This window comes from Salmonella sp. SAL4457, from assembly GCF_046548235.1.
GTDB classification, from domain to species: Bacteria; Pseudomonadota; Gammaproteobacteria; order Enterobacterales; family Enterobacteriaceae; genus Salmonella; species Salmonella enterica.
This window is the reverse complement of record NZ_JBGDZO010000010.1, coordinates 1-88,916: the sequence shown is the minus strand read 5'-3', so window position 1 is coordinate 88,916 and position 88,916 is coordinate 1. Positions and strand designations below refer to the sequence as shown.

General features: G+C 53.3%; 83 protein-coding genes, 5 tRNA genes and 3 pseudogenes. 67 read left to right on the top strand and 24 right to left on the bottom strand.

Features of this window, described 5'->3' with window-relative positions; all coding sequences use genetic code 11:
• Positions 1-84: 84 nt before the first annotated feature.
• Positions 85-160 (top strand) — tRNA-Trp (locus ACLJNW_RS21700).
• 101 nt (positions 161-261) lie between these two features.
• Here ACLJNW_RS21700 and hdfR read toward each other — a convergent pair.
• Complete coding sequence (gene hdfR, locus ACLJNW_RS21695) at positions 262-1,110, bottom strand: HTH-type transcriptional regulator HdfR (protein ID WP_001541181.1); 849 nt, start codon at positions 1,108-1,110, stop codon at positions 262-264.
• A gap of 106 nt (positions 1,111-1,216) precedes the next feature.
• On the opposite strand from hdfR, the gene maoP reads away from it, so the two are divergent.
• Complete coding sequence (gene maoP, locus ACLJNW_RS21690; RefSeq protein ID WP_000840996.1) at positions 1,217-1,555, top strand: macrodomain Ori organization protein MaoP; 339 nt, start codon at positions 1,217-1,219, stop codon at positions 1,553-1,555.
• Positions 1,556-1,579: 24 nt separating this feature from the next.
• Here the strand turns inward: maoP and ACLJNW_RS21685 are convergent, their stop codons facing one another.
• Positions 1,580-3,100 carry a YifB family Mg chelatase-like AAA ATPase gene (locus ACLJNW_RS21685; protein WP_000050210.1) on the bottom strand — a complete coding sequence of 507 codons (1,521 nt, stop codon included), beginning with the start codon at positions 3,098-3,100 and terminating at the stop codon, positions 1,580-1,582.
• Positions 3,101-3,451: 351 nt separating this feature from the next.
• Here ACLJNW_RS21685 and ilvL point away from each other — a divergent pair, with 351 nt between their 5' ends.
• The 8 genes from ilvL to ACLJNW_RS21645 all read left to right on the top strand — a co-directional run bounded on the left by ilvL (position 3,452) and on the right by ACLJNW_RS21645 (position 11,039).
• The gene (gene ilvL, locus ACLJNW_RS21680) at positions 3,452-3,550 is read left to right on the top strand and encodes an ilv operon leader peptide (protein ID WP_001311244.1); all 99 of its coding nucleotides are present in this window, start codon (positions 3,452-3,454) and stop codon (positions 3,548-3,550) included.
• A 139-nt stretch (positions 3,551-3,689) separates the two neighbouring features.
• The gene (gene ilvG / locus ACLJNW_RS21675; protein ID WP_023204892.1) at positions 3,690-5,336 is read left to right on the top strand and encodes an acetolactate synthase 2 catalytic subunit; all 1,647 of its coding nucleotides are present in this window, start codon (positions 3,690-3,692) and stop codon (positions 5,334-5,336) included.
• A complete protein-coding gene (gene ilvM / locus ACLJNW_RS21670; RefSeq protein ID WP_000983260.1) occupies positions 5,333-5,596 on the top strand; it encodes an acetolactate synthase 2 small subunit in 264 nt (87 codons plus the stop codon). The genes ilvG and ilvM overlap by 4 nt, the downstream gene beginning before the upstream one ends.
• A 17-nt stretch (positions 5,597-5,613) precedes the next feature.
• Positions 5,614-6,543 carry a branched-chain-amino-acid transaminase gene (gene ilvE / locus ACLJNW_RS21665; protein WP_000208532.1) on the top strand — a complete coding sequence of 310 codons (930 nt, stop codon included), beginning with the start codon at positions 5,614-5,616 and terminating at the stop codon, positions 6,541-6,543.
• Between the two features lie 160 nt (positions 6,544-6,703).
• Entirely contained in the window at positions 6,704-8,554 is a 1,851-nt protein-coding gene (gene ilvD / locus ACLJNW_RS21660; protein WP_001127436.1) for a dihydroxy-acid dehydratase, read from the top strand.
• 2 nt (positions 8,555-8,556) lie between these two features.
• Positions 8,557-10,101 (top strand): threonine ammonia-lyase, biosynthetic, encoded by a 1,545-nt coding sequence (gene ilvA / locus ACLJNW_RS21655; RefSeq protein ID WP_010989250.1) that lies wholly within the window; start codon positions 8,557-8,559, stop codon positions 10,099-10,101.
• A 282-nt stretch (positions 10,102-10,383) separates the two neighbouring features.
• Positions 10,384-10,701, top strand: coding sequence for a type II toxin-antitoxin system RelE/ParE family toxin (locus tag ACLJNW_RS21650; RefSeq protein ID WP_161976726.1), 318 nt, complete (start codon positions 10,384-10,386; stop codon positions 10,699-10,701).
• Complete coding sequence (locus ACLJNW_RS21645) at positions 10,698-11,039, top strand: helix-turn-helix domain-containing protein (protein ID WP_000560826.1); 342 nt, start codon at positions 10,698-10,700, stop codon at positions 11,037-11,039. Before ACLJNW_RS21650 ends, ACLJNW_RS21645 begins: the two co-directional genes overlap by 4 nt.
• 2 nt (positions 11,040-11,041) lie before the next feature.
• On the opposite strand, the gene ilvY is transcribed toward ACLJNW_RS21645, so the two are convergent.
• Complete coding sequence (gene ilvY, locus ACLJNW_RS21640; RefSeq protein WP_000365798.1) at positions 11,042-11,929, bottom strand: HTH-type transcriptional activator IlvY; 888 nt, start codon at positions 11,927-11,929, stop codon at positions 11,042-11,044.
• Between the two features lie 164 nt (positions 11,930-12,093).
• On the opposite strand from ilvY, the gene ilvC reads away from it, so the two are divergent.
• Complete coding sequence (ilvC, locus tag ACLJNW_RS21635) at positions 12,094-13,569, top strand: ketol-acid reductoisomerase (protein WP_000024948.1); 1,476 nt, start codon at positions 12,094-12,096, stop codon at positions 13,567-13,569.
• A 91-nt stretch (positions 13,570-13,660) separates the two neighbouring features.
• Here the strand turns inward: ilvC and ppiC are convergent, their stop codons facing one another.
• Positions 13,661-13,942 carry a peptidylprolyl isomerase PpiC gene (ppiC, locus tag ACLJNW_RS21630; RefSeq protein ID WP_001096806.1) on the bottom strand — a complete coding sequence of 94 codons (282 nt, stop codon included), beginning with the start codon at positions 13,940-13,942 and terminating at the stop codon, positions 13,661-13,663.
• Positions 13,943-14,135: 193 nt separating this feature from the next.
• Between ppiC and ACLJNW_RS21625 the strand changes: the two are divergent.
• From ACLJNW_RS21625 to rep, 3 genes and pseudogenes are all read left to right on the top strand, one after another.
• Positions 14,136-14,291: pseudogene (locus ACLJNW_RS21625) on the top strand (Crp/Fnr family transcriptional regulator); the annotation flags it as partial.
• Positions 14,243-14,380: pseudogene (locus ACLJNW_RS21620) on the top strand (nicotinamide riboside transporter PnuC); the annotation flags it as partial. The pseudogenes ACLJNW_RS21625 and ACLJNW_RS21620, both read left to right, overlap by 49 nt.
• 99 nt (positions 14,381-14,479) lie before the next feature.
• A complete protein-coding gene (gene rep / locus ACLJNW_RS21615; protein WP_023204890.1) occupies positions 14,480-16,504 on the top strand; it encodes a DNA helicase Rep in 2,025 nt (674 codons plus the stop codon).
• A gap of 39 nt (positions 16,505-16,543) precedes the next feature.
• Here the strand turns inward: rep and gppA are convergent, their stop codons facing one another.
• Both gppA and rhlB read right to left on the bottom strand, forming a co-directional pair.
• On the bottom strand, positions 16,544-18,025 hold the full coding sequence (gene gppA, locus ACLJNW_RS21610; protein ID WP_001089451.1) for a guanosine-5'-triphosphate,3'-diphosphate diphosphatase: 1,482 nt from the start codon (positions 18,023-18,025) through the stop codon (positions 16,544-16,546).
• A gap of 118 nt (positions 18,026-18,143) precedes the next feature.
• On the bottom strand, positions 18,144-19,409 hold the full coding sequence (gene rhlB / locus ACLJNW_RS21605) for an ATP-dependent RNA helicase RhlB (protein WP_000047525.1): 1,266 nt from the start codon (positions 19,407-19,409) through the stop codon (positions 18,144-18,146).
• A gap of 143 nt (positions 19,410-19,552) precedes the next feature.
• Here rhlB and trxA point away from each other — a divergent pair, with 143 nt between their 5' ends.
• The 20 genes from trxA (at position 19,553) to ACLJNW_RS21505 (ending at position 36,057) form a co-directional block, all read left to right on the top strand.
• Entirely contained in the window at positions 19,553-19,882 is a 330-nt protein-coding gene (gene trxA / locus ACLJNW_RS21600) for a thioredoxin TrxA (RefSeq protein WP_001280776.1), read from the top strand.
• Between the two features lie 247 nt (positions 19,883-20,129).
• Positions 20,130-20,213: a rho operon leader peptide gene (locus ACLJNW_RS21595; protein WP_134820045.1), complete on the top strand. Its 84-nt coding sequence runs from the start codon at positions 20,130-20,132 to the stop codon at positions 20,211-20,213.
• A gap of 87 nt (positions 20,214-20,300) precedes the next feature.
• Positions 20,301-21,560: a transcription termination factor Rho gene (gene rho / locus ACLJNW_RS21590; RefSeq protein WP_001054532.1), complete on the top strand. Its 1,260-nt coding sequence runs from the start codon at positions 20,301-20,303 to the stop codon at positions 21,558-21,560.
• 229 nt (positions 21,561-21,789) lie between these two features.
• Complete coding sequence (wecA, locus tag ACLJNW_RS21585; protein ID WP_000771937.1) at positions 21,790-22,893, top strand: UDP-N-acetylglucosamine--undecaprenyl-phosphate N-acetylglucosaminephosphotransferase; 1,104 nt, start codon at positions 21,790-21,792, stop codon at positions 22,891-22,893.
• A gap of 11 nt (positions 22,894-22,904) precedes the next feature.
• Positions 22,905-23,951: an ECA polysaccharide chain length modulation protein gene (gene wzzE / locus ACLJNW_RS21580; RefSeq protein ID WP_000193413.1), complete on the top strand. Its 1,047-nt coding sequence runs from the start codon at positions 22,905-22,907 to the stop codon at positions 23,949-23,951.
• A gap of 55 nt (positions 23,952-24,006) precedes the next feature.
• Entirely contained in the window at positions 24,007-25,137 is a 1,131-nt protein-coding gene (gene wecB / locus ACLJNW_RS21575) for a non-hydrolyzing UDP-N-acetylglucosamine 2-epimerase (RefSeq protein ID WP_020839749.1), read from the top strand.
• Positions 25,134-26,396: a UDP-N-acetyl-D-mannosamine dehydrogenase gene (gene wecC, locus ACLJNW_RS21570; RefSeq protein ID WP_000011227.1), complete on the top strand. Its 1,263-nt coding sequence runs from the start codon at positions 25,134-25,136 to the stop codon at positions 26,394-26,396. The genes wecB and wecC overlap by 4 nt, the downstream gene beginning before the upstream one ends.
• Positions 26,396-27,463, top strand: a complete 1,068-nt coding sequence (gene rffG / locus ACLJNW_RS21565) for a dTDP-glucose 4,6-dehydratase (protein WP_000822145.1) — start codon at positions 26,396-26,398, stop codon at positions 27,461-27,463. Before wecC ends, rffG begins: the two co-directional genes overlap by 1 nt.
• Entirely contained in the window at positions 27,406-27,720 is a 315-nt protein-coding gene (locus ACLJNW_RS21560) for a sugar phosphate nucleotidyltransferase (RefSeq protein WP_223151143.1), read from the top strand. The genes rffG and ACLJNW_RS21560 overlap by 58 nt, the downstream gene beginning before the upstream one ends.
• Complete coding sequence (rffC, locus tag ACLJNW_RS21555) at positions 27,698-28,375, top strand: dTDP-4-amino-4,6-dideoxy-D-galactose acyltransferase (protein WP_001145156.1); 678 nt, start codon at positions 27,698-27,700, stop codon at positions 28,373-28,375. Before ACLJNW_RS21560 ends, rffC begins: the two co-directional genes overlap by 23 nt.
• Positions 28,376-28,379: 4 nt before the next feature.
• Positions 28,380-29,510 (top strand): dTDP-4-amino-4,6-dideoxygalactose transaminase, encoded by a 1,131-nt coding sequence (gene rffA, locus ACLJNW_RS21550; RefSeq protein ID WP_000612080.1) that lies wholly within the window; start codon positions 28,380-28,382, stop codon positions 29,508-29,510.
• A 1-nt stretch (position 29,511) separates the two neighbouring features.
• A complete protein-coding gene (wzxE, locus tag ACLJNW_RS21545; protein ID WP_000050295.1) occupies positions 29,512-30,762 on the top strand; it encodes a lipid III flippase WzxE in 1,251 nt (416 codons plus the stop codon).
• The gene (locus ACLJNW_RS21540) at positions 30,759-31,838 is read left to right on the top strand and encodes a TDP-N-acetylfucosamine:lipid II N-acetylfucosaminyltransferase (RefSeq protein WP_023204888.1); all 1,080 of its coding nucleotides are present in this window, start codon (positions 30,759-30,761) and stop codon (positions 31,836-31,838) included. Before wzxE ends, ACLJNW_RS21540 begins: the two co-directional genes overlap by 4 nt.
• Positions 31,835-33,193 (top strand): ECA oligosaccharide polymerase, encoded by a 1,359-nt coding sequence (gene wzyE, locus ACLJNW_RS21535; RefSeq protein ID WP_000055605.1) that lies wholly within the window; start codon positions 31,835-31,837, stop codon positions 33,191-33,193. Before ACLJNW_RS21540 ends, wzyE begins: the two co-directional genes overlap by 4 nt.
• Positions 33,190-33,930: a lipopolysaccharide N-acetylmannosaminouronosyltransferase gene (wecG, locus tag ACLJNW_RS21530; protein ID WP_023204887.1), complete on the top strand. Its 741-nt coding sequence runs from the start codon at positions 33,190-33,192 to the stop codon at positions 33,928-33,930. The genes wzyE and wecG overlap by 4 nt, the downstream gene beginning before the upstream one ends.
• A 206-nt stretch (positions 33,931-34,136) precedes the next feature.
• Positions 34,137-35,522 (top strand): bifunctional threonine/serine APC transporter ThrP, encoded by a 1,386-nt coding sequence (gene thrP / locus ACLJNW_RS21525; RefSeq protein ID WP_000818378.1) that lies wholly within the window; start codon positions 34,137-34,139, stop codon positions 35,520-35,522.
• A 102-nt stretch (positions 35,523-35,624) separates the two neighbouring features.
• Positions 35,625-35,701, top strand: a tRNA-Arg gene (locus ACLJNW_RS21520).
• Between the two features lie 54 nt (positions 35,702-35,755).
• A tRNA-His gene (locus tag ACLJNW_RS21515) sits at positions 35,756-35,831 on the top strand.
• Between the two features lie 20 nt (positions 35,832-35,851).
• Positions 35,852-35,938: transfer RNA gene (locus ACLJNW_RS21510), tRNA-Leu, on the top strand.
• Between the two features lie 42 nt (positions 35,939-35,980).
• Positions 35,981-36,057, top strand: a tRNA-Pro gene (locus tag ACLJNW_RS21505).
• A gap of 581 nt (positions 36,058-36,638) precedes the next feature.
• On the opposite strand, the gene hemY is transcribed toward ACLJNW_RS21505, so the two are convergent.
• Genes hemY through hemC form a run of 4 tightly spaced genes read right to left on the bottom strand, consistent with a single transcriptional unit; the run spans position 36,639 to position 40,707 of the window.
• On the bottom strand, positions 36,639-37,835 hold the full coding sequence (gene hemY, locus ACLJNW_RS21500) for a protoheme IX biogenesis protein HemY (protein ID WP_023602562.1): 1,197 nt from the start codon (positions 37,833-37,835) through the stop codon (positions 36,639-36,641).
• A gap of 2 nt (positions 37,836-37,837) precedes the next feature.
• The gene (gene hemX, locus ACLJNW_RS21495) at positions 37,838-39,007 is read right to left on the bottom strand and encodes a uroporphyrinogen-III C-methyltransferase (RefSeq protein ID WP_000138962.1); all 1,170 of its coding nucleotides are present in this window, start codon (positions 39,005-39,007) and stop codon (positions 37,838-37,840) included.
• Positions 39,008-39,028: 21 nt separating this feature from the next.
• Entirely contained in the window at positions 39,029-39,769 is a 741-nt protein-coding gene (gene hemD / locus ACLJNW_RS21490) for a uroporphyrinogen-III synthase (protein WP_000025493.1), read from the bottom strand.
• Entirely contained in the window at positions 39,766-40,707 is a 942-nt protein-coding gene (hemC, locus tag ACLJNW_RS21485; protein WP_001521319.1) for a hydroxymethylbilane synthase, read from the bottom strand. The genes hemD and hemC overlap by 4 nt, the downstream gene beginning before the upstream one ends.
• 376 nt (positions 40,708-41,083) lie before the next feature.
• Here hemC and cyaA point away from each other — a divergent pair, with 376 nt between their 5' ends.
• Positions 41,084-43,630, top strand: coding sequence for a class I adenylate cyclase (gene cyaA / locus ACLJNW_RS21480; RefSeq protein ID WP_000281718.1), 2,547 nt, complete (start codon positions 41,084-41,086; stop codon positions 43,628-43,630).
• A 77-nt stretch (positions 43,631-43,707) separates the two neighbouring features.
• Here the strand turns inward: cyaA and cyaY are convergent, their stop codons facing one another.
• From cyaY to ACLJNW_RS21460, 4 genes and pseudogenes are all read right to left on the bottom strand, one after another.
• Positions 43,708-44,028, bottom strand: a complete 321-nt coding sequence (gene cyaY, locus ACLJNW_RS21475; protein WP_023204516.1) for an iron donor protein CyaY — start codon at positions 44,026-44,028, stop codon at positions 43,708-43,710.
• Between the two features lie 69 nt (positions 44,029-44,097).
• A complete protein-coding gene (locus tag ACLJNW_RS21470) occupies positions 44,098-44,487 on the bottom strand; it encodes a DUF3021 family protein (protein ID WP_001125565.1) in 390 nt (129 codons plus the stop codon).
• Positions 44,475-44,777: pseudogene (locus ACLJNW_RS21465) on the bottom strand (hypothetical protein); the annotation flags it as partial. The gene ACLJNW_RS21470 and the pseudogene ACLJNW_RS21465, both read right to left, overlap by 13 nt.
• Positions 44,747-44,998, bottom strand: coding sequence for a hypothetical protein (locus ACLJNW_RS21460; protein ID WP_001594384.1), 252 nt, complete (start codon positions 44,996-44,998; stop codon positions 44,747-44,749). The pseudogene ACLJNW_RS21465 and the gene ACLJNW_RS21460, both read right to left, overlap by 31 nt.
• A gap of 185 nt (positions 44,999-45,183) precedes the next feature.
• On the opposite strand from ACLJNW_RS21460, the gene lptM reads away from it, so the two are divergent.
• The 8 genes from lptM (at position 45,184) to corA (ending at position 52,287) form a co-directional block, all read left to right on the top strand.
• Positions 45,184-45,387 carry an LPS translocon maturation chaperone LptM gene (gene lptM, locus ACLJNW_RS21455; protein WP_000799903.1) on the top strand — a complete coding sequence of 68 codons (204 nt, stop codon included), beginning with the start codon at positions 45,184-45,186 and terminating at the stop codon, positions 45,385-45,387.
• A gap of 36 nt (positions 45,388-45,423) precedes the next feature.
• Positions 45,424-46,248 (top strand): diaminopimelate epimerase, encoded by an 825-nt coding sequence (gene dapF, locus ACLJNW_RS21450; protein WP_001160671.1) that lies wholly within the window; start codon positions 45,424-45,426, stop codon positions 46,246-46,248.
• A complete protein-coding gene (locus tag ACLJNW_RS21445) occupies positions 46,245-46,952 on the top strand; it encodes a DUF484 domain-containing protein (RefSeq protein ID WP_000812763.1) in 708 nt (235 codons plus the stop codon). The genes dapF and ACLJNW_RS21445 overlap by 4 nt, the downstream gene beginning before the upstream one ends.
• The gene (xerC, locus tag ACLJNW_RS21440; protein ID WP_000132874.1) at positions 46,949-47,851 is read left to right on the top strand and encodes a tyrosine recombinase XerC; all 903 of its coding nucleotides are present in this window, start codon (positions 46,949-46,951) and stop codon (positions 47,849-47,851) included. The genes ACLJNW_RS21445 and xerC overlap by 4 nt, the downstream gene beginning before the upstream one ends.
• Positions 47,851-48,567, top strand: coding sequence for a 5-amino-6-(5-phospho-D-ribitylamino)uracil phosphatase YigB (gene yigB / locus ACLJNW_RS21435; protein ID WP_023204517.1), 717 nt, complete (start codon positions 47,851-47,853; stop codon positions 48,565-48,567). Before xerC ends, yigB begins: the two co-directional genes overlap by 1 nt.
• Before the next feature lie 135 nt (positions 48,568-48,702).
• The gene (gene uvrD, locus ACLJNW_RS21430; RefSeq protein ID WP_000383436.1) at positions 48,703-50,865 is read left to right on the top strand and encodes a DNA helicase II; all 2,163 of its coding nucleotides are present in this window, start codon (positions 48,703-48,705) and stop codon (positions 50,863-50,865) included.
• Between the two features lie 259 nt (positions 50,866-51,124).
• Complete coding sequence (ysgD, locus tag ACLJNW_RS21425; protein ID WP_212723238.1) at positions 51,125-51,181, top strand: YsgD/CorL family protein; 57 nt, start codon at positions 51,125-51,127, stop codon at positions 51,179-51,181.
• 155 nt (positions 51,182-51,336) lie between these two features.
• Complete coding sequence (gene corA, locus ACLJNW_RS21420; RefSeq protein ID WP_000947143.1) at positions 51,337-52,287, top strand: magnesium/cobalt transporter CorA; 951 nt, start codon at positions 51,337-51,339, stop codon at positions 52,285-52,287.
• Positions 52,288-52,335: 48 nt separating this feature from the next.
• Here the strand turns inward: corA and yigF are convergent, their stop codons facing one another.
• The 4 genes from yigF to yigI are packed head-to-tail and all read right to left on the bottom strand — an operon-like array spanning position 52,336 to position 54,620.
• Positions 52,336-52,716, bottom strand: coding sequence for an inner membrane protein YigF (gene yigF, locus ACLJNW_RS21415; RefSeq protein ID WP_024154490.1), 381 nt, complete (start codon positions 52,714-52,716; stop codon positions 52,336-52,338).
• Positions 52,717-52,731: 15 nt separating this feature from the next.
• Complete coding sequence (locus ACLJNW_RS21410) at positions 52,732-53,190, bottom strand: hypothetical protein (RefSeq protein ID WP_023204518.1); 459 nt, start codon at positions 53,188-53,190, stop codon at positions 52,732-52,734.
• Positions 53,191-53,224: 34 nt separating this feature from the next.
• Positions 53,225-54,109 (bottom strand): EamA family transporter RarD, encoded by an 885-nt coding sequence (gene rarD, locus ACLJNW_RS21405; protein ID WP_000339080.1) that lies wholly within the window; start codon positions 54,107-54,109, stop codon positions 53,225-53,227.
• Positions 54,110-54,152: 43 nt separating this feature from the next.
• Positions 54,153-54,620, bottom strand: a complete 468-nt coding sequence (gene yigI, locus ACLJNW_RS21400; RefSeq protein WP_001277136.1) for an acyl-CoA thioesterase YigI — start codon at positions 54,618-54,620, stop codon at positions 54,153-54,155.
• A gap of 164 nt (positions 54,621-54,784) precedes the next feature.
• Here yigI and pldA point away from each other — a divergent pair, with 164 nt between their 5' ends.
• The 3 genes from pldA to rhtC all read left to right on the top strand — a co-directional run bounded on the left by pldA (position 54,785) and on the right by rhtC (position 58,251).
• On the top strand, positions 54,785-55,654 hold the full coding sequence (pldA, locus tag ACLJNW_RS21395) for a phospholipase A (protein WP_001201692.1): 870 nt from the start codon (positions 54,785-54,787) through the stop codon (positions 55,652-55,654).
• Positions 55,655-55,737: 83 nt separating this feature from the next.
• Positions 55,738-57,567 (top strand): ATP-dependent DNA helicase RecQ, encoded by a 1,830-nt coding sequence (recQ, locus tag ACLJNW_RS21390; protein ID WP_001533487.1) that lies wholly within the window; start codon positions 55,738-55,740, stop codon positions 57,565-57,567.
• Positions 57,568-57,630: 63 nt separating this feature from the next.
• Positions 57,631-58,251 carry a threonine export protein RhtC gene (rhtC, locus tag ACLJNW_RS21385; protein WP_000928814.1) on the top strand — a complete coding sequence of 207 codons (621 nt, stop codon included), beginning with the start codon at positions 57,631-57,633 and terminating at the stop codon, positions 58,249-58,251.
• Positions 58,252-58,290: 39 nt separating this feature from the next.
• Here rhtC and rhtB read toward each other — a convergent pair whose 3' ends face one another.
• Positions 58,291-58,911, bottom strand: a complete 621-nt coding sequence (gene rhtB / locus ACLJNW_RS21380) for a homoserine/homoserine lactone efflux protein (protein WP_000142523.1) — start codon at positions 58,909-58,911, stop codon at positions 58,291-58,293.
• A 110-nt stretch (positions 58,912-59,021) separates the two neighbouring features.
• Between rhtB and pldB the strand changes: the two genes are divergently transcribed.
• The 3 genes from pldB (at position 59,022) to ACLJNW_RS21365 (ending at position 61,834) form a co-directional block, all read left to right on the top strand.
• Complete coding sequence (pldB, locus tag ACLJNW_RS21375; RefSeq protein ID WP_000487682.1) at positions 59,022-60,038, top strand: lysophospholipase L2; 1,017 nt, start codon at positions 59,022-59,024, stop codon at positions 60,036-60,038.
• 15 nt (positions 60,039-60,053) lie between these two features.
• Positions 60,054-60,854 carry a sugar/pyridoxal phosphate phosphatase YigL gene (yigL, locus tag ACLJNW_RS21370; protein WP_000285338.1) on the top strand — a complete coding sequence of 267 codons (801 nt, stop codon included), beginning with the start codon at positions 60,054-60,056 and terminating at the stop codon, positions 60,852-60,854.
• An 80-nt stretch (positions 60,855-60,934) separates the two neighbouring features.
• Complete coding sequence (locus tag ACLJNW_RS21365; RefSeq protein WP_001196257.1) at positions 60,935-61,834, top strand: carboxylate/amino acid/amine transporter; 900 nt, start codon at positions 60,935-60,937, stop codon at positions 61,832-61,834.
• Here the strand turns inward: ACLJNW_RS21365 and metR are convergent.
• Positions 61,722-62,675, bottom strand: coding sequence for an HTH-type transcriptional regulator MetR (metR, locus tag ACLJNW_RS21360; protein ID WP_023138666.1), 954 nt, complete (start codon positions 62,673-62,675; stop codon positions 61,722-61,724). The two genes, ACLJNW_RS21365 and metR, sit on opposite strands and share 113 nt — an antisense overlap.
• A gap of 235 nt (positions 62,676-62,910) precedes the next feature.
• Here metR and metE point away from each other — a divergent pair, with 235 nt between their 5' ends.
• Positions 62,911-65,175, top strand: coding sequence for a 5-methyltetrahydropteroyltriglutamate--homocysteine S-methyltransferase (metE, locus tag ACLJNW_RS21355; protein WP_023181395.1), 2,265 nt, complete (start codon positions 62,911-62,913; stop codon positions 65,173-65,175).
• 323 nt (positions 65,176-65,498) lie between these two features.
• Entirely contained in the window at positions 65,499-66,842 is a 1,344-nt protein-coding gene (locus ACLJNW_RS21350; protein WP_072209505.1) for an anaerobic sulfatase maturase, read from the top strand.
• Between the two features lie 79 nt (positions 66,843-66,921).
• Here ACLJNW_RS21350 and ACLJNW_RS21345 read toward each other — a convergent pair whose 3' ends face one another.
• Positions 66,922-67,734, bottom strand: a complete 813-nt coding sequence (locus ACLJNW_RS21345; RefSeq protein ID WP_000213959.1) for a dienelactone hydrolase family protein — start codon at positions 67,732-67,734, stop codon at positions 66,922-66,924.
• Positions 67,735-67,992: 258 nt separating this feature from the next.
• Here ACLJNW_RS21345 and udp point away from each other — a divergent pair, with 258 nt between their 5' ends.
• The 9 genes from udp (at position 67,993) to tatD (ending at position 76,045) form a co-directional block, all read left to right on the top strand.
• The gene (udp, locus tag ACLJNW_RS21340) at positions 67,993-68,754 is read left to right on the top strand and encodes a uridine phosphorylase (protein WP_000045169.1); all 762 of its coding nucleotides are present in this window, start codon (positions 67,993-67,995) and stop codon (positions 68,752-68,754) included.
• Positions 68,755-68,893: 139 nt separating this feature from the next.
• Entirely contained in the window at positions 68,894-70,324 is a 1,431-nt protein-coding gene (rmuC, locus tag ACLJNW_RS21335; protein WP_000355562.1) for a DNA recombination protein RmuC, read from the top strand.
• 95 nt (positions 70,325-70,419) lie between these two features.
• Positions 70,420-71,175, top strand: coding sequence for a bifunctional demethylmenaquinone methyltransferase/2-methoxy-6-polyprenyl-1,4-benzoquinol methylase UbiE (gene ubiE / locus ACLJNW_RS21330; RefSeq protein WP_000229009.1), 756 nt, complete (start codon positions 70,420-70,422; stop codon positions 71,173-71,175).
• 9 nt (positions 71,176-71,184) lie between these two features.
• Positions 71,185-71,790: a ubiquinone biosynthesis protein UbiJ gene (gene ubiJ, locus ACLJNW_RS21325; protein ID WP_001116090.1), complete on the top strand. Its 606-nt coding sequence runs from the start codon at positions 71,185-71,187 to the stop codon at positions 71,788-71,790.
• Positions 71,787-73,427, top strand: a complete 1,641-nt coding sequence (gene ubiB / locus ACLJNW_RS21320) for a ubiquinone biosynthesis regulatory protein kinase UbiB (RefSeq protein WP_000187559.1) — start codon at positions 71,787-71,789, stop codon at positions 73,425-73,427. Before ubiJ ends, ubiB begins: the two co-directional genes overlap by 4 nt.
• 205 nt (positions 73,428-73,632) lie before the next feature.
• A complete protein-coding gene (tatA, locus tag ACLJNW_RS21315; RefSeq protein ID WP_000508972.1) occupies positions 73,633-73,887 on the top strand; it encodes a Sec-independent protein translocase subunit TatA in 255 nt (84 codons plus the stop codon).
• 3 nt (positions 73,888-73,890) lie between these two features.
• Complete coding sequence (tatB, locus tag ACLJNW_RS21310; protein ID WP_000459612.1) at positions 73,891-74,439, top strand: Sec-independent protein translocase protein TatB; 549 nt, start codon at positions 73,891-73,893, stop codon at positions 74,437-74,439.
• A gap of 2 nt (positions 74,440-74,441) precedes the next feature.
• Positions 74,442-75,221 (top strand): Sec-independent protein translocase subunit TatC, encoded by a 780-nt coding sequence (gene tatC, locus ACLJNW_RS21305; protein WP_000257554.1) that lies wholly within the window; start codon positions 74,442-74,444, stop codon positions 75,219-75,221.
• Positions 75,222-75,262: 41 nt separating this feature from the next.
• Positions 75,263-76,045: a 3'-5' ssDNA/RNA exonuclease TatD gene (tatD, locus tag ACLJNW_RS21300; protein ID WP_000459637.1), complete on the top strand. Its 783-nt coding sequence runs from the start codon at positions 75,263-75,265 to the stop codon at positions 76,043-76,045.
• A gap of 7 nt (positions 76,046-76,052) precedes the next feature.
• Here the strand turns inward: tatD and rfaH are convergent, their stop codons facing one another.
• Complete coding sequence (rfaH, locus tag ACLJNW_RS21295) at positions 76,053-76,541, bottom strand: transcription/translation regulatory transformer protein RfaH (RefSeq protein WP_001192410.1); 489 nt, start codon at positions 76,539-76,541, stop codon at positions 76,053-76,055.
• A 185-nt stretch (positions 76,542-76,726) separates the two neighbouring features.
• Between rfaH and ubiD the strand changes: the two genes are divergently transcribed.
• The 3 genes from ubiD (at position 76,727) to ACLJNW_RS21280 (ending at position 81,069) form a co-directional block, all read left to right on the top strand.
• Positions 76,727-78,205: a 4-hydroxy-3-polyprenylbenzoate decarboxylase gene (gene ubiD / locus ACLJNW_RS21290; RefSeq protein ID WP_000339760.1), complete on the top strand. Its 1,479-nt coding sequence runs from the start codon at positions 76,727-76,729 to the stop codon at positions 78,203-78,205.
• Between the two features lie 85 nt (positions 78,206-78,290).
• Positions 78,291-78,992, top strand: a complete 702-nt coding sequence (gene fre, locus ACLJNW_RS21285; protein WP_000209831.1) for an NAD(P)H-flavin reductase — start codon at positions 78,291-78,293, stop codon at positions 78,990-78,992.
• Between the two features lie 253 nt (positions 78,993-79,245).
• On the top strand, positions 79,246-81,069 hold the full coding sequence (locus ACLJNW_RS21280; protein WP_000669901.1) for an aryl-sulfate sulfotransferase: 1,824 nt from the start codon (positions 79,246-79,248) through the stop codon (positions 81,067-81,069).
• Positions 81,070-81,265: 196 nt separating this feature from the next.
• Here the strand turns inward: ACLJNW_RS21280 and fadA are convergent, their stop codons facing one another.
• Together fadA and fadB are read right to left on the bottom strand one after the other, a co-directional pair.
• On the bottom strand, positions 81,266-82,429 hold the full coding sequence (gene fadA / locus ACLJNW_RS21275; protein ID WP_000438778.1) for an acetyl-CoA C-acyltransferase FadA: 1,164 nt from the start codon (positions 82,427-82,429) through the stop codon (positions 81,266-81,268).
• A 9-nt stretch (positions 82,430-82,438) separates the two neighbouring features.
• A complete protein-coding gene (fadB, locus tag ACLJNW_RS21270) occupies positions 82,439-84,628 on the bottom strand; it encodes a fatty acid oxidation complex subunit alpha FadB (protein ID WP_024154488.1) in 2,190 nt (729 codons plus the stop codon).
• Between the two features lie 189 nt (positions 84,629-84,817).
• On the opposite strand from fadB, the gene pepQ reads away from it, so the two are divergent.
• The 4 genes from pepQ to hemG are packed head-to-tail and all read left to right on the top strand — an operon-like array spanning position 84,818 to position 88,810.
• Positions 84,818-86,149, top strand: coding sequence for a Xaa-Pro dipeptidase (gene pepQ / locus ACLJNW_RS21265; RefSeq protein WP_000444529.1), 1,332 nt, complete (start codon positions 84,818-84,820; stop codon positions 86,147-86,149).
• Entirely contained in the window at positions 86,149-86,763 is a 615-nt protein-coding gene (locus ACLJNW_RS21260; RefSeq protein WP_000378898.1) for an IMPACT family protein, read from the top strand. Before pepQ ends, ACLJNW_RS21260 begins: the two co-directional genes overlap by 1 nt.
• A 38-nt stretch (positions 86,764-86,801) precedes the next feature.
• Complete coding sequence (trkH, locus tag ACLJNW_RS21255) at positions 86,802-88,253, top strand: Trk system potassium transporter TrkH (RefSeq protein ID WP_000545688.1); 1,452 nt, start codon at positions 86,802-86,804, stop codon at positions 88,251-88,253.
• Between the two features lie 11 nt (positions 88,254-88,264).
• Positions 88,265-88,810, top strand: coding sequence for a menaquinone-dependent protoporphyrinogen IX dehydrogenase (gene hemG, locus ACLJNW_RS21250; protein ID WP_000853982.1), 546 nt, complete (start codon positions 88,265-88,267; stop codon positions 88,808-88,810).
• The last annotated feature ends 106 nt before the right edge of the window (positions 88,811-88,916 follow it).

The window sequence follows — 88,916 nt, the reverse complement described above, 5'->3', positions numbered from 1 at the left end:
GAGCGGTAGTTCAGTTGGTTAGAATACCTGCCTGTCACGCAGGGGGTCGCGGGTTCGAGTCCCGTCCGTTCCGCCACCCTAATTAGGGGCGTAGTTCAATTGGTAGAGCACCGGTCTCCAAAACCGGGTGTTGGGAGTTCGAGTCTCTCCGCCCCTGCCAGAAATAATCCTTAGCATCTGCTAAGGATTTTTTTTTGCCTAAAATTACCTGATTATCTGATCAGGTAATCGTAAGTTCCCTTCTTTTTCTTTTCATCATTTTCATTGTTCATCCAGCACATCCGTTTTTAACAGATCGCAGATCAGCGAGTATTTATCGCTGTTTTGCAGCCAAATAGCGTATAGTGGCCGTGAAAGCGTTGCGCTGTCGGCAACGGTATGTAATCCGCCCTTTTCATTTGCCCAGTTTACAGGAAGCCAGCTACAGCCATTTAATGCGCTAAGCTGCTGTCGGGCGAGTTCGGCTGAGCTGGTTGTTAATACCGGCACTTCATCTGCTGCGATCAGCCCTGTTTCATGCTGTTGGAAGTCTGGTCCCCACTCCAGCCGCAGATAATTGAGTTCTGATTTCTTACGGGCAGGGCTGCTGCAATATAACGCCAAAGTGAAGTGCCCTAACAGCTGACTGCTGAACTCATCCATTTTGGGCGCTTCGGTAGTAATGAGGAGATCAAGCTGGCGTTCATGAAGTTGCTTCACAAGCGATTGCCGTTGAGCGATTCTGGCTTCGAATTGCAGGCCGCTTTGCGGCTCCTGTAGTTGGTACAGTCGCCCCAGCCAGGCGTTAAGCATACACTCCCATAAAGACGCGCTGGCGCCGATGGAAAACTCGTTATGGCGTGAGGTATGCGCCACCTCTTTACGTGCCGCCTGCCACGTATTCATCAGCGTTTCCGCATACGGTAAAAGTTTTTCGCCAGCCGTGGTTAAACGGATATTGTTTCTGTGTCGCGTAAAAAGGTTTACGCCCAGTTGATTCTCCAGTTGCCTGATACGAAAGCTCACCGCGGATTGCGTCAGGTAAAGTGCTTCTGCGGCCCGCCCGAAATGGCGTGTCCGGCTAACTTCCAGGAAAGTTTTTAACAATTCCGTATCCACTGTGCTCTCCACAAAATTATTTGTCGTTATGATTTAAATGTTTTGTTTTACACTCTGTCAAGCGTAACTAATACTCCGCGCCATAAATAGCTCAGACAAAGAATTAGGAGCGTGCAGGATGGCGGAAAGCTTTACGACGACTAATCGATATTTTGACAATAAACATTATCCACGTGGATTCTCTCGTCACGGTGATTTCACGATTAAAGAGGCACAACTGCTTGAGCGTCATGGTCATGCCTTTAATGATCTGGATCTTGGCAAGCGTGAGCCTGTGACTGAAGAAGAGAAGCTGTTTGTAGCGGTATGCCGCGGTGAACGCGAGCCGGTAACGGATGCAGAACGCGTCTGGTCCAAGTATATGACGCGTATCAAGCGTCCAAAACGCTTCCACACCTTGTCTGGCGGCAAGCCGCAAGTTGAAGGCGCAGAAGACTACACCGAAGCTGATGATTAATAAAAAGGGCGTAATGCCCTTTTTTTACGCCAACAGCTTTTGCAAATGAATTAACAACCTGTCTATCGCCCGATAGCTTACCGCTTCCTGCAAATGCTGACGTGAGATCTGGTCAGCCAGTTCTATGTCGGCAATGGTTCTGGCCACTTTTAGTAAACGCTGCCAGGCGCGAATGGATAATCCAAGATGCACCAGCGTGTCTTCAAGCCAGCGGGCGTCATCGTGATGCAAAACACAATATTTTTGGATTTCGCGACCCTCCAGACGCGCGTTTAACTTCTTCTGGCGTCGGTACTGCCGTTCATGGGCGGCGATGACCCGCTTTTTTACCGTAGCGCTGCTCTCACCCTTTGAGGCGTGTTGGCTAAGAATCCCGGGCGGTGGAAGCGGTATCTCAAGCGAAAGGTCAAAACGATCAAGAAACGGGCCTGACAACCGATTAAGGTAACGTAGTGTCTGTTCTGGCGTGCAGCGATTATGGTTTCCCTGATAATGTCCGGTCGGGCTGGGATTCATTGCGGCGATTAACTGGAACCTGGCAGGGTACGTTATTTTCGCTCTGGTACGGGATAAATGAATTTGACCGGATTCTATAGGTTCACGTAGCGCATCCAGTGTGCGTCGTTCAAATTCAGGCAATTCATCAAGGAACAAAATTCCGTTGTGCGCCAGCGATATCTCTCCCGGGGCGGGTATTGCGCCGCCGCCGACCATAGCAGTAAGTGAGGCGCTATGATGAGGTGAGCGAAAGGGGCGTTGCTGCCATCGTTTTTGTACCGTATCGGCATTAACCAGACTGAGGATCGCGGCGCTTTCCAAAGCCTCTTCATTGCTTAATGGTGGAAGAATCCCGCTCAGTCGACTGGCCAGCATGGTTTTACCCGTACCCGGCGGGCCGATCAATAGCAGATTATGTCCCCCTGCCGCTGTAATCTCCAGGCCGCGTTTACCCTGCTCCTGACCGATCACATCGCGAAGATCGGCAGTTGCGGTAGGCGATGCCATATCCTGAGCTAAAGGTCTTTCCAGGGCGTGTTTCCCTTCCAGAAAGGCGCAGACGGTTTGTAGATGATCGGCGATAAAACAACCTTCTTTGCTGATAAGCCCAACCTCCGCCGCGTTCTCTGTTGCGACGATAATATTTCTGCCGGCCTTGATGGCTTCCGTTGCACTTGATATTGCGCCAGGAACGCCGCGTAATGCGCCTGTAAGCGCTAACTCACCCACCAGCTCATATGCCTCAAGATTCGACGCTGTAAGCTGCTCAGACGCGGCCAGAAGCGCAACAGCAATAGGCAGGTCATACCTTCCGCCCTCTTTCGGTAGATCGGCTGGAGCAAGGTTAATGGTTATTTTTTTAGCCGGAAATTCATATCCGCTATTAATAATCGCACTACGTACCCGGTCACGCGCCTCTTTTACCGTGGTTTCCGGTAGGCCAACCATGGTTAATCCCGGTAATCCATTACTGATATGCACCTCTATAGTGATAGGCGGCGCATTGACGCCAAGTGCGGCGCGAGTATGAACAATCGCCAGTGACATAATCCCTCCTGTTACGTGGATTATGCGGAATAGAAGAGAAAATCGAATTACTGACTTTTTGTTTTTTAGTAGCTGATTCCTGAATTTTGGCGTCATTTTCATGTAAGAAACATCAAACTGGAAGAACGCTCGCAGAAGCGAAAAGAAGGAAAACAGGGTGTAGAGTGCGCCAAAAGGGGGAGGAAAACGTGAAAATTTTTCAGTTGCTAATTTTTCTTATAAAAAACAAAGCACTTTTAGGCATTCACCTGCATTATCTGAAACGTGGTTAAAAAAATATCTTGTGCTATTGTCAAAACCTATGGTAACTCTTTAGGTATTCCTTCGAACAAGATGCAAGAATAGACAAAAATGACAGCCCTTCTACGAGTGATTAGCCTGGTCGTGATTAGCGTGGTGGTGATTATTATCCCACCGTGCGGGGCTGCACTTGGACGAGGAAAGGCTTAGAAATCAAGCCTTAACGAACTAAGACCCCCGCACCGAAAGGTCCGGGGGTTTTTTTTGGCCTGAAAAACTTAAGCGAGGAGCAGAGCGTGAATAACAGCATAAAATTCTGTTTCTCAAAATTTACGACGGGGATGTAACTATGAACGGGGCACAGTGGGTGGTACATGCTTTGCGAGCGCAGGGGGTGAAAACCGTATTTGGATATCCTGGCGGCGCAATTATGCCGGTTTACGACGCGTTGTATGACGGTGGTGTGGAGCATTTGTTGTGCCGACACGAACAGGGTGCGGCAATGGCGGCAATCGGTTATGCCCGTTCTACCGGCAAAACCGGTGTTTGTATCGCCACCTCCGGCCCTGGCGCCACTAACCTGATCACTGGCCTGGCGGATGCGTTGTTAGATTCGGTCCCCGTCGTCGCGATCACGGGGCAGGTTTCCGCCCCGATCATCGGCACCGATGCGTTCCAGGAGGTGGATGTGTTAGGGCTGTCGCTGGCCTGTACCAAACACAGCTTCCTGGTGCAGTCGCTGGCAGAGTTGCCGCGCATCATGGCGGAGGCTTTTGAAGTCGCCAACGCTGGCCGTCCTGGCCCGGTTCTGGTGGATATCCCGAAAGATATCCAGTTGGCCAGCGGTGAGCTGGAACCCTGGTTTACTACCGTTGATAACGAAGCGACTTTCCCGCAGGCTGATGCGGAACAGGCGCGCCAGATGCTGGAACAGGCGAAAAAACCCATGCTGTACGTCGGCGGTGGTGTTGGTATGGCGCAGGCAGTTCCGGCGCTGCGTAAATTTATCGCGGTAACGCAAATGCCAGTTACCTGCACGCTGAAAGGGCTGGGGGCTGTTGAAGCTGATTATCCGTACTATCTGGGCATGCTGGGAATGCACGGTACTAAAGCGGCTAATTTCGCGGTGCAAGAGTGTGATTTATTGATCGCAGTGGGTGCGCGTTTTGATGACCGGGTGACCGGTAAGCTGAATACGTTTGCGCCGAACGCCAGCGTGATCCATATGGATATCGACCCGGCGGAAATGAACAAACTGCGTCAGGCACACGTCGCGTTGCAGGGCGATTTAAATTCGCTGTTGCTGGCATTACAGCAACCGCTGAAGATCGACGCATGGCGTCAGTCCTGTGCAGAGCTGCGCGCAGAACACGCCTGGCGCTATGACCATCCTGGCGAGACTATCTATGCGCCGTTGTTGTTGAAGCAATTGTCGGAACGCAAACCCGCAGACAGCGTGGTGACGACGGATGTGGGGCAGCATCAGATGTGGTCAGCCCAGCATATGACTTACACCCGCCCGGAGAACTTCATCACTTCCAGCGGTCTGGGGACGATGGGATTCGGCTTACCGGCGGCCGTTGGCGCGCAGGTAGCGCGACCGAATGATACCGTTATCTGTATCTCCGGTGACGGTTCCTTCATGATGAATGTTCAGGAGTTGGGCACCGTAAAACGCAAGCAGTTACCGTTGAAGATAGTCTTACTCGACAACCAGCGGTTAGGGATGGTTCGACAATGGCAGCAACTGTTTTTCCAGGAGCGATATAGCGAAACCACCCTGACCGATAACCCCGATTTCCTCATGCTGGCCAGCGCCTTCGGCATTCCAGGCCAGCACATTACTCGTAAAGACCAGGTTGAAGCGGCACTCGACACTATGTTGGCAAGCGAAGGGCCGTACCTGCTTCACGTCTCAATCGACGAACTTGAAAATGTCTGGCCGTTGGTGCCGCCTGGCGCCAGTAACTCTGAAATGCTGGAGAAATTATCATGATGCAACATCAGGTCAATGTATCGGCACGCTTTAATCCAGAAACCTTAGAACGTGTTTTACGCGTGGTGCGCCATCGTGGTTTTCAGGTGTGCTCCATGAATATGGAAGCCGCGACCGATGCGCAGAATATAAATATTGAATTGACCGTTGCCAGTCCCCGGTCGGTCGACTTACTGTTTAGTCAGTTAAGTAAACTGGTAGATGTTGCGCATGTCGCAATCTGCCAGAGCGCTGCCACATCACAACAAATCCGCGCCTGAGCGCAAAAGGAAGAAAAATGACGACGAAAAAAGCTGATTACATTTGGTTCAATGGCGAGATGGTGCGCTGGGAAGACGCGAAGGTTCACGTAATGTCTCACGCGCTGCACTACGGTACGTCGGTATTTGAAGGGATTCGGTGCTACGACTCTCACAAAGGCCCGGTAGTGTTTCGTCATCGTGAACATATGCAGCGCCTGCGCGACTCAGCAAAAATTTATCGTTTTCCGGTTTCCCAGAGTATTGATGAGCTGATGGAAGCCTGCCGCGAAGTGATCCGCAAAAACAACCTGACCAGCGCCTATATCCGTCCGTTGGTATTTGTCGGCGATGTCGGTATGGGCGTTAACCCGCCCCCGGGATACACCACTGACGTCATCATCGCCGCGTTCCCGTGGGGGGCATACCTGGGCGCCGAAGCGCTGGATCAGGGGATCGATGCGATGGTTTCTTCCTGGAATCGCGCTGCGCCGAACACCATTCCAACCGCTGCGAAAGCGGGCGGTAACTACCTCTCCTCACTGCTGGTGGGTAGCGAAGCGCGCCGCCACGGCTATCAGGAAGGCATCGCCCTGGATGTAAACGGCTATATCTCCGAAGGCGCAGGTGAAAACCTGTTTGAGGTAAAAGATGGCGTGTTGTTTACTCCGCCGTTTACCTCTTCCGCGCTGCCAGGCATTACTCGCGACGCGATCATCAAACTGGCGAAAGAGCTGGGTATTGAAGTGCGCGAGCAGGTGCTGTCCCGTGAATCGCTGTATCTGGCCGACGAAGTGTTTATGTCCGGAACCGCGGCAGAAATTACTCCGGTACGCAGCGTTGATGGTATCCAGGTAGGTGAAGGCCGTTGCGGCCCTGTCACCAAGCGTATCCAGCAAGCCTTCTTTGGTCTCTTCACTGGAGAAACCGAGGATAAATGGGGCTGGTTGGATCCGGTAAATTCATAATAAATAAAATTAATATTTTCCCAAAATAATTTGCGTCACAGGAAGGCGGCAACGCAGCGAATCCCCAGAAGCTTACTGTCGTAAGTGACTGGGGTGAGTGAGGCAGCCAACGCTCCTGTGGCGTGAAGTATGAAGGGAAAAGATGGGGAGTAAATAAAGCATGCCTAAGTACCGTTCCGCCACCACCACCCATGGTCGTAATATGGCGGGTGCCCGCGCGCTGTGGCGCGCCACCGGAATGACCGACAGTGATTTTGGCAAACCGATTATCGCCGTGGTGAACTCATTCACTCAGTTTGTGCCGGGTCACGTTCATCTGCGCGATCTCGGTAAGCTGGTCGCCGAACAGATTGAAGCTTCCGGCGGGGTGGCGAAAGAGTTCAACACTATTGCCGTGGATGACGGGATTGCCATGGGGCACGGGGGTATGCTCTATTCACTGCCGTCGCGCGAGCTGATCGCCGACTCCGTGGAGTACATGGTGAACGCTCACTGCGCTGACGCGATGGTGTGTATCTCCAACTGCGACAAAATCACCCCAGGGATGCTCATGGCCTCGCTGCGCCTGAATATTCCGGTGATCTTTGTCTCCGGCGGACCGATGGAAGCCGGGAAAACCAAGCTTTCAGACAAAATTATCAAGCTGGATCTGGTTGATGCCATGATTCAGGGAGCGGACCCGAAAGTCTCTGACGATCAAAGTAACCAGGTTGAACGCTCCGCCTGTCCAACCTGCGGCTCCTGCTCCGGCATGTTTACCGCTAACTCCATGAATTGCCTGACCGAAGCGCTGGGCCTGTCGCAGCCGGGCAACGGCTCGCTGCTGGCAACTCACGCTGACCGTAAGCAGTTGTTCCTCAATGCCGGTAAGCGGATTGTTGAACTGACTAAACGCTATTACGAGCAAAACGACGAAAGTGCACTGCCGCGTAACATCGCCAGCAAAGCCGCGTTTGAAAACGCGATGACGCTGGATATCGCGATGGGCGGTTCGACCAACACCGTTCTTCACCTGCTGGCGGCGGCGCAGGAAGCGGAAATCGACTTCACCATGAGTGATATCGACAAGCTGTCCCGCAAGGTGCCGCAGCTGTGTAAAGTGGCGCCAAGTACCCAGAAATACCATATGGAAGATGTTCACCGTGCCGGCGGTGTGCTGGGTATTTTAGGCGAGCTGGATCGCGCCGGGCTGCTGAACCGCAACGTGAAAAACGTATTAGGCCTGACGCTGCCGCAAACGCTGGAACAGTACGACATCACGGTTACGCAGGACGAAGCGGTTAAAAAAATGTTCCGTGCTGGCCCTGCCGGTATCCGTACTACTCAGGCGTTCTCGCAGGATTGTCGCTGGGATTCGCTGGATGACGACCGCGCAGCGGGTTGCATCCGCTCGCTGGAATATGCCTATAGCAAAGACGGCGGTCTGGCGGTGCTGTATGGCAACTTCGCCGAAAACGGCTGCATCGTTAAAACCGCGGGCGTCGATGACAGCATCCTTAAATTCACCGGCCCGGCGAAAGTGTATGAAAGTCAGGATGAGGCGGTAGAGGCGATTCTCGGCGGCAAAGTAGTGGAAGGCGATGTAGTCGTGATCCGCTACGAAGGGCCGAAAGGCGGGCCGGGAATGCAGGAAATGCTCTATCCGACCAGTTTCCTGAAGTCGATGGGGCTGGGCAAAGCCTGCGCGCTCATCACCGATGGGCGTTTTTCCGGCGGGACTTCCGGTCTCTCTATTGGCCACGTTTCGCCGGAAGCGGCCAGCGGCGGCACTATTGCGTTGATTGAAGATGGCGACACTATTGCGATTGATATCCCGAACCGCAGCATTCAGTTGCAGTTGAGTGAGGCTGAAATCGCCGCACGCCGCGAGGCGCAGGAAGCTCGTGGCGACAAAGCCTGGACGCCGAAAAATCGTCAGCGTCAGGTTTCGTTTGCCCTGCGTGCCTACGCCAGCCTGGCGACCAGCGCCGATAAAGGCGCGGTGCGCGATAAATCGAAACTGGGAGGTTGATGATGGCGGAATCTCAACCACTGTCAGTCGCGCCGGAAGGGGCGGAGTATCTGCGCGCGGTGCTACGCGCGCCAGTATACGAAGCGGCGCAGGTGACGCCGCTGCAAAAAATGGAAAAGCTCTCGTCACGTCTGGATAACGTTATTCTCGTCAAACGCGAAGACCGGCAGCCGGTACATAGCTTTAAGCTGCGCGGCGCTTACGCGATGATGGCCGGATTGACCGAAGAACAAAAAGCCCACGGCGTGATTACCGCGTCGGCGGGCAATCATGCGCAGGGCGTGGCGTTCTCCTCCGCGCGGCTTGGCGTGAAGTCGCTGATCGTCATGCCAAAAGCAACGGCGGATATTAAAGTCGATGCGGTACGCGGTTTTGGCGGCGAAGTGCTGTTGCACGGCGCTAATTTTGATGAAGCGAAAGCGAAAGCTATTGAACTGGCGCAGCAGCAGGGTTTTACCTGGGTGCCGCCGTTTGATCACCCAATGGTGATCGCCGGGCAGGGCACGCTGGCGCTGGAACTGCTTCAGCAGGATTCGCATCTCGATCGTGTCTTTGTGCCGGTTGGCGGCGGCGGCCTGGCGGCGGGCGTAGCGGTACTGATCAAACAATTGATGCCGCAAATCAAAGTTATCGCCGTCGAAGCGGAGGATTCCGCCTGCCTGAAAGCGGCGTTGGAAGCCGGTCATCCAGTGGATCTCCCGCGCGTTGGGTTGTTTGCTGAAGGCGTAGCGGTAAAACGCATCGGCGACGAAACGTTCCGGCTGTGCCAGGAATATCTCGACGACATTATTACAGTCGATAGCGACGCGATCTGCGCGGCGATGAAAGACCTGTTTGAAGATGTGCGTGCGGTGGCGGAGCCCTCCGGCGCGCTGGCGCTGGCGGGGATGAAAAAATATATCGCCCAGCACAATATTCGCGGCGAACGCCTGGCGCACGTCCTTTCCGGCGCCAACGTCAACTTCCACGGCTTGCGCTATGTGTCTGAACGCTGCGAGCTGGGGGAACAGCGCGAAGCGTTACTGGCGGTGACCATTCCGGAAGAGAAGGGGAGCTTCCTCAAATTCTGCCAGTTGCTTGGCGGGCGTATGGTCACCGAATTTAACTACCGTTTTGCCGACGCGAAACATGCCTGTATTTTTGTCGGCGTACGCGTCAGTCAGGGGCTGGAGGAGCGAAAAGAGATAATCACCCAACTGTGCGACGGCGGTTATAGCGTAGTGGATCTCTCCGACGATGAAATGGCGAAGCTGCATGTGCGTTATATGGTCGGCGGACGCCCCTCCAAGCCATTACAGGAGCGTTTGTATAGTTTCGAATTTCCGGAGTCGCCCGGCGCGTTGCTCAAATTCCTGCATACGCTTGGCACGCACTGGAATATTTCGCTATTCCATTACCGTAGCCACGGTACCGATTATGGCCGCGTGCTGGCGGCGTTCGAGTTAGGCGATCATGAGCCGGATTTCGAAACCCGGCTGCATGAGCTGGGCTATGAATGCCATGATGAGAGCAATAACCCGGCGTTCCGGTTCTTTCTGGCGGGTTAATTCAGCGTTTAGTTTTTCAGGCCCACAAAGTAAAGTGGGCCTGATATCCAGATATGATCTTCCCTCAGTTATTGGGCTTTTCTGCCAGCCCGGAGCATCCACTCATTTAATTTTGCGAGACGTTTTCCAGAAGGCGCCCAATCTGCTTGTGGTGAAACTCGGCTCACCATATCGTTAGCACCGCTATCACTTGCATCTGCTAAAAACAATGTATAAAATTTTATACACAAGGATGTTATGTTACTCACCCGAGCTCTCTCCAATGAAAAAGAAATTCGATGGGTGGGATCTTCTCTGGAGGATCTCCTGGCTTTTCCCATAACGGTACGCAAAGCAGTCGGTTATCAGCTTCACAAAATTCAGTATGGAATTGAACCCGATGACTGGAAACCGTTTTCAGAAATTGGGGCTGGGGTAAATGAAATTCGGATTCGTGACAACAATGGTATCTATCGCATTATGTATGTCGCTAAGTTTGAAGAAGCACTCTACGTTTTGCATAGTTTCCAAAAACAGACGCAACAAACCAGTCAGCACGATAAAAACATCGCCAGAACGCGTTATAACCGGGTGGTGCAACAACGGAGAAACAGCTTGTGATTGCCAAAACTGATAGTGATATTCGCCATGTGACGCCATCTGGCGGTAATGTTTTTGCTGATTTGGGGTTTCATAAGCAGGACGCAGAAAAGTTTTACGCTGATTCCCTGAGTGAAATCGAAAACACGTTAGCCATTAAAGAACAGCTCATGGAAGAAATTACCCTCTGGATTACGCGAAACCAGATGAAGCAAGCCGAGGTTGCTACAGTTTTGCATATATCCCGACCGCGCGTTTCGGATGTCGTCAACAAGAAATGCAGCAAATTCACCATTGATGCTCTGGTGAATATGCTTAGCCGTATTGGGAAGCCTGTTCGGGTAATGGTAGGGCCGTAAAACTAATTCGGTAAAATCTTCCAGAACGCATCAATTAGCGGCTCATGCAGCCGCTTTTTTTGCGCGCAGACGCCGAGTTCAAACGGCGTTTTTTCATCGCTGCGTTCTAAAATCATCACCCGGTTGCGCACTGGCTCCGGGCTGTTTTCCAGCACTACTTCCGGCAGCAGCGCCACGCCGCAGCCCAGCGCCACCATTGAGACCATCGCTTCGTGACCGCCGACGGTGGCGTAAATCTGCGGATTGCTGATTTTATGCCGGCGGAACCATAGCTCAATGCGACGGCGTACCGGCCCCTGGTCGGCCATGATAAACGGCACCGTCGACCAGTCTGGCTTGTCGACCGAAACCTGATTACGCACCGGGCAGGGCAGCGCCGGGGCGATCAGCACCACCGCCAGATTTTCCAGCATCGAAAACGCCACTGCGCCGGGCAGCGTTTCTGGTTTGCCGGCGATTGCCAGATCGGCCTCGCCGGTGACTACTTTTTCCATCGCATCGGCGGCGTCGCCGGTGGTGAGCTTAATTTCCACCGAGGGATGCTCGGCGCGAAAACGGTCGAGGATTGGCGGCAGGTGGCTGTATGCCGCGGTCACTGAACAGAAGATATGGAGTTCGCCGGAAAGGGACGGCCCCTGCTGATCGAGGGTATGGCGCAGCTGCTGGTACTGCAAAAGCGTCTGTTGGGCAAACACTCGCAGCTCTTCACCCGCTTCGGTCAGCGTGACCGTACGGTTATCGCGCACAAACAGCGGCTGGCCGAGGTCTTCTTCCAGCCGCTGAATCTGTCGGGAAAGGGTGGAAGGACTGACATGCATCGCCCGCGCGCTGCGGCCAAAATGGCGGCTTTCCGCCAGATGCAGGAAGGTTTTTAGATCGCGTAAATCCACAGACAGACCTCCGGTTTTTGACGTTGCATAAACCGCAACATAACGTTGTGAATATATCAATTTCCGCAATAAATTTCCTGTTGTAATGTGGGTTCATTCACACAGATAGCAATCTGTAAACCGAACAATAAGCGCGACAACACAACATCACGGAGTACACCATCATGGCTAACTACTTTAATACACTGAATCTGCGCCAGCAGCTGGCACAGCTGGGTAAATGCCGCTTTATGGGCCGCGACGAATTCGCCGACGGCGCGAGCTACCTTCAGGGTAAAAAAGTGGTCATCGTCGGCTGTGGCGCTCAGGGTCTGAACCAGGGCCTGAACATGCGTGACTCCGGTCTGGATATTTCCTACGCCCTGCGTAAAGAAGCCATTGCTGAGAAGCGTGCTTCCTGGCGTAAAGCGACCGAGAACGGCTTCAAAGTAGGCACCTACGAAGAGCTGATCCCGCAGGCTGACCTGGTAGTTAACCTGACGCCGGACAAACAGCACTCCGACGTGGTGCGTTCCGTACAGCCGCTGATGAAAGACGGTGCGGCGCTGGGCTACTCCCACGGCTTCAACATCGTGGAAGTGGGCGAGCAGATCCGTAAAGACATCACCGTGGTGATGGTGGCGCCGAAGTGTCCGGGCACCGAAGTACGTGAAGAATACAAGCGTGGCTTCGGTGTGCCGACGCTGATCGCCGTTCACCCGGAAAACGATCCGCAAGGCGAAGGCATGGCGATTGCTAAAGCCTGGGCGGCGGCGACCGGCGGTCACCGTGCGGGCGTACTGGAGTCTTCTTTCGTGGCGGAAGTGAAATCCGACCTGATGGGCGAGCAGACCATCCTGTGCGGTATGCTGCAGGCCGGTTCTCTGCTGTGTTTCGACAAGCTGGTGGCAGAAGGCACCGACCCGGCTTATGCGGAAAAACTGATTCAGTTCGGCTGGGAAACCATCACCGAAGCGCTGAAGCAGGGCGGCATCACCCTGATGATGGACCGTCTGTCTAACCCGGCGAAACTGCGTGCTTACGCGCTGTCCGAACAGCTGAAAGAGATCATGGCGCCGCTGTTCCAGAAACACATGGATGACATCATCTCCGGCGAATTCTCTTCCGGCATGATGGCTGACTGGGCTAACGACGATAAGAAACTGCTGACCTGGCGTGAAGAGACCGGCAAAACCGCGTTCGAAACCGCGCCGCAGTATGAAGGCAAAATCGGCGAGCAGGAGTACTTTGATAAAGGCGTGCTGATGATCGCGATGGTGAAAGCGGGCGTTGAGTTGGCGTTCGAAACTATGGTGGATTCCGGCATCATCGAAGAATCCGCTTACTACGAATCACTGCACGAGCTGCCGCTGATCGCCAACACCATCGCCCGTAAGCGTCTGTACGAAATGAACGTGGTTATCTCTGATACCGCAGAATACGGTAACTACCTGTTCTCTTACGCTTGCGTACCGCTGCTGAAACCGTTTATGGCGGAATTGCAACCGGGCGATCTGGGTAGTGCTATCCCGGAAGGCGCGGTAGACAACGCACAGCTTCGCGACGTGAACGACGCGATTCGTAGTCATGCGATTGAGCAGGTAGGTAAGAAACTGCGCGGCTATATGACGGATATGAAGCGTATTGCGGTAGCGGGTTGATATACCTTGTCGGGGGGCGCTAGCGCTTACCCGACCTACAAAATCAAGCAGACGATGTAGGCCGGGTAAGGCGTAGCCGCCACCCGGCTTTTTATTTACGATACAATACCTTAATGATGTGGTAACCGAACTGGGTATGCAGCGGGCCGGTTGGCTCCAGTACCGGGCAGGAAAAGACTACTTTATCGAATGCCGGAACCATCTGGCCCTGACGAAATTCGCCTAAATGACCGCCTTTTTTACCGGATGGGCAGATAGAATGCTTCTTCGCCAGCTTCTCAAAATCGCCGCCGTTTTTAATTTGCTCCAGAAGATCCAATGCCAGTTTCTCTTCTTTTACAAGGATATGCAGTGCTGCTGCCATTTTTGCCATTATTGTGTTCTCACGTCGCAAAGATTGGCCGTCACTTTATCACTCCTTAGGCCGTCAGACATATACTCTTCGCCATTACAGGACAGATGTCCCGCCTGATTTAATGAACCGGGAGATAAGCGGCATTTTTAGCAGGCGTATTTCGGATGTGCGGGACGGCGGTCCTGTCCTTTCTGACAAGGGGCGAGATACCATGAACATAATGAAAAACGCAGAATTTCCAGACGACTGGCTTTTAGGGCTACGCCAGGTCGTACGCGACCCAGTGCTCTATGAATTACTCAAATACTGCCCGTTGGAAATCATGCAGTACAGGGCGTTTATGCGATGTCGCTTGAGTATGTTCTGCTGACGGCGATCGCGCTAATGGGTTCTTTCAGTTGGATCAAGAGCGCACAGCGTAATGGCTATACGCCGCTTGCCGCCAGAGCCTGCTGATTGACCTTTTCCTGGCTGCCTGAAAAGGCAGCCAGGTCTTCTCTGGGCCTCGCTTTCTGCTACAATCCCTCCCCCGTTCGAAGATTGAGCACTATTCCCATGCGTTTAAATCCCGGCCAACAACACGCTGTCGAATTCGTCACCGGACCCTGCCTGGTGCTGGCAGGAGCGGGTTCTGGTAAAACTCGCGTAATTACCAATAAAATCGCCCACCTGATCCGCGGATGCGGCTATCAGGCCCGGCATATTGCGGCGGTGACGTTTACCAACAAGGCAGCGCGCGAAATGAAAGAACGCGTCGGGCAGACGCTCGGCCGTAAGGAAGCGCGCGGTTTGATGATCTCCACCTTTCATACATTAGGGCTGGATATTATTAAGCGCGAGTACGCTGCGCTGGGGATGAAATCGAACTTTTCATTGTTTGACGATACCGACCAGGTCGCCTTGCTCAAAGAGCTGACCGAAGGCCTGATCGAAGACGACAAGGTTCTGTTGCAACAGCTGATCTCCACGATCTCCAACTGGAAAAACGATCTCAAAACGCCTGCGCAGGCAGCGGCGGGGGCGAAAGGCGAACGCGATCGTATTTTTGCCCACTGCTACGGGCTTTACGACGCCCATATGAAGGCATGTAACGTTCTCGATTTTGATGATTTGATTTTGCTGCCGACGCTGCTGTTGCAACGCAATGACGAGGTGCGCGAGCGCTGGCAGAATAAAATTCGTTATCTGCTGGTGGATGAATATCAGGATACTAACACCAGCCAGTATGAGTTGGTTAAGCTGCTGGTCGGGCAACGCGCGCGCTTTACGGTCGTGGGCGATGACGATCAGTCTATCTACTCCTGGCGCGGGGCGCGTCCGCAAAACCTGGTGTTACTGAGCCAGGATTTTCCGGCGCTGCAGGTGATTAAGCTGGAGCAAAACTATCGTTCTTCGGGCCGCATCCTGAAAGCGGCAAATATTCTCATCGCCAACAATCCGCACGTCTTTGAAAAGCGCCTCTTTTCCGAGCTCGGTTACGGCGCGGAACTCAAAGTGTTAAGCGCAAACAATGAAGAGCATGAAGCTGAGCGCGTTATCGGCGAACTGATTGCCCATCACTTTGTGAACAAGACCCAGTACAAGGATTACGCCATTCTGTATCGCGGGAATCATCAGTCGCGGGTATTTGAAAAATTCCTCATGCAGAACCGCATTCCGTACAAAATTTCCGGCGGCACCTCATTCTTCTCCCGTCCGGAGATTAAAGACTTGCTGGCCTACCTGCGGGTGTTGACCAACCCGGATGATGACAGCGCTTTCCTGCGCATCGTGAATACGCCAAAACGCGAAATCGGTCCGGCCACGCTGCAAAAGCTGGGTGAATGGGCAATGACGCGTAATAAAAGCCTGTTTACCGCCAGCTTTGATATGGGACTTAGCCAAAAGCTGACCGGACGTGGTTACGATTCATTGACGCGTTTTACCCACTGGCTGGGGGAAATCCAGCGTCTGGCCGAACGCGAGCCTGTCGCCGCCGTGCGCGATCTCATCCACAGTATTGACTATGAATCCTGGTTGTACGAAACCTCGCCGAGCCCCAAAGCGGCGGAAATGCGTATGAAAAACGTTAACCAGCTCTTTAGCTGGATGACTGAGATGCTGGAAGGCAACGAACTCGATGAGCCGATGACGCTGACCCAGGTGGTTACACGCTTTACGCTGCGCGATATGATGGAGCGCGGCGAGAGCGAAGAAGAGCTGGATCAGGTACAGTTGATGACGCTTCATGCATCGAAAGGACTGGAATTCCCGTATGTCTATATGGTGGGAATGGAAGAAGGATTTTTGCCGCATCAAAGCAGCATTGACGAAGATAATATTGAGGAAGAGCGTCGGCTGGCCTATGTCGGGATCACTCGCGCGCAAAAAGAGCTCACCTTTACATTATGTAAAGAGCGCCGTCAGTATGGGGAACTGGTGCGCCCGGAACCCAGCCGCTTCCTGTTAGAACTGCCGCAGGATGATTTAATCTGGGAGCAGGAGCGCAAAGTGGTAAGCGCTGAGGAGCGAATGCAAAAAGGGCAAAGTCACCTGGCTAATCTGAAAGCCATGATGGCGGCAAAGCGAGCGAAATCGTAGGCCGGATAAGCGAAGCGTCATCCGGCAATCAAACTACGGTTAGCGAACGTCCAGCGGCCAGTGTACATAGCTTTGCCACTGGCTTTCCTGATCAATCAACTCTTTACCCAGCGGGTGATGTGCCAGCCAGTCGCCAGGCAAGGTTAACGTCAGATTTTCATTTAGCGCCTGTAGCGTAATTTCTGGTACCAGATCGTCACGACGGCGACCGGCAAAAAGAATCGCCAGTCGCAGCAAACGGCATAGCTGTTCCGCAACACGGGGCGGTACCGCGTTTTGCTGATGAAGCGAAGAGAGATCGACCGGATTGGTCTGATTCAGTAAGAGGGTGGCGAGCAATTTTTTCTGCGCGGGCGTATAGCCAGGCAGATCCAAATGGCGTACTAAATAGGCGGCATGATAGGGCGCCTGTTTAAAATCAACGCTCAGACCGATCTCATGCAATTGGCAAGCGCTCAGCAACAGTTCACGACTAATAGGCTCAATATGCCAGGCATTTTCTACCTGTTTGAGGAAGTTATCTGCCAGCTTCGCTACGCGGTTCGCCTGCTCGGTATCGACGATAAACCGACGCTGAATGTTTCGCAGCGTGCGGCTGCGGATATCCTGATCTACCGCCAGATGCAACATCCCATACACCAGCCCTTCGCGTAACGCGCCGCCTGCCAGCGTCATGCTCTGGATGTTCAGCTCGGTAAATATCGCGATCAGAATAGCCAGCCCGCTTGGGAAAACCAGCGCGCGCTCCAGCGTCAGGCCTTCGATTTCCAGCTCTTCCAGACGCCCGCACTGTATCGCGCGTTGTTTTAGCTGCTGCAGTTTGGCGAGCGTAATGCGCTCGTCCATCCCCTGCGCCATCATGATTTCCTGCAATGCCTGTACGGTGCCGGAGGCACCCACGCAGACCTTCCAGCCATGAAAACGCAGTTCATCGGCGACCGGACGCAGTACATCGCGCGCGGCCTTCTCCGCATCATCAAAGTTTTCTTGCGCCAGATTACGATCGCTAAAATAGCGTTCAAGCCACGTTACGCAGCCCATGGACAGGCTAAATAGCGACGTGGTTTGCGCGCCAGTGCCGGTAACTAGTTCAGTGCTGGCGCCGCCGATATCCACCACCAGTCGCTGATCTGCGCCGCCGGTGGTATGAGCGACTCCCTGATAAATCAGCCGCGCCTCTTCTTCGCCGCTGATAACCTGCACCGGACAACCAAGGATAGTCTGCGCTTTCGCGATAAATTCCCCCGCATTAACGGCGAGACGCAATGTTGCGGTGGCAACCACGCGGATTTGCGGCTGCGGGATATCCTGCAAACGTTCAGCAAACAGACGCAGGCATTGCCAGCCGCGTTCCATCGCTTCGGCCGAAAGGTGGTTGTCGTTGTTCAGACCCGCGGCCAGACGCACCTTGCGTTTTATTCGGGTCAGCGTCTGGATGCTTCCCGCCGCCTCGCGCACGACCAGCATATGAAAACTATTGGAACCGAGATCAATGGCGGCATACAACGAGGTGGAATTCATACACTTCATCCTTCAACCTGTATCCGTGTTGGCTGCGTACTCTTCCTAAGCTCATCGGGATTTGTTTTCTTGCCGCCTTGATACAGGCTAAATGATTTTGTGTATGGCATAACTTTTCTTAACCTGAACGACGACGATTACGCGGAGCGCCAGCGCGGCGCGGACCATTGCCAGGACGCGAACGCGTCAGACGCAACGGCTTGGGCAGATCGTTCATGAGCGCTTCCGGATTGTATTTGCTGACCGGAATCGAGTGGCCGATATAGCTCTCAATGGCGGGCAGATTCAGCGCATACTCTTCGCAAGCCAGGCTGATGGAATGTCCGCTGGCGCCAGCGCGACCGGTACGACCGATACGGTGAACATAGTCTTCACAATCGTCTGGCAGATCGTAGTTAAAGACGTGCGTTACGGCGGGGATATGCAACCCGCGCGCCGCGACATCGGTCGCCACAAGAATATCCAGATCGCCGCGGGTGAACTCATCCAGAATCCGCAGGCGCTTTTTCTGCGCGACGTCGCCGGTCAGCAGACCAACACGATGGCCATCTGCCGCCAGATGTCCCCAGATATCTTCGCAACGATGCTTGGTGTTGGCGAAAATAATGGCGCGATCCGGCCACTCTTCTTCGATCAGCGTTTGCAGTAAACGCATTTTCTCTTCATTAGAGGGGTAGAAAAGCTCTTCTTTAATGCGGTGGCCGGTCTTTTGCTCCGGTTCCACTTCAACATATTCGGCGTTGTTCATCTGTTCAAACGCCAGCTCGCGAACCCGATAAGACAGGGTGGCGGAGAACAACATGTTCAGACGCTGCGCAGCCGGCGGCATACGACGGAACAGCCAGCGGATATCTTTAATAAAGCCCAAATCGTACATGCGATCGGCTTCATCGAGTACGACGACCTGAATGGCGCCGAGGTTAATGTGGTTTTGTTTGGCGTAGTCGATCAGTCGGCCCGTCGTACCAATAAGAATATCAACGCCGCTTTCCAGCACTTTAAGCTGCTTGTCGTAACCATCGCCGCCGTAAGCCAGGCCTAATTTTAAGCCTGTCGCTTGCGCCAACGGCTCCGCGTCTGCGTGAATTTGTACGGCTAATTCACGCGTCGGCGCCATGATCAGCGCGCGCGGCTGGTTCACCTTGCGATCGTCGATCGCGGGATGAGAAAGTAAATAATGAAACGTTGACGTCAGAAACGCCATCGTTTTCCCGGTACCGGTTTGCGCCTGCCCTGCAACGTCACGACCCGCCAGCGTTAGCGGAAGGGCCAGTGCCTGAATGGGCGTACAATTATAAAACCCTTTTTTTTCAAGGGCTTCAACCACCTGTGGGTGCAGGGCGAAGTCGGAAAACTTCTGTTCTGTTAAATGTGTTTTGCTCATAGTGTGGTAGAATATCAGCTTACTATTGCTTTACGAAAGCGTATCCGGTGAAATAAAGTCAACCTTTGTTGGCGAAGTTAACATCAGCACCTCGTTGGTTAATGCTACACCAACACGCCAGGCTTATTCCTGTGGAGTTATATATGAGCGATAAAATTATTCACCTGACTGACGACAGTTTTGACACGGATGTACTCAAAGCGGACGGGGCTATCCTCGTTGATTTCTGGGCAGAGTGGTGCGGGCCGTGTAAAATGATCGCTCCGATTCTGGATGAAATCGCTGACGAATATCAGGGCAAATTGACCGTTGCCAAACTGAACATTGACCAGAACCCAGGTACTGCGCCTAAATATGGCATCCGCGGTATTCCGACTCTGCTGCTGTTTAAAAACGGCGAAGTGGCGGCAACCAAAGTAGGCGCACTGTCTAAAGGTCAGTTGAAAGAGTTTCTCGACGCCAATCTGGCGTAATACCTTTTATACGTCGAATGACAAAGGCGCTGTATGGTCAGGCGTCTGTCATTCGACGAATGATTAAGGTATCAGGCAGTTTCGTGGCGTCTGTTGTCCTTACGTTATTCTTAAATTGTCAGGATCTCTGGACGCCCGGTCTGAGTCGTGCTAAGTTAGTATTGACTTCGAATTAAACATACCTTATTAAGTTTGAATCTGGTTTTATCCGTCACTTCCCGTTTTTTCTCGCACGAGAAGTGGAAAGATTCCTGGCTCTTCGCTCATTCCGTCTTGTCGTTTCAGTTCTGCGTACTTTCCTGTGACCAGACAGCGAACAGACATGAGTTGATAGCCGTAAACAGGCATGGATGACCCTGCCATACCATTCACAACATTAAGTTCGAGATTTACCCCAAGTTTAAGAACTCACACCATTATGAATCTTACCGAATTAAAGAATACGCCGGTTTCTGAGCTGATCACTCTCGGCGAAAGTATGGGGCTGGAAAACCTGGCCCGTATGCGCAAGCAGGACATTATTTTTGCCATCCTGAAGCAGCACGCAAAGAGTGGCGAAGATATCTTTGGCGACGGTGTGCTGGAGATATTGCAGGATGGATTTGGTTTCCTCCGTTCTGCAGACAGCTCCTACCTCGCCGGTCCTGATGATATCTACGTTTCCCCCAGCCAAATCCGCCGTTTCAACCTCCGCACTGGTGATACCATTTCTGGTAAGATTCGCCCGCCGAAAGAAGGTGAACGCTATTTTGCGCTGTTGAAAGTTAACGAAGTTAACTACGACAAACCGGAAAACGCCCGTAACAAAATCCTCTTTGAGAACTTAACCCCGCTGCACGCAAACTCTCGTCTGCGTATGGAGCGTGGTAACGGTTCTACCGAAGACTTAACGGCGCGCGTTCTGGATCTGGCTTCGCCGATCGGTCGCGGCCAGCGCGGTCTGATTGTCGCGCCGCCGAAGGCGGGTAAAACCATGCTGCTGCAGAACATCGCGCAGAGCATCGCGTATAACCACCCAGACTGCGTGCTGATGGTGCTGCTGATCGACGAACGTCCGGAAGAAGTGACCGAGATGCAGCGTCTGGTGAAAGGCGAAGTGGTTGCGTCTACCTTTGACGAACCGGCATCCCGCCACGTTCAGGTTGCCGAAATGGTTATCGAGAAGGCGAAACGTCTGGTTGAACACAAGAAAGACGTTATCATTCTGCTCGACTCCATCACCCGTTTGGCACGTGCCTACAACACCGTGGTGCCGGCGTCCGGTAAAGTACTGACCGGTGGTGTGGACGCTAACGCCCTGCATCGTCCGAAGCGTTTCTTCGGTGCGGCGCGTAACGTGGAAGAGGGCGGTAGCCTGACTATCATCGCGACGGCGCTGATCGATACCGGTTCCAAGATGGACGAAGTTATCTACGAAGAGTTTAAAGGCACCGGTAACATGGAGCTGCATCTCTCGCGTAAGATCGCTGAAAAACGTGTCTTCCCGGCTATCGACTACAACCGTTCCGGTACCCGTAAAGAAGAGCTGCTCACCACTCAGGAAGAGCTGCAGAAAATGTGGATCCTGCGTAAAATCATCCATCCGATGGGTGAGATTGACGCGATGGAATTCCTCATTAACAAACTGGCGATGACCAAAACTAATGACGATTTTTTCGAGATGATGAAGCGCTCATAACCTGGTCTTTACCTGAAAACGCCACGTTTTTACGTGGCGTTTTTGTTTTGCGATTCATCCTGGCGTCATGTCATATAAACTGGTCATCGGGATATGCGCTACAGAGTAACACCATGCACAATACACATTGTTTGCGGTAAAAAGTGTAATGTTCTAACAGGTCTCTTCTAGGAGCTGGCGTAACGCATTATACTTTAAGGAAATGATATATGCTGAGAGCACATACACTGTGAAGTTACTCACCGCTTTATCTGAGCTAATCAGTATTTTTTTATTCACGACCATTTTTATTTTTCTTGCGCGAAAAGTAGCCATAAAAATTGGTTTAGTGGATAAACCAAACTTTCGTAAACGACATCAGGGCGTTATCCCATTAGTCGGCGGGATTTCTGTGTTTGCAGGAATCTGCTTTATGTTTGGCCTCTCGGATTACTACATACCGCACTTATCGCTATATCTTATTTGCGCTGGTGTATTGGTTTTTGTTGGTGCGATGGATGACCGTTTTGATATCAGTGTAAAAATTCGTGCTGTGGTTCAGGCTGTTATTGCGGTTGTAATGATGGTTATCGCAAAACTTCACTTAGGTAGCCTTGGTTACATCTTTGGGCCTTGGGAGTTAGTGCTTGGCCCCTTTGGCTATTTCCTTACTCTGTTTGCGGTATGGGCGGCGATCAACGCTTTCAATATGGTGGACGGTATTGACGGCCTGCTGGGTGGGTTATCCAGCGTCTCATTTGCGGCGATGGGGCTGATTTTATGGTTTGATGGTCAGACTAGTCTGGCAATGTGGTGCTTTGCCATGATCGCCGCGATTCTGCCTTACATTATGCTTAATCTCGGTATTTTGGGGCGGCGTTACAAAGTCTTTATGGGCGATGCCGGTAGTACACTGATTGGCTTTACCGTCATCTGGCTCTTACTGGAAACGACGCAGGGGAAAACTCACTCTATCAGCCCGGTGACCGCGCTATGGATTATCGCTATTCCATTGATGGATATGGTGGCGATTATGTATCGCCGTCTGCGTAAAGGGATGAGCCCCTTTTCCCCTGATCGCCAACATATTCATCATTTGGTTATGCGAGCAGGGTTTACTTCCCGCCAGGCATTTGTTCTTATTACGCTCGCAGCGGCGATTCTGGCGGGAGTAGGCGTAACGGCAGAATACTCTCATTTTGTTCCTGAATGGGTTATGTTGGTGCTCTTTTTGCTAGCATTCTTCCTCTATGGCTACTGCATTAAGCGGGCCTGGAAGGTGGCGAGATTTATTAAGCGTGTGAAGCGTCGCCTGCGCAGGCAACGTGAGAACCGGCCAAACTTAACCAAGTAAATGAGGATACGATGACACAACCATTACCGGGGGCACGCGCGGTGAGCGCTGAAAATGAACTGGATATTCGCGGGTTGTTTCGTACTTTATGGGCTGGCAAATTCTGGATTATCGGCATTGGCCTGCTATTTGCCCTTATCGCGTTAGCCTATACCTTTTTTGCTCGTCAGGAGTGGAGTGCGACGGCGATCACCGATCGCCCAACCGTAAATATGTTGGGCGGTTATTACTCCCAGCAGCAGTTTCTGCGCAACCTGGATATTAAGACCGATCCTGCTTCTTCCGATAAGCCCTCGGTGATGGATGAAGCGTATAAAGAGTTCATCATGCAACTTGCCTCCTGGGATACGCGTCGCGATTTCTGGTTACAGACGGACTATTACAAGCAGCGAATGGTCGGGAATAGCAAAGCTGATGCGGCAATGCTTGATGAACTTATCAATAACATACAGTTTACGCCCGGCGATTTTACACGCGCCATCAACGACAATGTGAAGCTGATTGCTGAAACTGCGCCGGACGCCAATAATCTGCTGCGTCAGTATGTCGCATTCGCCAGTCAGCGGGCAGCGAGCCATCTGAATGATGAATTAAAAGGTGCCTGGGCTGCGCGTACCGTGCAGATGAAAGCGCAGGTCAAACGGCAGGAAGAGGTTGCGAAAGCGATCTATTCACGTCGTGTAAACAGTATTGAGCAGGCGCTCAAAATTGCGGAACAACATAATATTTCTCGTAGCGCGACGGATGTTCCGGCTGATGAATTACCGGACTCAGAGCTTTTTTTACTCGGTCGCCCTATGTTGCAGGCGCGTCTTGAAAATCTGCAAGCGGTTGGCCCTGCGTTCGATTTGGACTACTTTCAAAATCGGGCAATGTTGAATACGCTTAATGTGGGGCCGACCCTGGACCCTCGTTTTCAGACCTATCGTTATTTGCGTACGCCGGAAGAACCGGTAAAACGTGATAGCCCACGCCGAGCCTTCCTGATGATCATGTGGGGTATCGTTGGGGCGCTAATCGGTGCGGGCGTTGCCTTAACCCGTCGCCGCACGATTTAGCAACACCTCTGCAGTAGGGGGCTGGGCCCCTACTGTCTATTCGAAGAGAATCGATGTGAAAGTACTGACTGTATTTGGTACACGACCGGAGGCCATTAAGATGGCGCCTCTGGTCCATGCGCTGGAAAAAGATCCTCATTTCGAGGCCAAAGTATGCGTTACTGCGCAGCATCGGGAGATGCTTGATCAGGTATTAACTCTTTTTTCTATTGTGCCTGATTACGATCTCAACATTATGCAGCCGGGACAGGGGTTGACGGAAATTACCTGCCGAATTCTGGAGGGATTAAAGCCGATCCTGGCAGATTTTAAACCTGATGTGGTGCTGGTTCATGGCGATACCACCACTACGATTGCTACCAGCCTGGCGGCTTTCTATCAACGAATTCCGGTAGGGCACGTAGAAGCCGGGTTGCGAACCGGCGATCTCTATTCCCCCTGGCCGGAAGAGGCAAACCGCACGCTGACCGGACATCTGGCGATGTACCACTTTGCGCCGACGGAAAACTCGCGGCAGAATCTGTTGCGGGAGAACATTCCGGATGAGCGCATTTTTGTCACTGGCAATACCGTTATCGACGCGCTGATCTGGGTACGCGATCGCGTTCTGGCGAGCGATACATTACAGGCTGAACTGGCCGAGCAGTATCCTTTCCTCAACGCGAATAAGAAGATGATTTTGGTGACCGGTCATCGGCGTGAAAGCTTTGGTCAGGGCTTTGAGCATATCTGCCAGGCGCTGGCGGAAATCGCCGCCGCGAACCAAAATGTGCAAATTGTCTATCCGGTGCATCTCAATCCCAACGTCAGCGAACCTGTCAACCGTATCCTTGGCCATGTTGAAAATGTGGTACTGATTGAGCCGCAGGACTACTTACCTTTTGTCTGGCTGATGAATCACGCCTGGCTCATTCTGACCGATTCCGGCGGTATTCAGGAAGAAGCGCCGTCATTAGGTAAGCCGGTATTGGTCATGCGTGAAACCACAGAGCGTCCGGAAGCCATTACCGCTGGTACGGTAAGACTGATCGGCACGGACTCCCGGCGCATTGTGGCGGAAGTTATGCGTCTGCTGCACGACGAAAATGAATATCAAACCATGAGCCGCGCCCATAATCCTTATGGTGACGGGCAATCATGCGCGCGCATTTTACAGGCGTTAAAAAGTTATCGGGTATCGTTATGAGTTTTACGACCATTTCTGTTATTGGGCTGGGGTATATCGGATTACCGACTGCGGCCGCTTTTGCTTCCCGCCAGAAGCAGGTTATCGGCGTGGATATCAACCAACATGCGGTAGACATTATAAATCGCGGTGAAATTCACATCGTGGAGCCGGCGTTGGGCAATGTGGTGAAGATGGCGGTGGAGGGCGGCTTTCTGCGTGCGACGACGACACCTGTCGAGGCCGATGCGTACCTGATTGCCGTGCCGACACCATTCAAAGGCGATCACGACCCTGACATGGCCTATGTCGAAGCCGCGGCGAAATCCATTGCGCCAGTATTAAAAAAAGGGGCACTGGTGATTCTGGAATCAACATCGCCGGTCGGCGCAACGGAGCAAATGGCTGGCTGGCTGGCCGGGATGCGCACGGATCTGACCTTTCCCCAGCAGGCGGGCGAGCAGGCCGATGTGAATATCGCCTATTGTCCGGAGCGTGTGCTGCCGGGTCAGGTGATGGTGGAACTCATTAAAAATGACCGCGTGATTGGCGGTATGACGCCAGTATGTTCGGCTCGCGCCAGCGCGCTGTACAAAATTTTCCTTGAGGGCGAATGCGTTGTCACCAACTCGCGCACCGCGGAGATGTGCAAACTGACGGAAAATAGCTTCCGTGATGTGAATATCGCCTTTGCGAATGAATTGTCGCTGATTTGCGCCGAACAGGGGATTAACGTTTGGGAATTGATCCGCCTGGCGAACCGCCATCCGCGCGTCAATATTTTGCAGCCGGGCCCAGGCGTTGGCGGGCACTGCATTGCGGTCGATCCGTGGTTTATTGTGGCGCAAAATCCGCAGCAGGCGAGACTGATTCGCACCGCGCGTGAAGTGAACGACGGCAAACCGCACTGGGTGGTCGATCAGGTAAAAGCCGCGGTCACAGATTGCCTGGCGGCCACCGATAAACGCGCCAGCGAAGTGAAAATCGCCTGTTTTGGGCTGGCCTTTAAGCCGAATATCGACGATCTGCGCGAAAGCCCGGCGATGGGGATCGCGCAAAGTATCGCCCGCTGGCACAGCGGCGAAACCCTGGTCGTCGAACCGAATATCCGTCAGTTGCCGAAAAAATTGGACGGACTTTGTACGCTGGCGAAACTGGACGCGGCGCTGGCCGCCGCCGATGTGCTGGTGATGCTGGTCGATCACGACGAATTTAAAGCGATTCCCGGCGATGCGGTTCATCAACGTTATGTGGTTGATACCAAAGGAGTCTGGCGCTGATGAAACGCATTCTGGTGACCGGCGGCGCAGGCTTTATCGGATCTGCGGTGGTGCGGCATATCATCCATGAAACGGCAGACGCGGTGGTGGTGGTGGATAAACTCACCTATGCGGGCAACCTGATGTCTCTGGCGTCGGTGGCGCAAAGCGACCGTTTCGCCTTTGAGAAGGTGGATATCTGCGATCGGGCATCACTGGAGCGAGTTTTCCAGCAGTATCAGCCCGATAGCGTGATGCACCTGGCGGCGGAAAGCCATGTAGACCGTTCCATCGACGGCCCGGCGGCGTTTATTGAAACGAATATCGTTGGTACTTACACCTTGCTGGAAGCCGCTCGCGCTTACTGGTCCGCGCTTGACGCGGACGCTAAAGCGGCGTTCCGCTTCCACCATATCTCCACCGATGAAGTGTATGGCGATCTGCATACTGCAGACGATTTCTTCACCGAAACCACGCCATATGCGCCAAGCAGCCCTTATTCCGCCTCCAAAGCCAGCAGCGACCATCTGGTACGCGCCTGGTTACGTACCTACGGTCTGCCTACGCTTGTCACCAACTGCTCTAATAACTACGGGCCCTACCATTTCCCGGAAAAACTGATCCCGCTGATGATTCTGAACGCGCTGGCGGGTAAACCATTGCCGGTCTATGGCAACGGTCAGCAAATTCGCGACTGGCTGTATGTGGAGGATCATGCCCGTGCGTTGTATCACGTGGTGACGAACGGCGCGGTGGGTGAAACGTATAATATCGGCGGTCATAACGAACGTAAAAATCTGGATGTGGTCAGGACGATCTGCGCTCTACTGGAGGAACTGGCCCCGCAAAAACCGCAGGGTGTGGTGAATTATCACGATCTGATTACCTTCGTCGACGATCGCCCCGGCCATGACTTACGTTATGCCATCGACGCGTCGAAAATCGCCCGCGAGCTGGGCTGGACGCCGCAGGAAACCTTCGAAAGCGGGATGCGAAAAACCGTTCAGTGGTATCTCGCCAATGAGGCCTGGTGGAAACCCGTGCAGGATGGCAGTTATCAGGGCGAACGCTTAGGACTGAAACGCTAAACGGCAGGTTCTTACTCCTGGAGGAGAAACGAATGAAAGGCATCATTCTGGCGGGAGGTTCCGGTACCCGGTTGCATCCCATTACGCGCGGCGTATCAAAGCGCCAGGGCTTCAAAATTGCCTGTCTGGAGGAGATTGCCTGGCGCAACGGCTGGCTGGATGATGATGGTTTGAAACGCGCCGCCAGTCAGCTTGAAAAAACCGGCTATGGCCAATATTTACTGGAGTTGCTCCGTGCCCGTCCGCGCCAGTATTGAACCGTTACTCTGGGAAAATACGTTCTTTGGCGTGAATAGCGGCATTGTGCGTATCGATGCCTCAGCGCCCGAATTAACGCCAGAAGCACTGCAGGCGTGGCAACGCGTGCAGGTAAAAGTGCCGGCTGAAAACATCGCCTGGCTGTCGGCGTTGCAATCGCTGGGATTCTCTTTGGTTGAAGGCGAGGTGGATTTTGCGTTGCCGGTAAAAGGGCATCGCGACCAGCATGGCGCGGAAATTGCACACCTTACGGACATTCCTGCTTTGCGTCAGTTGGCCGGAGAGGCGTTTACGCAGAGTCGTTTTCGCGCGCCGTGGTATGCGCCCGACGCCAGCGCCCGTTTTTACGCCCAGTGGATTGAGAATGCGGTACGCGGCACGTTTGATCACCAATGCCTGGTGCTTCGCACGGAGACAGGCGCTATCCGCGGTTACGTCTCGCTGCGGGAATTGAATGATACCGACGCGCGCATTGGCCTGTTGGCCGGACGCGGCGCGGGAGCGGAACTTATGCAGGCGGCGATCTGTTGGGCGCAGAGTCGCGGCAAAGCAACATTGCGGGTGGCGACCCAGTTGGGCAACACCGCCGCGCTTAAACGTTACATACAAAGCGGTGCCAACATCGAAAGCACTGCGTACTGGTTATACAGGTGACAACATGATTCCTTTTAATGCGCCGCCGGTGGTGGGAACCGAACTCGAATACATGCAGTCTGCAATGAGCAGCGGCAAACTGTGCGGCGACGGCGGCTTTACGCGTCGTTGCCAGCAGTGGCTGGAGCAACATTTCGGCAGCGCGAAGGTGTTGCTAACGCCTTCCTGTACCGCATCGCTGGAGATGGCGGCTCTGTTGTTGGATATTCAGCCCGGCGATGAAGTGATCATGCCGAGCTTTACGTTTGTCTCCACCGCTAACGCTTTTGTCCTGCGCGGCGCGAAAATTGTGTTTGTCGATATTCGTCCGGATACGATGAATATTGACGAAACGCTGATTGAGGCGGCGATTACTGATAAAACCCGCGCTATCGTGCCGGTACACTACGCTGGCGTCGCTTGTGAAATGGACGTCATCATGGCGCTGGCGGATAAGTATAATCTGTTCGTTGTCGAGGATGCCGCCCAGGGTGTGATGTCCACGTACAAAGGGCGCGCATTAGGGACGATCGGTCACATCGGCTGTTTTAGCTTCCATGAAACCAAAAATTACACCGCTGGCGGCGAAGGCGGCGCGACGCTGATCAACGATCGTACGCTAATTGAACGCGCGGAGATCATCCGCGAAAAAGGCACCAACCGTAGCCAGTTCTTCCGTGGTCAGGTGGATAAATACACCTGGCGGGATATCGGCTCCAGTTATTTGATGTCCGATCTGCAGGCTGCCTATCTGTGGGCGCAACTGGAGGCCGCCGATCGTATCAATCAACAGCGTCTGTCGCTGTGGCAGACTTACTACGATGCGTTAACGCCGCTGGCGCGCGCCGGGCGTATCGAGCTGCCTTCTATTCCGGAAAACTGCGGGCATAATGCCCATATGTTTTACATCAAACTGCGGGATATCGCCGATCGCAGCGCGCTGATTAATTTCCTGAAAGAGGCGGAAATCATGGCGGTATTCCATTACATTCCGCTGCATGATTGTCCGGCGGGCGATAAATTCGGCGAGTTTATCGGGGACGATGTCTACACCACAAAAGAGAGCGAACGTTTGTTGCGTCTGCCGCTGTTTTATAACCTTGCGCCCGTCGATCAACGAACGGTGATTACTACCTTGCTAAATTATTTCTCCTGATATGTCGCTTGCTAAAGCCTCCCTGTGGACGGCGGTCAGTACGCTGGTAAAAATTGGCGCCGGACTGCTGGTGGTGAAACTACTGGCCGTCTCTTTTGGTCCGGCGGGCGTCGGACAAGCGGGTAACTTCCGCCAGATGATTACCGTGCTGGGCGTATTGGCTGGCGCCGGGATATTTAACGGCGTTACCAAACTTGTCGCACAACATCATGATAACCCGGCGCAGTTACGTACCGTGGTGGGAACCTCCTCCGCGATGGTATTGGGGTTCTCTACGCTGCTGGCGCTGGTCTTCTTGCTGGCGGCGGCGCCGATTAGCCAGGGATTGTTCGGTCATACGGACTATCAAGGGCTGGTGCGTCTGGTTGCGCTGGTACAAATGGGGATCGCCTGGGCGAACCTGCTGCTGGCGCTAATGAAGGGCTTTCGTGACGCGTCGGGTAATGCCTTATCGTTAATTGTCGGCAGCTTTTTGGGCGTCGCCGCCTGGTATCTCTGCTACCGTGTCGGCGGCTATGAAGGCGCTCTGCTTGGCCTGGCGCTGGTGCCGGCGCTGGTGGTAGTGCCAGCCGGTATAATACTGATTAAGCGCGGCACCGTCCCGCTACGCTATCTCAAGCCCTCCTGGGACAACGGTCTGGCAGGGCAGCTCAGTAAATTTACCCTGATGGCGCTGATTACCTCCGTTACGATGCCGGTTGCCTATGTGATGATGCGAAACCAACTGGCCGCGCACTATAGCTGGAGCGATGTCGGGATCTGGCAGGGCGTAAGCAGTATTTCTGACGCCTATCTGCAATTTATCACCGCCTCCTTCAGCGTTTACCTGTTACCCACGCTCTCACGCCTGACGGAAAAACAGGACATTACGCGTGAAGTGGTAAAAGCGCTGAAATTTGTTTTACCGGCGGTTGCGGCGGCGAGTTTTACCGTCTGGCTACTGCGCGATTTTGCTATCTGGCTGCTTTTTTCCGCCAAATTCACCGCGATGCGCGATCTGTTCGCCTGGCAGTTAGTGGGCGACGTGCTGAAAGTCGGCGCCTATGTTTTCGGTTATCTGGTGATTGCCAAAGCGTCGTTGCGATTTTACATTCTGGCCGAAATTAGCCAGTTCATTCTGTTAACGGCGTTCGCTCACTGGCTGATTCCCGCTCACGGCGCGCTGGGTGCGGCACAGGCTTATATGGCCACCTATATTGTCTATTTTTCACTTTGTTGCGGCGTATTTTTACTCTGGCGTAGGCGAGCATGACTGTACTGATTCACGTCCTGGGATCGGATATCCCTCACCATAACCACACCGTGCTGCGGTTTTTCAATGATACGCTGGCCGCCACAAGCGAGCACGCGCGCGAATTTATGGTTGCCGGTGAAGATAACGGCTTCACGGAAAGCTGCCCGGCGCTCTCGCTTCGTTTTTATGGCAGTAAGAAAGCGCTGGCGCAGGCGGTTATCGCCAAAGCGAAAGCAAATCGTCGACAGAGATTCTTCTTTCACGGTCAGTTCAACACCAGCCTGTGGCTGGCGCTGTTAAGCGGCGGTATTAAGCCAGCTCAGTTTTACTGGCATATCTGGGGCGCGGATCTCTACGAAGTGTCCCACGGGCTGAAATTCCGCCTTTTCTACCCGCTTCGTCGTATCGCGCAGGGGCGAGTAGGGTGCGTATTCGCGACGCGCGGCGATCTCAGCTATTTTGCGCGCCAGCATCCGGACGTACGCGGCGAGTTGCTCTATTTCCCGACGCGCATGGATCCTTCCCTGAATGCTATGGCAAAAGAGCTCCAACGTGCGGGAAAATTGACCATTTTAGTAGGGAACTCCGGCGATCGCAGTAACCAACATATTGCGGCGTTACGGGCGGTGTATCAGCAGTTTGGCGATACGGTAAACGTGGTGGTGCCGATGGGCTATCCGGCCAATAACCAGGCCTATATTGATGAGGTTCGTCAGGCCGGTCTGGCGCTATTTAGCGCCGAAAATTTACAAATTCTTAGCGAAAAAATGGAATTTGATGCCTATCTTGCGCTGTTGCGCCAGTGCGACCTCGGTTATTTTATTTTTGCCCGCCAACAGGGGATCGGGACGTTGTGTCTGCTAATTCAGGCCGATATCCCGTGCGTACTGAATCGCGACAATCCTTTCTGGCAGGATATGGCGGAACAGCATCTGCCCGTCCTGTTTACCACGGACGATCTTAATGAGCAGGTCGTGCGCGAGGCGCAGCGTCAGCTCGCATCGGTAGATAAAAGCGGCATTACCTTCTTTAGCCCCAACTACCTGCAACCGTGGCATAATGCGTTGAGAATCGCCGCAGGAGAAGCCGAATGAGTTTAATGCAATTCAGCGGGCTGCTGGTGGTCTGGCTGCTCTCTACGCTGTTTATCGCCACGCTGACCTGGTTTGAATTCCGCCGCGTGCGTTTTAACTTCAACGTTTTCTTTTCGTTGCTGTTTTTGTTGACCTTCTTTTTTGGTTTTCCGCTAACCAGCGTGCTGGTATTTCGTTTCGACGTTGGCGTCGCGCCGCCGGAAATCTTATTGCAGGCTCTATTATCCGCCGCCTGTTTCTACGGCGTGTATTACGTGACCTATAAAACGCGTTTACGCAAACGCGTTGTGGATGTACCACGCAAGCCGCTATTTACCATGAACCGGGTGGAAACCCACCTTACCTGGGTGATCCTGATGGGCATCGCGCTGGTGAGCGTGGCGATTTTCTTTATGCATAACGGCTTTTTGCTGTTCCGGCTGCACTCCTACAGCCAGATCTTTTCCAGCGAAGTCTCCGGCGTGGCGTTAAAACGGTTCTTCTATTTCTTCATTCCGGCGATGCTGGTGGTCTATTTCCTGCGCCAGGACAGCAAAGCGTGGCTGTTCTTTCTGGTGAGCACCGTCGCGTTTGGTCTGTTGACCTACATGATTGTCGGCGGCACGCGCGCTAACATCATTATTGCGTTTGCTATCTTCCTGTTTATCGGCATTATTCGGGGCTGGATCAGCCTGTGGATGCTGGCAGCGGCGGGCGTGCTGGGGATTGTCGGTATGTTCTGGCTGGCGCTCAAACGCTACGGATTAAATGTGAGCGGCGATGAGGCGTTCTATACGTTTCTTTATCTGACGCGCGATACCTTTTCGCCGTGGGAGAATCTGGCGCTGCTGTTGCAAAATTACCACAATATCGATTTTCAGGGGCTGGCCCCTATCGTGCGTGATTTCTACGTCTTTATTCCCACCTGGTTATGGCCGGGGCGACCCAGTATCGTGCTGAATTCTGCGAATTACTTCACCTGGGAAGTCCTGAACAACCATTCTGGCCTGGCGATATCGCCAACGCTTATCGGATCGCTGGTGGTCATGGGCGGGGCGCTGTTTATTCCGCTCGGCGCGATCGTCGTCGGGCTGATTATCAAATGGTTCGACTGGCTGTATGAACTGGGTAACCGGGAGCCCAATCGCTATAAGGCGGCGATTCTGCACAGTTTCTGCTTTGGCGCCATCTTTAATATGATTGTGCTGGCGCGAGAAGGGCTGGATTCGTTTGTTTCGCGCGTGGTTTTCTTCCTGGTGGTTTTTGGCGCCAGCCTGCTGGTCGCTAAGCTTCTGTTCTGGTTATTTGATAGCGCCGGACTGATTCATAAACGTACAACTTCGCTCCCTCAGGCACAGGTGGAAGGAAAACTATGACCAATAATGCCGCTGCGCCCCTTTACTCGCTGCGTGGATTACCTCTGATTGGCTGGCGCGACATGTCACACGCGCTGAATTATCTGTTTGCCGATGGTCAACTGAAGCAAGGCACGTTGGTGGCGATCAACGCCGAAAAGCTGCTGACGGCGGAAGATAATCCGGAAGTCCGCGCGTTGATAGCGGCGGCGGAATTTAAATATGCCGATGGCATCAGCGTGGTGCGTTCAATACGTAAAAAATTTCCGCAGGCGCAGGTTTCTCGTGTGGCTGGCGCCGACCTTTGGGAAGCGTTAATGGCGCGCGCGGGGAAAGAAGACACGCCGGTATTTCTTGTCGGCGGCAAGCCTGAGGTGCTGGCGCAGACGGAAGCAAAACTGCGGACGCAGTGGAACGTCAATATTGTGGGTAGCCAGGACGGTTACTTTACGCCGGAGCAGCGTCAGGCGCTATTTGCGCGTATCCATGCCAGCGGCGCGAAAATTGTCACCGTCGCGATGGGATCGCCAAAACAGGAATTGCTAATGCGCGATTGTCGGGAAGTGCATCCCCATGCGTTATATATGGGGGTGGGCGGTACCTATGATGTGTTTACCGGTCACGTCAAACGCGCCCCAAAAATATGGCAGAACCTGGGGCTGGAGTGGTTGTATCGTCTGCTTTCTCAACCGAAGCGTATTACCCGCCAGATGCGTCTGCTGCGCTACCTTCGCTGGCACTATACTGGCGATCTCTAATTCTCCCTTCTGATGACTTGAGCAGCGGATTGTGCTTATGGCGCTGCTCATTTACAACATAATCGATGATTTCTTACACAATAAGTGCATTTTTTTAATGCTCCATTTGCCATTTGTCCAAATTTAAGAAAATATTCGCAACAATCGATGTACCCATAACAATAACCGGTACTACCGGAACCGTTGCAAACACGACATGAGGATTTATGGCAGAGAAAAAACCGGAGCTACAGCGTGGGCTGGAAGCTCGTCATATTGAATTGATTGCCCTGGGGGGCACCATCGGCGTCGGACTCTTTATGGGCGCCGCCAGTACGCTGAAATGGGCGGGCCCGTCAGTGCTGCTGGCGTATATCATCGCCGGATTGTTCGTCTTTTTCATCATGCGCTCGATGGGGGAGATGCTCTTTCTGGAACCTGTTACCGGCTCCTTTGCCGTGTACGCCCACCGGTATATGAGTCCTTTTTTTGGCTATCTTACCGCCTGGTCATACTGGTTTATGTGGATGGCGGTCGGGATCTCGGAAATTACCGCCATTGGGGTCTACGTCCAGTTCTGGTTTCCGGAGATGGCGCAGTGGATACCGGCGCTGATTGCCGTCGGACTGGTCGCGTTGGCGAATCTGGCTGCGGTGCGCCTGTATGGTGAAATCGAGTTCTGGTTTGCGATGATCAAAGTCACCACGATTATTGTGATGATCATCATCGGTCTGGGGGTGATTTTCTTCGGCTTTGGTAACGGAGGCCAGGCGATTGGCTTTGGTAATCTGACCGAGCATGGCGGCTTTTTTGCCGGCGGCTGGAAAGGCTTTCTGACCGCATTATGTATCGTGGTGGCCTCTTATCAGGGGGTTGAGTTGATCGGTATTACCGCCGGTGAAGCGAAGAATCCGCAGGTGACGTTGCGTAGCGCGGTGGGTAAAGTGCTGTGGCGTATCCTGATTTTTTATGTTGGCGCGATTTTCGTGATCGTCACCATTTTCCCGTGGAATGAGATTGGCAGCAACGGCAGTCCCTTTGTGCTCACCTTCGCGAAAATCGGCATCACCGCCGCGGCAGGCATTATCAACTTTGTCGTGCTGACGGCGGCGCTCTCCGGCTGTAACAGCGGAATGTATAGCTGTGGGCGTATGCTTTACGCGCTGGCGAAAAACCGTCAACTGCCGGCGGCAGTCGCGAAAGTCTCTCGCCACGGCGTGCCGGTCGCGGGCGTGGCGCTCTCTATTTTGATTTTGCTGGTAGGTTCTTGCCTGAACTACATCATCCCCAATCCGCAGCGCGTCTTTGTTTACGTTTATAGCGCCAGCGTACTGCCGGGGATGGTGCCGTGGTTTGTCATTCTGATTAGCCAACTGCGCTTTCGTCGGGCGCATAAAGAAGCGATTGCGGATCATCCTTTTCGTTCCATTATGTTTCCGTGGGCGAACTATTTGACGATGGCGTTTCTGGTTTGCGTTTTAATCGGCATGTACTTTAATGAAGATACGCGCATGTCGCTGTTTGTCGGCGTCATCTTCCTGCTGGCCGTCACGCTGGTCTACAAAGTTTTCGGCCTGAATCGTCACGGAACCGCCCACAAGGTGGGGGAATAAGCGCCAAAATGCGCAAAGCATAACCAAACGCGCATTTTATTTAAAAAGGCACTGGACAGCGGGGTGTGAAGTCCGTATTATCCACCCCCGCAACGGCGCTAAGCGCCCGTAGCTCAGCTGGATAGAGCGCTGCCCTCCGGAGGCAGAGGTCTCAGGTTCGAATCCTGTCGGGCGTACCATTTATTTAGGTGCTTGAGCTGCGGTGGTTTAATACCGCGTAAAAAGTTTCAGTGGTGGCTATAGCTCAGTTGGTAGAGCCCTGGATTGTGATTCCAGTTGTCGTGGGTTCGAATCCCATTAGCCACCCCATTAATATAGAGTTGTGAAACGCGAAGGTGGCGGAATTGGTAGACGCGCTAGCTTCAGGTGTTAGTGTCCTTACGGACGTGGGGGTTCAAGTCCCCCCCCTCGCACCACGACTCAATGAATTGAACTAAAAATTCAAAAAAGCAGTATATCGGCGAGTAGCGCAGCTTGGTAGCGCAACTGGTTTGGGACCAGTGGGTCGGAGGTTCGAATCCTCTCTCGCCGACCAATTTTGAACCCCGCTTCGGCGGGGTTTTTTGTTTTCTGTTCCTTTTCAACCCCTTATCCCGCACGTGTTGCCATTATGATTTGTTGGCGATATCCCAGGCTTCATTTGTCGCTATTCGGTGACGAGTAATCTATTGATTTATAATCACTTTGTAAAAAGCATCCTGTTCTGTCTCCACCGGGCGACACGCTAAAACCTCGCCAGCGGCGGGGGGATGACAATCGCGTGAATTCTCTACGTTTTTTTAATGCCTGCGCCTGTTTTTTAGCGGTGCAAAGATGGCACGTTATGTGCAATAATGTACGGGTAGATGCTCATTCCATCTCTTATGTTCGCCTTCTGGCCTCATAAACTCAGGAATGATGCAGAGCCGTTTACGGTGCTTATCGTCCACTGACAGATGTCGCTTACGCCTCATCAAACACCCTGGACACAACGTTGAGTGAAGCACCCCTTTATGTTGTCATACAGACCTGTTTTGACGCCTGCCCCTTAACCGGGCAGGCGTTTTTTTAGGCATCCCGAATGATTTTGTGTAGGCGGTAGGCCCGGTAAGCGAAGCGCCACCGGGCAAGAGGGAATTACTGCGGGGGATTGTTCTGTAATGTCAGCATCAAGCCATCGCGCCGCATGGCGGCGGCCTCTTCCGGTTGATGCAGTCGATCAAGCGCATCGGCAAGCCAGGCATAATCATACGCGTCCGGGCGTTGTTTTAGCGCGGCGCGGAAAGCCAGGGTTGCCTCCTGCCATTCACCGTGTTTCATTAGCGACTGGCCGAGCGTGCTCCATAACAGCGGGCGATCGCCTACCGTCTTGATTTGCTGGCGCAGCACTTTCTCCAGTTGTTCCGGATTATTGGTTCTGAGGCGAGGAATGGGCAGCACCAGCCGATCGTCATACTGGCGTTTCAGACCGTCGATGATAATCTGCTGCGCCATATCATGATCGTCACACTCGATTAGATGCTCGGCCATCGCGACCTGCAGCGCCACCTGATGGCGGGTTTTACGGCTTTGGTTTTTCCACCAGGTGCGTAATCCTTCGCTGCCCTGCTCGGCACGCGCCTGATCCATGAGTCCTATCCACGCCTGTTGTTCGAGCATGGCGCGATGCGCTTCATCGCCGACGTGCGCTTTCGCCATGGATGGGATGATATCCAGTAAAGAACTCCATGCGCTGGTGCGAATATAGGCCTGCTCCGCCAGACGCAGAACTTCCGGGTGACGCGGCGTGACCTCCAGCAGTTTGTCCACGCCGTGACGCGCTGCGTGATTTTCATTGCGCGCCAGCTGTAAGCGCACGCGCGTGATCTCGACCGGGATGGTGTCGTTCCCCGCCAGCTCTGCCGCACGTTCAAGGTGCTGATTAGCGCGCGCTTCATCGCCGCGCTGCTGCGCCGCTTCTGCCGCCAGCAGATAATTTACCACCGGTTGTTCAGCATGGTCGGCATTTTTTGACATCAGCTTTTCAACCTGCTGATAGTCGCCCTCCGCCAGCTTCAGCAGCGCCTGTTCGGTCTGCTTGCGAGCGCGACGGCGTTTACGACCGGCAAACCAACCGCGGGTGTGCGCGCCGGTACGAAACAGACGGCGTAGTAACCACTCAATGGCGAATAGCACCACCATAGCGACGATGAGAATGATCGCCAGGCCGGTGACGCTGGTTTCAATGTTGTAGGTATCGGTCTGGATTAACACATAGCCCTGGTGACCGGCTATCATCGGGCCGACCACGATACCCGCGAGCAACAACACAAAGAGCAATAATACTTTTAGCATCATTATTCTCCTTGCGGCGCGGCTGCCGGAGCGTCTGTCTGCGTGGCAGGCGCTGCCGTAGAGACTGTCGGTTGCGCCAGCAGATTACGCACGCGGGTTTGCATCAGTTTTTCAAGGATCGCCTGGCTTCCCAGGGTTTCCGGCAGATCCATCGTGATATTTTGCTGGCTTAATTTATCGACCTCCTCCAGGAAGGCTTTTGTCGCGGCGTCGTCAGTATCGTAATAAGCGCGAACCCAGGTCGAAACGTTATCCAGCGCCTGACGGTATGTTTCTTCCTGATGGCGTGGCACGGCCTGCGCGGCGACTAACAGGCGGGAGCGAATATTTTCGCGTAAATAGACGTCCTGGTTGGGCGCCAACAGCGGTACGGCGGTATCATCGCGGCGGCGAATGGTAATAAAGCTGTCCATAAAGTTCTGCCAGCTTTTTTGCAGGTTAACGCGCCATTCGCTTAGCGAGCTGGACAGCTCGCTGCTGTCTGAATCCATCGGCGAACCATCGGTATCGTTATCCGCCAGACGCAGGTTATCGATTTGGTTAGAGAGCTGATTGAGCTTGAGAATAATGCCGTCGTAGTCGATCTGCGCAACGGATGACAGGCTGGCGATATCGTCAGTAATCGCGCGTCGTGCGGTAATCAGGCTGGGGTCGTTCATGTCCGCCAGACTGGCGTCAGCGCTTTTGAGCAGCGCAGCGGCGGTAGTGACGTCCTGATCGCTCCATAGCTTGCGTCCGGCGAGTTTCACCAGGAAATCAGCCTGCGCCAGCAGCCAGGTTTTAGCATCGCTGCCGGAAATGGTGGCGACTTTTTGTTGTACTTCATCAAGCTGTTTCGCCAGCGCCGCCTGTTGGCGATTTGCGTCATCTAACTGCGCCGCTTGTTTTTTGATAATCCCTTCCAGCTCCGCTTTTTGGCTCTCCTGCGCCTTTTGCAAGGCGGTTAGTTGCGTCGCCAGCGCATCGCTGGTTTCCGTTTGCGCGGTTGCTTGCTGTTTCCCCCAGCCATAAAGCCCAATACCTGCCGCCAGGGCAATCGCAATCGCCACCGCGCTTAATACCAGCGCGGCGCCGTTCTTACTTTTTTTCTCGGTATTAACTGGCTGTGGCGTGGTTTCCACGCTCTCCCTGGTCTCATCAACCACGGCGGAGGATTTTTCTTGTTCCGTCATTATGGCATCCCATTATGAGAGTTATTGTAATGCGCGCAACAGCGCATCGTTGTCGGCGTTATCAGCGACCTTAATATCTTGCCAGCCCAGTTCCCGGGCGAGGTGCGCCAGACGCTCACTGACGACCAATAGCCGACAGCGTAGTAACCAGTGCTCACGATACCACTGGGGAGTCAGCGACCAGAGCCGTTGCAACATCTCGCCGCTGGTAACAACAAGCGTTGTTACGCCGCGAGTATGCCAGCGCATCGCTTCTTCCGCGCCATCGTAATGTTTCGCACATCTTTGATAACATTCACAAAAATTGACTTCGGCTCCGCGAGCTGTCAGGGTTTCGCCCAGCAGTTCGCGGCCGCCATTGCCACGCAAAATCAGCGCGCGTTTGCCCGCAATATTTTGTAATTCAGGTAATTGTAGCAAGGCTTCGCTGATTTCCCGATCCAATGGATAACGAATATCGAACCCGCTAACGGTATGAAGGGCGAGCGCCGTGGTGCGGCCAATCGCGAAATAGCGCGGCGACGCAGGCCAGTTTCGGCCATCCCGCTGGAGCTGGGCGTGAGCAAAGGCGACGGCGTGCTGTGAAAGGGCAAAAACCAGATCGTTTTCCGTCAGCGTCGCCAGGCGGTCGGCCAGGGTGGGTAGCTCCCGACCGGCGACAAATTCAATCAGTGGAAAACTCCAGGCCACCTGCCCCAGTGCGCGCAGACGGCTCACTAACGCTTCCCCTGCGGGAGAGGGGCGGGTGATCAGAATACTCATGCGGGCGTCTCGCCGTTATAAACTTCCGTCAGAATCGCGCGCGCGCCGTTTTCCAGCAGTTCCTCTGCAAGCGAGATGCCCATTTGCTCCGCCTGCTCGGGAGAACCACGACGTTCGCCGCGCACCATCACCGAACCGTCCGGCGCGCCAACCAGCGCGCGTAACCAAATTTCACCGTTGATGATTTCTGCATAGCTGCCAATCGGCACCTGACACCCGCCTTCCAGGCGGGTGTTCATAGCGCGTTCCGCCGTTACGCGCAGCGCGGTTTGCGAGTGATTCAACGGTGCGAGCAGCGCCTGTGTTCGCGCGTCGTCAAGACGACACTCAATCCCGACGGCGCCCTGGCCTACGGCAGGAAGCGAAACGTCGGGCGGCAAGGCTGTGCGAATGCGCGACTCCAGACCTAAGCGTTTCAGACCGGCCACGGCCAGGATAATGGCGTCATAGTCGCCGTTGTCCAGCTTGCCGAGACGTGTGCCGACGTTGCCGCGCAACGAACGGATAATGAGGTCCGGACGGCGTTCCGCCAGTTGACACTGGCGACGCAAACTGGACGTCCCGACGATACTACCCGCGGGCAGATCGTCCAGACTGTGATATTTATTCGAGACAAACGCGTCGCGCGGATCTTCGCGCTCGCAAATGGTCACCAGACCGAGACCGTCCGGGAAGGCCACCGGAACGTCTTTCATAGAGTGCACGGCGATATCAGCGCGCTTTTCCAGCAGCGCGATTTCAAGCTCTTTAACAAACAGTCCCTTACCGCCCACTTTCGCCAGGGGAGTATCGAGAATCACGTCGCCGCGTGTGACCATCGGCACCAGTTCTACCGTCAGTCCCGGATGGGTTGCCATCAATGCGTCTTTGACATAATGTGCCTGCCAAAGCGCAAGGGGACTTTGGCGTGTGGCAATTCTTAAAACATTGTCTAACATGCTTGTTACCGTCATTATCAATCATTGACCATCCTAACATCCTTATAGAGAGTATGTTAGTTTTCCGGTCACCGTGAGTGAGAGGATAAGGCGCAGTGTCGTCAAGGACAGTGAATAATGACGAGAAACCGCCAGCCCGTATTTAAGAATTTACACGCAGCGAACGGTGCTACACTTGTATGTAGCGCATCTTTCTTTACGGTCAATGAGCAAGGTGTTAAATTGATCACGTTTTAGACCATTTTTTCGTCGGTATTAGATAAAAATATGCAGGCGAGAAAGGGTAACGGTTATTTTTGACATACGGTTTATCCCGAATGGCGACGGTCAAGTACTGACCTGCACCATGACGGGTAGCAACATCAGGCGATACGTCTTGTACCTCTATATTGAGACTCTGAAACAGAGACTGGATGCCATAAATCAACTGCGTGTGGATCGCGCGCTTGCTGCCATGGGACCCGCTTTTCAGCAGGTTTACAGTCTTCTGCCGACATTATTGCACTATCACCATCCACTGATGCCGGGTTACCTTGATGGTAACGTTCCCAGCGGTATTTGCTTCTACACGCCTGATGAAACCCAACGCCACTATCTGAACGAACTTGAGCTGTACCGCGGTATGACGCCGCAGGACCCGCCGAAGGGCGAGCTGCCGATTACCGGTGTTTACACCATGGGCAGCACCTCCTCGGTCGGGCAGAGCTGCTCGTCCGACCTGGATATCTGGGTGTGCCATCAGTCCTGGCTCGACGGTGAAGAGCGTCAGTTGCTGCAACGTAAGTGTAGCCTGCTGGAAAGCTGGGCCGCCTCGCTTGGCGTTGAGGTGAGCTTCTTCCTGATCGACGAGAACCGTTTCCGCCATAACGAAAGCGGCAGTCTGGGCGGGGAAGACTGTGGTTCTACGCAGCATATCCTGTTGCTTGATGAGTTTTATCGTACCGCTGTGCGCCTGGCCGGGAAGCGTATCCTGTGGAGTATGGTGCCGTGCGACGAAGAAGAGCATTACGACGACTATGTCATGACGCTCTACGCGCAGGGCGTATTAACGCCAAACGAATGGCTGGATCTGGGGGGCTTAAGCTCGCTCTCCGCCGAAGAGTACTTTGGCGCCAGCCTGTGGCAGCTATACAAGAGCATTGACTCGCCGTACAAAGCGGTGCTGAAAACGCTGCTGCTGGAAGCCTACTCATGGGAATATCCCAACCCACGTCTGCTGGCGAAAGATATTAAACAACGTCTGCATGACGGTGAAATCGTATCGTTTGGACTCGATCCCTACTGCATGATGCTGGAACGGGTCACTGAATACCTGACGGCGATTGAAGATCCGACGCGGCTGGATTTAGTCCGCCGCTGCTTTTACCTGAAAGTGTGCGAGAAATTAAGTCGCGAGCGCGCCTGCGTAGGCTGGCGTCGGGAAGTATTAAGCCAGTTAGTCAGCGAGTGGGGATGGGACGACGCGCGTCTGACCATGCTCGATAATCGCGCAAACTGGAAAATCGATCAGGTGCGCGAAGCCCACAACGAATTGCTCGACGCAATGATGCAGAGCTATCGTAATCTGATTCGCTTTGCGCGGCGCAACAATCTCAGCGTGAGTGCCAGCCCGCAGGATATCGGCGTACTGACGCGTAAGCTGTACGCGGCGTTTGAAGCGTTGCCGGGTAAAGTCACGCTGGTGAACCCGCAGATATCGCCGGATCTGTCCGAGCCGAATTTAACCTTTATCCATGTGCCGCCGGGACGCGCCAACCGTTCAGGCTGGTATCTCTACAACCGCGCGCCGAACATGGACTCCATCATCAGCCATCAGCCGCTGGAATATAACCGTTATCTTAATAAGCTGGTCGCGTGGGCGTGGTTCAACGGCCTGCTGACGTCGCGAACGCATCTGTTTATTAAGGGCAACGGTATTGTCGACCTGCCTAAGTTGCAGGAGATGGTCGCCGATGTTTCGCACCATTTCCCGCTGCGCTTGCCTGCTCCGACGCCGAAAGCGCTCTACAGCCCCTGTGAAATTCGCCATCTGGCGATTATCGTTAACCTCGAATATGACCCGACGGCGGCGTTTCGCAATAAAGTGGTCCATTTTGACTTCCGTAAGCTGGACGTTTTCAGCTTTGGCGAAGAGCAAAACTGTCTGATAGGCAGTATCGACTTGTTATATCGCAACTCGTGGAACGAAGTGCGTACTCTGCACTTTAACGGCGAGCAGGCGATGATCGAAGCGCTGAAAACGATTCTGGGGAAAATGCACCAGGATGCCGCGCCGCCGGATAGCGTCGAAGTGTTCTGCTACAGTCAGCATCTTCGCGGTCTGATTCGTACCCGCGTGCAGCAACTGGTCTCCGAATGTATCGAGCTACGTCTTTCCAGCACCCGTCAGGAGACCGGTCGCTTCAAGGCGCTGCGGGTTTCCGGGCAGACGTGGGGACTATTCTTCGAACGCTTGAATGTCTCGGTGCAGAAGCTGGAGAACGCTATCGAATTCTACGGCGCGATTTCGCATAACAAGCTGCACGGGCTGTCGGTACAGGTGGAAACCAACCAGGTGAAATTGCCGTCAGTGGTGGATGGCTTCGCCAGCGAAGGGATTATCCAGTTCTTCTTTGAAGAAACGGGCGATGAGAAAGGCTTTAATATTTATATTCTGGATGAAAGTAACCGGGCGGAAGTGTATCACCACTGCGAAGGTAGCAAGGAAGAACTGGTGCGCGACGTCAGTCGCTTCTATTCGTCATCGCACGATCGCTTCACGTATGGCTCCAGCTTTATCAACTTCAACCTGCCGCAGTTCTACCAGATAGTGAAAACCGATGGCCGCGCGCAGGTGATCCCATTCCGTACGCAGCCTATCAACACCGTGCCGCCAGCAAACCAGGATCATGACGCGCCGCTATTGCAGCAGTATTTTTCCTGAGGATTTTTGCCCGGTGGCGGCTACGCCTTACCGGGTCTACAGTAAGCCGGATAAGCAAAGCGCATCCGGCAAATAAATCAACGAAAACTCACCTTTTCACCCGCCTGCTGCGTTGCCGCCTGCTCCAGCAGCTCCCAGAAGGTTTCGCCGCTGCGATCGCAAATCCACTCGTCGCCTTTCAGATCGAAATGATAGCCGCCCTGTTTGGTCGCCAGCCACACCTGGTGCAACGGCTCCTGACGGTTAATAATGATCTTACTGCCGTTCTCAAAGCTGAGGGTCAGCACGCCGCCGTTGATTTCGCAGTCGATATCGCTGTCGCCATCCCAGTCGTCCAGACGTTCTTCGATGGCTAACCACAGAGTGTCGGCAAGGCGATGAAATTCACTGTCGTTCATTGTTTTATCTCGCTATTGAGTGATAGCGCCAGTATAAGGGGAAGCGTCAGCTTCTGGAACCGATACGAATTACCGTTGTGAGCGGTAAAGGATAAAACCCAGCGGTAGATAAATGACGATAAATAGCGCACTGGTGATAAGTATGACGGACGCGTTAACCGGGAAATGGTTCAGAGCCGACAGCATTGCCACCATCAGCGCGACGCAGCCGCCGCAGAGGAGAAAATGCAACAGGATTAAGGGGGCGCGCGGCTTTGCTTTGATATCCAAAAGAGCGCTAAGCAGACCGAGTACCGCGCTTATCGTCAGGACTCCGGCAGCTTCAACACCGTTTATCGTGCCGTGCATAACGCTTTCAACAATGACGTAAATGCATGAACCGATCCCCACGCCCCGAAGGGCGTTTTTCAGATGTTTATTCAAACGCGCAAAACGGTTTAGCGGCGTCATTTTTGGCATTCCTGCGCCTGCGTTATGATGATGATATCTTTATTATTGGTGTACATGACGTTCCTATTCAGAGTATGCGTCTTATCCGGGCAGGGGAATGCTGTTCGGTAAAGCTGGCTGCCAATCCACGTATAAACATAGCGGTTGTCATACGCAAAACGCTTGGTGACTTTTAGCGGCCCATTGATGCTAAGGACATGAATACCCTGACCTTGCTGGCTATCACGCATAAAATAGCCATGCTCTTTTCCGGCGTTAATTTCCCGGTTCAGGAAGGGGGCTGGGCTATCCAGTTCCAGCCCTGATTTGCCGGGTTAATCAATGAATTGGGTAACCGACGCAGGCGTTTGAAATTCACCTCCGGCAACGAAAGATTGTTCTCCTCTTCTGGCTGGAGATAAACCACGCCGCTGCCTTGCCGTTGATAAACATTGTGCGGAGATTCACTCAGCCGGCATCCCCAGGCGGGAGGTAGCAGAAGTGAAAGCGAAAAAAGGCAAAACAAATTACGATATTGCATAAGGTCATCCGGACGTGGTACGTAAACCTAAAGTGATGAGCAAAGCATGTTTCCTGATGTAAATGCGCAATAATCATGGCAACGCGCCGCTTTTCAGATTTTATAAAGAGCCCCTAAACGCTTGCTTTTACGCCTTCTCCTGCGATGATAGAAAATAGAAAGCATGAACTTACAGGCAATCCATAATGAAAAACGTGTTTAAGACACTCGCTGTACTTCTGACTCTGTTCAGCCTGACGGGCTGCGGTTTGAAAGGGCCGCTTTATTTCCCGCCAGCCGATAAAAATGCGCCGCCGCCGACGAAAAAAGTCGATTCGCAAACGCAGTCCACGATGCCCGATAAGAACGATCGCGCAACGGGAGATGGCCCGTCCCAGGTCAATTACTGAGGATAGTTTTCTGTCCCCGCGTGAACGGAGTGAATGATGCAATTCTCTAAAATGCATGGCCTTGGCAACGATTTTATGGTCGTCGACGCGGTAACGCAGAATGTCTTTTTTTCGCCGGAACTGATTCGTCGGCTATCCGACAGACACCTGGGCGTAGGGTTCGATCAGCTGCTGGTGGTTGAGCCGCCCTATGATCCTGAGTTGGACTTTCATTACCGCATCTTCAACGCCGACGGCAGTGAAGTCTCGCAGTGCGGCAATGGCGCGCGCTGTTTCGCGCGATTTGTTCGCCTGAAAGGGCTAACCAATAAACGCGACATTCGGGTCAGTACCGCGAATGGCCGGATGGTACTGAGCGTCACGGAAGATGAACTGGTACGCGTCAATATGGGCGAGCCAAACTTTGAACCCGCGCAGGTGCCTTTTCGCGCCAACAAAGCGGAAAAGACGTATATTATGCGAGCGGCGGAACAGACCATATTGTGCGGCGTGGTTTCAATGGGCAATCCGCACTGTGTCATTCAGGTTGATAACGTCGACACGGCGGCCGTTGAAACACTGGGGCCGGTTCTGGAAAGCCATGAGCGTTTTCCGGAACGCGCCAACATTGGTTTTATGCAGGTTGTAAGACGTGAGCATATCCGGCTGCGAGTCTATGAACGCGGCGCAGGGGAGACCCGCGCGTGCGGCAGCGGCGCGTGCGCTGCCGTTGCCGTGGGGATTCAGCAGGGGCTGCTGGCTGAAGAAGTACGCGTGGAATTACCGGGCGGTCGGCTGGATATCGCCTGGAAAGGTCCGGGTCATCCGTTATACATGACTGGTCCGGCGGCACATATCTACGACGGATTTATCCATTTATGAAGCAACCAGAGGAAGAACTACAGGAAACGCTCACGGAACTGGACGATCGAGCGGTCGTCGATTACCTGCGCCACCACCCTGAGTTTTTTATCCGTAACGCCCACGCCGTTGAAGCGATGCGTGTTCCACATCCCGTGCGGGGAACGGTTTCGCTCGTTGAGTGGCATATGGCCCGCGCGCGTAATCACATCAATGTGCTTGAAGAAAATATGACGCTGCTGATGGAACAGGCTCATGCCAATGAAAGCCTGTTTTATCGCTTGCTGCATCTGCAAAGCCGTCTGGTCGCCGCGGATAGTCTGGATGAGATGCTGGTGCGGTTTCACCGCTGGGCGCGCGATTTGGGGCTTGCCGGCGCGACGCTGCGTTTGTTCCCGGATCGGTGGCGTCTTGGCGCGCCATCGCGCTATACACATCTGGCTTTAAACCGTCAGGCCTTTGAGCCGCTGCGTATTCAACGGCTGGGACAGTCGCAGCATTATCTTGGCCCGCTAAACGGCCCGGAACTGCTGGTGGTCTTGCCGGAGGCGAAGGCTGTAGGCTCGGTAGCCATGTCGATGATGGGCAGCGATGGCGACCTCGGGGTGATTCTCTTCAGCAGCCGTGACCCGCATCACTATCAGCCGGGACAGGGGACGCAGCTTTTACAGGAGATCGCGCTGATGCTGCCGGAACTGCTGGAACGCTGGATTAAACGCGTATGACGGATGTCGCGCTTTCTCAGGATGTCTCGCGGTTCCTGCGCTATTTAGGCGTGGAGCGCCAGCTTAGCCCCATTACCCTGCTGAACTACCAGCGTCAGCTTGATGCCATTATCGCTTTAGCCGGAGAAACCGGGCTGAAAAGCTGGCAACAATGTGACGCTGCGATTGTGCGCAGTTTTGCGGTGCGCAGTCGGCGCAAAGGGCTTGGCCCTGCCAGTCTGGCGCTACGTCTCTCGGCATTGCGAAGCTTTTTTGACTGGTTAGTCAGTCAGGGCGAATTGAAAGCTAACCCGGCAAAGGGTGTCTCCGCACCGAAAGCGCCGCGTCATCTGCCGAAAAATATTGATGTCGACGACGTTAACCGCCTGCTGGACATCGATCTTAACGATCCGCTCGCCGTACGTGATCGGGCGATGCTGGAGGTCATGTACGGCGCGGGGCTGCGTTTATCCGAACTGGTTGGCCTGGATATAAAGCACCTCGATCTTGATACCGGCGAAGTGTGGGTAATGGGTAAAGGCAGCAAAGAGCGACGCCTGCCGATTGGCCGTAACGCGGTGACGTGGATTGAGCACTGGCTGGATCTGCGCGGCCTGTTCGCCAGCGATGAAGAGGCGTTATTCCTGTCGAAGCTCGGCAAGCGTATCTCCGCGCGCAATGTCCAAAAACGGTTCGCCGAATGGGGCATAAAGCAGGGGCTAAACAGCCACGTGCATCCACATAAGCTGCGCCATTCGTTCGCGACCCATATGCTGGAATCGAGCGGCGATCTGCGCGGCGTGCAAGAGCTGCTGGGTCATGCCAACCTTTCCACCACCCAAATTTATACTCATCTTGATTTTCAACATCTTGCTTCAGTGTACGACGCGGCGCATCCGCGCGCTAAACGGGGGAAATAATGCGTTTTTACCGGCCTTTGGGGCGTATTGCCGCGCTCACCTTTGACCTGGATGATACCCTTTATGATAACCGTCCGGTGATTTTGCGTACTGAGCAGGAAGCGCTCGCTTTTATGCAAAATTATCACCCGTCGCTACGTTCGTTTCAAAACGTCGATTTACAGCGGATACGGCAGGCGGTGCGTGAAGCGGAGCCGGAAATCTATCATGACGTTACCCGCTGGCGCCATCGCGCGATAGAGCAGGCCATGCGGGATGCGGGATTATCGACGCAGGAGGCCATTGCCGGCGCGAATGCGGCGATGATGCATTTTGCCAAATGGCGCAGCCAGATTGAGGTTCCGCAGGCTACCCATGAGACGTTACAGCAGCTTGCGAAAAAATGGCCGCTGGTGGCGATCACTAACGGCAATGCCCAGCCGGAACTGTTTGGCCTCGGCGATTACTTTAAGTTTGTACTGCGCGCCGGCCCGGATGGACGTTCCAAACCGTTTAGCGACATGTATTTCCTGGCGGCGGAAAAACTGCATGTGCCGATCGGCGAGATCCTGCATGTCGGCGACGATCTGACTACCGATGTGGCTGGCGCTATTCGCTGTGGGATGCAGGCCTGCTGGATTAAACCTGAAAATGCCGACCTGATGCGGACGCAGGACAGCCGTTTACTGCCGCATATCGAAATTTCGCGGTTGGCATCTCTCACCTCGCTGATATAATCACCAGTAGTTCTGTATAAATTCCCAGTTATTCTGGCGGATGGCGCTATGCTTATCCGCCCTACGATAAGTAGCCCCGGTAAGCGAAGCGCCACCGGGCGTTTTTAGTTTTCATGTTTTTACGCGGCGGTGCCAATGGACGTTTCTTACCTGCTCGACAGCCTTAATGATAAACAGCGCGAAGCGGTGGCCGCGCCACGTAGCAACATGCTGGTGTTGGCGGGCGCGGGAAGCGGGAAAACCCGCGTGCTGGTGCACCGTATCGCCTGGTTACTGAGCGTAGAAAACAACTCGCCATACTCCATCATGGCGGTGACCTTTACCAATAAAGCGGCGGCGGAAATGCGCCATCGTATTGGCCAGTTGATGGGGACCAGCCAGGGCGGAATGTGGGTAGGGACGTTCCACGGTCTGGCGCACCGCCTGCTGCGCGCGCATCATATGGACGCTAATCTGCCGCAGGATTTCCAGATTCTCGACAGCGAAGATCAGATGCGTTTGCTTAAACGCCTGATTAAGGCGATGAATCTTGATGAGAAGCAGTGGCCGCCGCGTCAGGCGATGTGGTACATCAATAGCCAGAAAGACGAAGGGCTACGCCCGCACCATATCCAAAGCTATGGCAATCCGGTGGAACAGACCTGGCAGAAGGTGTATCAGGCCTATCAGGAAGCGTGCGATCGCGCTGGTCTGGTGGATTTTGCCGAGCTACTGCTGCGCGCTCATGAACTATGGCTGAACAAGCCGCACATCCTGCAACACTATCGCGAGCGGTTTACTAACATCCTGGTGGACGAATTCCAGGATACCAACAACATTCAGTACGCCTGGGTTCGTCTGCTGGCGGGCGACACCGGCAAGGTGATGATCGTTGGCGACGATGACCAGTCGATCTACGGCTGGCGCGGGGCCCAGGTAGAGAACATCCAGCGCTTCCTCAATGATTTCCCCGGCGCGCAGACCATTCGTCTGGAGCAGAATTACCGCTCGACCAGCAACATCCTTAGCGCGGCGAACGCTCTGATTGAAAACAACAATGGGCGTTTGGGTAAAAAACTGTGGACTGACGGCGTTGACGGCGAACCGATATCGCTGTACTGCGCTTTCAACGAACTGGATGAAGCGCGCTTTGTGGTTAACCGTATCAAAACCTGGCAGGACAACGGCGGCGCGCTTGCGCAATGCGCCATCCTTTATCGCAGCAACGCCCAGTCGCGCGTGCTGGAAGAAGCGTTATTACAGGCCAGTATGCCGTACCGCATTTACGGCGGTATGCGCTTCTTCGAACGCCAGGAGATCAAAGATGCGCTCTCTTATCTGCGTTTGATTGCCAATCGCAACGATGATGCCGCCTTTGAACGCGTGGTGAATACCCCGACGCGCGGCATCGGCGACCGCACGCTGGACGTGGTGCGCCAGACCTCGCGCGATCGCCAGCTAACATTGTGGCAGGCGTGCCGTGAATTGTTACAGGAAAAAGCCCTGGCCGGGCGTGCGGCCAGCGCGCTGCAACGCTTTATGGAACTGATCGACGCCCTGGCGCAGGAAACCGCCGACATGCCGCTGCATGTGCAGACTGACCGGGTGATCAAAGATTCCGGCCTGCGCACCATGTATGAGCAAGAAAAAGGCGAGAAAGGCCAGACGCGCATCGAAAACTTAGAGGAACTGGTGACGGCGACGCGGCAGTTCAGCTACAACGACGAAGATGAAGATTTGATGCCGTTGCAGGCCTTCCTCTCTCACGCGGCGCTGGAAGCGGGCGAGGGGCAGGCGGATACCTGGCAGGATGCGGTGCAGCTGATGACGCTGCACTCGGCCAAAGGCCTGGAGTTTCCGCAGGTGTTTATCGTCGGGATGGAAGAGGGGATGTTCCCCAGCCAGATGTCGCTGGATGAGGGCGGGCGTTTGGAAGAGGAGCGTCGTCTGGCCTACGTCGGCGTTACCCGTGCCATGCAGAAACTGACGCTAACCTATGCCGAAACTCGCCGTCTGTATGGTAAAGAGGTTTATCATCGCCCGTCGCGTTTTATCGGCGAGTTGCCGGAAGAGTGCGTGGAAGAGGTACGTCTGCGCGCCACCGTCAGCCGTCCGGTGAGCCATCAACGAATGGGAACGCCGCTGGCGGAAAACGACACAGGCTACAAACTCGGCCAACGCGTGCGCCATGCGAAGTTCGGCGAGGGAACTATTGTCAACCTGGAGGGCAGCGGCGAGCATAGCCGGTTGCAGGTGGCTTTTCAGGGGCAAGGGATCAAATGGCTGGTTGCCGCGTATGCGAAGCTAGAAACGGTTTGACCGACTCTCATAGTGCCGGATGGCGCGTCTTATCCGGCCTACGCGCTGGCTAACATTTTGATTTGTAGGCCGGATAAGGCGAAGCCGCCATCCGGCGATATATTGATGTTAATATTCTGAAATCATAGATAAATACTCTCACTCTGCTAACCTTTCTGCATAAGGGGAAATTATTGCTTTTTCGCGTTTCGTTGCGTGTTGACGGCAAATTTTTGCTGGCGTAACATGCGCCCACGATTACGCTAAGAGGACATTCGCCTTGGACACACCCAGTAGATACTGGCTCATTATCCTGTCATCCAGGATCAACTCCTAAGGCTATCCCTTTTTGCTGATAGCCTTAGCGGTTGTCAGCGACCTTTCATTTTTTCCCGTCGCGTTGAGTCAGGCTGTTTAATGGTCTGAAACCCAATTTGTTTCTGTGTGCCCATCTGAACTGTCCGATATTTTTACGCATTGGGAGTCCCGGTCATGCTGAGCGCATTTCAACTGGAAAAAAACCGACTGACCCGGCTGGAAGTCGAGGAGTCACAAACCCTGATTGATGCCGTATGGGTCGATTTGGTCGAACCGGACGACGACGAGCGATTGCGCGTACAATCTGAGCTGGGCCAGAGTCTGGCGACGCGTCCTGAACTGGAAGATATCGAAGCATCCGCGCGCTTCTTTGAAGACGAAGACGGACTGCATATCCACTCCTTCTTCTTCTTCGAAGATGCGGAAGATCATGCCGGTAACTCTACGGTGGCATTCACTATTCGCGATGGCCGTCTGTTTACGCTGCGTGAACGCGAACTGCCCGCCTTCCGTTTGTATCGTATGCGCGCCCGCAGCCAGGCGATGGTCGACGGTAATGCTTATGAATTACTGCTCGATCTGTTCGAAACTAAAATTGAACAGTTGGCGGATGAAATCGAAAACATCTACAGCGATCTGGAAAAACTGAGCCGCGTCATTATGGAAGGGCATCAGGGCGATGAATACGACGAAGCGCTCTCCACGCTGGCGGAACTGGAAGATATCGGCTGGAAGGTACGCCTGTGTCTGATGGATACCCAACGCGCGCTGAACTTCCTGGTGCGCAAGGCGCGCTTACCGGGCGGACAGCTGGAGCAGGCGCGTGAGATCCTGCGCGATATCGAATCTCTGCTGCCGCACAATGAATCGCTGTTCCAGAAGGTGAACTTCCTGATGCAGGCGGCGATGGGTTTCATCAACATTGAGCAGAACCGCATTATCAAAATCTTCTCGGTGGTTTCCGTGGTGTTCCTGCCGCCGACGCTGGTCGCTTCCAGCTATGGGATGAACTTCGAGTTTATGCCGGAACTGAAGTGGAGCTTTGGTTATCCAGGCGCGATTATCTTTATGATTCTGGCGGGGCTTGCGCCGTATCTGTACTTTAAGCGCAAGAACTGGTTGTAAAGCATTAAGGCCAGGGTGATTCAGCTGCGGCTGAACCACCCTGAAAAGTTACAGGCTCCAGGTATTGATACCTTTAACCTCTTTTTCATAGAACCACTTATTTGTATTGACGCCGACATAAGCTGCGACAACAAGTCCAAGTATGTTAACGCCGATTAATGCTCCAATAAATATTGCAACGATCCCTAATAAAATAACTATAATTGCTTTTTTCCACAGACCCAGTACAAACAAATAAATCCATGAGAAGAAAAAGGCAATAAAGTTTATTTGAATAGTCAACCGTTGTCGGGGCTTTAATGATTTAAATGCCTGTTTATATTCTGGGCTTACTTTCCAAAATCCAGGGAAACCATGTTGATCGTAAAATGAAAAACGGTATTTCCATTTTTCAGATAACGAACCATCATTAATATAATCCTTGTCCATGTAAACTCCATTAAATTACTTGTTGAGTGAATTCGAATCCGGGGGGGCCAGAAGTAGCAGAGAAAAGGTTGCAAAATACCAGACTAGAAAAAGAGGCATACCAAAGCCATCGCAAGCGAAATCTTCAGCAACCATTATCACGAAGGAGGCAATATAGATTACAAGCGTACCCCATACATAGAATTTTATATATTCAAAGCCACTGTCTCTGAATCGCTGACAGTTTAAATTAATGACGAGATAATGTAGTAAAATTGTGAATAAAATTGCCAGTATCACAAAGCTTAAATATAATAACACCCCAACCAAAATGGAAAATATTATATTTATTAGTACGAATGATAATAAATAACGACATCTGGAAACACATCTCTCAGATGAAGGAATAAAAACACTTAACATTAATTTCACATCCATATGTTGGGTTACGTCGTTAGCATGACAATATGCTACCCCCCTTACAAGGGGAGGCATATTTTTTCAGATTATATTTAGAATAATAGTCGCGTTATTTTTTACGCTGCGTATAAATCGCATCCATCACGAAAATCGCCAGCGCGACCCAGATAAACGCAAATGTCACCATCTTATCCGCGCCCGGCACTTCGCCATAAAACGTCACCGCCAGTAAAAACATCAGCGTTGGGCCGATATACTGGAAAAAGCCCAGTGTAGAAAGACGCAGACGCGTAGCCGCTCCGGTAAAGCACAGCAGCGGAATCGTAGTGACCACACCCGCCGCCATTAACAGTAAGTTCAACGATAGTGCGTTTTGCCCCATATGGCTGGTAGGGCTATCGGCGATGCCAAACAGATAAATTGCCGCGACCGGCAGCAGCCATAGCGTTTCGACCAGCATACCCGTCTGCGCTTCAACGGCGATCTTCTTACGCACCAGGCCGTAAAATGCAAAACTAAACGCCAGCCCCAGCGCGATAATCGGCAGCGAGCCAAAGGTCCAGAGTTGCACCAGCACGCCGCACACCGCCAGAATCACCGCCAGCCACTGCATTCGACGGAAGCGTTCGCCAAGAAAAATCATCCCCAGCAAGATGTTAACCAGCGGATTAATGAAATAACCCAGGCTGGCCTCCAGCATATGGTGATTATTTACCGCCCAAATGAATAATAGCCAGTTACCGCCGACCAGTACGGCGGACAGGGCCAGCAGGAAAATCTTCTTTGGCGTTTTCAGTAGGCGCTTAACCTGTCGCCACTGCCGACTGACGCTAAGCAGCGCCACCATAAAGAAAAATGACCAAATCACGCGGTGCGTCAGGATCTCATCTGCGGGAACGTAATAGATCAGCTTGAAATACGCGGGGGCGATCCCCCAAATAAAATAGGCGGCAAGAGCGAGTAATACGCCCTGCCGTGTTTGTTTTGCGTCCATCCGGAAAACTCGTATCTGAAGTGTAACAACAGTTTACCTGCTTTTATCCCACCATATAAGTAGCGGTGGCGCTGGCGATGTACAGCTGATCTTCATTGTGTAATTCCACGCGGGCGACGGCCACTTTATTCCCTGCGCGCAGCAGGCTACTGGTGGCCGTAAAGCGGTTGCCTCTGCCCGGACGCAGGTAATCGACGCGCAGGTCAATCGTACCCATCCGCGACAGGCGCTGGCGTAGTTCATCTTCGCTGATGGTTTCGTGGCGAGTTAGCGTGCTGCCGACGCATACCAGTCCGGCGGCGACATCCAGCGCAGAGGCGATCACGCCGCCGTGTAAAATGCTTTGCGCCCAGTTGCCGACCATCATCGGCTGGTTGTTGAAGGCCAGTTGGGCGAACGCTTTTTCATAGCGTTCCAGCTCCAGCCCTAACGCCCGATTAAACGGCATGTGGTAGACAAACATTTCACCCACTAATTTCAGAGCTTGTTCAGCGGTAAGTACAGCGGACATAGATTCCTGACACTCCATTGGTTAATTAAATGTTGATATTATGCTTCTTAATTGTTGTTTTCTACTTTAAGAAGGGATAACTAACGGCTATGTGTGTAAATATGTAAAAATGGTTGGCAGAGAATGATTCAAGCTGAAAATACTTCGTCAGGAGAACGTCAAGAATGCGGGCGATTTTGAGAGGGTTGTTGCCAGCCACGCTACTGCCATTAGCGGCATATGCACAAGAAGCTACGATAAAAGAGGTTCATGATGCGCCTGCAGTACGGGGAAGTATCATCGCTAACATGCTACAGGAGCATGATAACCCTTTTACGCTTTACCCTTATGACACGAACTACTTGATCTACACGAACACCAGCGATCTGAACAAAGAGGCCATAAGTACCTACAACTGGTCTGAAAACGCACGTAAAGATGAAGTGAAATTTCAGTTGAGCCTGGCGTTTCCGCTGTGGCGCGGAATACTGGGGCCGAACTCGGTACTGGGCGCTTCCTATACGCAGAAATCCTGGTGGCAGCTTTCCAACAGTAAAGAGTCTTCGCCGTTTCGCGAAACCAACTACGAACCGCAGCTTTTTCTTGGTTTTGCTACCGATTATCGCTTTGCCGGCTGGACACTGCGCGACGTAGAGATGGGCTACAACCATGACTCTAACGGACGTTCGGACCCCACCTCGCGTAGCTGGAACCGTCTGTATACCCGTCTGATGGCCGAAAACGGTAACTGGCTGGTAGAGGTTAAACCGTGGTACGTGATTGGCAGTACCGATGATAATCCGGACATCACCAAATATATGGGTTATTACCAGCTTAAAATCGGTTATCACCTGGGCGAGGCGGTATTAAGTGCCAAAGGCCAGTACAACTGGAATACAGGCTACGGCGGCGCGGAAGTTGGATTAAGCTATCCGGTCACTAAACATGTCCGGCTTTATACCCAGGTGTACAGCGGCTATGGCGAATCGCTGATCGACTATAATTTTAATCAGACACGTGTCGGCGTCGGCGTGATGCTTAACGATATCTTCTGATTGGATTGTGTTTTAAACATTGCAGTTTCTCTCGCAGGCGCTGAAAATAGCGCCTGTTTTGATTTATGGTGAACGGGGTTAATGTGGCGCAGGCGGAAGTGTTGAATCTGGAATCAGGGGCCAAACAGGTTTTGCAGGAAACCTTTGGCTACCAACAGTTTCGCCCGGGCCAGGAAGCGATTATTGATACTGCGCTCTCCGGTCGCGACTGTCTGGTCGTCATGCCCACCGGCGGCGGCAAATCTCTGTGCTATCAAATCCCCGCGTTGTTGCTGGACGGATTGACCGTCGTCGTTTCGCCCCTGATCTCGTTGATGAAAGACCAGGTCGATCAGCTACTGGCGAACGGGGTGGCGGCGGCGTGCCTGAACTCCACTCAAAGCCGCGAGCAGCAGCTTGAGGTGATGGCGGGGTGCCGTACCGGACAGATTCGTCTGCTGTATATTGCGCCGGAACGCCTGATGCTGGACAACTTTCTTGATCATCTGGCGCACTGGAATCCGGTATTGCTGGCGGTGGATGAAGCGCACTGTATCTCGCAGTGGGGACATGATTTCCGTCCGGAATATGCGGCTCTCGGTCAGCTTCGCCAGCGTTTTCCCGCTTTGCCGTTTATGGCATTGACCGCCACCGCCGACGACACCACGCGCCAGGATATTATTCGTCTGCTTGGGCTTAACGATCCGTTAATCCAGATCAGTAGCTTTGACCGACCGAATATCCGCTACATGCTGATGGAGAAGTTTAAGCCGCTCGACCAGTTAATGCGCTATGTTCAGGAGCAACGCGGCAAATCGGGTATCATCTACTGTAACAGCCGGGCGAAAGTGGAAGATACCGCTGCGCGCTTGCAAAGTCGCGGCATTAGCGCGGCGGCCTATCATGCGGGGCTGGAAAACGCTATTCGCGCCGATGTGCAGGAAAAATTTCAGCGCGACGATCTGCAAATCGTGGTGGCGACCGTCGCTTTTGGAATGGGCATAAACAAACCTAACGTACGTTTCGTCGTGCATTTCGATATCCCGCGCAATATTGAATCCTACTATCAGGAAACGGGCCGCGCCGGGCGCGACGGACTGCCTGCGGAAGCCATGCTATTTTACGATCCGGCTGATATGGCCTGGCTACGTCGTTGTCTGGAAGAGAAACCAGCCGGACAGCTTCAGGATATTGAACGGCATAAACTGAATGCGATGGGCGCTTTTGCCGAAGCGCAAACCTGCCGTCGCCTGGTATTGCTTAATTACTTTGGCGAAGGCCGACAAGAACCGTGCGGCAACTGCGATATCTGTCTCGATCCGCCCAAACAATATGATGGCTTAAACGATGCCCAGATTGCGCTTTCTACCATTGGTCGGGTTAACCAGCGTTTTGGCATGGGCTACGTTGTCGAGGTGATCCGCGGCGCGAATAACCAACGCATCCGCGATTTCGGTCATGACAAACTCAAGGTTTATGGCATGGGACGCGAAAAGAGCCATGAGCACTGGGTGAGCGTGATTCGCCAGCTCATTCATCTGGGGCTGGTAATGCAAAATATTGCGCAGCACTCCGCATTACAGTTGACGGATGCCGCGCGTCCGGTACTCCGTGGAGACGTTCCGCTAAAGCTTGCGGTGCCGCGCATCGTCGCCCTCAAACCCCGCGTGATGCAGAAATCGTTCGGCGGTAATTACGATCGCAAATTGTTCGCTAAGTTGCGCAAGCTGCGTAAAGCTATCGCTGATGAAGAGAATATCCCGCCGTATGTGGTCTTTAACGACGCCACGTTGATAGAAATGGCGGAACAGATGCCGGTTTCCGCCAGCGAGATGTTAAGCGTTAACGGGGTTGGGATGCGCAAACTGGAGCGCTTCGGGAAAGAATTTATGGCGCTCATCCGCGCGCATGTCGATGGTGATGACGAAGAGTAGTCAGCCCGGCAAAAAAGTGCCAGGATGGTGACTCACTGAACTATTTCCCCGCGAGCCATTTTTATGTTGATGCTATTTTTCACCGTGGCAATGGTGCACATCGTTGCGCTAATGAGCCCCGGCCCCGACTTTTTCTTCGTGTCTCAAACTGCTGTCAGCCGTTCGCGTAAAGAAGCGATGATGGGCGTACTGGGCATTACCTGCGGCGTGATGGTATGGGCGGGCGTGGCGCTGCTTGGCCTGCATCTCATCATCGAAAAAATGGCCTGGCTGCATACGATCATTATGGTAGGCGGCGGCCTGTACTTGTGCTGGATGGGCTATCAGATGCTGCGCGGCGCGCTGAAAAAACAGGATGCGGCGGCGTCTTCTCCGCACATTGAACTGGCGCAGAGCGGGCGCAGTTTTCTCAAAGGGCTGCTGACCAATCTGTCGAATCCTAAAGCGATTATCTATTTTGGTTCCGTTTTTTCACTGTTTGTCGGCGATAACGTCGGCGCTGCGGCGCGCTGGGGTATTTTCGCGTTAATCACCCTGGAAACGCTGGCCTGGTTTACCGTAGTCGCCAGCCTGTTCGCGCTGCCGAAAATGCGCCGCGGCTATCAGCGTCTGGCGAAATGGATTGATGGCTTTGCCGGCGCTTTGTTTGCGGGCTTTGGTATTCACCTGATTATTTCGCGCTAATTTACCTCCGGGCCGGATAAACATCATCCGGCACGACTATCACGCGTGTCTTGCCGACGCCAGGAGCGCGCCTACCAGCATAAACAACGAACCAAACGCTTTATTCAGCGCCTTCATCTGCTTTGGTCCTTTAATCCAGGCGGCAATGCGCTGCGCCAGCGTGGCGTAACCGGTCATCACAATCATATCCACCACAATCGTGGTGACGCCGAGAATGAGGTACTGCGCCAGTTGCGGTTGCTGCGGCATGATGAATTGCGGAAACAGGGCGGCAAGAAAGACAATACTTTTGGGATTGGTTAGATTGACAAATATCGCCCGTTTGAACAGCCGACCCCGCGATTGCGTCTGGGCGAGAGTATGCAGATCGATAGCGCCTGCGGCGCGCCATTGCTGGATACCCAGCCAGATAAGATAAGCCGCGCCAGCCCATTTCAGAATTTCAAAAGCGAGGAGCGAGCGCGAAAAGAGCGTACCCAGTCCGACGCCCACCAGTACGATATGTATCCCCAGCCCGGTCTGGAGCCCGGCGATAGAAGCCGCTGCGCCACGATATCCATGGTTGATAGACGTCGTCATGGTATTGATGGCGCCTGAACCCGGAGAAAGACTCAACAGAGTTGAGGTCAGTAGATAGGCGAACCACCATTCAAAGGTCATGCGAAACTCCCTGGTTGTCTGTTTTTGTGCCACAATACGCTACTGCCGCTGTGTTGTGTCAGGCACGACGCAAAAAACGATTTTACCTGGTAAACGAGGCCGAAAACCCGATGTTTCAGCAGCAAAATGACTGGGAAACAAGAGAAAATGCGTTTGCCGCTTTTGCTATGGGGCCGCTGACCGATTTCTGGCGTCAGCGGGAAGAGGCGGAGTTTATCGGCGTGGGTAACATTCCGGTGCGCTTTGTCCGTTTTCGGAATGATTCTAACGATCGGACGATCGTCATTTGTCCTGGCCGCATTGAGAGTTATGTAAAATACGCTGAACTGGCGTATGACCTTTTTCATCTCGGTTTTGATATCTTCATCATCGACCACCGTGGTCAAGGGCGCTCCGGGCGGATGTTATCGGACCCGCATCGGGGCCACGTTGATCATTTTAACGATTATGTTGAGGACTTAGCGGCGTTCTGGCAGCAGGAAATTGAGCTGGGGCCGTGGCGTAAGCGTTATATCCTGGCGCACTCAATGGGGGGCGCGATAGCCACTCTGTTCCTGCAACGCCATCGTGTGCGGTGCGACGCTATTGCGCTCACCGCGCCGATGTTTGGTATTGTGATACGCTTGCCTTCCTTTATGGTGCGCCATATTCTCGACTGGGCCGAGGGGCACCAGCGTATCCGTGAAGATTACGCTATTGGTACCGGTCAGTGGCGGGCGTTGCCGTTTGGGATGAATGCGCTGACCCACAGCCGCCAGCGTTATCAGCGCAACTTACGATTTTATGCCGACGAGCCGCAACTGCGCGTTGGCGGCCCCACCTGGCATTGGGTACGCGAAGGCATTCTGGCGGGTGAGCAGGTACTGGCCGGGGCGAGCGATGACACGACGCCTACGCTACTGATTCAGGCGGAAGAAGAGCGGGTAGTGGATAACCGCACCCACGATCGTTTTTGTGAAATTCGCGCCGCGGCGGGATACCCTTGTGAAGGGGGAAAACCGCTGGTTATCAAAGGCGCGTACCATGAGATCCTTTTTGAAAAGGACGCCATGCGCTCAGTCGCGCTTAACGCCATTGTTGAATTTTTCAACAAGCCTAATTTATCCAGCGGAAATCGCTTTGCTTAGAGGTTAAATTTTATTATGTATCAGGTTGTTGCGTCTGATTTAGATGGCACGCTGCTCTCCCCCGACCATACGTTGTCCCCTTATGCCAAAGAGACTCTGAAGCTGTTGACCGCACGCGGCATCCATTTTGTCTTTGCCACTGGTCGTCATCATGTCGATGTAGGGCAAATCCGCGATAATCTTGAAATCAAGTCTTACATGATTACCTCCAACGGCGCGCGAGTGCACGATACCGACGGGAATTTGGTTTTTACGCATAATCTGGACAGCGACATTGCCAGCGATCTGTTCGGGGTGGTGAATGCGAACCCGGACATCGTGACTAACGTTTATCGCGACGACGAATGGTTTATGAATCGTCATCGCCCCGATGAAATGCGTTTTTTCAAAGAGGCGGTATTTAACTATTCGCTGTTTGAGCCTGCGCTGCTGGAGCCGGAGGGCGTCAGCAAAGTGTTTTTCACCAGCGACACTCATGAAAAGTTGTTGCCGCTGGAGCAGGCGATTAACGCGCGCTGGGGCGATCGGGTAAACGTGAGCTTCTCTACGCTAACCTGTCTGGAAGTGATGGCGGGCGGAGTGTCGAAAGGTCATGCGCTGGAAGCGGTCGCTCAGGCGATGGGGTACAGCCTGAAAGAGTGTATCGCCTTTGGCGACGGAATGAACGACGCTGAAATGCTCACGATGGCGGGCAAAGGCTGCATCATGGGCAATGCGCACCAGCGTCTGAAAGACCTGTATCCCGAACTTGAGGTGATCGGCATCAACGCGGATAACGCCGTGCCGCATTACCTGCGCGATCTTTTCTTACGCTGATGTGATTGTTTGTTAGTTGACCAGTTGTCAACTTCACTCTCCGCTACAATGGGTGTTCCCTGTTTTAAGAGACATCCATTGTGGCGCTACTCATCATTACCACTATCCTGTGGGCTTTCTCCTTTAGTCTATTTGGCGAGTATCTTGCCGGGCATGTCGATAGCTATTTCGCGGTGCTGATACGCGTTGGGCTGGCGGCGCTCGTTTTTCTGCCGTTTTTGCGTACTCGCGGGCACAACCTAAAAACCATCAGCCTGTATATGCTGGTGGGGGCGATGCAGCTTGGCATCATGTATATGTTGAGCTTCCATGCTTACCTCTACCTGACCGTATCCGAACTGCTGCTGTTTACCGTTCTGACGCCGCTCTATATCACGCTGATTTACGATGTGATGAGTCAGCGTCGTTTGCGCTGGGGCTATGCATTTAGCGCGTTGCTGGCGGTGATTGGCGCCGGGATTATTCGCTACGATCGCGTGACCGACCATTTTTGGGTAGGTTTGCTCCTGGTGCAGCTTTCTAATATCAGTTTCGCTATCGGAATGGTGGGGTATAAACGTCTGATGGAGACCCGTCCCATGCCGCAGCACAACGCCTTTGCGTGGTTCTATCTGGGGGCGTTTTTGGTGGCGGCGGTGGCGTGGTCGCTGTTGGGGAACGCGCAAAAGCTGCCGGAAACCACGCTGCAATGGAGCATTCTGGTGTTTCTCGGCGTGGTGGCGTCCGGCATTGGCTACTTTATGTGGAACTATGGCGCTACCCAGGTAGACGCCGGGACGCTGGGTATCATGAATAATATGCATGTTCCCGCAGGACTACTGGTTAATCTTGCCATCTGGCATCAGCAGCCCCACTGGCCAAGCTTTATTACAGGCGCGGCTGTGATCCTGGCTTCGCTGTGGGTGCATCGAAAATGGGTCGCTCCGCGCTCCGCACAAACGGCAGATGATCGCAGGCGTGATCCCGCGTCGAGCGAATAAACGCCTCGGTCACCGCCTGACGCTGGTCGCCGTCGCGCACGGCGGCATACAGGCGGCTCCACAGACCATCGCCCAGGGTTTTGGTCACCACCAGACCCTGGCGCTCAACGCTTTCCACCACCCAGTGCGGCAGGGCGGCAATACCCATTCTGGCCGCCACCATCTGAATCAGCAGTAGCGTATTATCCACGCTTTTCAGCAGCGGACTGATACCCGCCGGTTGCAGGAAATGTCGCCAGACATCCAGTCGGCTGCGCTGCACCGGGTAAATCAACAGCGTTTCGCTGGCTAAATCTTCCGGCATAATCTGCGTTTTGCTGGCCAGCGGATGGTCGGGCGCCAGCACCAGTCGGACTTCAAAATCAAACATCGGCGAATAATGCAGCCCGCTGCGCGGCAAAATATCCGACGTCATCACCAAATCCAGCTCGCCTTGTTGCAAGGCCGGTTGCGGATCAAAAGTGACGCCGGATGTGAAATCCATTTCTACCTGCGGCCAGCTTGCACGGAAGTTTTCCAGCGCCGGGGTCAACCACTGAATACAGCTATGACATTCAATAGCGATGCGCAGACGAGTTTGCTGCGGTTCGTTGCACGCCTGCAGCGCACGGCTGATTTGCGGCAGCACCTGGTTTGCCAGTTGCAGCAGAACTTCCCCCTGCGGCGTAAAGCGCAGCGGCTGGCTTTTACGCACGAACAGGCGGAAGCCAAGGCGTTGTTCCAGATCGCTGAACTGATGAGACAGAGCGGATTGAGTCTGGTGCAGCACCGCAGCAGCAGCAGCCAGCGATCCACTATTCCGCAATGCCTGGAGTGTTTTCAGATGTTTAATTTCGATCATGAAAGTCCTTCACTTCGCCATGAACAAATTGCGCTTGAGGAATATACAGTACCTTTACATTATGGATGTGTAAACATCCAGACGTCCAAAATCCGTCGTCTTTTAAATTGATGGTGCGTTGGCTGCGTTTCCTCACCCCGGTCACTTACTGATGTAAGCTCCCGGGGATGAGCAAACTTGCCGCCTTCCCTGAATTTAAAATACTTAGGATTTACATATAATTAGAGGAAGTAAAATGACAATATTGACTCATACCCTCGGTTTTCCTCGCGTTGGCCTGCGTCGCGAGTTGAAAAAAGCGCAAGAGAGCTACTGGGCGGGGAACTCAACGCGTGAAGCGTTACTGGCGGTGGGGCGCGAACTGCGCGCGCGTCACTGGGAGCAGCAGAAACAAGCGGGTATTGACCTGTTACCGGTAGGCGACTTTGCCTGGTACGACCATGTTCTGACCACCAGCCTGCTGTTAGGCAATGTGTCGGCTCGTCATCAGAACAACGACGGCTCCGTGGACATCGACACTCTGTTCCGCATTGGCCGCGGTCGCGCGCCAACCGGCGAACCGGCGGCGGCAGCGGAAATGACCAAATGGTTTAATACTAACTATCACTACATAGTACCGGAGTTCAGCAAAGGCCAGCAGTTCAGACTCACCTGGACACAGTTGCTGGAGGAAGTGGACGAAGCGTTGGCGCTGGGGCATAAGATCAAACCCGTACTGCTGGGGCCTGTCACGTATCTGTGGCTGGGTAAAGTGAAAGGCGAGCCGTTTGACCGCCTGACGTTGCTGAAAGACATTTTGCCGGTGTATCAGCACGTACTGGCTGAACTGGCAAAACGTGGTATTGAGTGGGTCCAAATTGATGAGCCAGCGCTGGTGCTGGAACTGCCGCAGGCGTGGCTGGATGCCTTCAAACCGGCTTACGACGCGCTCGCCGGCCAGGTGAAGCTGTTGCTGACGACCTATTTTGAAGGCGTGACGCCAAACCTGGACACTATTATCGCGCTACCGGTACAGGGGCTACATGTTGACCTCATTCATGGCAAAGATGATGTAGCGGAACTGCATCAACGTCTGCCGGTCGACTGGCTGCTCTCCGCAGGCTTGATTAACGGGCGTAATGTCTGGCGCGCCGATTTGACCGAAAAATACGCGCAGATTAACGCCCTTGTGGGCAAACGCGCGCTGTGGGTAGCATCCTCCTGCTCTTTACTGCACAGCCCGATCGATCTCAGCGTCGAAACGCGTCTGGATACGGAAGTAAAAAGCTGGTTTGCCTTTGCGCTGCAAAAATGCGGTGAACTGGCGTTGCTGCGCGATGCGCTGAACAGCGGCGAAACGGCGGCGCTTGAGGAATGGAGCGCACCGATTCAGGCTCGTCGTCACTCCCGTCGCGTACATAATGCCGCGGTAGAAAAACGCCTGGCGGCGATCACCGCGCAGGACAGCCAGCGTGAGAATCCGTATGAGGTGCGCGCTGAAGCGCAACGTGCCCGCTTTAAACTTCCCGCCTGGCCGACGACGACTATCGGTTCGTTTCCGCAAACCACGGAGATTCGCGGTCTGCGTCTGGACTTCAAAAAGGGCAATCTCGACGCGAATAACTACCGCACTGGCATCGCCGAACATATCAAACAGGCTATCATCGAGCAGGAGCGTTTAGGGCTGGATGTGCTGGTACATGGCGAAGCCGAGCGAAACGACATGGTGGAATACTTCGGCGAGCATCTGGACGGCTTCGTCTTTACCCAGAATGGTTGGGTGCAAAGCTATGGCTCCCGCTGTGTGAAACCGCCGGTAGTGATTGGCGATATCAGCCGTCCGGCACCGATTACCGTGGAGTGGGCGAAATATGCCCAGTCGCTGACCGACAAGCCGGTAAAAGGGATGTTGACCGGCCCGGTGACTATTCTTTGCTGGTCATTCCCCCGCGAAGACGTGACCCGTGAAACGATTGCGAAACAGATTGCGCTGGCGCTGCGTGATGAAGTCGCGGATCTGGAGGCGGCGGGGATCGGGATTATTCAGATCGACGAACCGGCGCTGCGTGAAGGTTTACCATTGCGTCGCAGCGACTGGGACGCCTATCTGGAATGGGGTGTGGAAGCCTTCCGCATCAACGCGGCGGTGGCGAAGGATGAAACTCAGATCCACACCCACATGTGTTACTGCGAGTTCAACGACATTATGGATTCGATCGCCGCGCTGGACGCGGATGTGATCACCATTGAGACCTCCCGCTCGGATATGGAGTTGCTGGAGTCGTTCGAAGCGTTCGACTACCCGAACGAAATCGGGCCGGGCGTGTACGATATTCACTCGCCGAACGTGCCGAGCGTCGAGTGGATTGAAGCCCTGCTGAAGAAGGCGGCACAACGTATTCCGGCACAACGCCTGTGGGTGAATCCGGACTGCGGTCTGAAAACTCGCGGTTGGCCAGAAACCCGCGCGGCGTTAGCGAACATGGTCAAAGCGGCGCACAATCTGCGTCAGGCGAAATAACCCATCCTGGCCGCTGCGTTTATCCGGCAGCAATGCGGCGCTACCCTTTGACGGGTAGCGCCCGTGTCTGACCTGATTAACAGCGCCTCTTTCTTCTCATTTCCCTTTTTCTTATTTTCCGCGCTGTCCTTTTCAGGATCTGGCTATTTGGCGATCTTGATAATAAAAAGGTTCTCCGTATGAATGACAACCAGGCGGATAGCGTCCCTGGAAGCAGCTATTGCCTCGCAGATCGTTTTTCCTGTCATGATCGCCCAGCGCTCTCATAGCACAAAACGAGGTTTTCCATTCTGTTATGTTCCCTGGCGACGATAAACGTCGCATTGTCTCATGGCGCTGGTGAACCTTATTTTTTAACGGAGATGTCTGACATGGCGGTAGCAGGTTGTCACGTAATGGCCAAACCCGGCGGCGCGATCTGCAATATTGATTGCACATATTGCTTCTATCTTGAAAAAGAGGCGCTGTACCCGGAACGCAATAAAAACTGGCGGATGTCGGACGAGACGCTGGAACAATTTATACGCCAGCATATTGCCGCGCAGAGTGGCGACCACATTGACTTTGCCTGGCAGGGCGGCGAACCGACCATGATGGGGCTACCGTTTTTCCGCCGGGTTGTCGCATTATGTGAAAAGTACGGCGATGGGCGAAAAATCACTCATGCGTTGCAGACGAACGGCATCCTGGTGAATGACGAGTGGGCGCGCTTTTTCGCTGAACAGCATTTTCTCATCGGTCTCTCTATCGACGGCCCGGCGTCGTTACACAACCACTATCGGCTTAATCGCGCTGGAAAAGGAACTCATGAACAGGTCGTCGCAGCCATGGCGCGGCTTAAAGCGCACCATGTCGACTTTAATACCTTAACCGTCGTGGGAAAACATAACGTCGGTCATGCAGCAGACGTCTACGAATTTCTTCTGGCGGCGGGATCGCGTTTTATTCAGTTTATCCCGCTGGTAGAGCGAATGAGCACCGATAACTCATCGGTACTTAATCTGGTGATGCCCGGCGAAAGCGCGGCAAAGCTGGCGCCATGGACGGTACCGTCGTGGCAATATGGCGAATTTCTCAACCAGATCTTTGATATCTGGGTTCGTCGCGACGTAGACCGCGTCTATGTGCAGATGTTTGACGTGGCGTTAGCCGCCTGGACGGCGCAGCAGCCGGTACTGTGTGTACATTCCGAGACTTGTGGACATGCCTTCGCGTTGGAGTCGAACGGCGATCTCTACAACTGCGACCACTTTGTCTACCCGGAGCATCTGCTGGGGAATATCCACCAGCACAGCATCAAAACCTTAAATAATAGCGAGCGGGCTATTGCGTTTGGCGAGGCCAAGCGGGAGACCCTGACCGCCGATTGTCGTCGCTGTGACTACCGCTTTGCGTGTCATGGCGGCTGTCCGAAGCATCGCTTTGCCGTCTCGCCGTCCGGTCATCCTGCGCATAATTACTTGTGTGCGGGCTATAAGCATTTTTTCCAGCACGTTACGCCGTATATGAATGTCTGGCGGGAGCTGCTGGCGCAAGGCTATCCGATGGCATCGATCATGCGCTGGCTGGCGCAGGACGCGCGTAAAGACACAGGAGCCGTCAGTCGTAACCATCTCTGTCCCTGCGGCAGCGGCAAAAAATATAAAAAATGCTGTGGTAAAGCATAGCTAACGTGGCGATGACGCTTTGTTGAGCCTACACCGACTCCGGTCTCGTAGGCCCAACAAACATCGTAATGCGCTGTGGTTAGCCTTTTTTCCCGCCGTACTGCGCGAACCATTCCAGCATTCTTTGCCAGCCGTCTTTCGCCGAGGCTTCGTGGTAGCCCGGACGATAATCGGCATTAAACGCGTGCCCTGCATCGGGATAGACCACGATTTCCGCCTTCGCATTAGCGGCGCGTAGCGCCTGACGCATGGTTTCCACGCTCTCCTGTGGAATACTGGTATCCTGCCCGCCGTATAAACCCAGTACCGGCGCGTTAAGATCGGTGGCGATATCAACGGGATGCTTCGGCGAATTGAGTGACGTGTCGCCCACCAGCTTGCCGTACCATGCTACCGCCGCTTTTAACTGTGGGTTGTGCGCGGCGTACAGCCAGGTAATCCGGCCTCCCCAACAAAAACCGGTGATCATCAGCCGATGCGCATCCCCGCCGTTGCGCGAAGCCCAACTGGCGACGTGATCCAGGTCGGCAAGGACTTGCGAATCGGGTACTTTAGCCACCAGCCCGCTCAATAATGTGGGTATATCGGCGAAATCATTGGGGTCGCCTTCGCGGAAATAGAGCTCCGGCGCGATAGCGAGATAGCCTTCCAGCGCCAGTCGTCGGCAAATATCGCGAATGTGTTCATGTACGCCAAAAATTTCCTGTACCACAATGACCACAGGCAGCGCGCCGTCGCTTGCCTTTGGTCTGGCGTAATAGGCTGGCATATCGTCGCCCTGAGAGGGAATCGACGTTATCCCCGCGCTAATGGCCCCATCAGGCGTATGAATCATCGTAGGGGCAAGTGGGGAAGCTGCAGGTGCAAAGCCGGATGGATGTGTCGTTGTCATGGTATTCTCCGTACCCTTAAAAAATAGCGCAATCTTAACTATAGACAGTGTGTAACAAACCACATTGCCTTAAAGCGGCTATCTTTTGTGCAATGCCTGGCGATATTGATTATTTATTGTGATGCACATCACTTTTTAATGGTAAACGAGTGCAATTGTTTTACGTCATAGTGATGGCTGTCACGAAAATATCTTTATGCCTTAGGTAAAGTGTCTTTTTGCTTCTTCTGACAAACCCGATTCACAGAGGAGTTTTATATGTCCAAGTCTGATGTTTTTCATCTCGGCCTCACCAAAAACGATTTACAAGGGGCCCAGCTCGCCATCGTCCCTGGCGATCCTGAGCGTGTGGAAAAGATCGCCGCGCTGATGGATAAGCCGGTTAAGCTGGCATCTCACCGCGAATTCACCTCCTGGCGCGCTGAGCTGGATGGCAAAGCAGTTATCGTTTGCTCTACCGGTATCGGTGGCCCGTCTACCTCTATTGCCGTGGAAGAACTGGCGCAACTGGGTATTCGTACCTTCTTGCGTATCGGCACCACGGGGGCTATTCAGCCGCACATCAACGTCGGCGACGTTCTGGTAACGACCGCATCCGTACGTCTGGATGGGGCAAGCCTGCATTTTGCGCCGATGGAATTCCCGGCGGTTGCCGACTTTGCCTGCACCACCGCGCTGGTTGAAGCCGCGAAATCGATTGGCGCCACGACTCACGTTGGCGTAACCGCCTCTTCCGACACTTTCTATCCGGGTCAGGAACGTTACGACACCTATTCTGGCCGCGTTGTTCGTCGCTTCAAAGGCTCTATGGAAGAGTGGCAGGCGATGGGCGTGATGAACTACGAAATGGAATCCGCTACGCTGTTAACCATGTGCGCAAGCCAGGGGTTACGCGCAGGTATGGTGGCGGGCGTTATCGTCAACCGTACCCAACAAGAGATTCCGAATGCGGAAACGATGAAACAAACTGAAAGCCACGCGGTGAAAATCGTCGTGGAAGCGGCCCGTCGTCTGCTGTAATTCTCCTCTCTTTTGCAAAGGCCGACGCGTTCGGCCTTTTCTTTTTGCGTGGCGCCTCGCAGGAAATCCCTTTTAAACTGGACGTTTATACAGCACAATTCTATTTTGTGCAGGACAGTGTGGTTCCAGGAGAGGTGTTGTGGATATTACTCTTATGATAAGCGCCGTCGTGGCGCTGGCGGCTGGGGCGGTGATTGGCTGGCTGGCGACGAAAGCGCACGCCGATCAAATCCGCGCCGATCTTATCGAAGAACGGCGTGAGCTGGATATCGAACTTAGCGCGGCCCGGCAGCAATTAGCGCAAGAAGCGCACTGGCGCAGTGAATGCGAGTTACTTAATAACGAACTGCGTAGCCTGCACAGTATTAATACCTCTCTGGAAGCCGATCTGCGTGAAGTCACGACCCGTCTGGAAGCGACTCAGCAACACGCGGAAGACAAAATCCGTCAGATGATCAACAGCGAACAGCGTTTAAGCGAGCAGTTTGAAAATCTGGCGAACCGTATTTTTGAACACAGTAATCGTCGCGTAGACGAACAAAACCGACAAAGCCTGAATAGCCTGCTGACGCCGCTGCGTGAGCAACTGGACGGTTTTCGCCGCCAGGTTCAGGAGAGTTTTGGCAAAGAAGCGCAGGAGCGGCATACGCTGGCGCACGAAATTCGTAATTTGCAGCAGCTTAACGCGCAAATGGCGCAGGAAGCGATCAACCTGACGCGCGCCCTGAAAGGGGACAATAAGGCGCAAGGAAACTGGGGCGAAGTTGTGCTGGCGCGGGTGCTGGAGGCATCCGGACTGCGTGAAGGCTACGAATACGAAACCCAGGTTAGTATTGAGAACGATGCGCGCTCGCGGATGCAGCCGGATGTCATCGTCCGCTTGCCGCAGGGCAAAGATGTGGTCATCGACGCTAAAATGACGTTGGTCGCCTACGAGCGTTACTTTAACGCTGAAGATGACTACACGCGCGAGGCCGCTTTACAAGAGCACATCGCCTCGGTGCGCAATCATATTCGCTTACTGGGGCGTAAAGACTACCAGCAGCTTCCCGGCCTCCGCTCGCTGGACTATGTTCTGATGTTTATCCCCGTAGAACCCGCTTTCCTGCTGGCGTTAGATAAACAGCCCGAACTGATAACCGAGGCGCTGAAAAATAACATTATGCTGGTAAGCCCCACGACGCTACTGGTGGCATTACGGACAATCGCCAACCTGTGGCGCTATGAACACCAGAGCCGCAATGCGCAGCACATCGCAGACAGAGCCAGTAAGCTTTACGATAAAATGCGGCTGTTCGTTGATGATATGTCAGCGATCGGTCAGAGTCTGGATAAAGCGCAGGATAACTACCGCCAGGCGATGAAAAAACTTGCGTCGGGGCGTGGCAACGTTTTGGCGCAGGCGGAGGCCTTCAGGGGGCTAGGCGTGGAAATCAAACGCGAGATTAATCCGGATTTAGCGGAACAGGCCGTTACGCAAGATGAAGAATATCGTTTACGATCGATCCCTGAAGGGCGGCAGGATGAACATTATCCCAATGATGAACGGGTGAAGCAGCAGTTAAGTTAACCCATACGGAGTAGTTTAGTCCTGGCGCAGAGTAGGGCAAATTGGCCCAATCTGTTACACTTCTTGAACATTTTTATCGATAAGCAGGCACTGAGATGGTGGAAGATTCACAAGAAACGACGCACTTTGGCTTTCAGACCGTCGCTAAAGAGCAGAAAGCTGACATGGTGGCCCACGTTTTTCATTCTGTGGCGTCAAAGTACGATGTGATGAATGACTTAATGTCATTTGGCATTCATCGTTTGTGGAAGCGCTTCACCATTGATTGCAGTGGCGTGCGTCGTGGACAAACCGTTCTCGATTTAGCGGGCGGGACGGGCGATCTTACCGCGAAATTTTCACGTATGGTCGGGGAAACTGGCAAAGTTATCCTGGCGGATATTAATGATTCCATGCTCAAAATGGGGCGTGAGAAGCTGCGCAATATCGGCGTGATCGGCAACGTAGAGTATGTGCAGGCGAATGCCGAAGCTCTGCCTTTCCCTGATAATACGTTTGATTGCATTACCATTTCGTTTGGTTTGCGCAATGTAACGGAAAAAGAAAAAGCGCTGCGGTCAATGTTCCGTGTGTTGAAACCCGGCGGACGTTTACTGGTGCTTGAATTTTCCAAGCCTATCATTGAGCCGCTGAGTAAAGCGTATGACGCCTATTCTTTCCATATTTTACCGCGTATTGGCTCGATGGTCGCGAACGATGCGGATAGCTATCGGTATCTCGCGGAATCCATCCGTATGCATCCCGATCAGGATACCTTAAAAGCCATGATGCAGGACGCCGGATTTGAGAGCGTGGATTATTACAATCTGACGGCGGGTGTTGTGGCATTGCACCGTGGTTATAAATTCTAGGAGGGTGGAATGCCTTTTAAACCCTTAGTGACCGCAGGAATTGAAGGTCTCCTCAATACGTTTCTGTATCGTTCACCAGCGCTGAAATCAGCCAGAACGCGCTTACAGGGAAAAGTACTGTGTGTGAAACTAAAGGGATTTTCGACGCCATTAGTCCTGGTATTCAGCGAACGCCAGGTTGATGTGCTGGGGGCATGGGAAGGCGAAGCGGACTGTACGGTAATCACTCAAGCTAGCGTTTTGCCAAAACTACGCGATCGTCAGCAGTTGGCCGCGCTTATTCGCAGCGGCGAACTGGAAGTGCAGGGCGATATTCAGGTCGTGCAAAATTTTGTGGCGCTCGCCGATCTCGCCGAATTCGATCCTGCGGAGCTGTTGGCGCCATACACGGGTGATATTGCGGCGGAAAGTATCGGTAAGGCCGTGCGTGGCGGGGCTAAATTCCTGCGCCACGGGTTTCAACGCCAGCAGCGTTATGCCGCTGAAGCGATCACTGAAGAGTGGCGTATGGCGCCTGGCCCGCTGGAAGTCGCATGGTTTGCCGAAGAAACCGCGGCTGTTGAGCGCGCCGTAGATTCTCTGACCACACGGCTGGAAAAACTGGAGGCCAAATGACGCCAGGTGAAGTACGGCGCCTATATTTCATCATCCGCACGTTTTTAAGCTACGGCCTTGATGAACTCATCCCCCGAATGCGTCTTACACTGCCACTCCGATTATGGCGCTATTCGCTGTTCTGGATGCCAAACCGGCATAAAGATAAATTGCTGGGTGAACGATTAAGACTGGCGTTGCAAGAGCTGGGACCGGTCTGGATCAAATTTGGTCAGATGCTCTCCACGCGCCGTGACCTGTTCCCGCCGCAAATCGCCGATCAGCTCGCTTTGCTCCAGGATAAAGTCGCGCCATTCGATGGTCGGCTGGCGAAAGCCCAGATTGAAGAGGCGATGGGGGGGCTACCAGTCGAAGCCTGGTTTGACGACTTTGATATCCAGCCTTTAGCGTCGGCGTCAATCGCCCAGGTACATACCGCGCGATTGAAATCAAACGGTAAAGAAGTGGTTATTAAGGTCATTCGCCCGGATATTTTGCCGGTAATTCAGGCAGACCTGAAACTGATTTATCGCCTTGCTCGCTGGGTACCACGCCTGTTGCCGGATGGGCGTCGTCTGCGCCCGACGGAAGTGGTGCGTGAGTATGAGAAAACGCTGATCGATGAGCTGAATCTGCTGCGGGAATCGGCCAACGCGATTCAGTTACGCCGCAATTTTGAAAATAGTCCCATGCTGTATATCCCGGAGGTGTACTCCGATTACTGTAGCCAGAACATGATGGTGATGGAGCGGATATACGGCATTCCTGTTTCGGATGTGGCGGCGCTGGAAAAGAACGGCACCAACATGAAACTGCTGGCGGAACGCGGGGTTAAAGTTTTCTTCACCCAGGTTTTCCGCGACAGCTTTTTCCATGCGGACATGCATCCGGGAAATATTTTTGTCAGCCATGAACACCCTGAAAACCCGCAATATATCGGCATTGACTGCGGTATCGTCGGGTCGCTAAACAAAGAAGATAAGCGTTATCTGGCTGAAAACTTTATCGCGTTTTTTAATCGCGATTACCGAAAGGTGGCGGAGCTGCATGTCGATTCAGGTTGGGTTCCGCCAGATACCAACGTTGAAGATTTTGAGTTTGCCATCCGCACCGTCTGTGAACCTATCTTTGAAAAGCCGCTCGCGGAAATCTCGTTTGGTCATGTGTTGTTAAACCTTTTCAATACAGCGCGTCGATTTAACATGGAAGTCCAGCCGCAACTGGTGTTGTTGCAGAAAACATTATTGTATGTTGAAGGGGTTGGGCGGCAACTTTATCCTCAGCTTGATTTGTGGAAAACGGCGAAGCCGTTTCTTGAGTCCTGGATCAAAGATCAGGTGGGTATTCCGGCTCTCACGCGGGCTCTTAAAGAAAAAGCGCCGTTCTGGGTCGAAAAAATGCCAGAAATACCTGAACTGGTGTACGACAGTTTGCGCCAGGGCAAATATTTACAGCACAGTGTTGATAAGATTGCGCGCGAGTTACAGGTAAACCATGTGCGCCAAAGTCAGTCTCGTTATTTATTGGGAATTGGCGCAACGCTGTTACTGAGCGGGTCATTCTTACTCGTCAACCGCCCTGAATGGGGATTGATGCCTGGCTGGCTCATGGTCGGCGGCGTAGTTGTCTGGCTGGTTGGCTGGCGTAAAACTCGTTGAGATTTTTTATCGCTCAACGCCGGTTGTGTCACGCAGGTACATATTATCACTCGAGGCAGTACTCAGGCCGCAAGTCAATGTCGTCCCGGTCGTATGTAAAAGTATGTGAATAGGGCGGGCGAAAGCGGCTAACAAAGAGGCAGCGCGAAGGATAATGTGTATAATGCGGCCCTATTAATTCATCATCTATCACAGAGGAACATGTATGGGTGGTATCAGTATTTGGCAGTTGTTGATTGTTGCCGTTATCGTCGTACTGCTGTTCGGCACCAAAAAACTCGGTTCCATCGGTTCCGATCTTGGCGCGTCTATCAAAGGCTTTAAAAAGGCCATGAGCGATGATGATGCCAAACAGGATAAAACCAGTCAGGACGCCGATTTTACCGCTAAATCTATCGCGGATAAGCAAGGCGAAGCGAAAAAGGAAGACGCTAAAAGCCAAGATAAAGAGCAGGTATAATCCGTGTTTGATATCGGTTTTAGCGAACTGCTGTTAGTGTTCGTTATCGGCCTCATTGTGTTGGGGCCGCAACGATTGCCAGTAGCGGTAAAAACGGTAGCGGGCTGGATTCGCGCGTTGCGATCCCTTGCGACAACGGTTCAGAATGAACTGACTCAGGAACTGAAACTTCAGGAGTTCCAGGACAGTCTGAAAAAAGTCGAAAAGGCGAGCCTGGAAAATCTGACTCCCGAACTGAAAGCATCTATGGATGAACTGCGTCAGGCGGCGGAGTCGATGAAACGCACCTACAGCGCTAACGATCCCGAACAAGCGAGCGATGAAGCGCATACCATCCATAATCCGGTGGTAAAAGGGAACGAAACGCAGCATGAGGGCGTCACCCCTGCCGCCGCTGAAACACAGGCGAGCGCGCCGGAACAAAAGCCGGAGCCCGTTAAAGCTAACGTGCCTGAGTCGACGGAAACCGCTTCCGTAGCCACGATAGACGCCGAGAAGAAATCCGCTGCGCCTGTTGTCGAATCTTCCCCCTCGTCGAGTGATAAACCGTAAACATGGCTGTAGAAGATACTCAACCGCTTATCACGCATCTGATCGAGTTGCGTAAGCGCCTGCTAAACTGCATCGTCGCAGTGCTTCTGATTTTTCTGGCGTTAATTTATTTCGCCAATGATATTTATCATTTAGTCGCCGCACCGCTGATTAAACAGATGCCGCAAGGGGCGACAATGATTGCGACGGATGTGGCGTCGCCGTTTTTTACGCCTATCAAACTCACCTTCATGGTGTCTTTGATCTTATCCGCGCCTGTCATTTTGTACCAGGTTTGGGCCTTTATCGCCCCGGCGCTGTATAAGCATGAGCGTCGTCTGGTCGTACCGCTGCTGGTATCCAGTTCGCTGCTTTTCTACATTGGTATGGCCTTCGCCTATTTTGTCGTATTCCCTTTGGCCTTTGGTTTCCTGACGCATACGGCGCCGGAAGGGGTACAGGTTTCGACAGATATCGCCAGCTATCTTAGCTTTGTCATGGCGCTTTTTATGGCCTTTGGCGTAGCCTTTGAAGTGCCGGTGGCGATTGTGTTGCTGTGCTGGATGGGCATCACCACGCCAGAAGATTTGCGTAAAAAACGGCCTTATATCCTGGTCGGGGCATTCATTGTGGGAATGCTGCTTACGCCGCCAGATGTTTTCTCGCAAACGTTGCTGGCGATACCGATGTACTGCCTGTTTGAAATTGGCGTTTTCTGCTCACGCTTTTATGTCGGTAAGCGACGGACGCGCGACGAAGATAACGAGGCCGAAACCGAAAAGGCCGAGCACACTGAAGACTAAACACAACCGCCCGCCAGGGCGGTTGTCATATGGGGGCAAGCATGTTTGATATTGGCGTTAATTTAACCAGTAGCCAGTTTGCAAAAGATCGTGATGATGTGGTCGCCCGTGCGTTTGCGGCGGGAGTAAAAGGTATGCTACTGACCGGAACGAACATCCATGAAAGTCAGCAGGCGTTAAAACTGGCGCGGCGCTACCCCCATTGTTGGTCGACGGCTGGCGTCCATCCCCATGACAGCAGTCAGTGGTCACCCGCGTCTGAAGACGCCATTATTGCGCTGGCGAACCAGCCGGAAGTCGTCGCTATCGGTGAGTGCGGGCTGGATTTCAATCGCAATTTTTCCACGCCGCAGGAGCAGGAGCGTGCCTTTCAGGCGCAGCTACAAATTGCCGCCGAATTGCAGATGCCAATCTTTATGCACTGCCGGGACGCGCATGAGCGATTTCTGGCATTGCTTGATCCCTGGCTGGATAGTCTTCCTGGTGCAATACTGCACTGCTTTACCGGTTCACGCCAGCAAATGCAGGCCTGTGTGGATAGAGGGCTCTATATCGGTATTACCGGGTGGGTTTGCGACGAACGACGCGGGCTTGAGCTACGTGAACTCTTACCGTTTATTCCAGCGGAAAAGCTACTGATAGAAACCGACGCGCCGTATCTGTTGCCTCGCGATCTTACGCCGAAACCAACGTCACGACGCAACGAGCCCGCGTATCTGCCTCACATCCTGGAGCGCATAGCGCTATGGCGTGGTGAAGATCCGCAATGGTTAGCGGCGATGACAGATGCCAACGCCAGAACCTTATTTGAGGTTGTATTCTGAACGATCGCTAAATCTTGCGAAAACCGGTGTTTTTTACGCTCTGCTTCACTTCTTTATTGAGTAAATTAAGCAGTAACATCGAACGCGTTTCGCCATCCGGTTCGGTAAAAATCGCTTTCAGCCCTTCAAATGCGCCTTCCGTGATGATGACGCTATCGCCGGGATAGGGGGTTTCAGGATCGACAACGCCTTCGGGCTTGTAGATAGAAAGCTGATGAATAACGCTGGAAGGCACGATCGCAGGATGCGCGCCAAAGCGCACAAAATGGCTGACGCCGCGCGTGGCGTTGATTGTAGTGGTATGTATCACTTCCGGATCAAATTCAACGAACAGATAATTAGGAAAGAGCGGTTCGCTGACGGAGGTACGTTTTCCGCGTACCATTTTTTCCAGGGTGATCATCGGTGTCAGGCAACTTACCGCTTGTCTTTCGAGGTGTTCCTGAGCACGCTGAAGTTGCCCGCGTTTGCAGTACAGTAAATACCAGGATTGCATAATGACTCTTATCCGCTTGTTCGGGGCGCAAGCATAGCAAAAGCCATGCGCGAAGTTAATTATACACTTCATCCTTTAAGCCGTATCTGGATTAGCGTTGGTTGCCAGAGTTCACGCTAATTTAACAAAAATACAGCATCCCGATGATGAACGCCGTATAATGATGCGCTTACCAAGAGGCTACAATGGACGCCATGAAATATCACGATTTACGCGACTTCCTGACGCTACTTGAGCAGCAGGGGGAACTAAAACGCATCACGCTACCTGTGGATCCTCATCTGGAAATCACGGAAATCGCTGACCGCACGCTGCGTGCCGGTGGACCGGCGTTGCTGTTTGAAAATCCTAAAGGTTACGCCATGCCGGTGCTGTGCAACCTTTTTGGCACGCCAAAACGCGTGGCGATGGGCATGGGGCAGGATGATGTTTCCGCCTTACGGGAAGTGGGTAAATTATTAGCGTTTCTTAAAGAACCTGAGCCGCCGAAAGGCTTTCGCGATCTGTTTGACAAGCTGCCGCAGTTTAAGCAAGTGCTGAATATGCCGACGAAACGGTTACGCGGCGCGCCTTGCCAGCAGAAAATCGCGTCTGGCGATGATGTCGATTTAACGCGTCTTCCTGTCATGACCTGTTGGCCGGACGACGCCGCGCCGCTGATTACCTGGGGACTGACGGTAACGCGTGGTCCGCACAAAGAGCGGCAAAACCTGGGCATTTATCGTCAGCAGTTGATAGGTAAAAATAAGCTGATTATGCGCTGGCTGTCTCACCGCGGCGGCGCGCTGGATTTTCAGGAGTGGTTAGCCGCGCGTCCGGGTGAACGTTTCCCGGTCTCCGTCGCATTGGGCGCCGATCCGGCGACGATTCTTGGCGCCGTGACTCCTGTTCCCGATACTCTGTCGGAGTATGCCTTTGCGGGCCTGCTGCGCGGCACGAAAACTGAAGTGGTTAAATGCCTTTCTAACGATCTGGAAGTGCCTGCCAGCGCCGAGATTATCCTTGAAGGTTACATTGAGCCGGGAGAGATGGCGCCGGAAGGACCGTATGGCGATCATACGGGCTATTATAATGAAGTGGATAACTTTCCGGTCTTTACCGTCACGCATATTACGCAGCGTGAGGATGCCATCTATCACTCCACCTATACCGGGCGTCCGCCCGATGAGCCTGCGGTATTAGGGGTGGCGCTCAATGAAGTCTTCGTGCCTATTCTGCAAAAACAGTTTCCGGAAATCGTCGACTTTTATCTGCCGCCGGAAGGGTGTTCTTACCGCCTGGCGGTAGTGACGATGAAAAAGCAGTACGCTGGTCATGCGAAACGCGTCATGATGGGCGTCTGGTCGTTTTTGCGCCAGTTTATGTATACGAAGTTTGTTATCGTTTGCGATGATGACGTTAACGCACGCGACTGGAATGATGTGATCTGGGCGATTACCACCCGTATGGACCCTGCGCGGGATACGGTGCTGGTTGAAAATACGCCGATTGACTACCTGGATTTTGCCTCGCCGGTCTCCGGGCTGGGTTCAAAAATGGGGCTGGATGCCACAAACAAATGGCCGGGCGAAACCCAACGCGAGTGGGGTCGTCCTATTGTTAAAGATCCTGAAGTTACCGCGCGTATTGATGCGATTTGGGATGAGCTGGCTATCTTTAAATAACTGAAAGCGGACATCGACATTTCAGGCTGCGGCGACTCGGCTTGAAAAATGTCGGTATTGACCCGACACCCGACAGAGGGAGCGCATGACAACCTTAAGCTGTAAAGTGACCTCGGTAGAAGCTATCACCGATACCGTATATCGGGTTCGTTTAGTGCCGGACGCGGCGTTTTCATTCCGCGCTGGTCAGTATTTGATGGTCGTAATGGACGAGCGTGACAAACGCCCGTTTTCGATGGCTTCAACGCCGGACGAGAAAGGGTTTATTGAATTACACATTGGCGCCTCCGAGCTCAATCTGTATGCGATGGCGGTCATGGATCGGATTCTGAAAGACCGGGAAATCGTCGTCGATATTCCGCATGGCGACGCCTGGCTACGTGACGATGAAGAGCGTCCATTGATTCTGATCGCGGGCGGTACGGGCTTTTCTTATGTGCGCTCCATCCTGTTGACGGCGTTAGCGCGCAACCCGGCCCGCGATGTTACCATTTACTGGGGCGGTCGCGAAGAAAAGCACCTCTATGATCTCTCTGAGCTGGAAGCACTCTCTGTTAACCATCCGAATTTGCGTATTGAACCTGTTGTCGAGCAGCCGGAAGAAGGCTGGCGTGGACGTACAGGAACGGTACTTACGGCGGTATTGCAGGATTATGGTACGCTGGCGGGGCACGATATTTATATTGCCGGACGTTTTGAGATGGCGAAAATCGCCCGCGATCTGTTCTGTCATGAGCGTAACGCGCGGGAAGATCGTCTGTTTGGCGATGCGTTCGCATTTATTTAACTATTTTATGGGACGCAGTAGCGTCCCTTTTTACGTTAGCCTACCTAAAAGTCCTCTTAAATATTAATTAATCGTCAACTATAAAACGTTATGATATTGAATATCTACAGGCTTTGTATTGCGTGTAATAAATTAAGTAATATTATGTCCTGAGGCTATCAATAAAAATAGTTAATTATATATGCTTCATTTATTTTTATAAAAGAAACATAAAATGGAAAGTTAGTTATTTATTTATAAGATGGAGAGTGTTATGAAATTTAAATATGCTTTAACTTCTCTCGCATTATCTGTTGCAATTTTGTCATCAGTACCTTCTACTGCTTTCGCCATCGGCGGCGCCAGCGGCGCTAAAGTGGACTATCAGGTCCAGGGAAAAATTGGCGAAGTTGTTATGAACCCCTATGATATCGCGCCGCTAACCGCCGTTATTCGTAATGGCGGTTACCAGTTACGTGACGTGCATGTACGGATTGTACCCAAAGAAAATGGCCAGGAGATCGCGTATAAAGTTAATAATAAATACCTTTTAACGTATGGCGGTATTCCCGTCTTTGGTCTTTACCCGGATTATGTCAATACCGTTGAAGTTGAATATACAAGGATCCAGGGTAGTAAAACCGAAAATGTAAAAGAAAGCTATAAAATGTATGCGCCGCCTGCCTATATTGAATCGGCGGGTACAAAAGAAGAACAATCAGCACTCTTTACTATCGATGTTAAAAAGGTTTCCCCAGAATTTAAAGATCGCTTGTATCTTTTGAATAATACGAAAGATAAGTCTGGGAATGGAACGCGTACTGTCTGGAACAACCCTACTGGGGGTGCATTAGAATGGAACTTCACTACAGCTAACGCTATTATCGACACCTCCGGTGATATTCGTTGGTTTATGAATCCAAGTTCAATTTATGATTTAAAGTCAATTTATCGTGCTGGCGTTATGATGGGCTTTAAACAAAACCAGGATGGCGCACTATCGTGGGGCTACGGTCAGCGTTATGTGAAATACGATATCATGGGGCGTGAAATCTTTAACCGCCGCCTGCCGGATAATTATAACGATTTTTCACACTCAATGGATAACGCGGCCAACGGTCACTACTTCCTGCGTGTAGCCAGCTCTAACTATAAACGTCCTGATGGGAAAAATGTTCGTACCGTGCGTGATGTGATTGCCGAAGTTGATCAGAACGGCGTGGTAGTGGATGAATGGCGTCTGTTTGATATCCTCGATCCTTATCGTGATGTGATAATGAAAACCCTCGATCAGGGCGCTGTGTGCCTGAATATCGACGCCAGCCAGTCCGGCCATACGTTGAGCGAAGAAGATCTGGCGGCGCTGGACTCCTCCGACAAATTCGGGGATATCGTGGGTAGTGGGGCTGGCCGCAACTGGGCGCATGTCAACAGCGTCGACTATGACAGTGAAGATGATTCCATCATCATCAGCTCCCGCCACCAGAGTGCGATTATCAAAATCGGCCGCGATAAGAAAGTGAAGTGGATACTGGGTACGCCTGCTGGCTGGAAAGCGCCATTTAATGCCGCAATTCTGACGCCTGTGGATAGCAAAGGCCAAAAAATCGCCTGCCAGGACAGTGGCTGCGAGGGTGACTTCGACTGGACATGGACGCAACATACGGCCTTTAAAATTGATAGTAAGAGTAAAGGCGATATCTTATACCTTTCCGCTTTCGACAATGGCGATGGCCGCGGCTTAGAACAGCCTGCTATGCAGAGTATGAAATACAGCCGCTCCGTGATTTACAAAATCGACCAGAAAAACAAGACAGTCCAACAGATCTGGCAATACGGTAAAGAGCGCGGGAACGAGTGGTTTAGCCCGGTAACCTCTATCACCGAGTACCAGACTGACAAGAATTCTGTGTTCGTGTATTCCGCAACAGCAGGTGGTGCGTTTGATTTATCGGTAGGCGCATTTACCAGCTTGCCTAATCCGTATCTGGAAGAGTTCAAATGGGGAGAAAAAGAGCCTGCGGTTGAAATGCAAATACATGGTGCGCGTGGATATCAGGCTATGCCATTTAGCCTGACCAAAGCGCTTACTGAGTAGAGCGGGCCATACGGTGAAAAAACCCGCCCCTGACGGGCGGGAAAAACGGCAACTAAACTGTTTCCCGTCATAATTCGCGCAGCCTCTTTGTTGGCTGCCTTTGCTCACCCCGGGCACATAGTTATCTATGTGCCCGGGGATTCGCTCAGTTGCCGCTGCGCTGCAATGCGAGTTATTTAGGGGATATTATCTTTGATTAAACCCGCTCAAACACCGTGGCGATGCCCTGACCCAGACCAATACACATCGTCGCCAGACCAAACTGCGCGTCTTTGCGCTCCATCAGGTTGATAAGCGTGGTGCTGATACGTGCTCCGGAGCAGCCGAGCGGATGACCAAGCGCGATCGCGCCGCCATTGAGGTTGATCTTCTCGTCTATTTGCTCCATCAATCCCAGATCCTTAATGCATGGCAGAATCTGTGCGGCAAACGCTTCGTTCATCTCAAACACATCGATATCGCTGGCCGACAGTCCCGCTTTTTTCAACGCCAGTTTTGACGCCGGAACCGGCCCGTAACCCATAATTGACGGATCACAACCCACCACTGCCATTGAGCGAATACGGGCGCGAGGTTTCAGGCCCAGCTCACGGGCACGACTTTCGCTCATTACCAGCATGGCGGCTGCGCCATCGGAAAGCGCGGATGAGGTGCCCGCCGTGACCGTGCCACTAACCGGATCAAATGCCGGACGCAGCGTTGATAGCGCTTCGACCGTGGTTTCCGGGCGGATCACTTCATCGTAGTTAAACTGCTTCAACACGCCGTCTGCATCATGACCGCCAGTCGGGATAATCTCCGTTTTGAATGCGCCAGACTGCGTGGCGGCCCAGGCGCGGGCGTGAGAACGCGCGGCGAACTGGTCCTGCATTTCCCGGCTAATGCCGTGCAGGCGGGAGAGCATTTCCGCCGTTAGCCCCATCATCCCTGCCGCTTTGGCGACGTTGCGGCTCAGACCCGGGTGAAAATCCACGCCGTGGCTCATCGGCACGTGCCCCATATGCTCCACGCCGCCAACCAGACAAACCTGCGCATCGCCGGTCATGATCATTCGCGCTGCATCGTGTAACGCCTGCATCGAGGAACCACACAGACGGTTGACGGTGACCGCCGGTACCGAATGGGGAATTTCTGCCAGCAGCGCGGCGTTACGGGCAATGTTGAAGCCTTGCTCCAGCGTTTGTTGTACGCAGCCCCAGTAAATATCATCGAGGGTCGCCGCTGTAAGCGACGGATTACGCGCCAGCAGGCTACGCATTAAGTGGGCGGAGAGATCTTCTGCTCGCACGTTGCGAAACGCGCCGCCCTTCGAACGGCCCATCGGGGTGCGAATAGCATCGACAATGACAACCTGTTCCATTGTGACTCCTTAAGCCGTTTTCAGAGAACCAACCGGACGGGCTGGTTCAACCGGGGGATAATACGGTTCGTTATGGCGCGCTTTATTACGCAGCCCTTCCGGCACTTCATACAGCGGGCCGAGGTGTTGATACTGCTGCGCCATATCAAGATATTTCGCGCTGCCCTGTGTATCCAGCCAGCGGAATGCGCCGCCGTGGAATGGAGGGAAGCCCAGGCCGTAGACCAGCGCCATATCAGCTTCCGCCGGGCTTGCGATAATGCCTTCTTCCAGACAGCGAACCACTTCGTTAATCATCGGGATCATCATACGGGCGATTATCTCGTCGTCGCTGAAGTCGCGTTTCGGCTGGCTGACGCTTGCCAGCAGGTCATCCACCGCGGCATCTTCTTCTTTCTTCGGCTTACCCTTGCTGTCTTCTTTATAGCGCCAGAAGCCCAGACCGTTTTTTTGCCCAAAACGGCTGGCGTCAAACAATACGTCGATCGCGTCGCGATACTCTTTCTGCATCCGTTGCGGGAAGCCTGCCGCCATTACCGCCTGCGCGTGGTGGGCGGTATCAATACCCACCACGTCGAGCAGATAGGCCGGGCCCATCGGCCAGCCGAACTGTTTTTCCATCACTTTATCGACTTTGCGGAAATCCGCGCCGTCGCGCAGCAGTTGACTGAAACCGGCGAAATAGGGGAACAGCACGCGGTTAACAAAGAAGCCGGGGCAGTCGTTGACTACAATTGGCGTCTTGCCCATTTTGCTGGCCCAGGCGACGACTTTGGCAATGGTTTCGTCTGAACTCTTCTCGCCGCGAATGATTTCAACCAGCGGCATCCGGTGTACCGGGTTGAAGAAGTGCATTCCGCAAAAGTTTTCCGGACGTTCCAGGGCGCTTGCCAGTTCGCCAATTGGGATGGTGGAGGTATTTGAGGCCAGCACGGTTTCCGGGCGCACTTTCTGCTCGGTTTCCGCCAGTACCGCTTTTTTGACTTTCGGATTTTCGACTACCGCTTCGACAACAACATCTACGCGATCGAAACCGGCATAATCGAGAGTCGGGTGGATGGTCGAAATGACGCCCGCCAGCTTCAGACCGTCGATCTTGCCGCGCTCCAGCTGTTTGTTCAGCAGCTTGGCCGCTTCGGTCATGCCGAGGTTCAACGATTTATCGTTGATATCTTTCATGATGACCGGTACGCCTTTCCAGGCCGACTGGTAAGCGATACCGCCGCCCATAATGCCCGCGCCCAGTACGGCTGCCTGTTTCGGCGTCTCAATATCTTTGGTCAGCTTTTTGGCTTTACCTTTTACATATTGATCGTTGAGGAAGATACCGACCAGCGCACGAGCCTCATTGGTATGCGCCAGCGGAACAAAGCTTTTATTTTCCAGATTCAACGCTTCTTCACGACCAAAACGCGCGGCGGCTTCAATGGTTTTCACTGCGGTCATCGGCGCCGGATAATGTTTACCCGCCGTTTGTGCGACCATGCCTTTAGCGATGGTAAAGCTCATCGCCGCTTCAATCTTACTGAGTTTCAACGGTTCCAGTTTCGGCTGGCGTTTAGCTCTCCAGTCGAGATCGCCGGTAATGGCCTGGCGTAACACCGCTATCGCGCCTTCAATTAGCTTCTCTTGTTTGACCACGCCGTCCACAAGGCCGATTTTCAGCGCGTGCTCAGCACCGACATCTTTACCTGCCGCGATAATCTCCAGCGCGCTGTCTGCGCCCAGCATACGCGGCAGACGAACGGAGCCGCCGAAACCCGGCATGATGCCCAGTTTAGTTTCCGGCAGACCGATACGGAGGTCTGGCGTCGCCAGACGGTAATCGGTGGCCAGCACGCATTCGCACCCGCCGCCCAACGCATAGCCGTTTACGGCGGCAAGGGTCGGTACGGGTAAATCTTCCAGACGGTTAAAGACGCTATTAGCGAAATGCAGCCATTGGCTTAACTGCTCTTCGGGGACGAGGAACAGTGAAAGAAATTCGGTGATGTCCGCGCCGACAATAAAGGCCGCTTTATTAGAGCGCAGCAGCAGCCCTTTTAAATCGTGTTGCTTTTCCAGCACCTCAAGCGCCTGGCCGAGGCTGGCGACGGTTGCGGTGTCGAGTTTATTGACCGAGCCTGGAGCATCGAACACCAGTTCGGCGATGCCATCTTCCAGCCAGTCGAGGTACAGGGTGTCGCCTTTATAAAGCATGTCAGTCTCCTGAATCCACAAGGTGATCTGGTCGTACCAGATGAAGCGAAGTGTGTATTTTGTGTTAATAAAATGCAAATAAATGATTAAAGAAATGCCGATGTGATCACGCTCGGCAGAGATCACGCTCTCGTGGGGCGATGTGCTAAGATGCGGAAACTTGAGGTCAAAAAAACAGAAGGGTAAAAAATGGAATCACTGGCCGCGCTCTATAAAAATCATATTGTTACCTTACAAGAACGGACGCGCGATGTTCTGGCGCGCTTTAAGCTGGATGCGTTACTTATTCATTCCGGCGAGCTTTTCAACGTCTTTCTCGACGATCACCCTTATCCGTTTAAGGTCAATCCACAGTTTAAAGCGTGGGTGCCGGTAACTCAGGTTCCAAATTGCTGGCTGCTGGTCGATGGCGTCAACAAACCCAAATTGTGGTTTTATCTGCCGGTCGATTACTGGCATAACGTTGAACCGCTGCCAACATCCTTCTGGACGGAAGAAGTCGAGGTCGTCGCCTTGCCGAAAGCGGATGGCATCGGCAGCCAGCTGCCTGCCGCGCGTGGCAATATCGGCTATATCGGCCCGGTTCCTGAGCGCGCGCTACAATTGGATATCGCCGCCAGCAACATCAACCCGAAAGGTGTTATCGACTATCTGCATTACTACCGCGCCTATAAAACGGATTATGAACTGGCCTGTATGCGCGAAGCGCAGAAAATGGCGGTGAGCGGTCATCGGGCGGCGGAAGAGGCCTTCCGTTCCGGCATGAGTGAGTTCGACATCAACCTGGCGTACCTGACCGCCACGGGACATCGCGATACCGATGTTCCATACAGCAACATTGTGGCGCTGAACGAACATGCCGCCGTGCTGCATTACACGAAACTGGATCATCAGGCACCGTCTGAAATGCGCAGTTTCCTGCTGGATGCGGGCGCGGAATACAACGGCTACGCGGCGGATCTGACGCGAACCTGGTCGGCGAAAAGCGATAACGACTACGCCCACCTGGTGAAAGATGTTAACGACGAACAGTTGGCGCTGATCGCTACCATGAAGGCGGGCGTCAGCTATGTGGATTATCATATTCAGTTCCATCAGCGCATCGCGAAGCTGCTGCGTAAACATCAAATCATTACCGACATGAGTGAAGAGGCGATGGTGGAAAATGATCTCACCGGGCCGTTTATGCCGCACGGTATTGGTCATCCGTTGGGTCTGCAGGTACACGATGTGGCCGGGTTTATGCAGGATGATTCCGGTACGCATCTCGCCGCGCCGTCCAAATACCCGTATCTGCGCTGCACGCGTGTGTTACAGCCGCGAATGGTGTTGACCATCGAACCGGGGATTTACTTCATCGAATCGCTGTTAGCGCCGTGGCGCGAAGGGCCGTTCAGCAAGCACTTCAACTGGCAGAAAATTGAAGCGCTCAAGCCTTTCGGCGGTATTCGCATTGAAGATAACGTGGTCATCCACGAAAACGGCGTGGAAAACATGACGCGGGATTTAAAACTGGCGTAATGGACAGTTGGTTAATCCCTGCAGCGCCGGTCACTGTTGTTGAAGAGATCAAAAAAAGCCGCTTTATTACGCTATTGGCGCATACCGATGGCGTAGACGCGGCGAAAGCGTTTGTTGAGTCAGTCAGAGCTGAGCACCCTGATGCGCGCCACCATTGTGTGGCGTGGGTGGCGGGTGCGCCGGACGACTCACAGCAACTGGGCTTTTCAGACGACGGCGAACCGGCGGGAACGGCAGGCAAGCCGATGCTTGCGCAATTGATGGGCAGCGGCGTCGGAGAAATTACTGCCGTCGTCGTGCGCTACTATGGTGGTATTCTGCTGGGTACGGGCGGGCTGGTAAAAGCCTATGGCGGCGGTGTGAATCAGGCATTACGTCAGCTTGCCACACAACGCAAGACGCCATTAACCGAATATACTTTGCAGTGTGAGTACGGTCAGTTGGCCGGAATCGAAGCATTATTAGGACAGTTTGCCGGGAAGATCGTTTCCAGCGATTATCAGGCGTCTGTTCGGCTCAGGGTGGCGCTTCCTTTTGCTCATGTGAATGTATTTTCCACAAAACTGGCGGATTTTAGCCGTGGTTCATTGCAATTGTTAGCGATTGAAGAATAATCCCCACCTCATTTTTAAGAATAAAGGAAGCGGCAGAGATGCATTTTCGCGCCATTACCCGAATCGTTGGACTACTGGTTATCTTATTTTCGGGGACAATGATTCTCCCGGGACTGGTAGCGCTAATATATCGTGATGGCGCAGGAAGAGCGTTCACGCAGACCTTTTTTGTCGCGCTGGCGATCGGTTCCATACTGTGGTGGCCAAACCGTAGGGAAAAGGGCGAGCTGAAATCCCGCGAAGGATTTCTTATCGTGGTGCTGTTCTGGACCGTGCTGGGCAGCGTGGGTGCGCTGCCGTTTATTTTCTCGGAAAGCCCAAACCTCACCATTACCGATGCTTTTTTTGAATCGTTCTCCGGGTTAACCACCACGGGTGCCACTACGCTGGTGGGGCTGGATTCATTACCGCACGCCATTCTCTTTTATCGTCAGATGCTGCAATGGTTTGGCGGTATGGGGATCATTGTGCTGGCGGTGGCGATTCTCCCTATCCTCGGCGTCGGGGGGATGCAGCTCTATCGGGCAGAAATGCCGGGGCCGCTCAAAGATAACAAAATGCGCCCGCGTATTGCCGAGACGGCGAAAACGCTGTGGCTTATCTATGTTTTGCTAACGGTAGCCTGCGCGCTGGCGCTATGGTTTGCAGGGATGCCCGCGTTTGACGCTATCGGACACAGCTTCTCCACTATCGCTATCGGCGGCTTCTCAACGCATGACGCCAGCGTAGGCTATTTTGATAGTCCCACTATTAATACCATCATCGCTATTTTCCTGCTGATCTCCGGTTGTAACTATGGCCTGCATTTCTCTTTATTAAGCGGGCGTAGCCTGAAGGTATACTGGCGCGATCCGGAATTCCGCATGTTCATCGGCGTACAGTTGACGCTGGTGGTGATCTGCACGCTGGTACTGTGGTTCCATAATATCTACGACTCGGCGCTGACAACGCTAAATCAGGCATTCTTCCAGGTTGTGTCGATGGCGACAACGGCAGGGTTTACCACGGACAGCATTGCGCGCTGGCCGCTGTTTTTGCCCGTCTTGCTGCTATGTTCCGCGTTTATTGGCGGTTGCGCCGGGTCAACGGGCGGGGGGTTAAAGGTCATCCGTATTCTGTTGTTGTTTAAACAGGGGAACCGCGAACTCAAACGTCTGGTGCATCCGAATGCCGTTTACAGTATTAAGCTGGGGAACCGGGCGCTGCCAGAACGTATTCTGGAAGCCGTCTGGGGATTCTTTTCTGCCTACGCGCTGGTATTTATCGTCAGTATGCTGGCTATTATCGCTACAGGCGTAGATGATTTCTCGGCTTTCGCCTCGGTAGTGGCTACGCTTAATAACCTGGGACCGGGGCTGGGGGTGGTTGCTGATAACTTCGCCAGTATGAATCCGGTTGCGAAATGGATACTCATCGCCAACATGCTATTTGGTCGTCTGGAAGTATTCACTTTGCTGGTACTTTTTACCCCGACTTTCTGGCGTGAATAATGGAGTAACACGTGAAAACATTGATTCTTTTCTCTACCCGGGACGGACAAACGCGCGAAATTGCCTCTTATCTGGCTTCTGAACTCAAAGAGATGGGGATCTGGGCTGATGTCGTTAATCTGCATCGCGCAGAAGAGCCGGACTGGGATAGCTATGATCGCGTAGTGATTGGCGCGTCTATTCGTTATGGTCATTACCACAGCGCCTTTCAGGAGTTCGTTAAGAAATACGCCACGCGGTTGAACGGAATGCCGAGCGCCTTTTATTCCGTTAACCTGGTGGCGCGTAAAGCTGAAAAACGGACGCCGCAGACTAACAGCTATGCGCGTAAGTTTTTAATGAGCTCTCCGTGGCGACCTGACTACTGTGCCGTCATTGCAGGCGCGCTTCGCTATCCCCGCTATCGCTGGTATGACCGTCTGATGATCAAGCTTATTATGAAGATGTCGGGCGGCGAAACGGATACCAGTAAAGAAGTGGTGTACACCGACTGGGAGCAAGTTGCGCACTTTGCCCGTGAAATAGCCCATTTAACCAACAAATCGTCGGCAAAATAAACGCAAAGAATAAAAAGTGCGCACTCAGAAAATTATTTTAAATTTCCTCTTGTCAGGCAGAAATAACTCCCTATAATGCGCCACCACTGACACGGAACAACGGCAC

Bases quoted from the DNA above. Each gene is read 5' to 3' on its own strand.
- maoP (WP_000840996.1), top strand. From the start codon at position 1,217: ATGGCGGAAAGCTTTACGACGACTAATCGATATTTTGACAATAAACAT.
- ACLJNW_RS21685 (WP_000050210.1), bottom strand. From the start codon at position 3,100: ATGTCACTGGCGATTGTTCATACTCGCGCCGCACTTGGCGTCAATGCG.
- ilvL (WP_001311244.1), top strand. From the start codon at position 3,452: ATGACAGCCCTTCTACGAGTGATTAGCCTGGTCGTGATTAGCGTGGTG.
- ilvG (WP_023204892.1), top strand. From the start codon at position 3,690: ATGAACGGGGCACAGTGGGTGGTACATGCTTTGCGAGCGCAGGGGGTG.
- ilvM (WP_000983260.1), top strand. From the start codon at position 5,333: ATGATGCAACATCAGGTCAATGTATCGGCACGCTTTAATCCAGAAACC.
- ilvE (WP_000208532.1), top strand. From the start codon at position 5,614: ATGACGACGAAAAAAGCTGATTACATTTGGTTCAATGGCGAGATGGTG.
- ilvD (WP_001127436.1), top strand. From the start codon at position 6,704: ATGCCTAAGTACCGTTCCGCCACCACCACCCATGGTCGTAATATGGCG.
- ilvA (WP_010989250.1), top strand. From the start codon at position 8,557: ATGGCGGAATCTCAACCACTGTCAGTCGCGCCGGAAGGGGCGGAGTAT.
- ilvC (WP_000024948.1), top strand. From the start codon at position 12,094: ATGGCTAACTACTTTAATACACTGAATCTGCGCCAGCAGCTGGCACAG.
- ppiC (WP_001096806.1), bottom strand. From the start codon at position 13,942: ATGGCAAAAATGGCAGCAGCACTGCATATCCTTGTAAAAGAAGAGAAA.
- rep (WP_023204890.1), top strand. From the start codon at position 14,480: ATGCGTTTAAATCCCGGCCAACAACACGCTGTCGAATTCGTCACCGGA.
- gppA (WP_001089451.1), bottom strand. From the start codon at position 18,025: ATGAATTCCACCTCGTTGTATGCCGCCATTGATCTCGGTTCCAATAGT.
- rhlB (WP_000047525.1), bottom strand. From the start codon at position 19,409: ATGAGCAAAACACATTTAACAGAACAGAAGTTTTCCGACTTCGCCCTG.
- trxA (WP_001280776.1), top strand. From the start codon at position 19,553: ATGAGCGATAAAATTATTCACCTGACTGACGACAGTTTTGACACGGAT.
- rho (WP_001054532.1), top strand. From the start codon at position 20,301: ATGAATCTTACCGAATTAAAGAATACGCCGGTTTCTGAGCTGATCACT.
- wzzE (WP_000193413.1), top strand. From the start codon at position 22,905: ATGACACAACCATTACCGGGGGCACGCGCGGTGAGCGCTGAAAATGAA.
- wecC (WP_000011227.1), top strand. From the start codon at position 25,134: ATGAGTTTTACGACCATTTCTGTTATTGGGCTGGGGTATATCGGATTA.
- rffG (WP_000822145.1), top strand. From the start codon at position 26,396: ATGAAACGCATTCTGGTGACCGGCGGCGCAGGCTTTATCGGATCTGCG.
- rffA (WP_000612080.1), top strand. From the start codon at position 28,380: ATGATTCCTTTTAATGCGCCGCCGGTGGTGGGAACCGAACTCGAATAC.
- wzxE (WP_000050295.1), top strand. From the start codon at position 29,512: ATGTCGCTTGCTAAAGCCTCCCTGTGGACGGCGGTCAGTACGCTGGTA.
- ACLJNW_RS21540 (WP_023204888.1), top strand. From the start codon at position 30,759: ATGACTGTACTGATTCACGTCCTGGGATCGGATATCCCTCACCATAAC.
- wzyE (WP_000055605.1), top strand. From the start codon at position 31,835: ATGAGTTTAATGCAATTCAGCGGGCTGCTGGTGGTCTGGCTGCTCTCT.
- wecG (WP_023204887.1), top strand. From the start codon at position 33,190: ATGACCAATAATGCCGCTGCGCCCCTTTACTCGCTGCGTGGATTACCT.
- thrP (WP_000818378.1), top strand. From the start codon at position 34,137: ATGGCAGAGAAAAAACCGGAGCTACAGCGTGGGCTGGAAGCTCGTCAT.
- hemY (WP_023602562.1), bottom strand. From the start codon at position 37,835: ATGCTAAAAGTATTATTGCTCTTTGTGTTGTTGCTCGCGGGTATCGTG.
- hemX (WP_000138962.1), bottom strand. From the start codon at position 39,007: ATGACGGAACAAGAAAAATCCTCCGCCGTGGTTGATGAGACCAGGGAG.
- hemD (WP_000025493.1), bottom strand. From the start codon at position 39,769: ATGAGTATTCTGATCACCCGCCCCTCTCCCGCAGGGGAAGCGTTAGTG.
- hemC (WP_001521319.1), bottom strand. From the start codon at position 40,707: ATGTTAGACAATGTTTTAAGAATTGCCACACGCCAAAGTCCCCTTGCG.
- cyaY (WP_023204516.1), bottom strand. From the start codon at position 44,028: ATGAACGACAGTGAATTTCATCGCCTTGCCGACACTCTGTGGTTAGCC.
- ACLJNW_RS21470 (WP_001125565.1), bottom strand. From the start codon at position 44,487: ATGCCAAAAATGACGCCGCTAAACCGTTTTGCGCGTTTGAATAAACAT.
- ACLJNW_RS21460 (WP_001594384.1), bottom strand. From the start codon at position 44,998: ATGCAATATCGTAATTTGTTTTGCCTTTTTTCGCTTTCACTTCTGCTA.
- lptM (WP_000799903.1), top strand. From the start codon at position 45,184: ATGAAAAACGTGTTTAAGACACTCGCTGTACTTCTGACTCTGTTCAGC.
- dapF (WP_001160671.1), top strand. From the start codon at position 45,424: ATGCAATTCTCTAAAATGCATGGCCTTGGCAACGATTTTATGGTCGTC.
- ACLJNW_RS21445 (WP_000812763.1), top strand. From the start codon at position 46,245: ATGAAGCAACCAGAGGAAGAACTACAGGAAACGCTCACGGAACTGGAC.
- xerC (WP_000132874.1), top strand. From the start codon at position 46,949: ATGACGGATGTCGCGCTTTCTCAGGATGTCTCGCGGTTCCTGCGCTAT.
- yigB (WP_023204517.1), top strand. From the start codon at position 47,851: ATGCGTTTTTACCGGCCTTTGGGGCGTATTGCCGCGCTCACCTTTGAC.
- uvrD (WP_000383436.1), top strand. From the start codon at position 48,703: ATGGACGTTTCTTACCTGCTCGACAGCCTTAATGATAAACAGCGCGAA.
- corA (WP_000947143.1), top strand. From the start codon at position 51,337: ATGCTGAGCGCATTTCAACTGGAAAAAAACCGACTGACCCGGCTGGAA.
- yigF (WP_024154490.1), bottom strand. From the start codon at position 52,716: ATGGACAAGGATTATATTAATGATGGTTCGTTATCTGAAAAATGGAAA.
- ACLJNW_RS21410 (WP_023204518.1), bottom strand. From the start codon at position 53,190: ATGCCTCCCCTTGTAAGGGGGGTAGCATATTGTCATGCTAACGACGTA.
- rarD (WP_000339080.1), bottom strand. From the start codon at position 54,109: ATGGACGCAAAACAAACACGGCAGGGCGTATTACTCGCTCTTGCCGCC.
- yigI (WP_001277136.1), bottom strand. From the start codon at position 54,620: ATGTCCGCTGTACTTACCGCTGAACAAGCTCTGAAATTAGTGGGTGAA.
- pldA (WP_001201692.1), top strand. From the start codon at position 54,785: ATGCGGGCGATTTTGAGAGGGTTGTTGCCAGCCACGCTACTGCCATTA.
- rhtC (WP_000928814.1), top strand. From the start codon at position 57,631: ATGTTGATGCTATTTTTCACCGTGGCAATGGTGCACATCGTTGCGCTA.
- rhtB (WP_000142523.1), bottom strand. From the start codon at position 58,911: ATGACCTTTGAATGGTGGTTCGCCTATCTACTGACCTCAACTCTGTTG.
- pldB (WP_000487682.1), top strand. From the start codon at position 59,022: ATGTTTCAGCAGCAAAATGACTGGGAAACAAGAGAAAATGCGTTTGCC.
- yigL (WP_000285338.1), top strand. From the start codon at position 60,054: ATGTATCAGGTTGTTGCGTCTGATTTAGATGGCACGCTGCTCTCCCCC.
- metR (WP_023138666.1), bottom strand. From the start codon at position 62,675: ATGATCGAAATTAAACATCTGAAAACACTCCAGGCATTGCGGAATAGT.
- metE (WP_023181395.1), top strand. From the start codon at position 62,911: ATGACAATATTGACTCATACCCTCGGTTTTCCTCGCGTTGGCCTGCGT.
- ACLJNW_RS21345 (WP_000213959.1), bottom strand. From the start codon at position 67,734: ATGACAACGACACATCCATCCGGCTTTGCACCTGCAGCTTCCCCACTT.
- udp (WP_000045169.1), top strand. From the start codon at position 67,993: ATGTCCAAGTCTGATGTTTTTCATCTCGGCCTCACCAAAAACGATTTA.
- ubiE (WP_000229009.1), top strand. From the start codon at position 70,420: ATGGTGGAAGATTCACAAGAAACGACGCACTTTGGCTTTCAGACCGTC.
- ubiJ (WP_001116090.1), top strand. From the start codon at position 71,185: ATGCCTTTTAAACCCTTAGTGACCGCAGGAATTGAAGGTCTCCTCAAT.
- ubiB (WP_000187559.1), top strand. From the start codon at position 71,787: ATGACGCCAGGTGAAGTACGGCGCCTATATTTCATCATCCGCACGTTT.
- tatA (WP_000508972.1), top strand. From the start codon at position 73,633: ATGGGTGGTATCAGTATTTGGCAGTTGTTGATTGTTGCCGTTATCGTC.
- tatC (WP_000257554.1), top strand. From the start codon at position 74,442: ATGGCTGTAGAAGATACTCAACCGCTTATCACGCATCTGATCGAGTTG.
- tatD (WP_000459637.1), top strand. From the start codon at position 75,263: ATGTTTGATATTGGCGTTAATTTAACCAGTAGCCAGTTTGCAAAAGAT.
- rfaH (WP_001192410.1), bottom strand. From the start codon at position 76,541: ATGCAATCCTGGTATTTACTGTACTGCAAACGCGGGCAACTTCAGCGT.
- ubiD (WP_000339760.1), top strand. From the start codon at position 76,727: ATGGACGCCATGAAATATCACGATTTACGCGACTTCCTGACGCTACTT.
- fre (WP_000209831.1), top strand. From the start codon at position 78,291: ATGACAACCTTAAGCTGTAAAGTGACCTCGGTAGAAGCTATCACCGAT.
- ACLJNW_RS21280 (WP_000669901.1), top strand. From the start codon at position 79,246: ATGAAATTTAAATATGCTTTAACTTCTCTCGCATTATCTGTTGCAATT.
- fadA (WP_000438778.1), bottom strand. From the start codon at position 82,429: ATGGAACAGGTTGTCATTGTCGATGCTATTCGCACCCCGATGGGCCGT.
- fadB (WP_024154488.1), bottom strand. From the start codon at position 84,628: ATGCTTTATAAAGGCGACACCCTGTACCTCGACTGGCTGGAAGATGGC.
- pepQ (WP_000444529.1), top strand. From the start codon at position 84,818: ATGGAATCACTGGCCGCGCTCTATAAAAATCATATTGTTACCTTACAA.
- ACLJNW_RS21260 (WP_000378898.1), top strand. From the start codon at position 86,149: ATGGACAGTTGGTTAATCCCTGCAGCGCCGGTCACTGTTGTTGAAGAG.
- trkH (WP_000545688.1), top strand. From the start codon at position 86,802: ATGCATTTTCGCGCCATTACCCGAATCGTTGGACTACTGGTTATCTTA.